90 protein-coding genes, 3 rRNA genes, 2 pseudogenes and 1 riboswitch (2 of these 96 cut by a window edge) are annotated in these 115,343 nt (G+C 70.1%); of the genes and pseudogenes, 41 read left to right on the top strand and 54 right to left on the bottom strand.

The genetic code is table 11. From position 1 onward, the window contains the following. A protein-coding gene (locus OG194_RS39865; RefSeq protein ID WP_327405580.1) for an aminotransferase class I/II-fold pyridoxal phosphate-dependent enzyme crosses the window boundary here: on the bottom strand, positions 1–1,272 show its 5' portion. It extends 60 nt beyond the left edge of the window; only the first 1,272 of its 1,332 coding nucleotides appear in the window; the start codon lies at positions 1,270–1,272; the stop codon falls past the left edge of the window. 82 nt (positions 1,273–1,354) lie between these two features. On the opposite strand from OG194_RS39865, the gene OG194_RS39860 reads away from it, so the two are divergent. Beyond that, entirely contained in the window at positions 1,355–2,041 is a 687-nt protein-coding gene (locus OG194_RS39860) for a pyridoxamine 5'-phosphate oxidase family protein (protein WP_327405579.1), read from the top strand. Next, positions 2,041–2,676 (top strand): FMN-binding negative transcriptional regulator, encoded by a 636-nt coding sequence (locus OG194_RS39855; protein ID WP_327405578.1) that lies wholly within the window; start codon positions 2,041–2,043, stop codon positions 2,674–2,676. The genes OG194_RS39860 and OG194_RS39855 overlap by 1 nt, the downstream gene beginning before the upstream one ends. Positions 2,677–2,691: 15 nt before the next feature. Here OG194_RS39855 and OG194_RS39850 read toward each other — a convergent pair. After that, positions 2,692–3,640 (bottom strand): annotated as a pseudogene (locus OG194_RS39850) (DMT family transporter). A 288-nt stretch (positions 3,641–3,928) separates the two neighbouring features. Here OG194_RS39850 and OG194_RS39845 point away from each other — a divergent pair. Beyond that, the gene (locus tag OG194_RS39845) at positions 3,929–4,405 is read left to right on the top strand and encodes a carboxymuconolactone decarboxylase family protein (protein ID WP_327405577.1); all 477 of its coding nucleotides are present in this window, start codon (positions 3,929–3,931) and stop codon (positions 4,403–4,405) included. 56 nt (positions 4,406–4,461) lie between these two features. Next, positions 4,462–5,385 (top strand): RNA polymerase sigma-70 factor, encoded by a 924-nt coding sequence (locus tag OG194_RS39840; RefSeq protein ID WP_327405576.1) that lies wholly within the window; start codon positions 4,462–4,464, stop codon positions 5,383–5,385. Between the two features lie 831 nt (positions 5,386–6,216). On the opposite strand, the gene OG194_RS39835 is transcribed toward OG194_RS39840, so the two are convergent. Continuing rightward, a complete protein-coding gene (locus OG194_RS39835; protein WP_327405575.1) occupies positions 6,217–7,227 on the bottom strand; it encodes an EamA family transporter in 1,011 nt (336 codons plus the stop codon). Positions 7,228–7,335: 108 nt separating this feature from the next. After that, a complete protein-coding gene (locus OG194_RS39830; RefSeq protein WP_327405574.1) occupies positions 7,336–7,887 on the bottom strand; it encodes a Clp protease N-terminal domain-containing protein in 552 nt (183 codons plus the stop codon). A 219-nt stretch (positions 7,888–8,106) separates the two neighbouring features. Between OG194_RS39830 and OG194_RS39825 the strand changes: the two genes are divergently transcribed. Continuing rightward, on the top strand, positions 8,107–8,274 hold the full coding sequence (locus OG194_RS39825) for a hypothetical protein (protein ID WP_327405573.1): 168 nt from the start codon (positions 8,107–8,109) through the stop codon (positions 8,272–8,274). 124 nt (positions 8,275–8,398) lie between these two features. Continuing rightward, entirely contained in the window at positions 8,399–8,827 is a 429-nt protein-coding gene (locus OG194_RS39820) for a type II toxin-antitoxin system Rv0910 family toxin (RefSeq protein WP_327405572.1), read from the top strand. Positions 8,828–8,932: 105 nt separating this feature from the next. On the opposite strand, the gene OG194_RS39815 is transcribed toward OG194_RS39820, so the two are convergent. Next, entirely contained in the window at positions 8,933–9,571 is a 639-nt protein-coding gene (locus OG194_RS39815; protein ID WP_078652573.1) for a PadR family transcriptional regulator, read from the bottom strand. A 131-nt stretch (positions 9,572–9,702) separates the two neighbouring features. Here OG194_RS39815 and OG194_RS39810 point away from each other — a divergent pair, with 131 nt between their 5' ends. Together OG194_RS39810 and OG194_RS39805 are read left to right on the top strand one after the other, a co-directional pair. Then, complete coding sequence (locus tag OG194_RS39810) at positions 9,703–10,377, top strand: class I SAM-dependent methyltransferase (RefSeq protein ID WP_327405571.1); 675 nt, start codon at positions 9,703–9,705, stop codon at positions 10,375–10,377. A gap of 73 nt (positions 10,378–10,450) precedes the next feature. Continuing rightward, on the top strand, positions 10,451–11,263 hold the full coding sequence (locus tag OG194_RS39805; protein ID WP_327405570.1) for a PhzF family phenazine biosynthesis protein: 813 nt from the start codon (positions 10,451–10,453) through the stop codon (positions 11,261–11,263). Positions 11,264–11,305: 42 nt separating this feature from the next. Here OG194_RS39805 and OG194_RS39800 read toward each other — a convergent pair whose 3' ends face one another. Further along, complete coding sequence (locus tag OG194_RS39800; RefSeq protein ID WP_327405569.1) at positions 11,306–12,106, bottom strand: CPBP family intramembrane glutamic endopeptidase; 801 nt, start codon at positions 12,104–12,106, stop codon at positions 11,306–11,308. 186 nt (positions 12,107–12,292) lie between these two features. Between OG194_RS39800 and OG194_RS39795 the strand changes: the two genes are divergently transcribed. Next, positions 12,293–14,080: a substrate-binding and VWA domain-containing protein gene (locus tag OG194_RS39795; RefSeq protein ID WP_327405568.1), complete on the top strand. Its 1,788-nt coding sequence runs from the start codon at positions 12,293–12,295 to the stop codon at positions 14,078–14,080. A 64-nt stretch (positions 14,081–14,144) separates the two neighbouring features. Here OG194_RS39795 and OG194_RS39790 read toward each other — a convergent pair whose 3' ends face one another. Further along, positions 14,145–15,665, bottom strand: coding sequence for a glutamate-cysteine ligase family protein (locus OG194_RS39790; RefSeq protein WP_327405567.1), 1,521 nt, complete (start codon positions 15,663–15,665; stop codon positions 14,145–14,147). A gap of 530 nt (positions 15,666–16,195) precedes the next feature. Here OG194_RS39790 and OG194_RS39785 point away from each other — a divergent pair. Beyond that, a complete protein-coding gene (locus tag OG194_RS39785) occupies positions 16,196–16,780 on the top strand; it encodes a hypothetical protein (protein WP_327405566.1) in 585 nt (194 codons plus the stop codon). A gap of 282 nt (positions 16,781–17,062) precedes the next feature. Further along, entirely contained in the window at positions 17,063–17,254 is a 192-nt protein-coding gene (locus OG194_RS39780; RefSeq protein ID WP_033283380.1) for a DUF5999 family protein, read from the top strand. Positions 17,255–17,361: 107 nt separating this feature from the next. On the opposite strand, the gene OG194_RS39775 is transcribed toward OG194_RS39780, so the two are convergent. The 9 genes from OG194_RS39775 to OG194_RS39735 form a co-directional block, all read right to left on the bottom strand. Continuing rightward, positions 17,362–18,813, bottom strand: coding sequence for a glycoside hydrolase family 43 protein (locus tag OG194_RS39775; protein ID WP_327405565.1), 1,452 nt, complete (start codon positions 18,811–18,813; stop codon positions 17,362–17,364). 57 nt (positions 18,814–18,870) lie between these two features. Beyond that, a complete protein-coding gene (locus OG194_RS39770) occupies positions 18,871–21,417 on the bottom strand; it encodes a sensor histidine kinase KdpD (protein WP_327405564.1) in 2,547 nt (848 codons plus the stop codon). A 1-nt stretch (position 21,418) separates the two neighbouring features. After that, positions 21,419–22,102 (bottom strand): response regulator transcription factor, encoded by a 684-nt coding sequence (locus OG194_RS39765; protein WP_327405563.1) that lies wholly within the window; start codon positions 22,100–22,102, stop codon positions 21,419–21,421. A gap of 100 nt (positions 22,103–22,202) precedes the next feature. Next, entirely contained in the window at positions 22,203–22,871 is a 669-nt protein-coding gene (locus OG194_RS39760) for a potassium-transporting ATPase subunit C (protein WP_327405562.1), read from the bottom strand. 5 nt (positions 22,872–22,876) lie between these two features. Continuing rightward, on the bottom strand, positions 22,877–24,973 hold the full coding sequence (kdpB, locus tag OG194_RS39755; protein WP_327405561.1) for a potassium-transporting ATPase subunit KdpB: 2,097 nt from the start codon (positions 24,971–24,973) through the stop codon (positions 22,877–22,879). Between the two features lie 56 nt (positions 24,974–25,029). After that, entirely contained in the window at positions 25,030–26,694 is a 1,665-nt protein-coding gene (gene kdpA, locus OG194_RS39750) for a potassium-transporting ATPase subunit KdpA (protein WP_327405560.1), read from the bottom strand. A gap of 8 nt (positions 26,695–26,702) precedes the next feature. Then, complete coding sequence (gene kdpF / locus OG194_RS39745; protein WP_016434100.1) at positions 26,703–26,792, bottom strand: K(+)-transporting ATPase subunit F; 90 nt, start codon at positions 26,790–26,792, stop codon at positions 26,703–26,705. After that, on the bottom strand, positions 26,789–26,974 hold the full coding sequence (locus OG194_RS39740) for a hypothetical protein (protein WP_327405559.1): 186 nt from the start codon (positions 26,972–26,974) through the stop codon (positions 26,789–26,791). The genes kdpF and OG194_RS39740 overlap by 4 nt, the downstream gene beginning before the upstream one ends. Positions 26,975–27,070: 96 nt before the next feature. Beyond that, positions 27,071–28,912, bottom strand: coding sequence for an APC family permease (locus tag OG194_RS39735; protein WP_327405558.1), 1,842 nt, complete (start codon positions 28,910–28,912; stop codon positions 27,071–27,073). 259 nt (positions 28,913–29,171) lie between these two features. Here OG194_RS39735 and OG194_RS39730 point away from each other — a divergent pair, with 259 nt between their 5' ends. Continuing rightward, positions 29,172–29,693 carry a hypothetical protein gene (locus OG194_RS39730; protein ID WP_327405557.1) on the top strand — a complete coding sequence of 174 codons (522 nt, stop codon included), beginning with the start codon at positions 29,172–29,174 and terminating at the stop codon, positions 29,691–29,693. Here the strand turns inward: OG194_RS39730 and OG194_RS39725 are convergent. Beyond that, the gene (locus OG194_RS39725) at positions 29,671–32,217 is read right to left on the bottom strand and encodes an ATP-binding protein (RefSeq protein WP_327405556.1); all 2,547 of its coding nucleotides are present in this window, start codon (positions 32,215–32,217) and stop codon (positions 29,671–29,673) included. The genes OG194_RS39730 and OG194_RS39725 overlap by 23 nt on opposite strands. A gap of 183 nt (positions 32,218–32,400) precedes the next feature. Here OG194_RS39725 and OG194_RS39720 point away from each other — a divergent pair, with 183 nt between their 5' ends. From OG194_RS39720 to OG194_RS39710, 3 genes are all read left to right on the top strand, one after another. Next, positions 32,401–33,975 carry a Na+/H+ antiporter gene (locus tag OG194_RS39720; protein ID WP_327405555.1) on the top strand — a complete coding sequence of 525 codons (1,575 nt, stop codon included), beginning with the start codon at positions 32,401–32,403 and terminating at the stop codon, positions 33,973–33,975. A gap of 495 nt (positions 33,976–34,470) precedes the next feature. After that, on the top strand, positions 34,471–36,426 hold the full coding sequence (locus OG194_RS39715) for an amino acid transporter (RefSeq protein ID WP_327405554.1): 1,956 nt from the start codon (positions 34,471–34,473) through the stop codon (positions 36,424–36,426). A gap of 153 nt (positions 36,427–36,579) precedes the next feature. Further along, on the top strand, positions 36,580–37,101 hold the full coding sequence (locus OG194_RS39710; RefSeq protein WP_327405553.1) for a hypothetical protein: 522 nt from the start codon (positions 36,580–36,582) through the stop codon (positions 37,099–37,101). Here OG194_RS39710 and OG194_RS39705 read toward each other — a convergent pair. Next, positions 37,079–37,669, bottom strand: coding sequence for a DUF1707 SHOCT-like domain-containing protein (locus OG194_RS39705; protein ID WP_327405552.1), 591 nt, complete (start codon positions 37,667–37,669; stop codon positions 37,079–37,081). The two genes, OG194_RS39710 and OG194_RS39705, sit on opposite strands and share 23 nt — an antisense overlap. A 98-nt stretch (positions 37,670–37,767) precedes the next feature. Here OG194_RS39705 and OG194_RS39700 point away from each other — a divergent pair, with 98 nt between their 5' ends. After that, a complete protein-coding gene (locus OG194_RS39700; RefSeq protein WP_019059368.1) occupies positions 37,768–38,163 on the top strand; it encodes a TOBE domain-containing protein in 396 nt (131 codons plus the stop codon). 42 nt (positions 38,164–38,205) lie between these two features. Here the strand turns inward: OG194_RS39700 and OG194_RS39695 are convergent, their stop codons facing one another. From OG194_RS39695 to OG194_RS39685, 3 genes are all read right to left on the bottom strand, one after another. Beyond that, entirely contained in the window at positions 38,206–39,366 is a 1,161-nt protein-coding gene (locus OG194_RS39695; protein ID WP_327405551.1) for an NAD-dependent formate dehydrogenase, read from the bottom strand. A 104-nt stretch (positions 39,367–39,470) separates the two neighbouring features. Continuing rightward, positions 39,471–40,403, bottom strand: coding sequence for a LysR family transcriptional regulator (locus tag OG194_RS39690; protein WP_327405550.1), 933 nt, complete (start codon positions 40,401–40,403; stop codon positions 39,471–39,473). 41 nt (positions 40,404–40,444) lie between these two features. Next, the gene (locus OG194_RS39685) at positions 40,445–41,944 is read right to left on the bottom strand and encodes a helix-turn-helix domain-containing protein (RefSeq protein ID WP_327405549.1); all 1,500 of its coding nucleotides are present in this window, start codon (positions 41,942–41,944) and stop codon (positions 40,445–40,447) included. A gap of 180 nt (positions 41,945–42,124) precedes the next feature. Between OG194_RS39685 and OG194_RS39680 the strand changes: the two genes are divergently transcribed. Both OG194_RS39680 and OG194_RS39675 read left to right on the top strand, forming a co-directional pair. Then, the gene (locus OG194_RS39680; protein ID WP_327405548.1) at positions 42,125–42,946 is read left to right on the top strand and encodes an FAD binding domain-containing protein; all 822 of its coding nucleotides are present in this window, start codon (positions 42,125–42,127) and stop codon (positions 42,944–42,946) included. Further along, positions 42,943–45,681 (top strand): molybdopterin-dependent oxidoreductase, encoded by a 2,739-nt coding sequence (locus tag OG194_RS39675; protein WP_327405547.1) that lies wholly within the window; start codon positions 42,943–42,945, stop codon positions 45,679–45,681. The genes OG194_RS39680 and OG194_RS39675 overlap by 4 nt, the downstream gene beginning before the upstream one ends. Here OG194_RS39675 and OG194_RS39670 read toward each other — a convergent pair. After that, complete coding sequence (locus tag OG194_RS39670; RefSeq protein ID WP_327405546.1) at positions 45,596–46,084, bottom strand: molybdopterin-dependent oxidoreductase; 489 nt, start codon at positions 46,082–46,084, stop codon at positions 45,596–45,598. The two genes, OG194_RS39675 and OG194_RS39670, sit on opposite strands and share 86 nt — an antisense overlap. A 219-nt stretch (positions 46,085–46,303) precedes the next feature. On the opposite strand from OG194_RS39670, the gene modA reads away from it, so the two are divergent. From modA to OG194_RS39655, 3 genes are read left to right on the top strand one after another with little or no spacing between them, the layout of a single operon-like run. Further along, a complete protein-coding gene (gene modA / locus OG194_RS39665; protein WP_327405545.1) occupies positions 46,304–47,125 on the top strand; it encodes a molybdate ABC transporter substrate-binding protein in 822 nt (273 codons plus the stop codon). Continuing rightward, positions 47,122–47,979: a molybdate ABC transporter permease subunit gene (modB, locus tag OG194_RS39660; protein ID WP_327405544.1), complete on the top strand. Its 858-nt coding sequence runs from the start codon at positions 47,122–47,124 to the stop codon at positions 47,977–47,979. The genes modA and modB overlap by 4 nt, the downstream gene beginning before the upstream one ends. Positions 47,980–48,028: 49 nt before the next feature. Continuing rightward, on the top strand, positions 48,029–49,102 hold the full coding sequence (locus tag OG194_RS39655; RefSeq protein ID WP_327405543.1) for an ABC transporter ATP-binding protein: 1,074 nt from the start codon (positions 48,029–48,031) through the stop codon (positions 49,100–49,102). Between the two features lie 114 nt (positions 49,103–49,216). Here OG194_RS39655 and gcvP read toward each other — a convergent pair whose 3' ends face one another. Further along, the gene (gene gcvP, locus OG194_RS39650) at positions 49,217–52,102 is read right to left on the bottom strand and encodes an aminomethyl-transferring glycine dehydrogenase (protein WP_327407357.1); all 2,886 of its coding nucleotides are present in this window, start codon (positions 52,100–52,102) and stop codon (positions 49,217–49,219) included. A gap of 187 nt (positions 52,103–52,289) precedes the next feature. Beyond that, positions 52,290–52,385: riboswitch (glycine riboswitch) on the bottom strand. 114 nt (positions 52,386–52,499) lie between these two features. Between gcvP and OG194_RS39645 the strand changes: the two genes are divergently transcribed. After that, positions 52,500–52,871 carry a PRC-barrel domain-containing protein gene (locus OG194_RS39645; RefSeq protein ID WP_318015068.1) on the top strand — a complete coding sequence of 124 codons (372 nt, stop codon included), beginning with the start codon at positions 52,500–52,502 and terminating at the stop codon, positions 52,869–52,871. 829 nt (positions 52,872–53,700) lie between these two features. On the opposite strand, the pseudogene OG194_RS39640 reads toward OG194_RS39645, so the two are convergent. The 13 genes and pseudogenes from OG194_RS39640 to OG194_RS39580 form a co-directional block, all read right to left on the bottom strand. Then, positions 53,701–55,116, bottom strand: a pseudogene (locus OG194_RS39640) (DNA polymerase IV); the annotation flags it as partial. A 57-nt stretch (positions 55,117–55,173) separates the two neighbouring features. Continuing rightward, positions 55,174–55,818, bottom strand: coding sequence for a MerR family transcriptional regulator (locus OG194_RS39635; protein WP_327405541.1), 645 nt, complete (start codon positions 55,816–55,818; stop codon positions 55,174–55,176). Between the two features lie 215 nt (positions 55,819–56,033). After that, positions 56,034–56,507 carry a bifunctional nuclease family protein gene (locus tag OG194_RS39630; protein WP_006123076.1) on the bottom strand — a complete coding sequence of 158 codons (474 nt, stop codon included), beginning with the start codon at positions 56,505–56,507 and terminating at the stop codon, positions 56,034–56,036. A gap of 85 nt (positions 56,508–56,592) precedes the next feature. After that, positions 56,593–57,330 (bottom strand): transcriptional regulator FtsR, encoded by a 738-nt coding sequence (gene ftsR / locus OG194_RS39625; protein WP_327405540.1) that lies wholly within the window; start codon positions 57,328–57,330, stop codon positions 56,593–56,595. Positions 57,331–57,373: 43 nt separating this feature from the next. After that, positions 57,374–58,255: an FHA domain-containing protein gene (locus tag OG194_RS39620; RefSeq protein ID WP_327405539.1), complete on the bottom strand. Its 882-nt coding sequence runs from the start codon at positions 58,253–58,255 to the stop codon at positions 57,374–57,376. Positions 58,256–58,316: 61 nt separating this feature from the next. Beyond that, positions 58,317–59,162 (bottom strand): DUF881 domain-containing protein, encoded by an 846-nt coding sequence (locus OG194_RS39615; RefSeq protein ID WP_327405538.1) that lies wholly within the window; start codon positions 59,160–59,162, stop codon positions 58,317–58,319. A 5-nt stretch (positions 59,163–59,167) separates the two neighbouring features. Beyond that, entirely contained in the window at positions 59,168–59,500 is a 333-nt protein-coding gene (locus OG194_RS39610; protein WP_019059351.1) for a small basic family protein, read from the bottom strand. Then, positions 59,497–60,333, bottom strand: a complete 837-nt coding sequence (locus OG194_RS39605; protein ID WP_327407356.1) for a DUF881 domain-containing protein — start codon at positions 60,331–60,333, stop codon at positions 59,497–59,499. The genes OG194_RS39610 and OG194_RS39605 overlap by 4 nt, the downstream gene beginning before the upstream one ends. A gap of 167 nt (positions 60,334–60,500) precedes the next feature. Continuing rightward, the gene (locus OG194_RS39600; protein ID WP_327405537.1) at positions 60,501–62,996 is read right to left on the bottom strand and encodes a mannose-1-phosphate guanyltransferase; all 2,496 of its coding nucleotides are present in this window, start codon (positions 62,994–62,996) and stop codon (positions 60,501–60,503) included. Positions 62,997–63,110: 114 nt separating this feature from the next. Then, complete coding sequence (locus OG194_RS39595) at positions 63,111–63,719, bottom strand: CDP-alcohol phosphatidyltransferase family protein (protein WP_033287014.1); 609 nt, start codon at positions 63,717–63,719, stop codon at positions 63,111–63,113. A 110-nt stretch (positions 63,720–63,829) separates the two neighbouring features. Then, positions 63,830–63,946, bottom strand: a 5S ribosomal RNA gene (gene rrf / locus OG194_RS39590). Positions 63,947–64,041: 95 nt separating this feature from the next. Continuing rightward, positions 64,042–67,165, bottom strand: a 23S ribosomal RNA gene (locus OG194_RS39585). 312 nt (positions 67,166–67,477) lie between these two features. Continuing rightward, positions 67,478–69,005, bottom strand: a 16S ribosomal RNA gene (locus tag OG194_RS39580). Together the 16S, 23S and 5S rRNA genes form the textbook arrangement of a ribosomal RNA operon. Before the next feature lie 571 nt (positions 69,006–69,576). Here OG194_RS39580 and OG194_RS39575 point away from each other — a divergent pair. Together OG194_RS39575 and ptsP are read left to right on the top strand one after the other, a co-directional pair. After that, the gene (locus OG194_RS39575; protein ID WP_327405536.1) at positions 69,577–70,026 is read left to right on the top strand and encodes a PTS sugar transporter subunit IIA; all 450 of its coding nucleotides are present in this window, start codon (positions 69,577–69,579) and stop codon (positions 70,024–70,026) included. A gap of 78 nt (positions 70,027–70,104) precedes the next feature. Continuing rightward, positions 70,105–71,775, top strand: coding sequence for a phosphoenolpyruvate--protein phosphotransferase (gene ptsP / locus OG194_RS39570; protein WP_327405535.1), 1,671 nt, complete (start codon positions 70,105–70,107; stop codon positions 71,773–71,775). 88 nt (positions 71,776–71,863) lie between these two features. Here the strand turns inward: ptsP and OG194_RS39565 are convergent, their stop codons facing one another. After that, complete coding sequence (locus tag OG194_RS39565; RefSeq protein WP_327405534.1) at positions 71,864–72,760, bottom strand: hypothetical protein; 897 nt, start codon at positions 72,758–72,760, stop codon at positions 71,864–71,866. A 22-nt stretch (positions 72,761–72,782) separates the two neighbouring features. Beyond that, positions 72,783–73,991: an MFS transporter gene (locus OG194_RS39560; protein ID WP_327405532.1), complete on the bottom strand. Its 1,209-nt coding sequence runs from the start codon at positions 73,989–73,991 to the stop codon at positions 72,783–72,785. Between the two features lie 111 nt (positions 73,992–74,102). On the opposite strand from OG194_RS39560, the gene OG194_RS39555 reads away from it, so the two are divergent. Beyond that, positions 74,103–75,428, top strand: coding sequence for an aminotransferase class I/II-fold pyridoxal phosphate-dependent enzyme (locus tag OG194_RS39555; RefSeq protein ID WP_327405531.1), 1,326 nt, complete (start codon positions 74,103–74,105; stop codon positions 75,426–75,428). Positions 75,429–75,449: 21 nt separating this feature from the next. Here OG194_RS39555 and OG194_RS39550 read toward each other — a convergent pair whose 3' ends face one another. After that, positions 75,450–77,426 (bottom strand): acetoacetate--CoA ligase, encoded by a 1,977-nt coding sequence (locus OG194_RS39550; protein ID WP_327405530.1) that lies wholly within the window; start codon positions 77,424–77,426, stop codon positions 75,450–75,452. A gap of 214 nt (positions 77,427–77,640) precedes the next feature. On the opposite strand from OG194_RS39550, the gene OG194_RS39545 reads away from it, so the two are divergent. Further along, complete coding sequence (locus tag OG194_RS39545; RefSeq protein WP_327405529.1) at positions 77,641–80,007, top strand: glycoside hydrolase family 31 protein; 2,367 nt, start codon at positions 77,641–77,643, stop codon at positions 80,005–80,007. Positions 80,008–80,009: 2 nt separating this feature from the next. On the opposite strand, the gene OG194_RS39540 is transcribed toward OG194_RS39545, so the two are convergent. Beyond that, positions 80,010–80,546, bottom strand: coding sequence for an NUDIX domain-containing protein (locus OG194_RS39540; RefSeq protein ID WP_327405528.1), 537 nt, complete (start codon positions 80,544–80,546; stop codon positions 80,010–80,012). A 235-nt stretch (positions 80,547–80,781) separates the two neighbouring features. Here OG194_RS39540 and OG194_RS39535 point away from each other — a divergent pair, with 235 nt between their 5' ends. The 5 genes from OG194_RS39535 (at position 80,782) to glpK (ending at position 86,810) form a co-directional block, all read left to right on the top strand. After that, a complete protein-coding gene (locus OG194_RS39535) occupies positions 80,782–81,207 on the top strand; it encodes a Zn-ribbon domain-containing OB-fold protein (RefSeq protein WP_327407355.1) in 426 nt (141 codons plus the stop codon). Further along, complete coding sequence (locus OG194_RS39530; protein WP_327405527.1) at positions 81,204–82,394, top strand: lipid-transfer protein; 1,191 nt, start codon at positions 81,204–81,206, stop codon at positions 82,392–82,394. Before OG194_RS39535 ends, OG194_RS39530 begins: the two co-directional genes overlap by 4 nt. A gap of 100 nt (positions 82,395–82,494) precedes the next feature. Then, positions 82,495–84,147, top strand: coding sequence for a GGDEF domain-containing protein (locus tag OG194_RS39525; RefSeq protein WP_327405526.1), 1,653 nt, complete (start codon positions 82,495–82,497; stop codon positions 84,145–84,147). Positions 84,148–84,481: 334 nt separating this feature from the next. Continuing rightward, positions 84,482–85,207 carry an MIP/aquaporin family protein gene (locus OG194_RS39520; RefSeq protein WP_327405525.1) on the top strand — a complete coding sequence of 242 codons (726 nt, stop codon included), beginning with the start codon at positions 84,482–84,484 and terminating at the stop codon, positions 85,205–85,207. 91 nt (positions 85,208–85,298) lie between these two features. Next, positions 85,299–86,810, top strand: coding sequence for a glycerol kinase GlpK (glpK, locus tag OG194_RS39515; protein ID WP_327405524.1), 1,512 nt, complete (start codon positions 85,299–85,301; stop codon positions 86,808–86,810). Between the two features lie 110 nt (positions 86,811–86,920). Here glpK and OG194_RS39510 read toward each other — a convergent pair whose 3' ends face one another. The 4 genes from OG194_RS39510 to OG194_RS39495 are packed head-to-tail and all read right to left on the bottom strand — an operon-like array spanning position 86,921 to position 91,230. Further along, positions 86,921–87,526 carry a GTP-binding protein gene (locus OG194_RS39510; RefSeq protein WP_327405523.1) on the bottom strand — a complete coding sequence of 202 codons (606 nt, stop codon included), beginning with the start codon at positions 87,524–87,526 and terminating at the stop codon, positions 86,921–86,923. A gap of 48 nt (positions 87,527–87,574) precedes the next feature. After that, entirely contained in the window at positions 87,575–87,970 is a 396-nt protein-coding gene (locus tag OG194_RS39505) for a DUF742 domain-containing protein (protein ID WP_327405522.1), read from the bottom strand. A gap of 9 nt (positions 87,971–87,979) precedes the next feature. Then, positions 87,980–88,411, bottom strand: coding sequence for a roadblock/LC7 domain-containing protein (locus OG194_RS39500; protein ID WP_019059640.1), 432 nt, complete (start codon positions 88,409–88,411; stop codon positions 87,980–87,982). Beyond that, positions 88,408–91,230, bottom strand: coding sequence for a sensor histidine kinase (locus OG194_RS39495; RefSeq protein WP_327405521.1), 2,823 nt, complete (start codon positions 91,228–91,230; stop codon positions 88,408–88,410). Before OG194_RS39495 ends, OG194_RS39500 begins: the two co-directional genes overlap by 4 nt. Before the next feature lie 418 nt (positions 91,231–91,648). Here OG194_RS39495 and OG194_RS39490 point away from each other — a divergent pair, with 418 nt between their 5' ends. Continuing rightward, complete coding sequence (locus OG194_RS39490; RefSeq protein WP_327405520.1) at positions 91,649–92,239, top strand: hypothetical protein; 591 nt, start codon at positions 91,649–91,651, stop codon at positions 92,237–92,239. A gap of 52 nt (positions 92,240–92,291) precedes the next feature. Here OG194_RS39490 and OG194_RS39485 read toward each other — a convergent pair whose 3' ends face one another. The 4 genes from OG194_RS39485 to OG194_RS39470 form a co-directional block, all read right to left on the bottom strand. Continuing rightward, positions 92,292–97,169, bottom strand: a complete 4,878-nt coding sequence (locus tag OG194_RS39485; RefSeq protein ID WP_327405519.1) for a hypothetical protein — start codon at positions 97,167–97,169, stop codon at positions 92,292–92,294. A 65-nt stretch (positions 97,170–97,234) separates the two neighbouring features. After that, positions 97,235–98,113: a hypothetical protein gene (locus OG194_RS39480; RefSeq protein WP_327405518.1), complete on the bottom strand. Its 879-nt coding sequence runs from the start codon at positions 98,111–98,113 to the stop codon at positions 97,235–97,237. Positions 98,114–98,225: 112 nt separating this feature from the next. Continuing rightward, positions 98,226–99,752, bottom strand: coding sequence for a hypothetical protein (locus OG194_RS39475; protein ID WP_327405517.1), 1,527 nt, complete (start codon positions 99,750–99,752; stop codon positions 98,226–98,228). 100 nt (positions 99,753–99,852) lie between these two features. Next, positions 99,853–100,560, bottom strand: coding sequence for a GntR family transcriptional regulator (locus OG194_RS39470; RefSeq protein ID WP_327405516.1), 708 nt, complete (start codon positions 100,558–100,560; stop codon positions 99,853–99,855). A gap of 169 nt (positions 100,561–100,729) precedes the next feature. On the opposite strand from OG194_RS39470, the gene OG194_RS39465 reads away from it, so the two are divergent. The 5 genes from OG194_RS39465 to OG194_RS39445 are packed head-to-tail and all read left to right on the top strand — an operon-like array spanning position 100,730 to position 105,123. After that, entirely contained in the window at positions 100,730–102,049 is a 1,320-nt protein-coding gene (locus OG194_RS39465; RefSeq protein WP_327405515.1) for an MFS transporter, read from the top strand. Next, on the top strand, positions 102,046–102,867 hold the full coding sequence (locus OG194_RS39460; protein ID WP_327405514.1) for a putative hydro-lyase: 822 nt from the start codon (positions 102,046–102,048) through the stop codon (positions 102,865–102,867). The genes OG194_RS39465 and OG194_RS39460 overlap by 4 nt, the downstream gene beginning before the upstream one ends. A gap of 23 nt (positions 102,868–102,890) precedes the next feature. Next, the gene (locus tag OG194_RS39455) at positions 102,891–103,643 is read left to right on the top strand and encodes a LamB/YcsF family protein (protein ID WP_327405513.1); all 753 of its coding nucleotides are present in this window, start codon (positions 102,891–102,893) and stop codon (positions 103,641–103,643) included. Then, positions 103,640–104,257, top strand: a complete 618-nt coding sequence (locus OG194_RS39450; protein WP_327405512.1) for a 5-oxoprolinase subunit B family protein — start codon at positions 103,640–103,642, stop codon at positions 104,255–104,257. Before OG194_RS39455 ends, OG194_RS39450 begins: the two co-directional genes overlap by 4 nt. Further along, positions 104,254–105,123 carry a biotin-dependent carboxyltransferase family protein gene (locus tag OG194_RS39445; protein WP_327405511.1) on the top strand — a complete coding sequence of 290 codons (870 nt, stop codon included), beginning with the start codon at positions 104,254–104,256 and terminating at the stop codon, positions 105,121–105,123. The genes OG194_RS39450 and OG194_RS39445 overlap by 4 nt, the downstream gene beginning before the upstream one ends. A 14-nt stretch (positions 105,124–105,137) precedes the next feature. Here the strand turns inward: OG194_RS39445 and OG194_RS39440 are convergent, their stop codons facing one another. From OG194_RS39440 to OG194_RS39420, 5 genes are all read right to left on the bottom strand, one after another. Beyond that, positions 105,138–105,998, bottom strand: coding sequence for an SGNH/GDSL hydrolase family protein (locus OG194_RS39440; protein WP_327405510.1), 861 nt, complete (start codon positions 105,996–105,998; stop codon positions 105,138–105,140). Further along, the gene (locus tag OG194_RS39435) at positions 105,995–107,158 is read right to left on the bottom strand and encodes a glycosyltransferase (protein ID WP_327405509.1); all 1,164 of its coding nucleotides are present in this window, start codon (positions 107,156–107,158) and stop codon (positions 105,995–105,997) included. Before OG194_RS39435 ends, OG194_RS39440 begins: the two co-directional genes overlap by 4 nt. Beyond that, positions 107,155–108,282: a glycosyltransferase family 4 protein gene (locus OG194_RS39430; RefSeq protein WP_327405508.1), complete on the bottom strand. Its 1,128-nt coding sequence runs from the start codon at positions 108,280–108,282 to the stop codon at positions 107,155–107,157. The genes OG194_RS39435 and OG194_RS39430 overlap by 4 nt, the downstream gene beginning before the upstream one ends. A 139-nt stretch (positions 108,283–108,421) precedes the next feature. Continuing rightward, a complete protein-coding gene (locus OG194_RS39425; RefSeq protein WP_327405507.1) occupies positions 108,422–109,840 on the bottom strand; it encodes a HEAT repeat domain-containing protein in 1,419 nt (472 codons plus the stop codon). A gap of 336 nt (positions 109,841–110,176) precedes the next feature. Next, the gene (locus OG194_RS39420; protein WP_327405506.1) at positions 110,177–110,569 is read right to left on the bottom strand and encodes an ankyrin repeat domain-containing protein; all 393 of its coding nucleotides are present in this window, start codon (positions 110,567–110,569) and stop codon (positions 110,177–110,179) included. Positions 110,570–110,825: 256 nt separating this feature from the next. Here OG194_RS39420 and OG194_RS39415 point away from each other — a divergent pair, with 256 nt between their 5' ends. Together OG194_RS39415 and OG194_RS39410 are read left to right on the top strand one after the other, a co-directional pair. Continuing rightward, positions 110,826–111,020, top strand: coding sequence for a hypothetical protein (locus OG194_RS39415; RefSeq protein ID WP_019059657.1), 195 nt, complete (start codon positions 110,826–110,828; stop codon positions 111,018–111,020). Between the two features lie 34 nt (positions 111,021–111,054). Then, complete coding sequence (locus OG194_RS39410; RefSeq protein WP_327405505.1) at positions 111,055–112,632, top strand: hypothetical protein; 1,578 nt, start codon at positions 111,055–111,057, stop codon at positions 112,630–112,632. A 75-nt stretch (positions 112,633–112,707) separates the two neighbouring features. On the opposite strand, the gene OG194_RS39405 is transcribed toward OG194_RS39410, so the two are convergent. Continuing rightward, a complete protein-coding gene (locus OG194_RS39405; RefSeq protein WP_327405504.1) occupies positions 112,708–114,210 on the bottom strand; it encodes an SCO1417 family MocR-like transcription factor in 1,503 nt (500 codons plus the stop codon). A gap of 64 nt (positions 114,211–114,274) precedes the next feature. On the opposite strand from OG194_RS39405, the gene yczE reads away from it, so the two are divergent. Together yczE and OG194_RS39395 are read left to right on the top strand one after the other, a co-directional pair. Continuing rightward, entirely contained in the window at positions 114,275–114,964 is a 690-nt protein-coding gene (gene yczE / locus OG194_RS39400; protein WP_327405503.1) for a membrane protein YczE, read from the top strand. After that, positions 114,961–115,343, top strand: the start of a protein-coding gene (locus OG194_RS39395; protein WP_327405502.1) for a glycerophosphodiester phosphodiesterase. Its footprint extends 385 nt past the window's final position; the window shows 383 of its 768 coding nt (coding positions 1–383); the start codon lies at positions 114,961–114,963; the stop codon falls past the right edge of the window. Before yczE ends, OG194_RS39395 begins: the two co-directional genes overlap by 4 nt.

The following is a 115,343-nucleotide window of genomic DNA, read 5'->3' as shown; positions in this document are numbered from 1 at the left end:
CCCGGCCTCGTCCGGCGTCAGCGTCGAGACGGTGACGCGGATACCCGGGGGTGCGCCCAGGCGGAAGCGGGCGCCCGGAGCCACCGCCCAACCGGCGTGGAGGAGGCGGGAGACCGCGCCGGTCTCGTCCGGTACCGGGATCCACACGTTGAGGCCGCTGGTGCCGTGCGCCGCGACCCCGCGCTCGGCGAGCGCGGCGATCAGCGCGTCGCGGCGGGCGCCGTACGTGGACGCCACCGCCGGTGTGTCCACCGCGCAGTCGGCCCACAGCCGGGCCACGGCCCGCTGGGTGATGCGGCTGACCCAGCCCGGGCCCAGCCGTTGGCGGCCTCGGACGCGGTCGAGAGTCACGGCGTCGCCGGTGAGCACGGCCAGCCGTAGGTCCGGGCCGTAGGCCTTGGCGACCGAGCGGACGAAGGCCCAGGTGCGGGTGGTGCCGGCCAGGGGGTGCAGGGGTTGATCGACGATGCCATGGCCGTGGTCGTCCTCGATCAGCAGGGTCTCCGGGTGGTGGCTGAGCACGGAACGCAACGCACGTGCACGCGTGCCGCTCACCACCGCTCCAGTGGGGTTCTGCGCCCGGTCGGTGACGATCAGGGCCCGCGCGCCGGACTCCAGCGCGGCGCGCACGTCGTCGGGGAGCGGCCCCTCGTCGTCCACGCGGACGGGGGTCACGCGCAGCCCCAGCGCCGGTACGAGGTCGAGCAGGCTGCCCCACCCCGGGTCTTCTACAGCGACGGTGTCCCCCGCCTTCAGATGGGCGGCCAGGACCCGCTCGATGGCGTCCAGCGAGCCGGAGGTGACGGCCACGGGGCCGGCCGGCACCCCGTCCGCGTCCAGCTCGGCCCGGGCGATGCGGGCCAGGTCGGGTTCGACCGGGTCGTCGCCGTACATGACCGGCTCCCGGTCGGCGTGTTCGGCTGCGGAGGTGAACGCCCTCACCAGGGAGGGAAGTTGTGCCGGATCCGGGTTGCCGTGGGACACGTCGCGCACTCCCGCCGGCACGTCGACCCGGATGTGCTCACGGCCGGTCGTGGCCGGCTTGGGCCGCACCCGGCTGCCCCGGCGCCCGGCGGTCTCGATGACCCCGCGCTCCCGCAGTGTCCGGTACGCGGCCGCGACCGTGTTCGGGTTCACCCCCAGCTCGACCGCCAACTCCCGCATGGGTGGCAGTAGTTGCCCGGGCTCCAGCTCTCCCGAACCCACCGCGCGCTCGACGTCCGCCGCAATGTCCGCTGCGCGTCGCCCTTCGATCCGATATCCTCCTAGCACAAAGCACACTATGCGCTAGTGCAATACAAATGGCAATCGGGCACCTAAGCCCCGAACAGCGAACACACCAACGGAGAGCACCATGCAGGGGACCACCACCCAGCCGACGTCACCGCCCGCCGCGTACACGCCGACCGACCGGACCGTCCCCACGCGCTCCGCGGAACGGGCGTCCTACGACAAGGAGTTGGTGCACGCGATACTCGACCAGGCCTACGTCTGCCACCTCGGCTTCGTGCGCGACGGCATGCCGATCGTGCTGCCGACGCTGTACGGGCGGGTCGGCGAGCGGCTGTACGTGCACGGGTCGACCGGCGCGCGCCCGCTACGGATGACGGGGCAGGCCGACCCGGGGCTCCCGGTGTGCCTGACCGTCACGCACGTGGACGGCCTGGTGCTGGCCCGTTCCGCGTTCCACCACTCGATCAACTACCGCTCCGTGGTGGTGCACGGCATCGCCCACCAGGTGACGGACCCCGAGGAGAAGCGGACGGCACTGGACGCGCTGGTCGACCATGTCGTGCCGGGCCGGTCGGCGGACTCGCGGCCCGCCAACAAGAAGGAACTCGCCGCCACCATGGTGATCCGCCTCGACCTCGACGAGGTCTCCGCCAAGCTCCGCACCGGCGGCGCGAACGACGACCCCGAGGACCTGGACCTCCCCCACTGGGCCGGAGTGGTCCCGCTCTCCCCCGCCTACGGAGCCCCGCTCCCGAACGACGACCTCGCCCCCGGCACCGAACTCCCCTCCTACCTGGCCGCGTTGTAATGATCGTCCACCCCTGGGACACGCCGCACGACGACGCCGAGTGGCAACACTGGCTCACCACCCACGACTTCGGCCAACTCACCGTCAACGGCCCTTCCGGCGAACCCCCGTTCGTCCAGCCCCTCCACTTCGCCTACGACCCGGAGCGCGGCGAGGCGATCACCCATCTCGCCCGCCCCAACCCGCTGTTGCCCGCGCTGGCGGCAGATCCGCAGGTGGTCCTGAGTGTCGTGGACGACTACGTCTACGTCCCCGGCCCCTGGCAGGCGGAACCGGCCGACCCGCCCGAGCACGGCGTGCCGACCAGCTTCTACGCGGCGGTCCAACTCCGGTGCACCGCACACCTGGTGGAGGACCCCGCCGAGACGGCGACCCTGCTCAACCGCCAGGTCGGCCACTTCCAGCCCGAGGGCGGCTCCTCGACGGTCGCGGCGGGCGAGGCGCCGTACGGACGGCTGTTGTCCGGCATCCGGGTGGTACGGCTCGAAGTGACCGGCGTACGCGCGAAGTTCAAGTACGCGGGCAAGCGGTCGACCGAGGTCCAGGACCGTATCGCGGCGGGGCTCGTGGAGCGGGACGGCCCTCGGGACGCGGTGGCTCGGGAGCATTTGCTACGGCGGCGGCGCGAGGGCTGAGGAGCGGAACTCCCTTTACACCAGGGCTCGTTCGTCCGCTACGGCCCCCCGTGCCTCCGTCATCGTGAGGCCCGCGACCGAGGCGAGCATCGGCAGGGTGCCGGCCAGGGTCGTGGGGGTCAGCGGTTCGCCGAGCAGGACGACGGCGAGGACGGCCGCGCTCACCGGTTCGAGGAGCATGATCACGGAGACCGTGGCGGACCGTACGACGGCGGCGGCCGCGAAGTAGAGCGCGTAGGCGAAGGCGGTCGGGACCGTCGCGATGTACGCGAGGAGCCACAGGACCCGGCCCGGCTGGGCGGTGTGCGGTACCAGCCCCTCGGCCAGGGCGAACGGCGGCAGGCACAGGGTGGTGACCGCGAACGTCCCAACTGCCGTGGCGGACGCGTCGGTTGCGCCGCCACGTCCCCAGCGCCGGGTCAACAGGGTCATGGCGGAACCACCGGCCGCCGAGACGACGGCGAGCAGCACGCCCGAGGGACGTACCGGTCGCGGCCGGCCCCAGGGACAGGACGGCGAGCCCGGTGAGCGCCCCGCCCACGGCGACCGTGCCGCCGACGCCGAGCCGTTCGCCCACGGTCAGCCGGGCGCCGAGCGCGACGAGGACGGGGCCCGCGCCGAGCGCGACGACGGTCGCCACCGCGAGGCCGGCGGCCTCGACGGCCGCGAAGTAGGCCGTCTGGAAAACGGCCAGCCCGAGGCCGGTCGTCACCGTCCGCAGAACTTTGCGGCGGAGTGGTTCGGACACGGCGGCGGGGCGGACCCTCGGCCGTCGCATGCGGTGAACGGCGAACAGCAGGACGAAACCGGCCGCGCAGCGCCAGAAGAACAGGGCGAGGGGACCGAGGTCGCTGGTCCGGTAGACCAGGGAGGCGGCCGCGCCCGCGGTGCCCCAGGCAACTCCGGCGACGGTCAGGTAGAACAGGCCTCGCCCGCCGGGCAGGCCGAGAGCGGTGTTCGACACGAGAGGTCTCCGCAGAGGTGCAGAAGGGCGACGAGGAACCCCTGTGGGCGGGGTTCATGGACTTCGTCTGCGGGCAGCACCATTCGGCCCGGGCGGTGCCGGGCGTGGGATCCGGGGGCCCGCCTCAGACGGCGGGCGGCGGAAGAACGAGTGCGTTCGCGTGCATGGCGGCCGGACTAAGGGCCGGCGGGTGAGAGACGCAGGTCATATTCGCCGATGTCACAGGGGGCCGGGCTGTCTCGTCTCGGGGGTGTAGCCACGGACGACCACAGCCCAGGAGGGCACACCATGGACGCACGACTGAACTGCCTCTCCAGCCCGATCGCCGGCAAGGCCGCCAAGCAGTTCATGGCGGTGGGCAGGACGCTCAAGGGGTCGGCGCTGCCTGCGCTGACGCAGGAACTGGTGGCGCTGCGCGTGAGCCAGATCAACGGCTGCGCCGTCTGCATCGACATGCACACCAAGGAGGCCGGGGCGGCGGGCGAGACCTCGGTGCGGCTGAACCTGGTCGCGGCCTGGCGGGAGGCCACGGTCTTCACCGAGGCGGAGCGGGCCGCGCTGGAGCTGGCCGAGGAGGGGACCCGGGTCGCGGACGCGGCGGGCGGGGTGAGCGACGAGGTGTGGGCGCACGCCGCCAAGCACTACGACGACGAGCAGCTCACCACGCTGGTCATCCTGGTCTCCTTCATGAACTCGGTGAACCGGCTGAACATCATCACCCGGCAGCCGTGCGCGGGCGACTACGAGCCCGGCATGTTCGGCTGAACGAGGCTGCTGAGCGAGACGGGCACCAACAGGCCACCAGGGAAAGGGGATTCGGCGTGAGCAAGGTCGAGGAGTTCGAGGAGCTGCGGCCGCTGCTGTTCTCGATCGCCTATCGGATTCTGGGCAGTGTGGGCGAGGCCGAGGACGCGGTGCAGGAGACCTGGCTGCGGTTCGACGGCACGGCGACCCGGCCCACGTCGACCAAGGCCTTCCTGTCGGCCACGGTGACGCGGATCGCGATCGATGTGCTGCGTTCCGCCCGGGTACGGCGGGAGGAGTACGTCGGCCCTTGGTTCCCCGAGCCGCTGCTGAGCGACCCGTACCAGGATCCGGCGCGGTCGGTGGAACTGGCCGACTCGGTGTCGATGGCGGCCCTTCTGCTGCTGGAGCAACTCAGCCCGCTGGAGCGGGCGGTGTTCGTGCTGCGGGAGGTGTTCGCCTTCGGCTTCGACGAGATCGCCACGACCGTGGGGCGTTCGGAGTCGGCGTGCCGGCAGTTGCTGGTACGGGCGCGTCGGCACATGGCGGACCGGCGGCCCCGGTTCGCCGCGGACCGGCAGGAGCGGGAGGAACTGGCGACCCGGTTCTTCGACGCGTTGAAGGACGGTGACGTGGGCGGACTACGTGAACTGCTCGCCGCCGACGTGCAGTTCGTCGGTGACGGCGGCGGGAAGGCCCCGCAATTGGCCAAGGCCGTCGCCGGGGCGGAGAACGTGGCCCGGGTGCTGGGCACGGTCTTCCCCTGGCTGATCCGCATCGACGTGTCGTACGAACTGCACCAGGTCAACGGCCAGCCCGGCGCGCTCTTCCGCGACCGCGACGGGAAGGTGCTCCACACCCTGGCCCTCGACGTGCTCGACGGCCGGATCCAGACCATCCGCGCGGTGATCAACCCCGACAAGCTCGGCCACATCGGCCCGGTCGCCGACGCCTGGGCCGTCGACCGCGAACTGAGGCAGGCCCGCCGCCGACCGAACTGACGGGCGGCGAACGACGGGCCAGCCACGATGGGCGGCGGGCCCGCGGCCGGTCTGGTGTGGGGGGCGCTGGAAGCTGTGGGTAAATCTAACCGCTGTCCACCCCGGTGACAGGTTAGAAATAACCCCAGCCTGCGGAGGGGAGGCGGGGACAGCGGGCGGGTGGCAGGCCGTGGGAGCCGGGACGGTAGGCGGCGGCCGGTCACAGCGGGGCGGCAAACCCTCGGGCGGCGGGCGGTGGGCCGTCGCGGTGAGCGCCGGGACGGCAGGCGGGTAGCGGGACGGCAGACCGTGGGAGCCGGGACAGTAGGCGGCGGCCGGTCACGGCAGGGCGGCAAACCCTCGGGCGGCGGGCGGTGGGCCGTCGCGGTGAGCGCCGGGACGGCAGGCGGGCGGCGGGACGGCAAGCCGTGGACGGCGAGACGGCAAGCCGTGGGAGCCGGGACGGCAGGCAACAGTCGGTCGCGGCGGACAGCAGGCCTGCGGGCGGTAGTCCGTGGGCTGCCGCCCGGTCGCGATGAACGCCGGGACGGCGGGCGGGCGTTCGGGATCATCGCGATGCCAGCCCGGACGGCAGGCGGGCGGTAGGACGACAGGCCGTGGGCGGCGAGCCGACAGGCGACGGCCGGTCGCGGCGGGCGGCAGGCCCGCAGGCGTCAGGCGGCGGGCCGATCGCGGGGAGTGCCCGGACGGCAGGCGAACGGCAGGCCCTGGGAGCCGAGGTCGGCAGCCGGCAGGCCTGCGGAGGGTAGGCGGTAGGCCTGCCGGGCGGCAGGCCGTAGGCGCCGATATGGCGGGTGGTGGGACGGCGGGGCGACCTGTCGTGCGGCGCGCTCAGGCCGTCGTCTCCCGGGTGGCCGGCTCTCGTTCCGGGCCGCCGCCCGCCACCGGTTCCCCGGAGCTCTTCGTGGGTGCGGAGGACTGGGCGATGAAGGCGCCCAGCAGGACCACCGCGCCCCCGATGATCTGCGGTGCGGAGAGGTGTTCGCCGAGGAGGATCCAGGCCAGGACGGTCGCGATGACCGCTTCGAGGCAGGCCACGACGCCCGCGACCTGCGGGGAGAGGCGGCGGACGGAGACGACTCCGGTGACGTACGCCAGGACCGTGGCGATCAGGACGATCCAGGCGAGCAGGAGGGCGGCCGGGACCGGGGTGCCGTTCATGTGGGCGTCGCCCGCGAGGATCGACCAGTCCATGGTCCAGGGGCGGGCCACGGCGGTCAGGACGAGGGTGCCGACGAGGAGGCCGTAGGCGATCACGCCGAGCGGGTCGGGGGCCTCGTCGCCGGCGTCGCCGCCCTGGTCGGACAGCACGAAGTAGCCGACCTGGCAGCAGGCGGCGGCGAGCGCGAGCAACAGGCCCACGGCGTCGAAGCTCAGGCCCGCCCACACCTCGACGACACAGGCGAGCCCGCCGGCCGCGAGGACCACGCCGAGCGCGGCGGCACGGGTGACCGGGCGCCGCTGCACGAACCGCACCCAGCCGAGCACGAGGGCGGGGGCGAGGTACTCCACGAGCAGGGCGACCCCTACGGGTATGCGGGAGATCGCGGCGAAGTAGCAGGCCTGGACACCGGCCACGGCGAGCAGCCCGAACCCGAGGAGCAGCGCGGGACGACTCCGTACGAGCGCGCGGTGCCGTACGGCGAGGGGCAGCATCACGAGGGCCGCGCCGGCCACCCGCAGCCACACCACGTGCAGCGGGTCGAGCCCCGCCTCGATCAACGGCTTCGCCGCGACCCCGGATCCCCCGAAGGCCAACGCGGACCCGAGTGCCAGGCCCAGCCCGACACCCTTGCCGCTGCCACCTCCGGCCGCACTGCTCTCAGACGTATGCACGGGCACATGATGACAGGGGATGACAGGAGCGTCACCCCTGTTGACACCTGTCTCAGGACGTGGACCCCCGACACGTCGTCCCGACCGGCCCCCCGGCCCACACCGCCGACCCGCTCAGCAACCCGTCTCAGCACCCCTGACGTACTCCCCTAAGCGCCCCTCGATCCAGATCAGCACCTCGGGGGACTCGATGCCCGCGCGGTGCAGGACCTCGACGGCACGGGACTCCGGGTCCGCGACGATCGCCGCGAGGAGGTCGATGCCGCAGGCCAGGTCGCCGTCGCGGAGTCCGGCGCGCTCGCAGGCGTACTCCAGCGCGCCGGCGGCCAGCGGCGACCAGCCCTCCGCCGCGGGGATCACGGGGATCGCGCCGGAGTCCTCGACCGTGCCCTGCCAGCGGAGGCCGTAGCCGATGCTGCGCTGGACGAGGTAGCCGAGGAGCCGGGCGATCTGCGGGCCGTCGCCGAAGACGGCACGCGCCTCGGGGTCCGACTCCAGAAGGCTGTGCAGCAGGTGGGCCGTGTCGATCTGCCGGTCCCCGTCCCGCAGGGCCCGGCGGCGCGCACCGGCGACCACCGCTGCCAGCTCTGCACTGAGCCTGGCATCGTTGTCCGCGCGGTGGATGCCTTGCTCGCGGGCCGACTGCCTGGGGATCTGGGGTTGCACACTCTTACCCCATCAGTCCCCCGCATTGAGGGCATCCCCGGAGGGTTGCATTTCGGCGTCCCACACAGAGTGGACCCGGGCCGACGGAATCTCCTCCTTACGGATGAGATCACGCCCCTTGACCCCGAGAGGCGCGCGCCCGGCCGCCGCGCGCCCCGTGCGCAACCGCGCCGCACCCGGCGTACGTCTTTCGCGAACGTGGAGAGCAGGTGCTGGCTGGTGGCATTGCCGGCGGTCGACGGCAGGCAGTACGTGTACCGGGTGTACGCCCCGGAGGACGCGCTGCTCGCCGACCTGTTCTGGGACGCGTGGCACTGCCACGACGAGAGTGCCCACCCGCGCGCGTGGGACCTGTTCGACGCGGCGGTCATACGACGGATGAGCTGAACCCGTAAGTCGGCGCAGGAACACAGCACAGCCACACAATTTCTGACGGTTCATCAGTATTGAATGTTGCGCGCCCTGCGGCTACGTTCCGCGACACGGTAGCCCGATACGAAGAGGTGGTCGCATGGCCGAAATCAGCGCGGAGGCACGCATCGAGGCCCCGGCCGAGAAGGTGTGGACTCAACTCACGGACTGGTCCGCGTACGGCGAGTGGAACGCGACCCACACCAACTTCCCCAAGGGCGGCCCGGACGTGCTGGCGGTGGGCGGGACCTTCCAGGAGAACATGAAGCTGATGGGCTTCCCGGCCGAGGTCGAGTGGACCATCGAGGAGGTCGAACCGGCCCGGGTGTTCGCCATCCGCGGCAAGGGCCCGATGGCCGTGAACGTCGCCACGCGCTACACGCTCACGCCCGACGGCGACGCCACGACGGTCCGGATCGACGGCGAGTTCACGGGTGCGGCGGTGTCGTTGATGGCGGGCAAACTGAAGGACTCGGGTACGGCCGCCCTGAACGAGTCGCTGCGCAAACTGGCCGGGCTGGTGGCCTGAGGAGCGCGCCGGGGCACCGCAGGAACGGGAACGCGCACAGGGAAGGCGCCCCACGGAAGTTCCGTGAGGCGCCTTGGCCTGCCACCTCTTCCGACCCCGAGGACATCAGTCCTCGTCGGCCAGAATCAGGTACAGCTTCTTGCGCGCGTCGTTGATGACGGTCAGCGCCTTCTCGCGCTGCTCCTTGCTGCCGGTCTTCCAGACCTGACCGAAGGCCTCCATCAGACCGAAGCCAGCCTGGCGGATCTCACTGAGGGCCTCCCAGTCGACACCGCGGGAAGCCTCTTCCCAGGGCGCGTCCGGACCTTCCTCCGCGGCGGTACGGCCGGCCTCGGTGAGGGCGAAGAGCTTCTTGCCGCCCTCCGACTCACTGGCGATCAGGCCCTCGTCCTCCAGCAGTTGCAGGGTGGGGTAGACCGAGCCGGGGCTCGGCTTCCACGCGCCGCCGCTGCGCTCGGCGATCTCCTGGATCATCTCGTAGCCGTGCATCGGCCGGTCCTTGAGGAGGGCCAGGATCGACGCGCGTACGTCGCCGCGCCGCGCCCTGCCACCCCTCGGGCCGCCGCGCCCTCGTCCACCCCAGGGGCCGGGACCGAAGCCCGGTCCGAAGCCGGGGCCTCCGGGGCCACCAGGTCCACCGGGCCCGAAGGGACCGAAAGCCCCACGCCGCCCGTCAGGGCCACCCCGGCCGCGCCGGGAGGGTCCGTCCTGTCCATGTCCACGCTCGTATCCGTGGGTACGCATCGCAATCACTCCATTCCATCGTTGATCTGTCGCGATGCGTCAACGATATATCGGGACTGTTCGGATGGCAACCCCCTTTCGATAGCCCGGTCCAGCATCCCCTCCTGACGACACCCCCTAGAGTCACCGGCGTGACCGAGCAGACGCCCTCCTACCTCGCCGCGATCCAGGAGTCGTACGACACCGTCGCCGCCGCCTACGTCCAACTCGTCAAGGAACCGGGCGAGTTGGACCCCGTGTCACGCGCGATGCTGGCCGCGTTCGCCGAGACCGTGCGGACGGCCGGGCTCGGGCCGGTCGCGGATCTGGGGTGCGGGCCCGGGAAGATCACGGCGTATCTGGCGGGCCTCGGGGTGCCCGTCTTCGGCATCGACATCTCCCCCAAGATGATCGAACTGGCCCGCCGCGCCCACCCGCACCTGACCTTCACCGTGGGCTCGATGACCGCGCCACCCGTCGGAGACGACGAACTCGGCGGCATCCTCGCCCACTACTCCACGCACCACACGCCGCCCGACCAACTACCCATCGTCTTCGGCGAGTTCCAGCGCGTACTCGCCCCCGGTGGCCACCTGCTGCTGGCCGGACACGTCGGAGACGACCAACTCCTGCGTCCCACACAGGCGTACGGCGGCCACCCCGTGTCCTACGAGTCCCACCTGATCCCGCCGGACCGGATCGCCGGGCTGCTCGCCCAGGCCGGACTCACCCTCACCGCGCGCCTGGTCCTGGAACCGGCCGAGGGGGCGAAGCGAACGCACGCCGCCTTCCTTGCCCGGAAACCGGAACGCCCCTCACCCTCATAGCCGCCCCCGAATCGGTCCAGTCCCCCCGAATTGGCCTTGGCCCGCGCCTCCGCGCAGCGCCTAGCGTCAAGCCATGCGGATTCGAATCGTCGACGCCTTCACCGACCGCGCCTTCGCCGGCAACCCGGCCGGGGTGCTGCTCCTCGATGCCTTCCCGGCGGACGACCGGCTTCAGAAAGTCGCGTCGGAGGTGAATCACGCGGAGACGGCGTTCGCGCACCGACTGCCCGAAGGCGGGGACGCCGACTGGGCGTTGCGGTGGTTCACGCCGTCGACCGAGGTCGCGATGTGCGGGCACGCGACCCTCGCCACGGCCCACGTCCTGCACAGCACCGGCACCCACGAAGGGACCGTGCGGTTCGCCACGCGGAGCGGTGTGCTCGTCGCCACGCCGGCCGGGGACGGGTCGATCACGCTCGACTTCCCGACCGCCCCGCTCACCCCCGAGACGGTTCCGGACGGTGTCGCCGAGGCGCTGGGGGCGGAGACGCTCCCCACCGCGTTCGACACCGGCCCGAACATCGGCGACCTCCTCGTCGAACTCGCCGACGAGAAGACCGTCGTAGGACTCGCGCCGGATCTCAAGGCCCTCGCCGCCGCCTCCGAGCGCGGCATCATCGCCACCGCCCGGGCCCAAGACCCCAGCCGGGGCTACGACTTCGTGTCCCGCTGCTTCTTCCCGAACGTCGGGATCGACGAGGACCCGGTCACCGGCAGCGCGCACACGGCACTGGCCCCCTACTGGTCCGAGCGCCTCGGGAACACGGTCCTCACCGGGCTACAGGCCTCACCCCGATCGGGGCGCGTCCGCACCGAACTCCGCGGCGACCGCACCCTGTTGACCGGACACGCCGTCACGGTGATCGACGGCGAGCTGCTCGCCTGAGCCTCACGCCGCAAACCTCAAGTCCCCTGCCCCGCAAGGGACTTACGCCGTCGGCAGCCATCCCACCTTCCCCGCAAGCAGCGCATAGCCGACGAACGCCCCGATGTCGAGCAGGGAATGCGCCACCACCAGGGGACCCACGCGACCCCAACGCCGGTACAGGTACACGAACACCACGCCCATCACCATGTTGCCGACGAAGCCGCCGATGCCCTGATAGAGGTGGTAGCTACCGCGCAGTACGGAACTGGCCACCAGCGCGGTGCCCGGCGTCCAGCCCAACTGGCCGAGGCGGCGCAGGAGATAGCCCACCACGATCACTTCTTCGAGGATCGCGTTCTGCATCGCGGAGAGGATCAGGACCGGGTATTTCCACCAGACGTCGGGCAGCGCCTCCGGTACCACCGTGAGGTTGAAGCCGAGGCCGCGGGCGGACAGGTAGAAGGCGATGCCGGTGCTGCCGATGACCGCCGCGATCGCGACCCCGCGGCCCAGGTCGGGCCAGGGCCGGGTGCGGTCGAAGCCGATCGTGCGCAGGCTCTCGCCCTCCCTCAGGAGGAAGTGCGCGACGAGCGCGACGGGGACGAGTGCCGAGGCGATCCCGAACAGCTGCCAGGCGAGATCAAGCCAGGGACGGCCCGGCGCGGCCGAGGCGTTGAGGGTGGCCGCCTGATCCTTGAGGCCTCCCGGTTTCGTGACCGACCCGACAAAACTGATCAAGGCGGACACTCCACTCGCACCGAGCGAAAGCCCCAGAACGAGCAGTGCCTCGGACCGGAGAATCCGCCGCGTGGGCCGCTCCAGCGGAAAAGTTTCGGCCACCTGCCCTGCCTCCACCTGCACACCTGCCTTCAGTTCGGAAATCCCGCCTCATGCCCATCTTCGCCCCGCTAGGGTCTCGAAAGAACTTACGAAGATCGTGCGCGACAGGCCGTTGGGGGGACGGACGCGGTTCGGGACGTACCTCCCCCATGTCTGCCATACGGCCGCACACCGGCACGTGGTTCAACAGGGAGGGGCATCACCGTCATGGGACGTCACAGCTTGCCCGATCAGTACGGTGCGGGCGGCAGCGACCCCCGTCCTCGCGCGCGCCGCCGCACGGTGGCCGTCGCCACGGTGCTCGTGCTGACCGTCGCCGGCGGTACCGCCGTCGCGGTGCAGAGCGGGTTGCTCTCCTTCGGTTCCTCCTGCCGGAAGGACGCGGTACGGCTGAAACTCGCCGCCTCTCCCGACATGGCTCCCGCTCTGCGCGCGGCGGCCGGACAGGCGCGCGACGAGAGCATCACGTCCGACGGGCAGTGTCTGAACATCTCCGTGACCGCCCAGGAGTCGTACAAGTTCGCGGACACGCTCAAGGCGGGCAAGCACCCGGACGCGCAGGTGTGGGTGCCCGACTCGGAGCTGTGGGTGAACGAGGTCACGTCGGCCGCCGACGCCGACGCGACGGAGGTGACTCCCACGGGCAACGTGGCCTCCACACCGGTCGGGGTGGCGATGGTCCCGGCCGCCGCGAAGTCGCTCGGGTGGCCGAAGAAGACGTACAGCTGGCTCGACCTGGCCGGTGCCACCCTCACGGACGACTCGCTGCGCCTGGGCGCGGCCGATCCGGCGCGCAGCGCGACGGGACTGCTGGCGCTCACGCAACTGAGCACGGCCGCCGCCAAGGTCAAGGGCGGGGCAACACAGGCCGCGGCGATGATGAAGACGTTGTCGCAGCGGACCTCGGACACCGACGGCCAGGTCCTGGACACCCTGCCGCGCAACGCGTCCGGCACCGAGCAGGGCAACCCGAAGCGCAACCAGGCGCTGGTCCTCAGCGAGCAGTCGGCATTCACGTACAACGCGTCGGCGGACAGCGACGGGAGCCTGGATCTCTTCTACCCGAAGGACGGTTCCCCTCGGCTCGACTACCCGTACAACCTGGTCGACCAGGAGCGGCTGACGACGGACCAGAGCCGGGCCGCGATCCGGTTCATGACGTATCTGAGCCGGCCGGCCCAGCAGAAGCTGATGGAGAAGTACGGCTTCCGGACGGATGACGACGCCGCGCCGAAGGCCGTGGTCGCCAAGGCCGGTGGCAGCAGTCCGCAGCCGTACGCCGTGGCCGCGCCCGAGCAGGCCTCCGACGCGGCGCTCCAAGAGGCCCTGGGTACTTGGACGATCACGGTGCAGAGCGCGCGGATCACCACGGTCGTCGACGCGTCCGCCTCGATGGCGGAGTCGGTGCCGGGGACGGGGCAGTCGCGCATGGATGTCACCAAGGCCTCGCTGTTGCAGGCGCTGGCCACGTTCACGCCCGAGGACGAGATCGGGTTGTGGGAGTTCTCGACGAAGCTCGACGGCGACAAGGACTACCGCGTCCTGGTGCCGACCGAGCGGCTCGGCGACCGCACCGGCGACGGCACCCAACGGGACGCCCTGTCAGCGGCGTTCGGCTCGCTGAAGCCGGTGCGGAACGGCGCGACCGGGCTCTACGACACCACGCTCGCCGCGTACAAGGCGGCCACGTCCTCTTACGCCAAGGGGAAGTTCAACGCGCTCGTCATCCTGACCGACGGCGTCAACCAGGACCCGGGCAGCATCTCCCGCTCCACGCTCATCAAGCAGTTGCGGCAACTCGCCAGCCCTGAGCGGCCGGTGCCGCTCATCATGATCGGGGTGGGTCCGGAGGCCGACAAGGAGGAGGCCCGCCAGATCGCCGAGGCGACCGGCGGCTCGGGCCACGAGGTGACCGACCCGGCTCAGATCCAGTCGGTGATCCTCCAGGCCATCGTGGCGGCGGGCGCGTCGGGCGCATCGGCCAACGCGGGCTGAAACAGGGTCAGTTCACCCCGTCCCACCCCACACCCCGCCCCACACTTCATCCCACCCCCACACCTCACCCCAGCGGCACCGGCTCCGGCAACCCCACCGGCCAGGTGTGGACCGGCTCCCCGAGATGCATCAACTCGCTGTAGCGGCGGGTCGTCGCGGCCAGCGCCGCTTCCCTCGTGAGCCCCTGCTCCAGGGCCCGGTGGAACGTGGCGGACTGCCAGGTCGCCCCGTTGGCCCGACGCCGGCAGCGCTCGTCGATCACGCCCAAGTACAGGTCCCGGTCGGCCGGTTCGACCCCCCACGCGTCCAGGCCGGCCTCCGCGAGCGGCAGCAGTTCGTCGCGTACGAGGGCCACCGCGTCGATCTCGGTGACGCCACCGAGGCGTCCGCGCCGGGGCCAGAGCAGGCGGGCGTCGATGCCGTGGCGGCACGCGGTGTCGAAGTTGGCGGCGGCCGCCTCGAAGGGCAGCCGGGTCCACACCGGCCGCGACTCCTCGGCGAGGGCGCGGACGACGCCGTAGTAGAACGCGGTGTTGGCGATGACGTCGGTGACGGTGGGTCCTGCCGGCAGGACGCGGTTCTCGACGCGCAGGTGCGGGACACCGTCGGCGATGCCGTAGACCGGGCGGTTCCAGCGGTACACCGTGCCGTTGTGCAGGACGAGTTCGGCGAGGGTGGGGATGCCGCCGGCGTCGAGGACGTCGAGGGGTTCCTCGTCGTCGTGGATCGGGAGCAGGGGCGGGAAGAAGCGCAGGTTCTCCTCGAAGAGGTCGTACGCCGACGTGACCCAGCGCTCGCCGAACCAGGTGCGGGGGCGGACGCCCTGGGCCTGGAGTTCGGGCGGGCGGGTGTCGGTGGCCTGCTGGAAGAGCGGGGGCCGGGACTCGTGCCACAGCTCACGGCCGAACAGGAAGGGCGAGTTGGCGCCCACGGCGACCTGTACGGCGGCGACGGCCTGGGCCGCGTTCCACACATCGGCGAAGCGGTCCGGGGTGACCTGGAGGTGCAGCTGCACGGAGGTGCAGGCGGCTTCGGGGGCGATGGAGCCCGAGGTGCAGGTGAGGTGCTCGACGCCGTCGATGTCGAGGACGAAATCCTCGCCGCGAGCCGCCACGATCTGGTCGTTGAGCAGGGTGTAGCGGTCGACCGCGGAGAGGTTCGAGGAGACCAGGTCGTCCCGGTCGAGCGTCGGCAGAATGCCGATCATCAGTATTCCGGCGTCGACCTCGCCCGCTTTCCGATGGGCATATGCCAGTGACGTACGGATCTCCTCGGCGAGCCGGTCGAATACCCGGCCCTCCAATCGGTGTGGGGCAATGTTGACTTCCAGATTGAACATGGCGAGTTCTGTTTGGAAATCTCGGCTCGCGATGCGTTCCAGCACCTCTCCATTCAGCATTCTCGGCATGCCGTCGGAGCCGACGAGGTTCAGTTCGATCTCCAGCCCCATGAGGTTCCTGGGGCGGTCGAACCGCTTCTCGGCCAGCAGCCGCTCCAGTCCCGTCAGACAGCGCCGCAGCTTGGCGCGGTAGCGCTGACGGTCGGCGAGCTCGAACGTTCCTCCCGAAACGACCTTCTCCCCCACGATGCGTCACCTCCTCGTCCCACTCGTCCCCGGGTCAGGAAGGATGATGCCCAGACCTGGCGATCGATAACGTCCCCGCACCGGCCCGGCGCCCGCTACTCTGGTCGAACGTGACCCGCGGCACATTCACGAGGCATGCGGCAGCGAGCAGTTCCCGGACAATGAAGACCTCGTGAAAAACGCCGACGAGAATTGGCCGACCCCATCGGTGACATATCCCGAGGTCATCGCCGTAGGGCCCGTTCGGAACCGGGATGATTCCCGTGAATCGCTGGCCTAATAGGTCCTTGTTGTTCATACGGGAAACGGCTAGACGAAACATCGTCTGAACCCGTGTCGTATAAACTCCGCGAACAAGGCAGAAGGTTGGCGCCCCGGTCCTGGAACCTGCCGTCTAGGTGACGTGCGGCAGGCCGTACCCATGTTCGCGGAACCCGGCCCGGCCTCCCTGACCCCGAGAGCTGACAGCGCCGTCCGCCCCCGCCCCGCCCTCGCGCCATCAGTGCCTGTCGAATGAGAGGCGACCCACCATGCCGCTGCATGTCCCCCCGGCTCCCGCGCCCGCCCTGCGCTCCGTTCTCACGGCACTCGGTTCTCCCACCGCGGTCCGCGAGGCCAAAACCCCGTCCCTGCGCGCGGCCCAGGGACCGGCGACACCCGAACTCCCTTTGCCCCTGCATGTGTTGGATCGCGTGTCCGCGGACGGGACGGCCGTCACCCGGCTGGCCGGATGGCGTTTCCTGATCCGCTGCGGGGACCGCGCGGTCGCCGCGGCCGAGACCATGCTGACCCCGGACGGCTGGGCGTTCTCGCACTTCTTCGAGGGCCCCTACATCGCCTCCACCGAGCGGGCGCTGCGCCAGGCAGAGAACATGAAGGGCGCCTACCAGCCGCGGCTCCTCTCCGTGCCCGGCCTCTACATGCTCACGCTCTGGCTGCACGGCGACCTCACCGAGGACGGCGCCGGCGGCCGCCCCGTCGCGACCGATCTGCTGGTCCCGCTGGCCCCGGCACCGCCCGGCATCGCGGCCCATCGTCCGCACCGGGTCGCCGAGTTGCTGCCGATGCTGACCCATCGGGTGTCTCCCGCGCCGCTGCTCGGTTCACCCGCCTGACTTTCCCCGCCGTCACCCCCGTACCCCGCCGCCGAATTCCCGGCAGCGGGGTACGATCGCGTTTCCGGCCCTTTCACGCTCGTAACGCTCGTCCGAGCACGAAAAAGCTCGTACGAGCCGGGAATTGGGATGAACCGTCCGCGCGGGTGATGCGTCATGAACCTGTGAGAAGCGGTGCTGCTAAATCCCTGCGGATCGACGTCCATGGGGCAACACTGGGTTCGGACCGACTCAACACCACGGGGGACGGAAATGACCACAACAGAGCGAGAGATCCCACCAATGTGCAAGCACCAGCCACCGTGTCCCACAGCCGAATCCGCCGACCGGGAATCCGCCCGCCTCATGGCGCACCACCCGGAACAGGGCTGGAGCCTGCTGTGCAACGGCGTTCTCCTGTTCGAGGACACCGGTGAGCTCCTGCCCGACGGGCAGATCATCGCCCCGCACCGCCAAGTGGTGACAGCCGCTTGAGCATTTCCCGCTTGAGCATTTCAGGGACATGAGGGGCCGGCCGCACACATGAGGTGCGCACCGGCCCCGACGCATTTCCGGGGTCGGTCACCCCGCGTAGTCGGCCGCTATCGGAGTGCCTCCTGGTAGTCGAACCAGTCGAAGGCCGCTTTCCCCTCGGTGACGTACATACCGATCACCCGTCCGGTGAATCCCCCTGCCACTTGCGTGGACAGATAGCGTCCGTCCAACTCGGCCAGTTCTACGGCGCCTTCGGCACCCTCCATGGAGAAGGCGAGGATGTCGGGGGCTCGCGTCTCGGCGTCCGTCGCGGTGATGTCGACGGTCAGGACGACCGGGCCCGGCGCCACCGGATGCTCGGCGACCCGCTGTCGTACCGGGCCGATCCGCGCGACCACGCCCACCACTCCCCCGGCGACCTCGACGTCGTAGTGATGCGCCTCGTCCATGCGGACGGAGAGGCCGGCTCGGCCGGAGCCGGGGTCGATCCGCACGGACGCGCGGCAGTCGGGGTGCTGCTGCCTGCGGGCGAGGAACGCGGGGGCGGACTTCGCGTCGAGGGTCAGCCAGCCCGGGCGCTCGGTCAGTGACCAGCTGTCGGCCGGCCTGCTACGCGGGGAGATCCAGGAGTGGGCGAGGTTCGGGGCGTTGAAGTCGTCGCGCACCGGCGGGAGTTGGAAGGGGTGCCAGGCCTCCGGCGCCGGGTGTTGTTCCCGTACCGGGCCGACCCTGGGCCAGCCGTCCACCCATTCCACCGGGGTCAGGAACGTCTCGCGGCCGAGCACGTGGAAGCCGGGGAACCAGCCCCGGGGCCGGGTGCCGAGCAGGACCATCCACCAGGTGCCGTCGGGGGCGGTGACCAGGTCCGCGTGGCCGGTGCTCTGGATGGGGAGGTCGGTGCTGCGGTGGGAGAGGATCGGGTTCGCGGGGGCCGGTTCGTAGGGGCCGCGCGGGGAGCGGGCGCGGGCGATGGAGACGCTGTGGCCGTCCGCGGTGCCGCCCTCGGCGATCATCAGGTACCACCAGTCGCCGACGCGGTAGAGGTGCGGGGCCTCCGGGTGCTGGAGTCCGGTGCCGGACCAGATCGGGAGCGGGCCCTCCAGGACCTTGCCGGTCGCCGGGTCGATGCGGGACACCGTCACCCCGGCGACGGCGCACCAGCAGGTGCCGTCCTCGTCCCAGGCCAGGTCGGGGTCGATGCCGGGCACGTCGACGAGGACCGGGTCCGACCAGGGGCCCTCGGGGCGGTCGGCGGTGACGAGGAAGGTGCCCTTGCCGCGCACGTCGGTGGTGATCAGGTGGAAGCGGCCGTCGTGGTGGCGGAGGGTCGGGGCGTAGATGCCGGCCGAGGCGGGGGTGTCGTCCGGCAGGTCCAACTGCCCCGGCCGGTCAAGGATGTTGCCGACCTGGCGCCAGTGCACCAGGTCCCGGCTGTGGAAGAGCGGGACCCCCGGGAAGTACTCGAAGCTGGAGCACGCCAGGTAGTAGTCCTCGCCGACCCGGCACACGCTGGGGTCGGGGTGGAAGCCGCCGATGACCGGGTTGTCGTAGGTCCGCATGTGTCCCCGCCCCTTCGCACGGCCCGGTCTCGAAAGTTTCGGGCCGTATCTCGAATATTACGGAGCCGGACTGTAGGTGGAACCTTCGGAGGGGGCAAGGGCGGGTGCGGGGGCGAGGTGGAGGCTGAGGACCATCGTGAGGCCGCCGCCGGGGGTGTCCTCGGCGCTCAGCGTGCCGCCGAGGGCCTCGGTGAAGCCGCGGGCGACCGCGAGGCCGAGGCCCACCCCGGCGCCGCGCGGGGCGTCGCCGTAGCGCTGGAAGGGTTCGAAGATGCGGTTCTTGGCCTCGTCGGGGACGCCGGGGCCGCGGTCGACGACCCGGATCTCGACGCGGTCGGCGATGGCACTCGCCTTGACCAGTACGGGAGTTCGCTCCGGGCTGTACTTCACCGCGTTCTCGACGATGTTGGCGACGGCGCGTTCCAGCAGGCCCTTGTCGACGGGGACCATGGGCAGGGTTTCGGGGATGTCGAGTTCGACACTGTCCTCGGGGACCCCGCCCAGCGCCATGGGGATCACCTCGTCGAGGTCCGCCTCGCGGATGATCGGGGTGACCGTGCCGGTCTGGAGGCGGGACATGTCGAGGAGGTTCCCTACGAGGTTGTCGAGGCGGTCGGCGCCGTCCTCGATGCCTGCCAGCAGCTCCGCCTGGTCCTCGTCCGACCAGGCGACGTCCTCGGAGCGGAGCGAGGAGACGGCCGCTTTGATGCCGGCGAGGGGCGTGCGCAGGTCGTGGCTCACGGCGGCCAGGAGTGCGGTGCGGATGCGGTTGCCCTCGGCCAACGCCCGTGCCTGGTCCGCCTCTTCGCGGAGGCGGCGGCGGTCCAGGACCACGGCGGCCTGTGCGGCGAAGGCGGCCAGGACGCGGCGGTCCTCGGCGGGCAGGACCCGGCCGGAGAGGGCCAGGGCCATGTGGTCGCCGACCGGTACGTCGACGTCCGCGTCCTCCGGGTTCTGGCAGGGGCGGGGGCCCACGCTGCCCGCGCAGGTCCAGGGTTCGACGTCGCTCACGCGCTCCAGCAGGGCGGCGGACTCCATGCCGAAGGTCTCCCGGACCCGTTCCAGGAGGGCCTCAAGGCTGGTCTCGCCGCGCAGTACGTTGCCCGCGAGGAAGGAGAGGATCTCCGACTCGGCGCGCAGCCGGGCCGCTTGGTGTGTGCGCCTTGCCGCCAGGTCGACCACCGACGCGACCGACACCGCGACGGCCACGAAGATCGCGATGGCGACGATGTTCTTGGGGTCGGCGATGGTGAAGGTGTGCACGGGCGGGGTGAAGTACCAGTTCAGGAGCAGCGATCCGACCGCGGCCGAAGCCAGTGCCGGGAAGAGTCCGCCGAGCAGGGCCGCCGCCACGGTCAGGGTCAGGTACAGCAACATGTCGTTGGCCAGGCCGACTTCGGGGGCGACAGTGCTCAACAGCCAGGTCAGCAGCAGCGGTCCGCCGATTCCGGCCAGCCAGCCCCAGACGATCCGGGCCCGCCCGAGCCGCGTACCCCGGTTCACGGGCAGTCCGCGTCCCTTGCCCGCCTCGTCGTGGGTGATGAGGTGGACGTCGAGATCGGGTCCGGACTCGCGGGCGACCGTCGAGCCGACGCCGGGCCCGAAGACGTACTGCCAGCCCTTGCGGCGGGAGACGCCGAGGACGATCTGGGTGGCGTTGACCCCGCGTGCGAAGTCGAGCAGTGCCGCCGGTATGTCCTCGCCGACGACATGGTGGAAGGTGCCGCCCAAGTCCTCGGCCAGGGTGCGCTGTTGGGCCAGTTCCTTCGGGGAGGCGGAGGTCAGTCCGTCGCTGCGGGAGATGTAGACCGCCAACACCTCACCGCCCGCGCCCTTTTCGGCGAGGCGCGCGGCCCGGCGGATCAGCGTGCGACCCTCCGGACCGCCGGTCAGCCCTACGACGATCCGCTCGCGCGAACCCCAGATCGCCGAGACGCGGTGTTCGCTGCGGTACTCCTGGAGGTAGGCGTCGACCCGGTCGGCGAGCCAGAGCAGCGCCAACTCCCGCAGGGCGGTGAGGTTTCCGGGCCGGAAGTAGTTCGACAGGGCCGCGTCGACCTTGTCCGGTTTGTAGATGTTGCCGTGGGCCATCCGGCGCCGTAGCGCGGGCGGTGACATGTCGACCAGCTCGATCTGGTCGGCGCGGCGGACGACCTCGTCCGGGACGGTCTCCTGCTGGCGGACGCCGGTGATGGACTCGACGATGTCGCCCAGGGATTCCAGGTGTTGGATGTTGACGGTCGAGACCACGTCGATGCCGGCGGCGAGGAGTTCCTCGATGTCCTGCCAGCGCTTGGCGTTGCGGGAGCCGGGGATGTTGGTGTGCGGCAGTTCGTCGACGAGGGCGACCTCGGGGTGGCGGGCGAGGACCGCGTCGACGTCCATCTCGGTGAACTGCGTGTCCCGGTAGGCGAGTTCGCGGCGTGGGATCTCCTCCAGGCCGTGCAGCATCACCTCGGTGCGGGGTCTGCTGTGGTGTTCCACGAAGGCGACCACGCAGTCGGTGCCCCGCTCGGTTCGCCGGTGCGCCTCGGACAGCATCGCGTACGTCTTGCCGACGCCCGGTGCCGCGCCGAGGTAGATCCGGAGCTTGCCGCGTCCCATGTCATCCTTCGAAGCGGTAGCCCATGCCGGGCTCGGTGATCAGATAGCGGGGGCTCGACGGGTCCCCTTCCAGCTTCCGGCGCAACTGGGCCATGTAGACCCGGAGATAGTTGGTCTTGTTGCTCTGGGTCACCCCCCACACCTCCTGCAACAGGTACTTCTGGGTGATCAGGCGGCCGGGGTTGGTGACCAGGATCTCCAGCAGATGCCACTCGGTGGGGGTGAGCCGGATGTCGTGTCCGGCGCGGGTGGCCTTCTTGGCGAGCAGGTCGATGGTGAAGTCGTCGGTGGTGACAAACGTGGTCGCCGGGGTGAGTGGCACGTCCTCGACACGGCGGACCGCCGCCCGTAGCCGGGCGAGGAGTTCGTCCATGCTGAACGGCTTGGTGATGTAGTCGTCGGCGCCCGCGTCGAGGGCGGCGACCTTCTCGTCGGATGCCTGCCGGGCCGACAGCACCAGGATCGGGACCCGGGTCCAGCCTCGCAGCGCCTTGATGACGTCGACGCCGTCCATGTCGGGCAGTCCGAGGTCGAGCATCACGACGTCCGGCTGTCGCGCGGCCGCGAGCCGGAGCGCGGTGGCTCCGTCGGGGGCCGCGTCGACGCCGTAGCGGCGGGCCTGCATGTTGATCACGAGGGCCCGTACGAGCTGCGGGTCGTCCTCCACCACCAGCACCCGTGTCATGGGGGTGTGCCTTTCGTGTGGTCCCTGGCATGGCGGCGGGAGTCGGCGGTGCCGGGATCTCTCCCGGGCCGCCGACTCCCCTGCCGGTCGTGTAACGCCATCAGCTCTTCGTCACAAGGGACTTGAGCGCGATGTTGAGCTCCAGCACGTTCACCGTGGGCTCGCCGATGAAGCCGAGGGTGCGGCCGTCGGTGTGCGCGTCGACCAGCTTCTGCACCTGGGCGACGGACAGACCGTTCTTCTCGGCGATGCGGTGGACCTGGAGGTCCGCGTACGCCGGGGAGATGTCCGGGTCGAGGCCGGAGCCGGAGGAGGTGACCGCGTCGGCGGGCACCTGGGATGCCTTGACCGTGTAGCCGGGCACCGAGTTGTCCTTGACGACGGCGGCCTTGGCGTCTTTCACCTGCTGGACGAGCACCTTGCTGTCGGCGGAGAGGTTGGTGGCGCCCGAAAGGATCAGCTTGTACTGGGTGTTGATGCTGTTGACGCCGAGCCCGTTCTGCGGCCGGCCCTGGAACCACTTCAGGTCCGGGTCCGGGGTCTCCTGCCCCTTCTTCAACGGCAGGTTGTACGACTGCCCGATGAGGGACGAGCCGACGACCTTGCCGTCCGCCTTGATCTCCGAGCCGTTCGCCTTGCCGGGGAAGATCCCCTGGGCGATGCCGGTGACGACCAGCGGGTAGATGACACCGGTCACCAGGGTCAGCACGAGCAGGGCACGCAGGCCCGCCCAGAGCAACCGGGCTGTGTTGGATACCGAGTTGTTCATGCCGATCAGCCGATTCCGGGGATGAGGGAGATGAGGAGGTCGATGATCTTGATGCCGATGAAGGGGGCGATCAGTCCGCCGATGCCGTAGATCCCGAGGTTGCGGCGGAGCATCTTGTCGGCGCTGACCGGCCGGTACCGCACGCCCCGCAGGGAGAGCGGGACCAGCGCGATGATGACCAGCGCGTTGAAGATGACCGCGGAGAGGATCGCGGAGTCGGGTGAGGCCAGGTGCATGATGTTGAGCTTGTCCAGGCCCGGGTAGACGGCCGCGAACAGCGCCGGGATGATCGCGAAGTACTTCGCGACGTCGTTGGCGATCGAGAACGTCGTCAACGCGCCCCGGGTGATGAGGAGTTGCTTGCCGATCTCGACGATCTCGATGAGCTTGGTCGGGTTCGAGTCGAGGTCGACCATGTTGCCGGCCTCCTTCGCGGCCGACGTGCCGGTGTTCATCGCGACGCCGACGTCCGCCTGGGCCAGCGCGGGCGCGTCGTTCGTGCCGTCGCCGGTCATCGCGACCAGCTTGCCGCCGGCCTGCTCCCGCTTGATGAGGGCCATCTTGTCCTCGGGAGTGGCCTCCGCGAGGAAGTCGTCGACGCCCGCTTCTTCGGCGATCGCCTTGGCGGTCAGCGGGTTGTCGCCCGTGATCATGACGGTCTTGATGCCCATGCGGCGCAGTTCGTCGAACCGTTCGCGCATGCCCGCCTTGACGACGTCCTTGAGGTGGATGACGCCCAACACCCGTGCGCCGTCGGTGTCTTCGACCGCCACGAGCAGCGGGGTGCCGCCGGCCGCGGAGATCCGGTCGGTGAGCGCGCCGGCGTCCTCGGACACCTCGCCGCCCCGCTCCCGGACCCAGGTGACGACCGAACCGGCCGCGCCCTTGCGGATCTTGCGCCCGTCCACGTCGACGCCGGACATCCGGGTCTGCGCGGTGAAGGCGATCCACTCGGCGTGGGCCAACTCGCCCTGGTGACGCTCGCGCAGGCCGTACTTCTCCTTCGCCAGGACGACGATGGAACGGCCCTCGGGCGTCTCGTCGGCCAGCGAGGAGAGCTGGGCGGCGTCGGCGAGTTCGGCCTCGGTGGTGCCGGGGACGGGCACGAACTCGGATGCCTGCCGGTTGCCGAGGGTGATGGTGCCGGTCTTGTCGAGGAGAAGGGTCGACACGTCACCCGCCGCCTCAACTGCCCTGCCGGACATGGCCAGTACGTTCCGCTGCACCAGCCGGTCCATGCCCGCGATACCGATCGCGGAGAGCAGCGCGCCGATCGTGGTCGGGATGAGGCAGACCAGCAGGGCCACCAGCACGATCATCGTGAGGTGGGTGCCCGCGTAGTCCGCGAACGGCGGCAGCGTGGCACAGGCCAGCAAGAAGACGATGGTGAGGGACGCCAACAGGATGTTCAGGGCGATCTCGTTGGGCGTCTTCTGCCGGGCCGCGCCCTCGACCAGGGCGATCATCCGGTCGATGAAGGTCTCGCCGGGCTTCGTCGTGATCTTGATGACGATGCGGTCGGAGAGGACCTTCGTACCGCCGGTGACGGCACTGCGGTCGCCGCCGGACTCGCGGATGACGGGCGCGGACTCGCCGGTGATGGCCGACTCGTCGACACTCGCGACGCCCTCTACGACGTCGCCGTCGCCGGGGATGATGTCGCCTGCCTCGCACACCACCAGGTCGCCGATGCGGAGTTCGGTGCCCGGGATCTGCTCCTCGACCGTGCCGTTCAGCCGCCGGGCCACCGTGTCGGTCTTGGCCTTGCGCAGGGTGTCGGCCTGCGCCTTGCCGCGGCCCTCGGCGACGGCCTCCGCCAGATTGGCGAAGATGACCGTCAGCCACAGCCAGGCGCTGATCGCCCAGCCGAACCAGTCGCCCGGGTCCTTGAAGGAGAAGACCGTGGTCAGCACGGACCCGATCCACACCACGAACATGACGGGCGACTTGACCATCACCCTGGGGTCGAGCTTGCGACAGGCGTCGGGCAGGGACCTGATCAGCTGCTTCGGGTCGAACAGACCCGCGCCGACCCGTCCCTCGTCCTTGTGACCGGTCGGCACATCGCTGTGCGGCGCCCGGGTCGGAGTGGCAGTGGACATCGAGTCCTCTTGGTCTTCTTGGTGTTCTTGGTTTTCTTGGTTGTCTGTGCGGGTGGTCATGACGCCAGCCCCTCGGCCAGCGGGCCCAGCGCCAGCGCCGGGAAGTAGGTCAGACCGGTGATGATGAGGATCGCGCCCACCAACAGGCCGGTGAACAGCGGCTTCTCGGTGCGCAGGGTGCCTGCCGTGACCGGCACCGGCTTCTGCTCGGCGAGCGAGCCGGCCAGGGCCAGCACGAACACCATGGGCAGGAAGCGGCCGAGCACCATCGCGAGTCCGGTCATGGTGTTGAACCAGTCGGTGTTCGCGTTCAGCCCGGCGAAGGCGGAGCCGTTGTTGTTGGCGGCGGAGGTGAAGGCGTACAGCACCTCGGAGAAGCCGTGCGCGCCGGAGTTGAGCATGGAGTGCGGCGGGGTCGGCAGCGCCATGGAGGCGGCCGCGAAGATCAGCACCAGGGCCGGGGTGATCAGGATGTAGCAGGCCGCGAGCTTCATCTCGCGGGTGCCGATCTTCTTCCCCAGGTACTCGGGTGTACGGCCGACCATGAGCCCGGCGATGAACACCGCGATGACCGCCATGATCAGCATTCCGTAGAGGCCGGAGCCGGTACCACCGGGTGCGATCTCGCCCAACTGCATGCCCAGGATGGTGATTCCGCCGCCGAGACCGGTGAACGAGGAGTGGAACGAGTCCACCGCGCCCGTCGAGGTCAGGGTGGTCGACACCGCGAAGATCGAGGAGGCGCCGACGCCGATGCGCGTCTCCTTGCCCTCCATCGCTCCGCCCGCGGCCTGCAACGCCGCGCCGTGGTGAGCGAATTCGGTCCACATCATCAGGGCGACGAAGCCGATCCAGATGGTGGCCATGGTGGCGAGGATCGCGTAGCCCTGCTTGATCGAGCCGACCATCACGCCGAAGGTGCGGGTCAGCGCGAACGGGATGACCAGCAGCAGGAAGATCTCGAAGAGGTTGGTGAAGGGCGTCGGGTTCTCGAACGGGTGGGCGGAGTTGGCGTTGAAGTAACCGCCGCCGTTGGTCCCGACCTCCTTGATGGCCTCCTGCGAGGCGACCGCGCCGCCGTTCCACTGCTGCTGCCCACCCATGAACTGCCCGACTTCATGGATGCCGGAGAAGTTCTGGATGGCACCGCACGCCACGAGCACGAGCGCGGCCACGACGGACAGCGGCACCAGAATACGGATCGTGCCGCGCACCAAGTCGGCCCAGAAGTTGCCGAGTTCACCGGTACGGGAGCGCGCGAAGCCGCGTACGAGAGCCACCGCGACGGCGATACCGACGGCCGCGGAGACGAAGTTCTGCACGGCCAGGCCGGCGGTCTGCACGACGTGACCCATGGTCTGTTCGCCGTAGTACGACTGCCAGTTGGTGTTCGTCACGAACGACACGGCCGTGTTGAACGACTGCGCCGGGTTGACCGAGGAGAAGCCCAGCGAGCCGGGCAGGATGCCCTGGAGGCGCTGGAGCAGGTAGAGGAAGAGAACGCCGACCGCCGAGAACGCGAGCACGCTGCGCAGATACGCGGGCCAGCGCATCTCGGTGTTCGGGTCGGCACCGATGCCCTTGTAGATCCACTTCTCGACCCGCAGGTGCTTGTCGGAGGAGTAGACCCTGGCCATGTAGTTGCCGAGCGGGATGTAGGCGAGTGCCAGCGCGCCTATGAGGGCGAGCAGCTGGAGGACGCCTGCGAGTACGGGACCCATGTCGTGGCTCAGAACCTCTCCGGGAAGATCAGGGCGAGGACGAGATAGCCCAGCAGGGCGACAGCCACGACGAGGCCGACGATGTTCTCGGCGGTCACAGCTTCGTCACCCCCTTGGCGACAAGGGCCACCAGCGCGAAGACCGCGATCGTGGTGACGACGAAGGCCAGATCGGCCATCGTGAGCTCCTGGAATGAGGTTCGGATGGAACGGACGCTTAGAGGTAACCGCGCCCGTGACCGGATATGGCCGCCGTTGACGGGTCCCTTACGGCGACGCATACGCCTTTGACGCGACTCTTACGGCGAGGCGGGGATCCAGGGGCGCGCGAGCCCCGCCCCCGGCGGTGAAGCAGGCGCCCGCGCCACCCTTCGGCGTCAGAACAGCCGGAACCGCAGCCGGCAGATCACTGCGTCCGTGTCCCGCCGAACGGCATGGGCGACGACGGCCCCGCGCTGGTTCTGGAGGAGCCGTTGCCACAGCCGTACGGGCTCCACCTCGGCGATCAGGACGGTGACCCGGGTGTCCGGTTCCGTCGCGGAGACGTCCCGTACGTAGGCGGCGATGGGGCGGCCCAACGTGCGGCGCTCGCAGGGGAGTTGGACCAGGGGGACGCCGGGGTCCCATTGGGCCCAGGCGCGTTCCAGGGCGTGGAGGTGGGCGCGGTCCTCCGGGTCGGGGTAGCAGACGGTGACCGCGCGCACCTCGTCGCCGAGGGAGGCGGCGGCCGTCAGCGCCTCGGAGGTGAGGCGGGAGAGGGACGAGACCGGCACGATCACCACGGACCGGTCGCGGTGCGGGGGGTCCGGGATGCGGCCGAGGCCCAGTCGCTCGCCGATGTGCGCGTAGGTGCGGTGCACGGTCTCGAAGGCCAGCACGAGCAGCGGCAGGGTAATCACGATCAGCCAGGCGCCCTCCTCGAACTTGGTCGCGGTGACGACGACGGCCGCGACGCCGGTGAGGAGCGCGCCGAAGCCGTTCAGCAGGGCTTTTCCACGCCAGCCGGTGCCGCGTTCGCCACGCCAGTGCCGGACCATGCCGACCTGGGCGACGGTGAAGCCGACGAAGACGCCGATCGCGAAGAGCGGCACGAGGGTGTTGGTGTCGCCGCCGGAGAAGACCAGCAGCGCCGCCGAGACAGCGGCCAGCGCGAGCACGCCGTGCCGGTGCACCTGACGGTCGGCCTTGAGGGCGAAGACGTGCGGGAGGTAGTTGTCGCGGGCCAGCAGCTTCAGCAGCACCGGCAGCCCGCCGAAGGACGTGTTCGCGGACAGGGCGAGCAGGATCATCGTCGCGAACTGGATGACGTAGAAAGCCCAGTTGTGACCGAGGGAGGCGTCCGCGAGCTGGGCGAGGACGGTGACTCCCTGGACCGGCTGGAGGTGGAAGCGGGAGATCAGCACCGACAGGCCGATCAGCATCACGCCGAGCAGCGCGCCGAGGGCGACCTCCGCGCGCTGGGCCCGCTTCGCGCGGGGCGTGCGGAAGGAGGGCACGGCGTTGGCGATGGCCTCGACGCCGGTGAGGGCGCTGCATCCGGAGGCGAAGGCCTTCAGCAACAGCAGGGTGCCGACGCTCGTGGCGTTGTCGGCGAGCGCGGAGGCGTGTCCGTCGGCGGTCGCGGTGCTCACCGGCGCGGACCGGAACAGGCCGACCGCGATCAGCACGAGGATGGAGCCGACGAACACGACGGTCGGCACGATGAAGGCGCGGGCCGACTCGACGATCCCGCGCAGGTTCACCGCCGTGACCAGCACGAGCACGGCGAGGCAGAGCCACAGCCGGTCGTCGTAGAGTCCCGGAAAGGCCGAGGTCAGAGCGGCAACCCCGGCCGTGACGGCGACCGCGACGTTCAGTACGTAGTCCAGCACCAGCGAGGCCGCCGCCACCAGGCTGGTCCGCGCGCCCAGGTGGGTCTTCGCCACGGCGTAGGAGCCGCCGCCGTCCGGGAAGGCCGCGATGACCTGCCGGTACGACGCGACGAGCACCGCGAGTAGGCCGGCGATGGCGAGCGTGACCGGCAGGGTGTAGCCGAGCCCGTGCGCACCGGCGGCGGCCAGCACGAGGACGATCGCCTCGGGGCCGTACGCGACCGACGCCATGGCGTCCAGGGAGAGGGCCGCGAACCCGGCGAGGGCGGTGAGCCGGTGGCGTTCGCCGGTATCCGGAGGCTCCTCGTCGGCGGGCGTCGCACCCGGCTGGACAGTCAGAACGGTCATGCTGATGGCTCCTTCACGTACGGACGCGCGGTGACGGGAACGCGCGAGTGCGCTTCAGGTTCGGTCCCGCCGCCGCCGGTTTCTCCTTCTCCCTGCGTCTTCTTCGCGCCGAACACGCGTTCTTTGACGCGAACTTGACGACCGTGTGACCTGCGCGACCGCCCTCCCCCGCTGCGACGGCGTCAAGAAGCACCGGCCGCCCGTCAGAGTCCCGTCAAGGCCCGGCCTCCGTACGCCAGGAGTCCCTACCGTCGCCACCATGGGACGCCCCGACGACGCACCCGCGTCCGCGCACGACCGCCGGTGGAGGCGCGACCTGCGCGACACGTTCCGCTGCGCGGGCGCGCTGCTCGGACTCCTGCTGCTCGTCGACCACTTGAGCGGCCGCCTCACCCTGTGGCGCGGCGCGCTCTGGCTCGCCCTCGCCGTCCTGCTCCTCGTGGTGCTGTACCCGGCCCGGGTCCGGGCGGGCGAGGGCTGGCTGTCCTCACGCGGCCCGCTGCGCGAACGCCGCGTCCGCACGGACCGCCTGGTGTCGGTGCGCTGCCTGGACGGGATCTCTCAACGGCTGTTGCTGCGCGACGAGTTGGGCGGCCGGGTCGAGATCGACCCCGACGTCCTGGTGCACAACCCCGACCTGTGGCACCGCGTCTCCGAGGACTCCCGCGGGTCTCTGACCTCCGGCTCGCTCACGTGCGGGACGACCGCCCTGCGCCGGATCGCGGAACGCGTCGAGCGCGAGACGGCGGAGACCGTGTTCAAGGTGTCCGGCCTGGAGTAGCGGCCGCTGTTGAAGTCGAGGGGTCCGCCCATTCGGCCAACGGCAACGACACGACCATCGTCAGGCCACCCCCCGGTGTGTCCTCCGGCGTGAGCGTCCCGTTCATCGCCTCGGTGAGGCCACGTGCGAGGGCGAGCCCGAGACCGAGCCCGGTGGTGTTGTCCGTGTCGCCGAGCCGCTGGAAGGGCTCAAAGAGGCGTTCACGTCCATTAGTTGGGAGCCCGGGCCCCCGGTCCACGACCCTCAACTCCACCCGGCCGCCCAGCGCACTGGCGGTGACCATGACCCGGCGCCCGGCCGGGGTGTGCCGGGCCGCGTTGCCTGCGAGGTTGGCGATCACGCGTTCCAGCAGCGGCGGATCGACGAGCACCGGCGGTATCGACTCCACGTCCCGCAGGTCCACATCGGGCACGTCCGCGAGCGCCATCGGCAGCACCTCCTCCAGGCTCGTGGCCCGCAGACTCAGCGGCAGGACTCCCGCCTCAAGGCGACTCAGATCGAGGAGGTTCTCCAGCAACCGGTTCAGCTTGGCCATCGACTCGTCGGCGGTGGCGAGGAGTTCGTCCCGGTCCTCTTCCGAGAACTCAACATCCCGCCCACGCAACGAAGTCACGGCCGCCCACCCCGCCGCGAGCGGCGTCCGCAAGTCGTGTCCTACGGCCCGCAGCAGCGCCGTACGCAAACGGTCGGCGGCCTTCACCGGCTCGATCTCGGCGGCGGCCTCGGCGAGTTGGGCCCGTTCGACGGCGGACCCGACATGCGCGGCGAAGGCGGCCAGCACCCGCCGTTCCGACGACGACAGGGTGCGTCCGCGCAGGACCAGGAAGGCGCCGGGACCCGCGGGGACGGTCGTGACACCGCCGCCGATCTCGTGATCCGGTGGCCGGTCCACGAGTTCGGCCGAGTCCGTGCCGAAGGTCTCCCGCGTGCGTTCGAGCAACGCCGGGATCGTCTGGCCGCCGCGCACGATGCTGCCCGCGAGGGAGGACATCGTCTCGGCCTCGGCGGTGGCACGCGCCGAGCGCCGGGACAGTCGTAGCGAACGGTCCACCACGGCGGCCACGGTCGCCGCCACCACCGTGAACACCCCTAGCGCCAGAAGGGCGTTGGGGTCGTCCAGGGTGAACTGGCCGATGGGCGGGATGAACCAGTAGTTGAGGAGCAGCGACGCCGTCACCGACGCGATGACCGCCGAGGTGACTCCGCCTATGCAGGCCACCCCGACCACGGCGAGGAGGAACAGCAGGGCCTCGCTGGTGAGGTTGACCGTGCCGCGCACTTGGGCGAGGCAGACGGTGAGCAGCACCGGCAGCACAAGTCCCGCCACGGGACCGGCAATCAGCCGTGCCGTCGAGAGGGTGCGGCGGCGGGACGGCAGCAGGGTGCCGCGCCCGGCCCGCTCGTGCGTGACTCGATGAACGTCGATGTCTCCGGACAACTCGGTCACCGTCTCGCCCGTGCCGAGGCCGGTCAGGAACCGCTCGAAGCGGCCCCGGCGGCTGGTGCCGAGGACGAGTTGGGTGGCGTTCTCGGTGCGGGCGAACTCGACCAGGGCGGTGGCGACGCCGTCGCCGACCACCGAGTGGTAGCTGCCGCCCAGGTCCTCGACGAGCCTGCGCTGCCGGGCGAGCGACGCATGGGACACCCCGGCGGCGAGTCCGTCGCTGCGGGCCACGTGCACGGCGAGCAGGTCACCGCCGGCGATGGGGGTCCCCCCGGTCGAGCGAAGCCGAGAGTGGGGGAGGTCGGCGATGCGGGCGGCGCGCCGGATGAGCGTGTCGCCCTCGGGCCCGCCGGTGAGCGCGACGACCACCCGTTCCCGGGTCTCCCACACCCCGCCGATCGCGTGCTCGGCGCGGTACGTGTGCAGCGCCTCGTCGACCCGGTCGGCGACCCACAGCAGCGCCAACTGCCGCAGGGCGGTGAGGTTTCCGGGCCGGAAGTAGTTGGCGAGGGCCGCGTCGATCTTCTCCGGTGTGTAGATGTTGCCGTGCGCCATGCGCCGCCGCAGTCCCTCGGGCGGCATGTCGATCAGTTCGATCTGCTGGGCCCGCCGTACGACGTCGTCGGGCACCGTCTCGTGCTGCGGGACCCCGGTGATCTTCTCGACGACGTCCTTGAGGGAGGCCAGGTGCTGCACGTTGACGGCGGTGACGACGTCGATGCCGGCGGCGAGCAGCATGTCGATGTCCTGCCAGCGCTTGGCGTTGCGCCCGCCGCCGGGGACGTTGCTGTGCGCGAACTCGTCGACGACGGCGACCTCCGGGCGGCGCGCGAGCACCGCGAGCAGGTCCATCTCCTCGAAGTAGCCACCCCTGTAAGCGCATTGGGCCCGGGGCACCACCTCCAGGCCGTCGAGCATCGCCTCGGTCAGCGGGCGCCCGTGGCACTCGGCGAACCCCACCACCACATCGGCGCCCCGAGCGGCCCGGCGCCGTGCCTCGTCGAGCATGCGGTAGGTCTTGCCGACACCCGGGGCCGCCCCGAGGTAGACCTTCAGTCGCCCACGTCGTACGTCGTTCATCGCCTCCCAGACAAGCGCCCCGCGCCCGCTCGGGCAGGCTTCTTGACGCGTCTCTGGCGCCGCCCGCGAGGACGTTGACACTGTCTTGACGGCGCCCGGCCGGGTTAGGGTGAGCGCGGTGTGCCGGGAAGTCTGGTCGGCGGGGAGTCCGCATGGGCTCGTCCAAGACCACAAGGGGACGGCATGCGCGGCGTCGGTACGGTTCTGGCACTCGTGGTACTGGCGACGCTGGTCGCGACGTTCGCCCGCCGCTGGCGGATCCCCGCACCCTCCCTCCTCGTGGTCGCCGGTCTCGCCGTGGCCCTGCTGCCGGGCACCCCGGCGATCGAGATCAGCCCGGACGTGATCGGCCTGGTCGTCCTGCCGCCGCTCCTCTACGCCAGCGCCGAGGACATGTCGTGGCGCGAGTTGAAAGCCGTATGGAAGCCGGTCGGGATCCTCGCGATCGGCCTGGTCCTCGCGTCGGCGGCGGCGGTCGGCTGGGTGGCCTCGACGGTGACCCCGCTCTCCTGGCAGATGGCGCTCGTGCTCGGCGCGGTCCTGGCCAGCACCGACCCGGTCGCCGTCACCGCGCTGGGCCGACGGCTCGCCCTGCCGCCCCGGGTCCAGATCCTCGTCCAGGCGGAGTCCCTCTTCAACGACGCGACCTCGCTGGTCCTGTTCCGGGTCGCGGTGAGCGTCGCCGTGGCCTCGGCGGCGGCCAACTGGGGTGCGGCGGGCGGGGAGTTCGTCGTGCTCGCGGGCGGCGGAACGGTCATCGGGGCGGCCGTGGCGTACGTCGTGACCCTGATCCGCCGACGCACCGAGGACCCGGTCCTGGAGACGGTGATCTCCCTCGTCACGCCGTACGCGGCCTACGTCCTGGCGGAGGGCGCCCACACATCCGGCGTGACCTCGGTCGTGGTCGCCGGAGTCGTCCTGGGCGGCCACGGCGATCGCCTCACCAACGCCCGCATACGGCTCCAACTGCACGCCGTCTACGGCACGGTGGTGTTCCTCCTGGAGAGCGTGGTGTTCTCCCTGATCGGCCTCGCGCTGCCCGCCCAGGTACGGGCACTGTCCGACGGCGACCGCGCGTGGCCCCTGTACGCGCTCGCGGTGGCGGGCACCCTGATCGCCGTACGACTGCTGTGGCTGGCGCCCCTGTCGGCGGTGGTGCAACGCAAGGGCGGGGTGCACAGGGTGAATTGGCGGGTGCCGATGGTCCTGACGTGGGCGGGCACCCGGGGTGTCCTCCCACTGGCGGCGGCCCTGTCGATCCCCGAAGTCACCAGGACGGGCGCCACGTTGACCGATCGCCCGCTGGTCCTGGTCCTCACCACCTCGGTCGTGGTCGTCACCCTCGTCGTCCAGGGGTTCACCCTCGCGCCGGTTGTCCGCCGCTCCGGCATCGCCCTGGAACCCGACCACACCGAACGCGAAGAGGCCTCCGCCCGCTGCCGGTTGGCCGACGCGGGCATCCGCCGCCTGGACGAACTCGCAGAGCTGGAAGCCGTACCGGACGTCGTCCTGGACCGCCTCCGCCGCGGCCTCAGCGCCCGCCTCGACGACGCCCGAGACCGCCTCTCCGACAACAACACCCAAGCCACGCACGCCGAATCAGCCGACCTGGTCTACCGCCAACTCCGCCGCGACCTGATCGCCGTGGAGACGGTGGAACTACAGCGCCTCTACGACGACCACACCATCAGCGACACGACCCGCAGACGCCTCCAGCGGTCGCTGGACCTGGAGGAAGCGCGGCTGACGGACGTGTGACTGCCCAGTGGAGATCGGCGGGCCGCGCCCGCAGCCCGAGAACCGTGAGCGCGGCTGCCGCGAGGAGGATCCCGAGCACCCAACCTGCCGCCCCGGTCCTTGCCCCCTCCCCGTCCACATCCCCACCCCGTTCCCCACATCCCCTAGGGGCGCGGGGAACTGCGCACCCAGCCACAACACACCCGCACTCGCCACACAACAGAACCCCCGAGCTCTTAGGCGACGAAACACCCCCACCCCCGTAACGCTGGGTATCCGCCACCCCCAACCACCCCCTCCCCACCCCCATACAGCCCAACGCACCCCCAACCAGCCCGATCTCCCCTTTCCTGATGCGCCCCCTCCTCCAACCCGGCCAGTCTTAACGCAAGATTGACGCCGAACGCCCCCACATCCATGGGCCCACGCGTCACTCTCCGCTTACGCTGGTGCCGCCGTCCGCGTGATGGCCAGAGCCCACACGCTGACCCGCACCCGCACCTCAGGAGCACGCCGATGGCCACGACCGAACCCCCTCCCAGTCGTCTGCGCGCCTGGATGCTGGAGGGCCTGGCCGACATGGGCAAGGGCGGCACGCACGCCACACAGGCCGCACCGGAGCCGGAGCAGCACGTCCACCAGGGCCAGCGCTGGTGGCGGGTGATGTGCCTGACCGGCGTCGACTACTTCTCCACCCTCGGCTACCAGCCCGGCATCGCGGCCCTCGCCGCCGGCCTGCTCTCCCCCGTCGCGACGATCGTGCTCGTGATCGTCACCCTGGCCGGCGCCCTCCCCGTGTACCGCCGGGTCGCCGAGGAGAGCCCGCACGGCGAGGGTTCCATCGCGATGCTGGAACGGCTGCTGTCGTTCTGGAAGGGCAAGCTGTTCGTCCTGACCCTGCTCGGGTTCGCGGCGACGGACTTCCTGATCACGATCACCCTGTCGGCCGCGGACGCCTCCACCCACCTCGTGGAGAACCCGCACCTGACGAGCATGCTGCACGACAAGCAGATGCTGATCACGCTGATCCTGGTCGCCCTGCTCGGCGCGGTGTTCCTCAAGGGCTTCCTGGAGGCGATCGGCGTCGCCGTGTACCTGGTCGCGGCCTACCTCAGCCTCAACGTCGTCGTCGTGATCGTCGGCATGTGGCACGTGATCACCCAGGAACACGTGGTCACCGACTGGACCAGCGCCCTGACCACCGAGCACGGCAACGTCTTCGCGATGATCGGCGTGAGCCTGCTGGTCTTCCCCAAACTCGCCCTCGGCCTCTCCGGCTTCGAGACCGGCGTCGCCGTCATGCCGCACGTCGAGGGCGACCCGGACGACACCCACGACAACCCCAAGGGCCGTATCCGCGACACCAAGAAGCTGCTGACGACCGCCGCGCTCATCATGAGCGTGTTCCTGATCGCCACCAGCTTCATCACCACCGTGCTCATCCCGGAGAAGGAGTTCAAGGCCGGCGGCCAGGCCAACGGCCGCGCGCTCGCGTATCTCTCGCACGAGTACCTGGGCAACGCCTTCGGCACGGTCTACGACCTCTCGACCATCGCCATCCTGTGGTTCGCCGGCGCCTCCGCGATGGCCGGCCTCCTCAACCTCATGCCGCGCTACCTGCCCCGCTACGGCATGGCCCCGCACTGGGCCCGCGCCGTCCGCCCCATGGTGATCGTCTTCACCCTGGTCGCGTTCCTGGTCACCTGGATCTTCGACGCCAGCGTCGACGCCCAGGGCGGCGCCTACGCCACCGGCGTCCTGGTCCTCATGTCCTCCGCCGCGATCGCGGTGACCATCGCGGCCCGCCGCGCCCAGCAGCGCAACTGGACCGTCGTCTTCGGCGTCGTCTCCGCGGTCCTCCTCTACGTCACCGTCGTGAACGTCATCGAACGCCCCGACGGTGTGAAGATCGGCGCCTGCTTCATCGCCGGCATCATCCTGGTCTCCCTGCTCTCCCGGCTGGCCCGCGCCTTCGAACTCCGCGTGACGAGCGTGCAGTTGGACCCCATGGCGGAACGGTTCATCCGCGACGTGGCCAGCCGGAAGATCCGCTTCGTCGCCAACGAGCCCGACCGCCGCGACAAGGCCGAGTACCGGGACAAGATCGAGCAGATCCGCAACGACAACGACATCCCCGGCGAGGACTTCGTGTTCGTCGAGGTGACCGTCCTCGACGCCTCCGAGTTCGAGGCGGGACTGACGGTGCGCGGCGAGGTCCTGCACGGCCGCTACCGGGTCCTGACCCTGGAGTCGTCCTCCATCCCGAACGCCCTGGCCGCGCTGATGCTCCACGTCCGCGACTCGACGGGCCGCATCCCGCACATGTACTTCGAGTGGACCGAGGGCAACCCGTTCGCCAACTTCCTCCGCTTCTTCCTCTTCGGCCAGGGCGAGGTCGCCCCGGTCACCCGAGAGGTCCTCCGTGAGGCGGAACCGGACCGCACCCGACGCCCGCGCGTCCACACGGGCTGACGGCACACCGCGCCCGCGCACGCACACCGGCGACCGTTCGTAGACCGCCCGAGCCGACGCCACCGTAAGAGGCACGACAAAATCCGGCACCGGTGTGTAAGAGCCCCGTCAGCGGCCCCCGCAGCGCGCCGTCCGCGGCCTACCGTCGGGCTCATGCGGCACAGCACCCTCCCACCGGACCCGGCCGGCGATCGCCATTGGCGTGGCGACGCCCGGCTGGCGACGGGCTGTGCGCTCGGCTTCCTCGGTATGACCCTGCTGGTCGACGGGGAAGCCGGAACCCTCACGCTGATCCGCGCCCTGCTGTGGTTCGCCCTGTCGGCGGTGCTCTGCGCCGTCCTGCTGCCGCACCGCGTCACCGCGGGTCCCGGCTGGCTCACCGTGGACAGCCCGCTGCTGCGGCGCACGGTGCACACGGACGCCCTGACCGTCGTACGACAGTACGGCGACGTCTCCGCACGCCTGCTCCTGCGGGACACATACGGACAGTGGCTGGAACTGGACCCCCGCGTCCTGGTCGCCAACCCCCTGCTCTGGCACGAGCTGGACACGGGCATCCGGCACTCGATGGAACGCGGCACACTGCGCCAGGGCACCGATGTCCGGCGTCACCTGGGCCATCTGATCGACGACGAGACCGCGCGCTCGGTGCTCAAGGCGTCGGGGATTTCCTGACCGCGCGCCGCGTCCGGCGGATCAGGACCTTGCCGAAGCCCAGTTGCCCGGCGATCTCGATCCGCAGCTCGACCGGAGCCCCGGTGCCGCCGGGCCCGCGTGTCTTGACCTTGCTGTAGTTGAGCACCAGGGAGTCCGTGTCCACCACGATGCCGGGCGGGAGCAGCAGCCGTAGCGAACCGAGGTGCATGTCCAGGTCGATGTGCAACGTGCCCTGAGTGATCACCGCCTCGGTGAAGTCGAGGGTCACATCGCCCAGGCGCGACTGGATCTCCAGCCGGCGCGGCACCACCCAGCCGTCACCGCGCCGCGTCGAACCGCCGTTCTGCTCGATGCGGGCGACGTCCTTCACCTCGACCGGGGTCGTGCCCGCCACCACCGGCAGGTCGGCCGTCAGGACCGCCAACTCGCCCATCGTGCGGGCGGACAGGGCGGCCTCGACGCGCTCGTCGAGTTCCTCGGCGGTCAGTCTGCCGTCGCCGGCCGCGCCGGTCAGCACGTCCACGACCCGGTCCCGGTCCGCATGCGAGGCCCGCAACGCGGTCGTGCTCATCAGCTCACCCGACATACCCTCACCCCGATCGACGGACTGACGCTATATCGCGTTATACCCCAGAGCCAACCCCTCGTCCACCGCATCGCGTTTCTGGCCCTAGGGTTGCGCGTATGCAGTCCTACACAATCGGCCAGGCGGCGCGGCTGCTCGGCGTGAGCCCGGACACCGCGCGCCGGTGGGCGGACGCGGGCCGGGTGACCACCCACCGCGACGAGGGCGGGCGCCGGCTCATCGACGGGGTCGATCTGGCCGCGTTCTCGGTCGAGTTGGCGAAGGCGGGCGAGGTCGAGGAGGACCCTTCCTACACCTCGGTCCGCAACGCGTTCCCCGGCATCGTCACCGCGATCAAGCTCGGCGATGTCGCCGCCCAGGTCGAGATCCAGTCGGGCCCGCACCGCCTGGTCTCCCTGCTGACCCGCGAGGCCGTCGAGGAACTCGGCCTGGAGGTCGGCATGGAGGCCACCGCCCGCGTCAAGTCGACGAACGTGCACATCGACCGCGTGTGAGGCGTGCGGTGACCTCCGTCCGTCACCTGGAGGGAGCTTCCGTCACTTGGTGACGGAGTAGGAGTGCGCGCCGGTACCCGCCAACGCGCCCCCGTCCACGATCAGATACTCGTCCCGGATCGGCCGCCCCGCGAAGAACGCCTCCAGGATCTCCCGCGTGCCCGCCGCGTACCGGGCCTGCGCCGACAGCGACGAGCCGGAGATGTGCGGGGTCATCCCGTGGTGCGGCATGGTGCGCCACGGGTGGTCGGCCGGAGCGGGCTGCGGGAACCACACGTCACCGGCGTAACCCGCCAACTGCCCACTGCGCAGGGCCCGGTCGACGGCGTCCCGGTCGACGATCTTCGCCCGCGCGGTGTTGATGAGATACGCCCCGCGCTTCATCTGCGCGAGCAGCTTGTCCCCGAACAGACCCTCCGTCTCGGGGTGCAGCGGCGCGTTGATGGTCACGACGTCGCAGTGCGGCACCATGTCCTCGGCGCTCTCGTGCCAGGTCAGCCCCAACTCCCGTTCCACGTCCTCGGAAAGCCGGTGCCGGTCGGTGTAGTGCAGCTTGACGTCGAAGGGCGCGAGCCGCCGCAGCACCGCGAGCCCGATCCGCCCGGCGGCGACCGTCCCGACGTGCATGCCTTCGAGGTCGTACGAACGGGCCACGCAGTCCGCGATGTTCCAGCCGCCGTCGAGCACGACCTGGTGGGACGGCAGGTAGTTGCGCACGAGGGACAGCGTCATCATCACGACGTGTTCGGCGACGCTGATGCTGTTGCAGTACGTCACCTCGGCGACCGTCACGCCGTGGGAGATCGCGGAGTCGAGGTCGACGTGGTCGGAGCCGATGCCTGCGGTGACCGCGAGCTTGAGGTTCTTGGCGGCGGCGATGCGCTCCGGGGTGAGGTACGCGGGCCAGAACGGCTGCGAGATCACGATGTCGGCGTCGACCAGTTCCCGGTCGAAGACCGAACCCGCGCCGTCCTTGTCGGAGGTGACGACGAGGGTGTGCCCGGCCGCCTCCAGGTAGGCGCGCAGGCCGAGTTCACCGGAGACGCTGCCGAGCAGCTGGCCCGGGGTGAAGTCGACCGCTTCGGGAGTGGGGGTGGTCTGGCCGCCGGGGTAGTGGTCGATCACCGGCAGGTCGTCGCGGGCGTACGAGGTCGGGTATCCGTCGATCGGGTCGTCGTACAGGACACAGAGAACCTTGGCCATGTCGCGGCTCCTCAACTCCGTTGTCGGAAGATGCACTTCACGATCCTCGGGGTGAATCGCCCTGGTCAAAGCGAACGTTGCTATGCCCGGATAGCCCGCGTCTATCAGCGCACCTCGCCCAGGTGGGCGGTGAGCAGCTCGTCGAGCGCGTCCCGTACGCCCGCCTCCCGGGCCACCTTCAACAGCGCCTCCGCCAGCACCGATCGGGGCTCGCTGCGGGCGACGACCAGTCCGACCCGAGGGCCGTGCGCGGGCCCGTTCAGCGGTACGACCCGCATCCCGTCCGGTACGTCGAACATGTGCAGCCAGGCGTGCGAGATCACGCTGGACCAACGGCCCCCGGGCAGCAGGGTGTACAGCCCGGCGACACTGTCCGACTCGACCGCAGGGGAAGCCGTCGCACCCTCGGCCGCGAAGCACTCGTCGATGATGCGGCGGTTGCGCATCCGCGAGTTGAGCAGGCAGAGCGGAAGCGTGGCCGCCTGTGCCCAACTCGCCCTGGAGACACCGCCGAGCGGCCCGTCGACGGGAGTAAGAAGCACATACCGCTCCTCGTAGAGCGGGAGGCGGCGGACGTTGCGCAGGGTGTCGTCGTCCAGGTACGTCATCGCCGCGTCCAGCTCGAACTCGGCGAGCCCGTGGGTGATGTCGACGGACGCGAGCGACTCCAGGGCGACCCGGGCCTGGGGATGCCGTACGCAGAACGGGGTGGTGAGGAGGGACGCGGCGGGCAGCGCGGTCGGCACCACGCCCAGTCGCAGCGTGCCGGTCAGCCCACCCCGCAGCACCGACAACTCCTGGTGCAGCGCGTCCCGTTCGGCCAGGATGCGGTGCGCCCAGGCCAGCACCACCTCGCCCTCCGGCGTCAGCCCCTCGTACCGTCTGCCGCGCCGCACGATCGGTACGTCCAACTCGTGCTCCAGGCGCCGGATCGCGGCCGAGAGCGAGGGCTGCGAGACGTAACAGGCCGCCGCCGCGCGCGCGAAGTGCCGCTCACGGGCGAGCGCGACCAGGTACTCCAGCTGACGCAGCAGCACGCCCAACCTCCCCTGGAACGCCGGAACGTAGAACGTGCAGGTTAGGCGCTGTCCGCCCGGCACAACAGGGCCGCCCACAGGTCGAGCCGGTCGTAGAGGCGGGAGAGGTCGCGGCCGGTGAAGTGCTCGATGCGGCCGATGCGGTAGTGCACGGAGTTGACGTGCAGATGCAGAGCCTCCGCCGTCCGCGCCCAGGAACCGTCACAGGCCAGGAAGGTCTCCAGCGTCTCCAACAGAACGGCGTTGGACCGGAGTTCGCCGAGGACGGTACGGCTGTAGGCGGTACGGACCTCGGCCGGAACACCGGTGAGCAGCGCGTCGAGCCCCGTGAGGGTGGCAGCGTCGGTGAGCGCGGAGCCACCCGCCCCAGCGGTACTCCGCGCCGAGGCGAGTGCGTAACGCGCCTCCGCCAGCGCCCCGTTGAGCTCCCGCGCACCTGCGACGGGCGCCCCGGTCCCGCCGTAGAGTGGCACGGCCGGTTCGGCAGCGGCGACAAGCGGCCACACCTCGTGCAGCGCGTCGGCCTCCGCCCCGCTCACGACCGCGAACGCGGCCCCATCAGGCAACCGTCCCACGGCACCCGCGACCGCCGTACCGTCAGGCAACGCATGCGCGACAACCTCCGCCAACGCCCCCTCCGCCAGCCCCGCCCGCTGAGCCCCGGTCTCCGCGACCAGCACCCGGTACGGCCCGTCGTCCGGCAACCCACAGGCCCGCAGCGCAGCCGCCACAGCCGCGCCATCGACACCCGGCACGGCGAGCAACGCCCCCAACTCATCGGCCGTCTGCCGCTCTTCGGCCCGCGCGCGGACCCGCGCCTCCTGGCAGCGCCCCAGCACCGAGGCCAGCTCGTGCACCATCCGCGGCGGCGCGTCGTCGGGGTCGGGAAGGTAGAGGTGCCAGCGCTCGTACGGCGAGACCCCGTCGGCGTCGACGGGCACGGCCTCCACCAGCAGGCCGGCCGCCTTCCTCACCGGTATCGCGGGCGCACCCGCCGTCGCCGCGACCGTCCGCCCGGAGGGCGTGAGGACATACGCGACGGCCCGTTCGAGGTGAGCGAGAGCGGTCGCGACGATCGCCTCAGGCCCCGCACCCTGCGCGGCCATCCGACTCAGCCGCCCCCGCACGTTCTCCGGCAGCGTGTGCCGACGGCTCAGCTCGCCCCACCGCCCGAGGTACACGGTGTCGGTGATCGCGCGGAACATGATGTGCGCCGGTACGGCGGCCACCGGCACCCCGTGCCGCACACAGGCCTCGACGAGATCGTCCGGCACCGATCCGTGCGTCTCCTCCCCCGCGAGCAGCGCGGCGGCCCCCGCACCACGCAGCGCGGACACGAACCGTTCGGCCCGCCCGGGCCCGTCCTCGGCCGACCACCACACGAGCCCACTCAGCACGACCTCGTCCCGCCGCACGAACCGCGCGGGGTCCTCCAGGTCGGTCACGGTCACTCCGCTGATCTCCCGGGCCAGCTGGGCGTCCTCGGCCCACAGCAGGCGCAGGCCGAGGGACTCGTCCTGAAGAAGGTGTTCGACGTGCATGGTTCCGGCTCCTCGCATCTCGCATTCGCCAGGTGAATGCGAGTGATTGCATGGTAAGTGCAAGACCAATCGGCCGAAATGCCTCTTGGTTGATCCTCCAGTGTCCGGCCGTGGAACGTCGGCGTTTCCGTGCTGTGAACCAGTCGTCCCGACCCGCTCCGCGTTGCTTCACTGGCGGTCATGGACCTGAACACGGTGGCCGAGATCCTCGACGCCCGGCAGCCGACACCCTGGCGGCCGGGCGACGCCTGGCTCGGCGGCGGCACGTATCTCTTCTCCGAGCCGCAACCGCACCTGCGCCGCCTGGTGGACCTGAGCCGCACCGGCTGGACGCCCGTCGAGCGGCACCCGGACGGTTCCCTGGAGATCGCCGCCACCTGCACGATCGCCCAACTCTCCCGTTTCGCGAAGGAGTTGACGACCACCGCGGCCCCGCTCTTCGAGCAGTGCTGCCGCGCGTTCCTCGCCTCCTTCAAGATCTGGAACATGGCGACGGTCGGCGGCAACCTCTGCAACGCCCTCCCCGCGGGCCCGATGATCTCCCTCACCGCCGCCCTGGACGCCGAGTGCCTCCTCCTGTCCCAGGACGGTCTACGCCGCCGGGTCCGCGTCGCCGACTTCGTGACCGGCGCGGGCCGCAAGGACCTGGCCGACGGCGAACTCCTCCGCTCGATCACGGTCCCGGCCCGCGCCCTGACCTGCCGTACAGCCTTCCGCCAGGCCTCCCTCTACGGCCTCGGCCGCTCCGGAGTCCTGGTCATCGGCGCCCTGGACCCGCTCGACGGCTCACTCGCCCTGACGATCACCGCGTCCACGGTCCGCCCGTTCCGCCTGTGGTTCCCACTCCCACCGACGGCGGAGCAACTACGCACAGCCATCGCCTCCTCCATCGCGGACGACGAATGGTTCGACGACATCCACGGGCTGCCGGAATGGCGAGCGCACATGACATTCCGCTACGCGGAGGAGATCCGCCGGGAGCTGGGAGAGACGGCAGCATGAAGATCGAGATCAACGGCAGCTCCTTCACCGAGGACCCCCGCCCGGGTCAGTGTCTGCGCACCTACCTCCGCGAGCGCGGCTGGTTCGGTGTGAAGAAGGGCTGCGACGCGGGTGACTGCGGCGCGTGCACGGTCCACGTGGACGGCGAGCCGGTGCACAGCTGCCTCTACCCGGCCTTCCGCGCCGACGGCCGCGCCGTCACCACGGTCGAGGGCCTGGCCGCCGAGGACGGCGAACTCCACCCGGTCCAGCGGAAGTTCCTGGACGCCCAGGGCTTCCAGTGCGGCTTCTGCACGGCCGGTTTCCTGATGACGACGGCCGCCCTGAACGAGGACCAACTCACCGACCTCCCCAGGGTGTTCAAGGGCAACCTGTGCCGCTGCACCGGCTACCGCGCCATCGAGGACGCGGTACGAGGCGTCTGCCACGCCGAAGCGCCGGGCGCGGGCGAGGCGGTCGGCCGCAACCTCCCCGCCCCGGCCGGACCGCAGGTCGTCACCGGCACGGCCCGCTACACCTTCGACATCGACGTCCCCGGCCTGCTCCACATGAAGCTCCTCCGCTCCCCCCACGCCCACGCCCGCATCACCGCGATCGACACCGCGGCCGCTCTCCAAGTCCCAGGCGTGCACGCCGTGTTCACCCACTACGACGCCCCGGAACGCCACTTCTCCACAGCCCGCCACGAGCACCCCACGGAGGACCCGGACGACACCCGCGTCCTCGACGACACCGTCCGCTACATCGGCCAGCGCGTCGCCGCCGTCGTAGCCGACAGCGAGGCCGCCGCCGAGGAGGGCTGCCGACGCGTCGAGGTGACGTACGAGATCCTGCCGTCGGTCCTCGACCCGGAGGAGGCGATGCACCCCGGCGCCCCGGTCGTCCACGACAAGGACGCCGCCAAGGCCCGCATCTCCCGCCCGCAGAACAACGTCGTGGGCGAGGCACACGGCGAGATCGGCAGCGTGGAGACGGGCTTCGCGGAGGCCGACGCCGTCTACGAGGACACGTACCGCACCCAGCGCGTCCAGCACGCGAGCCTGGAGACGCACGGCGCGGTGGCCTGGTTCGACGAGGACAACAGGCTTACGGTACGCACGAGTTCGCAGACCCCGTTCCTCACCCGCCACGCCCTCTGCGCGCTGTACGACCTCCCGGAGGAACAGGTCCGGGTCGTCGCCGGCCGGGTCGGCGGCGGCTTCGGCGGCAAGCAGGAGATGCTCGTCGAGGACATCGTCGCCCTCGCGGTCCTGCGCCTGCGCCGCCCGGTGAAACTGGAGTACACCCGCGCCGAACAGTTCTACGGCGCGACCACCCGCCACCCGTTCACGATCAACGTGAAGGCGGGCGCCCGCCGCGACGGCCAACTCACCGCACTCCAGCTACGAGTTGTCTCCAACACCGGCGCCTACGGCAACCACGGCCCCGCCGTCATGTTCCACAGCGTGGGCGAGTCGATGGCCGTCTACCGCGCCCCGCACAAGAAGGTCGACGCCTTCTCCGTCTACACGCACACCGTCCCGGCGGGCGCCTTCCGGGGCTACGGCCTCGGCCAGGTCATGTTCGCCGTGGAGTCGGCCCTCGACGAACTCGCCCGCCGACTCGACCTGGACCCACTGGAGTTCAAGGCGAAGAACATCATCGGCCCCGGCGAGCCGATGCTCTCCCCCGGCGGTGAGGAGGAGGACCTGCACATCGCGAGCTACGGCCTCGACCAGTGCGTGTCGATCGTTCGCAGCGCGCAGACCGAACCCTGGGACGCGGCTCCCGACGGCTGGCTGGTGGGCGAAGGAGCGGCGTTGGCGATGATCGCGACGGGCCCGCCCGGCGGCCACATCGCCGACGCGAAGGCGAGCCTCCTCCCCGACGGCGGCTTCGATCTCGCCGTAGGCACAGCGGAGTTCGGCAATGGCACGACCACGGTCCACCGCCAGATCGCGGCCGGTGAACTCGCCACCACCGTCGATCGCATCACCGTCCGCCAGTCGGACACGGATGTCGTACGGCATGACACGGGCGCCTTCGCCTCCACGGGCACAGTCGTCGCGGGCAAGGCCACCCTGCGCGCCTCCCGCGCCCTCGCCGAACAGCTGCTCGACTTCGCCGCCGCCCATCTGCAACTCCCGCGCGCCGACTGCGCGTTGGCCGAGGAAGCCGTACTGCACCCGGGCGGCCGTCTCACCCTGAAGGAGCTGCACGCGGCGGGTGCGGCGGTCGGGGTGGAGTTCAGCGCCGACGGGCACTTCGGCGGGACGCCCCGCTCGGTGGCCTTCAACGCGCAGTGGTTCAGGGTCGCCGTGGACCCGGGAACGGGCGAGATCCGCATCCTGCGCAGCGTGCACGCGGCCGACGCGGGCAAGGTGATGAACCCGATGCAGTGCCGGGGCCAGGTGGAGGGCGGGGTCGCTCAGGCGCTTGGCGCGACGCTCTTCGAGAACGTCCGTATCGACGAGCGGGGCGCGGTGGAGACGGCAGCCTTCCGGCGTTACCGGCTCCCCCAGTACGCGGACGTGCCGCGCACCGAGGTGCACTTCATGGAAACGGCGGACGCCATCGGCCCATTGGGCGCCAAGTCGATGAGCGAGAGCCCCTTCAACCCGGTCGCACCCGCCTTCGCCAACGCACTGCGGGACGCAACCGGCGTCCGCTTCACCGAACTTCCGCTGACCCGAGACCGGGTGTGGCGGGCACTGGCCGACTCGCCGCATACCCCCCGTCCACCCGTATCGCCCTGATCCCACTGATGTGCCGGGCCCCGCAACGGTCCTGCGGAAGCACCAGTTGCGGTCCCGCTCGGTCCAGCGGGGTGTCATCGATGCTCACGGCGAGCAGAACAGGGGCATGAGCGAAGTCGGGGTCGATCTCGGCCCAGGACAGCAGCGCGTGGTGCCCGTCCGCACCGCTGACCGCGATGAGGAAGCGCAACCGGTCCTTGCGGCGGACGGGGTCGAAGCCGGGCCCTGCCGAGGACAGGACGTCGTAGAGACGGGGTCCCGCGAAGCGGTGCACCTGGATGCCGCTGGTGGCGCACTCGAAGCTGACCCGGACCCGGTGCAGGGGCCAGTTCGACAGGTCGGGCACGGTCAGCCGGGTGGGTCGGGCGAGGTCCCCCGTCAGGTCGAGCTGCGCGAGCGTCACGAGCCATCACCTCCCGGAATGTGGTACCCGGACGACACTCCCGTACAAACGCACATGCGCACCCCACAAGCGAACAGTGCAGCTCATGCGATGCGACAGGAGACTTATGCCTTGCAAATGCGGCAGTATCATCGCGGCACGGCCGTTGCGGTCGTCCCAGGGCGCGACAACCCCTTTCATGAGCCCCTTTCATGAAGAGACCAGAGGAGTAGAACCGTGATGACCCGTTCCGCGCGTCGGACCCGCCGGACCCTGCAGGTTGCGGGGGCCGGAGCCGCCGCGCTGCTGGCCCTGAGCGCCTGCTCCTCCAGCGACGACTCGTCCTCCTCGAAGTCCGACTCCTCGGCGTCCGCGTCCCCGAAGATGTCCGGCACCGTCACCGTCTTCGCCGCCGCCTCGCTCCAGGAGTCGTTCACGACCCTGGGCAAGGAGTTCGAGAAGGCGAACCCGGGCACCAAGGTCACCTTCAACTTCGGCGGCAGCGACACCCTCGCCGCGAGCATCACCGGCGGCGCCCCGGCCGACGTGTTCGCCGCCGCGAGCCCCAAGACCATGGCCATCGTCACGGACAAGAAGGACGCGGTCGGCACGCCGGCCACCTTCGTCCGCAACCAGCTGGAGATCGCCACCCTGCCGGGCAACCCCGACAAGGTGACCTCCCTGAAGGACCTCACGAAGTCGTCGCTGAAGGTCGTGCTCTGCGACAAGACGGTGCCGTGCGGTGCGGCGGCCCAAAAGGCGCTGACGGCAAGCAAGTTGAAGCTCACCCCGGTGTCGTACGAGGCGGACGTCAAGAGTGCGCTGACGAAGGTGGAGCTGAAGGAGGCCGACGCGGCGGTCGTCTACAAGACCGATGTGCACGCCGCCGGCAGCAAGGTCCAGGGCGTCGAGTTCCCCGAGTCCGCCAACGCCATCAACGACTACCCGATCGTCCTCCTCAAGGACGCGCCCAACGCCGTCGCCGCCAAGGCGTTCATCGCGCTGGTGCAGTCCGCCGAGGGCCAGAAGGTGCTGTCCGCGGCGGGCTTCCTCAAGCCGTGACCCAGCCAGACACCTCCGACGCCGCGGCCGAGACCCTCAAGGGCGGTCCGCGGCGTCGCCGTGTCCGGATGACAGGGCGCGGGGTGCCACTCCCCCTCCTGATCCCCGCGCTGGTAGGGCTGGCGTTCCTGCTCCTCCCTCTTCTCGCCCTGCTGGTACGAGCCCCGTGGCGGTCCCTCCCATCGCAACTGACCAGCACGGAGGTCTGGCAGGCGCTCCAGCTCTCCCTGTTCAGCGCGACCGCGGCGACGGCCGTGAGCCTGGTCCTGGGCGTCCCCCTGGCCTGGGTACTGGCCCGCACGGAGTTCCCCGGCCGCGGCTTCCTCCGCGCCCTGGTGACACTCCCGCTGGTGCTGCCTCCGGTGGTGGGAGGCGTAGCGCTCCTCCTGGCCCTCGGCCGCAACGGTGTCGTAGGCCAGTGGCTGGACTCCTGGTTCGGCATCACCCTCCCCTTCACCACGACCGGCGTGGTGGTCGCCGAGGCCTTCGTCGCAATGCCGTTCCTGGTCATCAGCGTGGAGGGCACCCTGCGCGCCGCCGACCCCCGCTACGAGGAGGCGGCCCAAACCCTGGGCGCCTCCCGCTTCACGGCGTTCCGCCGGGTCACGCTCCCCCTGATCGCCCCGGGCATCGCGGCGGGCGCGGTCCTCGCCTGGGCCCGCGCGCTGGGCGAGTTCGGCGCGACGATCACTTTCGCCGGCAACTTCCCCGGCCGCACCCAGACGATGCCGCTGGCGGTCTACTTGGCTCTCCAGAACGATCCGGAAGCGGCCATCGCGTTGAGCCTGGTCCTGCTCGCCGTGTCGATCGCGGTCCTGGCGGGCCTACGGGACCGCTGGATGACCACGTCATGAGCAACAGCCGTACGACCGCCCGCAGATCAGCCCCCTGGACGTGCACGTCATGACCGACACCGCCGACATCGAACTCACCGGCGCCCAGGGCCTGGACGCCCGTCTCGTCGTGGACCGGGGCACGTTCCGCCTGGACGTAGAGCTGACCGCGGCCCCCGGAGACGTAGTCGCCCTGCTCGGCCCGAACGGCGCAGGCAAGACGACCGCACTCCGCGCCCTGGCCGGCCTGGTCCGCCTGACGGCCGGTCATCTACGGCTGGACGGGGCGGAGTTGGACCGCACACCACCGGAGTCCCGCCCGGTGGGAGTCGTCTTCCAGGACTACCTCCTCTTCCCCCACCTGACCGCGCTGGACAACGTCGGCTTCGGCCCACGCTGCCAGGGCGCGACGAAGGCGGAGTCCCGTGCGGTGGCCGCCGAGTGGCTGGACCGCATGGGCCTCACCGAGCACGCGGGCGCCAAGCCCCGCAGACTCTCCGGCGGCCAGGCCCAACGCGTGGCCGTGGCAAGGGCGTTGGCAACCCGCCCGCGCCTGCTCCTCCTCGACGAACCCCTGGCAGCCCTGGACGCCCGCACCCGCCTGGACGTACGAGCCCAACTCCGGCGCCACCTGGCCGAGTTCGAGGCGGTCGCCGTCCTGGTCACCCACGACCCGCTGGACGCCATGGTGCTGGCGGACCGCCTGGTCGTGATCGAGCAGGGCACGATCGTCCAGGAGGGCACCCCGGCCGACATCGCCCGCCACCCGCGCACGGACTACATCGCCCAACTCGTAGGCCTGAACCTCTACAAGGGCCAAGCCGACGGCCACACGGTCACCCTCGACACGGGCCCCACGATCACGACCACGGAGGACCTCCAGGGCGAGGTGTTCGTAGCGTTCCCGCCGAGCGGGGTAACTCTCTACGGAAACCGCCCGACGGGTGCCAGCGCCCGCAACCTCTGGCACTGCGAGGTAGCGGGCCTGGAAACCCACGGCGACCAGATCCGCGTAGACCTCACCGGCGAACTCCCCTTGACCGCCGACCTGACGACGGTCGCAGCAGCCGAACTGGACCTCCACCAGGGCACGTTGGTCTGGGCAACGGTGAAGGCAACCCAGACACACGCGTACCCAGCCTGAGCTGTCACGCCCCAAAGGGGCAACCCGGCCCGGCAGCGCCCTAAAAGGGCGCGGGGAACTGCGCGACCAGCCACAACGCACCCGCGCCCAAAGTCCGACCTACCAGCGAAGCGCTCAGTCCTCGTACGCGTCCAACGGCGGGCAGGAACACACCAGGTTCCGGTCCCCGAACGCCTGGTCGATCCGCCGCACCGGCGGCCAGTACTTGTCGGCGACAGACACACCCGCCGGGAAGACAGCCTCCTCCCGCGTATACGCGTGCCCCCACTCCCCACCCAGCGCGGCAGCGGTATGCGGGGCGTTGCGCAACGGGTTGTCCTCACCCGGCCACTCCCCCGCACCGACCTTCTCGATCTCCCCACGAATCGCGATCATCGCCTCGCAGAACCGGTCCAGCTCGATCAGGTCCTCGGACTCCGTCGGCTCGATCATCAACGTGCCGGCCACCGGGAACGACATCGTCGGCGCGTGGAAGCCGTAGTCGATGAGCCGCTTCGCGATGTCGTCGACGCTGACACCGGTCGCCTTGCTGATCGGCCGCAGATCGATGATGCACTCGTGCGCGACGAGCCCACCGGGCCCGGTGTAGAGCACGGGGTAGTGCGGCTCAAGGCGCTTGGCAATGTAGTTGGCGCTGAGCACAGCCACCTGCGTGGCCCGCTTCAACCCCTCCCCACCCATGAGCCGGACGTACGCCCAAGAGATCGGCAGGATCCCGGCGGAACCCCAGGGAGCCGCCGAGATCGGCCCAACACCCGTCTCCGGCCCGGCCGCCGGCTGCAACGGGTGGTTCGGCAGATACGGCGCCAGATGCGCCCGCACACCCACCGGCCCGACCCCCGGACCACCGCCACCGTGCGGAATGCAGAACGTCTTGTGCAGATTCAGATGCGAGACGTCCCCGCCGAAGTGCCCCGGCTTGGCAAGCCCCACAAGGGCGTTGAGGTTGGCACCGTCGACGTAGACCTGCCCGCCCGCCTCGTGCACCTGCGCGCAGATATCGGCGACGTGCTCCTCGAACACACCGTGCGTGGACGGGTAGGTGATCATCAACACCGACAGCTCGTCGCGGTACTGCTCGATCTTCGCCCGCAGATCCTCGACGTCGATCTCACCGTCCTCGGCGGTCTTCACGACGACGACCTTCATCCCGGCCATCACGGCACTGGCAGCGTTCGTGCCATGCGCGGACGACGGAATCAGACACACGGTCCGCTGCTCATCGCCGTTGGCCCGGTGATACCCGCGAACAGCGAGCAGCCCGGCCAACTCCCCCTGGGAACCGGCGTTCGGCTGCAACGACACCTTGTCGTACCCGGTGACCTCGGCGAGCCGCTCCTCCAACTCCCGGATGAGCGTGAGGTATCCCTGCGCCTGCTCGGCGGGCGCGAAGGGGTGCAACTGCCCGAACTCGGGCCAGGTGACCGGCTCCATCTCGGTGGTCGCGTTGAGCTTCATGGTGCAGGAACCGAGCGGGATCATGCCCCGGTCGAGCGCGTAGTCCCGGTCGGCGAGCCGCCGCAGGTACCGCAGCATCGCGGTCTCGGAACGGTGGTCGCGGAAGACAGGGTGTGTGAGATACGCATCGGTCCGCAGCAGCCCGGCGGGCAAGGTGTCCTCGGCGGACGCGTCAAGCGCCTCGATGTCGCCGTCCACCCCGAACGCGGTCCATACGGCGGCCAGTTGGGCACGCGTGGTGGTCTCGTCGCAGGCGATGGACACCTGGTCGGCGTCCACGAGGTAGAGGTTGACGCCGTCCTCACGGGCTGCGGCGACGACCTCGGCGGCCCGCCCCGGAACACGCACGGTCAGCGTGTCGAAGTAACCGCCGTGCACGACCTCGACACCCCCTACCCGGAGCCCAGCCGCAAGGATCGTGGCGTACCGATGCGTCCGCCGCGCGATGCCCTTGAGCCCCTCGGGCCCGTGATAGACGGCGTACATCCCGGCCATGACGGCAAGCAGCACCTGGGCGGTACAGATGTTGCTGGTGGCCTTCTCACGGCGGATGTGCTGCTCGCGGGTCTGGAGGGCGAGGCGGTAGGCCCTGTGTCCGTCGGCATCCACGGACACGCCCACGAGCCGCCCGGGCAGGCTGCGCGCGAACTTCTCGTGCACGGCCATGTATCCGGCATGCGGCCCGCCGAAGCCCATCGGCACCCCGAACCGCTGCGTCGTACCGACCGCGATGTCCGCCCCCAGCTCACCCGGCGACTTCAGCAGCGTGAGCGCGAGGAGATCGGCGGCGACGGTGACGAGCGCGCCGAGCTCGTGCGCCTGCTCGATCAGCGGCTTGATGTCGCGTACGGCACCGGAGGCGCCCGGGTACTGCACGAGCACGCCGTTGATCTCCCGCTCGGCGATCCCGGCCGGGATGCCCTCGCTGAGGTCGGCGACGACGACCTCGACACCGGCCGGCTCGGCACGGGTCTCGATCACGGCGATGGTCTGCGGCAACGCGTCCGCGTCGACCAGGAACAGACCCTTCTTGTTCTTCCCCATGCGCCGCGACAGCGCCACGGCCTCGGCGGCGGCGGTCCCCTCGTCGAGCAGGGAGGCACCGGAGGTGGGCAGCCCGGTCAGATCGGCGACCATCGTCTGGAAATTGAGAAGGGCTTCGAGCCGCCCTTGCGAGATCTCCGGCTGATACGGCGTATAGGCCGTGTACCAGGCCGGGTTCTCCATGACGTTGCGCAGGATCACGGGCGGGGTGAAGGTCCCGTAGTACCCGAGCCCGATCATGGAACCGAGGACCTCGTTGCGGTCCGCGAGGGACCGCAGCTCGGCCAGCACCTCGGCTTCGGTACGGGCGCCCGGCAGGTCGAGGGCGTCGGTGTTCTTGATCACATCCGGGACGGCGGCGGCCGTGAGCTCGTCGAGCGAGCCGTAGCCGACCTGCGCGAGCATTTTGGCCCGCGCCTCCTGGTCGGGCCCGATGTGACGCTGCTCGAACGGGATGCCCTGTTCGAGCTCGGAGAGCGGAATGCGAGGAACGGTCATCAGGGAGGCCTCCTGGTCGGACACGACCTTCGAGGGCACCACGACAGCGGGGTGCCGGACGGCCTCCCCCTCTGTCATCTCAACCTGAGAGCTTCACCGGCCACCCGAAGGTCACCGGCTTTCACCGTCGGTGAGAGCGCAAGCCGTCGACACCGTCGCCGACACGCGCCCTGCTTTCCAGAGTGACCTCGTCCGTGCGGTACGTGAGCCTGAGAGATTCCGGGGAGGATTTGCTCCTTCGGCGCCTCCGATGAAGTCTGGAGGACTCTCCCGCACGGGGTCAGCAGCCGTTCGCCAGCCTACCAGCGCGCGTTGAAGCCGAGCTTTCGAGTGGCCACCTTCCTCAATGTGCTCTTTTGTAGTGCTTACGGATGAGTTGCGACCAGGAGGAGGGCCCGTGCAGACCGATATCGATCCGCGCAACCTGATCGGCCGCAAGGCGTTCGACCGCACCGGCGCCAAGATCGGCACCATCGACGAGGTCTACCTCGACGACGCGACCGGCGAACCGGAGTGGGCGGCCATACGCACCGGCCTGTTCTCCAGAGACGCCTTCGTCCCCCTGGAGCCCAGCGAACTGATCGAGGGCACCCTCCACATCCCCTTCGACCGCTCCCTGATCAAGGACGCCCCCGACTTCGGAGTGGGCCGCCACCTCTCCCCGGACCAGGAACTCCAGCTCTACCACCACTACGGCCTCGACGTGGGTCCCCCTCCATCCCTCCCGGACCACGACTTCGGCAAACTGGCGGGCTCGGACGACACGTGAGCGGATTCGGGGGGCGGGGCGTCGCTGGGTCTTGGAGTTTCCGGGGGTGGTGACGCGGCGGGCGCGGTACCCGGGCGTCGTGTGTCCGTGGGCGGCGATACGGCAGGCGGGGTATCCAGGTTTGGCGCCGACAAGGGCGTCGGCGCAGCAAGCGCGACGCCGGAACGCCACGCGTCGCCCGGTGACAGCGACTCGACCTGCGAAACGCCGGGGCTTGGCTCCGCCGACGGCAGCGGCTCAACAGGCCCGATTGGCTCGACATCGGAACCTCGCGCAACCGATGACAGCGGCGCGCCCTGCGGGACACCCGGCCGGCGCCACCTACGGCGTCAGTAAGGAACACGCCACGTCGGCATGCCACGCGCCCGATGCCGACAGCTCGGTCTGCGCCAGCAGCGCGCCCTGCGCAACACCCGAGACGACGCCCCATCGACAACAGCGACTCAACAGGCCCGACACCAGAACCCCGCGCAGCCGACAGCACCGGCTCGCCTTGCGGGACACCGGAGCCCGGCTCCGCCGACGACAACAACCCAGCGGGCCTGACACCAGAACCCCGTGCAACCGATGGCAGCGACTCGACAGGCGGCTCGTCGGGGCCTCAGCTTTCCAGGGGCGTCGGCGCCGCAGGCAAGGCCTCAGGACATCCCGCGGCCGACGCCGACGACCCACCAGGCGAGTCACACGGACCCCGTGCCACCAACGGCGCCACCTCACCCTGCGGGGCATCAGGGCCCGGCTCCACCAACGGCAGCAGCTCGCCCTCCGGTACCGCTGGCGCCGCCAACGGCATCGCCCCCTCAGGCAGATCACCCCGCTCCCGCCCCGCCAAAGGCAACGGTTCCTCCGACGGTTCACCGGAACCTCGCGCCACGGACGCAGGCGCCGCACCCGGCAACACATCAGAACGCCGCGCCACCAACGGCAACGGCTCCGCCAACTCCAGCTCAGGATCATCGGTCCGGAACGTCCGCACCCGCCCCGGCCCCGAATCCTCAGGCGTCTCGAACCGCACGGTGACCCGCCCCAGCCCGCTCCCCTGCACCCACCCGTGCCCGAACCCGGCGTGGCGCACATCGTGCCCCGCGGGCCAGTGCCGCTCCGCGGGCGCCGCCGGCTCCTCGCCCCCCTGCTCCTCGGGGTGCTCCTCCTCAAGAAGATCGGCCCGCTCCCCCGCCGCCTGCGCGAACAGGTCCTCCTGCGTGTAGTCGGCCAGCCCGGAGACCCCCACCCCCAGCAGCCGTACCCCGCCCGTGGTGTCCACGGAGTCCAGCAACCGGGCCGCCGCCTCCCGCACCACCCCCGGATCGTCGGTGGGCCCGCGCAGCGTCTCGGAACGGGTCAGCGTCGAGAAGTCGTAGCGTCGTACCTTCAGCACGATGGTCCGCCCCGACAGCCCGGCCGCCCGCAGCCGCCGCACGCACCGGTCGGCGAGCCGCTGTACCTCCAGGCCGACCCGGGTCCGGTCATGGATGTCCACGTCGTACGTGTCCTCGACCGACACCGACTTGGTCTCCCGCTCGGCCACCACGGGCCGCACGTCGTGCGCCAGCGCCATCGCGTACAGCGCGTGCCCGTGCGCCTTGCCCACCAGCCGTACGAGTTCGTCCTCGCCCGCCTCGGCGATCTCGTCGACCGTGGTGATCCCGGCCCGCCGCAGATGATCACCCGTCGCCGGCCCGACCCCCGGCAACGTGCGCACCGACAGCGGCCCCAGCAACGCCCGCTCGGTCCCGGGCTCGATCAGCACGAGCCCGTCCGGCTTGGCCCGCTCGGAGGCGATCTTCGCGATCATCTTGGAGGCGGCGAGGCCCACCGATCCCGTGAGCCCCGTGACCGCCCGTATGTCGGCCCGCAGCCGCTCCCCGGTCAGCCGCGCCGACTCCGCGTCCCCGGCCGCTCCCCCGGCCTCCAGGTCCACGAACGCCTCGTCCAGACTCAACGGCTCCACCAGCGGCGACAACGCCCGCAGCAGTCCCATCACCTGCTCGCTGATCGACCGGTAGAACCCGAAGCGCGGCACCAGATACGCCGCGTTCGGAGCGAGCCGCCGTGCCTGGGCCATGGGCATCGCCGAATTCACCCCGAAGACCCGTGCCTCGTACGACGCGGTGGCCACCACCCCGCGGGGCCCGAGCCCGCCCACGACGACGGCCTTCCCGCGCAGGCTCGGCTTGGACGCCTGCTCCGCCGAGGCGAAGAAGGCATCCATGTCGAGGTGCAGGATCGTGGGCGCGGTTCTCACATCTCCGATGCTGCCCTACGCCACTGACAATGCCCCGCTACGGCTCCCGCCGGGCCCTCAGACGGCCCGGTTGCGCCGCCTGGCCAGCTCGTCGGCGGGGTTGGACCCGACGAGCGTCTCACCGGTGTCGACGCGCTCCCCGTGCAGCTGCGACAGGGCGCTCTCGACATCCCGCCACACGACCCCCACGGCGATCCCGAAGACCCCCTGGCCGCCCTGGAGCAGCGCGTGCACCTCGTCCGGCGACGTGCACTCGTAGACCGTGGCGCCGTCGCTCATCAGCGTCATGCGCTCCAGGTCACGGAAGCCGCACTCCCGCAGGTGCAGGACGGCGCTGCGGATGTTCTGCAGCGACACACCCGTGTCGAGGAACCGCTTGACGATCTTCAGGACGACAACGTCCCGGAAGCTGTAGAGCCGCTGTGTCCCCGACCCGTGTGCGGGCCGCACGCTGGGCTCGACGAGCCCGGTACGCGCCCAGTAGTCCAGTTGCCGATAGGTGATGCCGGCCGCCGCACAGGCCGTGGGCCCCCGGTAACCGATCTCCTCGGACGCCATGGACGTCGCCCCTCCGCTGCTCGGCACTGCCGCCGGCCGCTGCGGAATGCGATCGGCCGTACTGCCGTGAAGCGGGTACGGACCTCTGTCCCCGAAACTGCGTTCCGGGGCACCCCCAGCCGTACCGTCGCCGCTGCTTCTCACGCCGACCTCCGTCCTTGACCTGCCTTCTCGACGGTAGGCAGTCACCAGGGGTGCGTCAACGATCGCCACACTCGGCACGCCGAGTGATAATCACCCAAGGAGTGGTTTCCCGTGTCCCACCGCGGGGAAAGGCTAGCCGAATGCGCTCGCGGAGAGCCGCAGGACGCTCTCACACGCCGGTGGCAAATGCCAGCATTTTCTCGGCGTCCCTCGGCTCACTGGCTGTTGGTGCCGAAGTCCTCGGGCGAGATCTGGTCGAGGAACTCGCGGAACTTCTCCACCTCGTCCTCCTGCTCGTCCGGAATCGCGATGCCCGCGTCGTCGAGCACACCGTCACTGCCGTAGATCGGCGTACCGGTGCGCAGCGCCAGCGCTATGGCGTCGGACGGGCGGGCGCTCACCTCGACGCCGCTGGCGAAGACCAGCTCCGCGTAGAAGACGCCCTCCCGCAGATCCGTGATGCGTACTTCGGTCAGCTCCTGGCCGACGGCCTCCAGCACGTCCTTGAACAGGTCGTGGGTCAGCGGTCGTGCGGGGGCCATGCCCTGCTGAGCGAAGGCGATCGCCGTCGCCTCCCCGGGCCCGATCCAGATGGGGAGGTAGCGGTCGCCTCCCACTTCACGCAGGAGCACGATCGGTTGGTTGGAGGGCATTTCGACCCGGACACCTACGACATCGAGCTCGTTCACACAGCAACCCTAGGCCGTGCCCGGGACGTTTGGGTAGTCGGGCCGAGAACGGGTGACCGATCAGGCAGCCACGAGACCGTCCGTCTCAGGGCAGGCGCACGCCCAGCGCGGTCTGCACCAGAGCCGCGTGCAGCTTCACCGTGAGCCCCGCCAGTTCCTTCGTACGGGCCTCCGCGTGGGCCCTGGTCTGCGGATTGCGGTGGCGCTTGAGCGGGGCCACCACCTGGTCGACGAGCCCGGCCTCACGGTCCGCGGCGGCCTTCATGGCGCGCAGGTGCCGCGGTTCGATACCGAACCGCCCGAGTTCGAGGACAAGTCCGGCCACGGTGACGGCTTCCGCGTCGTAAACCCCGTCCGGCAGCGGGGCGATGAGTCCGTACGACTCCCACTCGTCGAGTTCCTGCTCGCCGACCCCCGCGGCGGCCATCAGCTCGGCCCGCCCGATCCGGGCCGCCGTGGGCCCCTCCACGGGCTCCAGGACGACCTCGCCGTCCCGCTGACGCCCCACGGTGGGCAGGGGCGCGGCCTCACCGCGCTCCATGGCGTCGAGATGCTCGCGGATCACCTTGAGCGGAAGATAGTGGTCCCGCTGCATCCTCAGGACATGGCCGAGGCGTTCGACGTCGGCGGGGCTGAACTTGCGGTACCCGGAAGGGGTCCGCTGCGGCTCGATGAGACCCTCCGACTCCAGGAAACGGATCTTGGAGATGGTGACTTCGGGGAACTCGTCGCGCAGCACGTTCAGCACCGTGCCGATGCTCATCAGCCCAGTGTCCGCGGCGGCGGTACCGTGCCCGGCACCGCCGCTCGGTGTTTGAAGCATGGACCTTCCTGGGGGAATCCCCCGGACCCAGTCCGAGGGAGGGTCAGTAACCCCGCTGGCTCGCGTAGAACACCAGCCGGTACTTGCCGATCTGCACCTCGTCACCGTTCGCCAGCGAGACCGAGTCGATGCGCTCGCGGTTGACGTACGTGCCGTTCAGGCTGCCGACGTCGGCGACCGTGAACGAACCGTCAGGAGAACGCCGGAACTCCACATGCCGGCGCGAGACCGTCACGTCGTCCAGGAAGATGTCGCTCTGCGGATGACGGCCGGCCGTGGTCAGCTCGCCGTCCAGCAGGAAGCGGCTGCCCGAGTTCGGACCGCGCCGCACCACCAGCAGCGCCGAGCCCAACGGCAGGGCGTCGACGGCGGCCTGTGCCTCCGGGGAGAGCGTCGGCATCTGCGTCTGACCGGTCACTTCGGCGTCGTAGGCCTCAAGACCGGAGATGGAGATCGTGGAGGTCGTCTCGGACGGACGCTCCGGGGTCGCGCCGGGGCGCAGCGGCGCACCGCAGTTGGAGCAAAAGCGGCTGTTCTCCGCGTTGCGGTTACCGCACCTCGTACACACCAGGGCCGACATAGGGGAAAACCCTCCACCCGTACTTGAGGTTGACGGTTGCCCGAAACCTATGTCGCCGGACTGCGCAGGGTCAACCGACGGCGCGCCCTGGCCTGCGACCTGGTCGCGGAACAGCGGGCGCTGGCCTTCTGCGTCCGGTTGTGCGCGGTGGCGAGCAGTCTGGTTGTCGCTGCTCTCTTTCGCACTCTTGCCGAACAACTTCGCAAACAACTTCACGGGCGATTCCCCTTGACCGAAACAGACCCGCCCGTGGGGCAGGACGAACCCTGATTGAACACACCGGTTGACCCGGACATCCTCACAACGTCCGTATCCACCAGACAGTTTCCACCACGCACCACCCAATCGGTGCGTCGACCCCCCGCAACCTCATGCCCTCGCCTGACGGTCCCCATGCACCCCCGGTTCACCGGGAGGACGACCGAGCGTAGTCAGGCTGCTTCGCCGCCCGCAAGGTATCCACGACGATCTTGGCCGACCGCCCGACGGTAACGGTGGCCTGCTCCTTCTCAAGAGTCTGCACCACGCCTCCAGGGATGTTGAGCGCCGGTTCGAGATCCTGCGGCTTGCCGATGACCTTGAAACGATAGGGGGCGTTGATCTTGTTCCCGTCGACGCTCACGCTCTTGCCGGAGTCCGTCAGATACGTGTTGGCCACGACCCGTACATCGTTCACCTGGATCGCCTCCGCGCCGGCCGCGCGCAACTCCTGGACCGCGTCGAGCAGCATGTCCGCCTCGACCGTTCCCTTCGTGTCGTCGATGGTCATCGTGATGCCGGGTCCCTGCGCGGCCACGGTGCCCGCCAGAATGCCGAGTTGCTTCTCCTTCTCGGCCGTCTGCTTGCGGGCCTCCTCGGCCTGGTCGGAGCTGTTCTCCAACTCGTCACGCTGTTTCTGAAGACCCTGCTTCTCGTCTTCAAGACGCTGAGTACGGTCGTCCAGTTCATCGAGAATGCGCACAAGATCTTCCTGCCGTGCCCCACGCAGCGCGCTGTCGCTGTTGCTGTTCGAGGCGACCTGTACGGCCAGCCCGAAACCGAGGCCGAACAGCAGCACCGCGACGATGAGTTGGGCGCGGCTCACGCGCGGAGGCCACAGCCCCTGCACCAGCCGCTGCCGACCGGTCACGGTGGGCCCGGACTTCTCCTCGGTGATCAGCGCTTCCGAAGAATCCGAAGAAGCAGACGCCTGCACCTCTTCGGGCAGTTCCCTGCGCAGCCTGTGTTCAGGCCGCTCGTCCTCGTTGCTCATCGACCTCACGCCCGGAAGACGTGCCGGCGAATGGCCGCGGCGTTGGAGAAGATCCGGATGCCGAGGACGACCACGACACCCGTGGACAGTTGGGCGCCGACGCCCAACTTGTCGCCCAGGAACACGATCAGGGCGGCCACGACCACGTTCGACAGGAACGACACCACGAAGACCTTGTCGTCGAAGATCCCGTCGAGCATGGCCCGCAGACCGCCGAAGACCGCGTCGAGCGCCGCGACGACGGCGATCGGCAGATAGGGCTCGACGACCACCGGCACCTCAGGCCGGACGAGGATTCCGGCCACCACTCCCACGATGAGGCCCAGTACGGCGATCACGATGTGCCCTTCTCAGTTCTCGGCTGTGCTGTACGTACGATCACACTCGGCGCGGCGGGCAGCCGGAGATCGCTCTCCACGGCGATGGTCGCCCTGATGCCGTAGTTGTCTTCCAGGGCATGCAGATAGAGCCCGTCGGCACCGTTCTGGAACCTGGTGCTCAGCCGTTTGCCGTCCCCCACCGCGAGCACCGTATAAGGCGGTACCAGTGGCCTGTTGTCGACCAGTATCGCGTCACCCGCGGCCCTGATCGCGGACAGCGCCGTCAGCCGCTGTCCGTTGATGGAGACGGCCTCGGCGCCCGCCGCCCACAGTCCGTTGACGACGCGCTGCATGTCGCGATCGCGCACCCGCCCGGTGTCGGAGAAGTCGGCGGTCTCACGCGGGTTGTCGCCTCCGCCGGTGCTCGCTTCCTTCGCGTCGTCGACGACGAGCTTCACACCGGGGCCGTGCACCGCGGTGGCACCGGACAGCATGCTCACCAGGTCCGCCTGGCCGCTGCCGCCGCTCGTCTTGAGCGCCGCCCGCTGCCGCGCGCTCACATCGTCACGGAGGTCGTCGACGGTGCCTTCCAGCTTGTCCGCCGACGTCGTCTCCTTGTCGATACGGTCGATCAGTTCCTGGCGCTCCTTGGCCACCACAGGGGCGGCCACACGCGCCTGTGCCGCACCTACGGTCACGACAAGGGCCGCCAGCACCAGGCCGGCGGCGAGGCCGAGCTTCGCACGAAGAGTCTTCGGCATACCGCTCTCGCCCGCGGCCTTCTTCCTGGCGGCCGCCTCGGCGTAGCCGTCGTCGAGGCTGTGGTCCATGACATTGGTGAGCAGCGACATGGACGCGTCCGGGCGCGCAGGGCGCGTGGGTGTGCTCCGAACGGGGGGCTGCTGCGGCATGCCGCACATCGTCGCACGTGGTGGCCTGTACCTCCGAATGGCCCCACCGGCGTGCCGGACAGGCCCCCTTGGGGACGCATGTCCGGCACGCGCGCGTGCGTGGTGTTTTACCGTCCGGCGCTGTCCACGACCGCCGACCACTCGTCCAACAGGGCCTGCGCGGAGGCGTCGTCGGGCCCTTCGGCCCACAGATGCGTGACCGCCTCGGCGGGGTCGGGCAGCACCATCACCCAGCGCCCGTCCGTCTCCACGACCCGCACACCGTCCGTCGTATCGACAAAGCGATCGCCAGCCGCCTCGACGACCCGGCGCATCACAAGTCCCTTGACGGCCCAGGGAGTAGCCAGGTCCCGCTTGAGGACATGCGCCCGCGGAATCCGGGCGTCGATCTGGCTCAGCGTCAACTGCGTCCGCGCCACCAGCCCGATGAGTCGTACGAAGGCTGCCGCGCCGTCGAAGACACTGCTGAACTCCGGGATGATGAACCCGGCCTTGCCGTCCCCGCCGAAGATGGTCGTCTCATCACGCCCGACCCTGGTCAGGTCGTCCGGCGAGGTCGTCGTCCACTCGACCTGCGTCCCGTGATACGCCGCCACCTGCTCGGCGATCCTCGTGGTGGTCACCGGCAGCGCCACCCGCCCACTGCGCCGCTCCGCGGCCACCAGGTCGAGCATCACGAGCAGGGCCCGGTCGTCCTCGACGATCCGCCCCTTCTCGTCGACGAGCGAGAGCCGCTCACCGACGGGGTCAAACCGCACCCCGAAAGCGGCCCGCGCGGAGGCCACGATCTCACCGAGCCGCACCAGCCCCGACCGCCGTGTGTCCGCGGTCTCCGTCGGCCTGGACTCGTCGAGCCCGGGATTGATCGTCAGCGAGTCCACACCGAGCTTGCCGAGCAGACTGGGCAGCACGAGCCCGGCGCTGCCGTTCGACGCGTCCACCACAACCTTCAGACCCGATTCGGCGATCCCGGTCGTGTCGACATTCCGCAGCAGGGACCCGGTGTACGAGTCGAAGACGCTGGCCGGGAAGTGCAGGTCCCCGATCTCGCCGGGGAACGCACGCCGGTACTCCTGCCGCGCGAACACCCGGTCCAGCTTGCGCTGACTCCCCTGCGAGAGATCGGCGCCCTGACTGTCGAAGAACATGATGTCGACGGAGTCCGGCACACCGGGGGTGGTCCGGATCATGATCCCGCCGGCACTGCCTCGCGCGGTCTGCTGCCGGGCCACGGGCAGCGGTACGTTCTCCAGGTCCCGTACGTCGATGGCGCTCGTCTGCAGGGCGGAGATCACCGCCCGCTTGAGCGCACGGGCGCCTCGGGAGTGGTCGCGGGCCGTGGTGACCGTGGACCCCTTCTTGAGGGTCGTGGCGTAGGCGCCGGCGAGACGGACGACGAGCTCCGGAGTGATCTCCACGTTCAGGATCCCGGACACACCGCGGGCGCCGAAGAGGTGCGCCTGGCCTCTGTTCTCCCAGATGACCGAGGTGTTGACGAAGGCACCGGCTTCGATCGTCTTGAACGGGTAGACCCGCACATTGCCCTGAACGATCGATTCTTCACCGATCAGGCACTCGTCACCGATGACGGCGCCGTCCTCGATCCGGGCCGCACGCATGATGTCGGTGTTCTTTCCGACGACACAGCCACGAAGATTGCTGTGCTGACCCACGTACACATTGTCGTGTACGACGGTCCTGTCCAGAAAAGCCCCGGCCTTCACGACGACATTCGAACCGATGACGGTGTATTCACGGATTTCGGCGCCGGCCTCGACCTTGGCGTAGTCACCGATGTACAGCGGCCCGCGGAGAACCGCGTCGGGATGCACCTCGGCACCCTCGGCCACCCATACGCCCGGCGACAGCTCGAAGCCGTCGATCTCGACGTCGACCTTGCCCTCCAGGACATCGGCCTGCGCCTTCACATAGCTCTCGTGGGTACCGACATCTTCCCAGTAGCCCTCGGCGACAAAGCCGTAGACCGGCTTGCCTTCCTTCATCAGCTGCGGGAAGACATCGCCGGACCAGTCGACGGGAACGTCGGCCTCGACATAGTCGAAGACTTCGGGCTCCATCACATAGATGCCCGTGTTCACCGTGTCCGAGAAGACCTGACCCCAGGTCGGCTTCTCAAGGAAACGCTCGACCTTTCCCTCTTCGTCGACGATGGTGATGCCGAATTCCAGCGGATTGGGTACACGGGTCAGACAGACAGTGACCAGCGCACCCTTTTCCTTGTGGAAATTGATCAGTTCGGTGAGGTCGAAGTCGGTCAGGGCATCACCGGAGATGACGAGGAAGGCATCGTCCTTCAACGCCTCTTCGGCGTTCTTGACGCTTCCGGCGGTACCGAGTGGCTTCTCCTCATTGGCATACGAGAGCTCCATCCCGAGCTCTTCGCCGTCACCGAAGTAGTTCTTGACCAGCGAGGCCAGGAACTGCACGGTGACTACGGTCTCATTGAGCCCATGCCTTTTGAGCAGCCTGAGCACGTGCTCCATGATCGGTCGATTGACCACGGGCAACAGTGGCTTGGGCATGCTTGAGGTCATGGGGCGAAGGCGTGTGCCTTCGCCTCCGGCCATCACGACGGCCTTCATGTCGGAAGCGTCCTCCTCTGCGAGACGACGGTCTAGCCGACTTCACCAGTCCAGATTGTCCCGCACTTTTGCGCAACGGGCCATCGAGCGACTGTTACCGCCCAATCGGCAAGGTCAGTCGGCCATGGCGTCCGCACGCAGTAGGCGGCGGACTTGTACCACGTAGAGGACTCCTGCCCACCAGTAGAGCGTTGTACCCCATCCTGCGAACGCCCATCCGAAAATGGCTGCGAGTGAGGGGAGCCATCCACTTCCGTCACTGAGCAGCAGCAACGGGAACGCGTACATCAGGTTGAACGTAGCCGCCTTGCCCAGGAAGTTCACCTGCAGCGGCGGATAGCCGTGCCGTCTGAGGATGCCGACCACGACCAGCAGGACCAGCTCTCGCGCCAGCAGTACGGCGGTCAACCAGATTGGCAGAATCTCGCGCCAGGTGAGTCCGACGAGAGTCGAGAGAATGTAGAGCCGGTCCGCGGCGGGATCAAGAAGCCGGCCAAGACTGCTGATCTGGTTCCAGCGCCGCGCGAGCTTGCCGTCCAGGTAATCGCTGATCCCACTCAGCATCAGCACCAGAAGCGCCCAGCCGTCGCTCTTGGGGCCACCGAACTCGGGCCTGAGGATCAACCACAGGAAGATGGGTACGCCGACCAGACGCGCCATGCTGAGGATGTTCGGGATGGTGAGCACCCGCTCTGTCTGGACGCGGGTCTCCTGGACCTCCACCCGGGGGCCTCCTGTGGGAAAACGTGCCGACGATGCCCCCTGACCTTACCCCAACGCAAAAAAGCTCTGGCTCTTGGGCTGTATGCCCAAGAGCCAGAGCTCTAAAAGGAGTTCGGCGGCGTCCTACTCTCCCACAGGGTCCCCCCTGCAGTACCATCGGCGCTGTAAGGCTTAGCTTCCGGGTTCGGAATGTAACCGGGCGTTTCCCTCACGCTATGACCACCGAAACACTATGAAACAGACAACCGCACCACACCCCGCAGAACCCAGGGGTATGGGGTTGTTCGTGGTTTCAGAACCAACACAGTGGACGCGAGCAACTGAGGACAAGCCCTCGGCCTATTAGTACCGGTCACCTCCAGCGGTTACCCGCCTTCCAGATCCGGCCTATCAACCCAGTCGTCTACTGGGAGCCTTAACCCCTCAAGGGGGTGGGAACACTCATCTCGAAGCAGGCTTCCCGCTTAGATGCTTTCAGCGGTTATCCCTCCCGAACGTAGCCAACCAGCCATGCCCTTGGCAGAACAACTGGCACACCAGAGGTTCGTCCGTCCCGGTCCTCTCGTACTAGGGACAGCCCTTCTCAATGTTCCTGCGCGCGCAGCGGATAGGGACCGAACTGTCTCACGACGTTCTAAACCCAGCTCGCGTACCGCTTTAATGGGCGAACAGCCCAACCCTTGGGACCGACTCCAGCCCCAGGATGCGACGAGCCGACATCGAGGTGCCAAACCATCCCGTCGATATGGACTCTTGGGGAAGATCAGCCTGTTATCCCCGGGGTACCTTTTATCCGTTGAGCGACGGCGCTTCCACAAGCCACCGCCGGATCACTAGTCCCGACTTTCGTCCCTGCTCGACCCGTCGGTCTCACAGTCAAGCTCCCTTGTGCACTTACACTCAACACCTGATTGCCAACCAGGCTGAGGGAACCTTTGGGCGCCTCCGTTACTCTTTAGGAGGCAACCGCCCCAGTTAAACTACCCATCAGACACTGTCCCTGATCCGGATCACGGACCCAGGTTAGACATCCAGCACGACCAGACTGGTATTTCAACGACGACTCCCCCTGAACTGGCGTCCAGAGTTCACAGTCTCCCAGCTATCCTACACAAGCCGAACCGAACACCAATATCAAACTATAGTAAAGGTCCCGGGGTCTTTCCGTCCTGCTGCGCGAAACGAGCATCTTTACTCGTAGTGCAATTTCACCGGGCCTATGGTTGAGACAGTCGAGAAGTCGTTACGCCATTCGTGCAGGTCGGAACTTACCCGACAAGGAATTTCGCTACCTTAGGATGGTTATAGTTACCACCGCCGTTTACTGGCGCTTAAGTTCTCAGCTTCGCACACCCGAAAGTGCACTAACCGGTCCCCTTAACGTTCCAGCACCGGGCAGGCGTCAGTCCGTATACATCGCCTTACGGCTTCGCACGGACCTGTGTTTTTAGTAAACAGTCGCTTCTCGCTGGTCTCTGCGGCCACCCCCAGCTCAAGGAGTAAATCCTCTCACCGGTGATGGCCCCCCTTCTCCCGAAGTTACGGGGGCATTTTGCCGAGTTCCTTAACCATAGTTCACCCGAACGCCTCGGTATTCTCTACCTGACCACCTGAGTCGGTTTAGGGTACGGGCCGCCATGAAACTCGCTAGAGGCTTTTCTTGACAGCATAGGATCATCCACTTCACCACAATCGGCTCGGCATCAGGTCTCACCCTTGTGTCATCCGGATTTGCCTAGATGACGGGCTACACCCTTACCCCGGGACAACCACCGCCCGGGATGGACTACCTTCCTGCGTCACCCCATCACTCACCTACTAACCGCTTGGGCCGGCGGCTCCACCACTTTCCATTCCCCGAAGGGTCCGGAACGGCTTCACGGCCTTAGCATCACGATGCTCGATGTTTGACGCTTCACAGCGGGTACCGGAATATCAACCGGTTATCCATCGACTACGCCTGTCGGCCTCGCCTTAGGTCCCGACTTACCCTGGGCAGATCAGCTTGACCCAGGAACCCTTAGTCAATCGGCGCACACGTTTCTCACGTGTGTATCGCTACTCATGCCTGCATTCTCACTCGTGAACCGTCCACCACTAGCTTCCGCTGCGGCTTCACCCGGCACACGACGCTCCCCTACCCATCCCAGCACCCGTTGGGGCTTAATTGCTGAAATGACACGACTTCGGCGGTACGCTTGAGCCCCGCTACATTGTCGGCGCGGAATCACTAGACCAGTGAGCTATTACGCACTCTTTCAAGGGTGGCTGCTTCTAAGCCAACCTCCTGGTTGTCTCTGCGACTCCACATCCTTTCCCACTTAGCGTACGCTTAGGGGCCTTAGTCGATGCTCTGGGCTGTTTCCCTCTCGACCATGGAGCTTATCCCCCACAGTCTCACTGCCGTGCTCTCACTTACCGGCATTCGGAGTTTGGCTAAGGTCAGTAACCCGGTAGGGCCCATCGCCTATCCAGTGCTCTACCTCCGGCAAGAAACACACGACGCTGCACCTAAATGCATTTCGGGGAGAACCAGCTATCACGGAGTTTGATTGGCCTTTCACCCCTAACCACAGGTCATCCCCCAGGTTTTCAACCCTGGTGGGTTCGGTCCTCCACGAAGTCTTACCTCCGCTTCAACCTGCCCATGGCTAGATCACTCCGCTTCGGGTCTTGAGCGCGCTACTATATCGCCCTATTCGGACTCGCTTTCGCTACGGCTTCCCCACACGGGTTAACCTCGCAACACACCGCAAACTCGCAGGCTCATTCTTCAAAAGGCACGCAGTCACGACGCACCAAGTAAACTTGATGCGCGACGCTCCCACGGCTTGTAGGCACACGGTTTCAGGTACTATTTCACTCCGCTCCCGCGGTACTTTTCACCATTCCCTCACGGTACTATCCGCTATCGGTCACCAGGGAATATTTAGGCTTAGCGGGTGGTCCCGCCAAATTCACACGGGATTTCTCGGGCCCCGTGCTACTTGGGTGTCTCTCAAACGAGCCGTTGATGTTTCGACTACGGGGGTCTTACCCTCTACGCCGGACCTTTCGCATGTCCTTCGCCTACATCAACGGTTTCTGACTCGTCCTGTCGCCGGCAGACGACAGAAGAGAGATCCCACAACCCCGTACACGCAACCCCTGCCGGGTCTCACACGTATACGGTTTGGCCTCATCCGGTTTCGCTCGCCACTACTCCCGGAATCACGGTTGTTTTCTCTTCCTGCGGGTACTGAGATGTTTCACTTCCCCGCGTTCCCTCCACTTGCCCTATGTGTTCAGGCAAGGGTGACAGCCCATGACGACTGCCGGGTTTCCCCATTCGGAAACCCCCGGATCAAAGCCTGGTTGACGACTCCCCGGGGACTATCGTGGCCTCCCACGTCCTTCATCGGTTCCTGGTGCCAAGGCATCCACCGTGCGCCCTTAAAAACTTGGCCACAGATGCTCGCGTCCACTGTGCAGTTCTCAAACAACGACCAACCACCCATCACCCTGCCTCTTACGGCAAGTTCACTGGGGTCGGCACTGAAGGCAGCCTTACGGCCGTGCCCTCAGACACCCAACAGCGTGCCCGGTATCCCCGTCACTCGTGGTCAGCTTTCCACGCCCCGAAGAGCAGTACTTGCAGCCCGAGATGAGCGGCGACACCGAATAATCAACGTTCCACCCTTGAGCAACCACCGCAGAACATTTGCCTGCGTAATGGCCCTGGACCACCAAGCAAGCTTGGCGGCCTAGATGCTCCTTAGAAAGGAGGTGATCCAGCCGCACCTTCCGGTACGGCTACCTTGTTACGACTTCGTCCCAATCGCCAGTCCCACCTTCGACAGCTCCCTCCCCACAAGGGGGTTGGGCCACCGGCTTCGGGTGTTACCGACTTTCGTGACGTGACGGGCGGTGTGTACAAGGCCCGGGAACGTATTCACCGCAGCAATGCTGATCTGCGATTACTAGCAACTCCGACTTCATGGGGTCGAGTTGCAGACCCCAATCCGAACTGAGACCGGCTTTTTGAGATTCGCTCCACCTCACGGTATCGCAGCTCATTGTACCGGCCATTGTAGCACGTGTGCAGCCCAAGACATAAGGGGCATGATGACTTGACGTCGTCCCCACCTTCCTCCGAGTTGACCCCGGCGGTCTCCTGTGAGTCCCCGTCACCCCGAAGGGCACGCTGGCAACACAGGACAAGGGTTGCGCTCGTTGCGGGACTTAACCCAACATCTCACGACACGAGCTGACGACAGCCATGCACCACCTGTACACCGACCACAAGGGGGGCACTATCTCTAATGCTTTCCGGTGTATGTCAAGCCTTGGTAAGGTTCTTCGCGTTGCGTCGAATTAAGCCACATGCTCCGCTGCTTGTGCGGGCCCCCGTCAATTCCTTTGAGTTTTAGCCTTGCGGCCGTACTCCCCAGGCGGGGAACTTAATGCGTTAGCTGCGGCACCGACGACGTGGAATGTCGCCAACACCTAGTTCCCACCGTTTACGGCGTGGACTACCAGGGTATCTAATCCTGTTCGCTCCCCACGCTTTCGCTCCTCAGCGTCAGTAATGGCCCAGAGATCCGCCTTCGCCACCGGTGTTCCTCCTGATATCTGCGCATTTCACCGCTACACCAGGAATTCCGATCTCCCCTACCACACTCTAGCTAGCCCGTATCGAATGCAGACCCGGGGTTAAGCCCCGGGCTTTCACACCCGACGTGACAAGCCGCCTACGAGCTCTTTACGCCCAATAATTCCGGACAACGCTTGCGCCCTACGTATTACCGCGGCTGCTGGCACGTAGTTAGCCGGCGCTTCTTCTGCAGGTACCGTCACTTGCGCTTCTTCCCTGCTGAAAGAGGTTTACAACCCGAAGGCCGTCATCCCTCACGCGGCGTCGCTGCATCAGGCTTTCGCCCATTGTGCAATATTCCCCACTGCTGCCTCCCGTAGGAGTCTGGGCCGTGTCTCAGTCCCAGTGTGGCCGGTCGCCCTCTCAGGCCGGCTACCCGTCGTCGCCTTGGTGAGCCATTACCTCACCAACAAGCTGATAGGCCGCGGGCTCATCCTGCACCGCCGGAGCTTTTAACCCCCACACATGAGTGCGGGAGTATTATCCGGTATTAGACCCCGTTTCCAGGGCTTGTCCCAGAGTGCAGGGCAGATTGCCCACGTGTTACTCACCCGTTCGCCACTAATCCCCACCGAAGTGGTTCATCGTTCGACTTGCATGTGTTAAGCACGCCGCCAGCGTTCGTCCTGAGCCAGGATCAAACTCTCCGTGAATGTTTTCCCGTAATGCGGGAATGACACACACGAGAGCGGAACAGTCAGGCGGAATAAGCCCGACCGTTCACAGCGTCCTCGCTGTATGTTTTCTTCAAAGGAACCTCGCCCCAACCATCGTGATGATGAGCTGGAGACGGGGTATCAACATATCTGGCGTTGATTTTTGGCACGCTGTTGAGTTCTCAAGGAACGGACGCTTCCTTTGTACTCACCCTCTCGGGCTTTCCTCCGGGCTTCCCTTCGGTGTTCCAAACTCTATCAGTGTTTTTCCGGCCCCCTGACCACCATCCTGCAGGCATACAGAAGGTGACCCCGAGATAGGATCTGACAAGTTGGATGCTGCCAGGCCAAGCAAAGACGCTTGGTCGCGTCGCTCGGCCTCAAGCAGGAGTACGACTGTACATGCGGCCGTAGAGCAGGTGCAAATCGATTAGAGGTGTGGTCTAGACCACTAATCCGGACCTCTCGGGCGGAACAGGTACTACATATGACATACCCTGCTGCTCAGTGTGCCGTCCGGGACAGGCAGTGACGGCCCCATCACATTTCCACCCCTGGGAGGCTTCCCATGACCAGCGTTACGTCCCCTCTCGCAGGACGTGCCATCGGACTGACGGAGGTGCCGGATCCGGTCTTCTCCGGAGCCATGGTCGGCCCCGGCACGGCCATCGACCCCGTACGTGAACCTTCCGAGGCTGTCTCTCCCGTGGACGGAGTCATCGTCTCCCTCCACCCGCACGCCTTCGTCGTCGTGGACAGCGAGGGGCACGGCGTGCTCACTCACCTCGGTATCGACACCGTGCAGCTCAATGGCGAGGGCTTCGAACTGCTCGTCAACAAGGGCGACACCGTGACCCGCGGCCAGAGCGTCGTGCGCTGGGACCCGGCCGCCGTTGAGGCCGCCGGCAAGTCCCCGGTGTGCCCGATCGTGGCTCTCGAAGCCACCGCCGATGCTCTCTCCGATCTCCGCGAGGACGGCGATGTGAAGGCCGGCGACAGTCTCTTCACCTGGGCGTGACGTCAATGCCGTCGTATGACGGTGAGCAGGACAACCACCGCGGCGGCGGGACCCGCCGCACTATCGGAGACGGGTGAGATGGAGACAACGCTGCGAGGCGTCGGTGTGAGCCACGGTGTGGCGATCGGCGAGGTTCGGCACATGGGGACGGCGGTTCTGGAACCGCCGGCCAAGCAGATTCCGGTGGAGGACGCGGAGCGTGAACAGGGGCGCGCCCGCCAAGCCGTGGACGCTGTGGCTGCCGACCTGATGGCGCGCGGCAATCTGGCGGGGGGCGAAGCCCAGGCAGTGCTTGAGGCGCAGGCCATGATGGCCCAGGACCCCGAGCTGATGACGGACGTGGAACGTCGTATCACGGTCGGCAGTACCGCGGAGCGGGCCGTCTATGACGCCTTCGCCGCCTACCGTGCTCTGCTGGCCGGCGCCGGTGAGTATCTCGCCGGTCGGGTGGCCGACCTTGATGACGTGCGGAACCGTATCGTCGCCCGGTTGCTCGGGGTGCCGATGCCTGGTGTTCCGGACAGCGACGAGCCGTACGTCCTTATCGCTCGTGACCTTGCGCCTGCCGATACGGCGCTGTTGGACCCGACTCTGGTGCTCGGTTTCGTCACCGAGGAGGGTGGGCCGACGAGTCACAGCGCGATCCTGGCACGGGCGCTCGGCGTTCCGGCCGTGGTGGCGCTGCCGGGGGCCGGGGAGTTGGCCGAGGGCACGGTGGTCGCCGTGGACGGCAGTACCGGCGAGATCTTCGTGAACCCCAGCGATGAGAAGAAGGAGCAGCTGGAGGCCGCGGCCGCCGCGCGCAAGGCCGCTCTCTCCACTTCTACGGGTCCCGGTGCCACCTCCGATGGGCACAAGGTGCCGCTGCTGGCCAATGTCGGCGGTCCTGCTGATGTACCGGCCGCGCTGGAGGCGGGGGCCGAGGGTGTGGGGCTCTTCCGTACCGAGTTCCTTTTTCTGGACGACAGCAAGAATGCGCCGTCCGAGGAGAAGCAGGTCGAGGCCTACCGGCAGGTGCTTGAGGCGTTCCCCGAGGGGCGTGTCGTCGTGCGGGTGCTGGACGCCGGCGCGGACAAGCCGTTGGACTTCCTGACGCCGGCCGACGAGCCGAACCCGGCTCTGGGTGTGCGCGGTCTGCGGTCGCTGCTCGACCACCCCGACGTGCTGCGTACCCAGCTGACGGCGCTCGCGAAGGCCTCCGAGGGGTTGCCGGCCTACCTTGAGGTCATGGCGCCGATGGTCGCGGACCGTGCGGACGCGAAGGCGTTCGCGGACGCGTGCCGGGAGGCCGGGCTGCGGGCCAAGTTCGGTGCGATGGTGGAGATTCCGTCGGCCGCGCTGCGGGCGCGCTCGATTCTGCAGGAGGTCGAGTTCCTGTCGCTGGGGACCAACGACCTCGCGCAGTACACCTTCGCCGCCGACCGTCAGGTGGGTGCGGTGTCCCGTCTGCAGGATCCGTGGCAGCCCGCGCTGCTCGACCTGGTCGCGATGTCCGCCGAGGGGGCGAGGGCCGAGGGCAAGAGCTGTGGTGTCTGCGGTGAGGCCGCGTCCGACCCGCTGCTGGCTTGTGTGTTGACCGGTCTTGGGGTCACCTCGCTCTCCATGGGTGCGGCTTCGATTCCTTATGTGCGCTCGACGCTGGCGAAGTACACGCTGGCGCAGTGCGAGCGAGCCGCGTTGGCCGCGCGCGCTGCGGACAGCGCCGAGGAGGCCCGCGCGGCGGCTCAGGCTGTGCTGTCCGGCGAATAGGCGGAATAGTGGAACAGTCGGGCGGGAAACCGTCTGCCAGTTGTGCGCCAGGGGCGCCTCACCAGTGGGTGGGGCGCCCCTGGCGTGTTCAGTGCTGGTGTCCTCCCGGGGGCTGCTCCAGGTCTCCGAGGTCCGGCGGCACGCAGTAGTCGACGCCTGATTCCGGGGAGATGAGGTCGCCGGATTCGACGTCGGTGCAGTAGGCGTCGAAGACCTCGCCGGCGGTCAGGGCTTCCAGGCCGTCGCCGCGCAGGCGCCAGCCGTAGATGCAGTCGGGGGTGTCGAGGCTGGTGGTGCGCATGACGAGGCCGCCGGGGCTTCGGGTGGCGAGGCCGAGGGCGAGGACCGTGGTGAATTCGAGGGCCTCGGCGTCGTCCAGGTGCGTGGTGCCGTCCTCGTCCTGGTCGGCGTGGAGGACGGCCACGATGGTTTCCGGTGCTCCCGAGACGCTGCAGACGAGGTGTCGGTTGCCGGGTCGGGCTGTGTCGAGGATGCGGACGAGGAGGCCGGAGGCCCGGGTGAAGGCGGCGCGGCCGATGTCCTCGCCGCAGGAGGCGCAGGCGCCGAGGCGGGCGAGGAGTGTGGTCGCGTACTCCCAGGTCGCCTGGCGGACGCCCTCGTCGACGAGGGCCGGGAGGAGGTCGGCCAGTGGCTGGCCTTCGTAGAGCAGGGTGGGGCCGGTGGCGGCGAGTTCGGCGGTGAAGCGGGCGCGGTTCGACGGGGTGTCGGGGTCGAGGCCGCTGTCGGCGCAGAACTCGGCGTATTCCTCGGGGTCGAAGAGGGCCACGCTGGTGTGGGTGCCCTGGAGGGCGCGGCTCCTGAGGAGGGTCTCCACCTGCTGGAGGTAGGCGGTGTGGTCGTCGAAGGTGAAGCTGCGATAGCGCCGCATGGCGCTGAAGTCCTGCTCGTCGGTCAACAGGCCGATGGTGCCCGCGATTTCGCGGCGCAGAACGCGTCGCATGGTCTGGTTGTCGGTGTGCGCCATGTTTCCCCCTGTGCGCGGTCGATCATTGCTCACTCACAGTAACCGGCACCACTGACAACGGCGTCCGAGCGAGTGGCTCGCGGACCAGGCGGTGTTGAATCATGCAGGTCAGAGCGATGGCGGCGCCGAAGGCGGTCCAGCCGAGCGGGCCGGTGGCGATGGCCGCGGTGACCGCGAGTGGGCCGATGCTGCGCTGGGTGGACTGGGCGAGTCCGTGCACGCCGAGGTAGGCGCCCTGGGCGGTGTCGGGTGCGAGGGCGACGGAGAGTTCCCACGAGATGGTGGCGTGGAGCATCTCGGCCATGGTGAAGGCGACTGCGGAGGCGGTGAGGAGCACGATCGCCGTGGCGGCTCCGCCGGTGGCCGAGAGCGCCAGGGTGGCGCCGCCCAGGGCGAAGGCGACGGAGAGCGGTCTCAGCAGGTTGCGGGTGGCCGCTGTCGTGGTGGCGAAGCGGGCCAGGGGGACGATGAGCGCCACCACCATCACGTTGTTGAGGACCATCAGCAGGGGTGCCAGGCCGTGCGGTGCGTCGCTGGCGTGGGCGATCCAGAGTGGCAGGCCGACCTTGAAGATTGCGTCGTCGAGGAAGAGGACGGTCTCGGTCGCGACGTACGCGAGGTAGGTGCGGTCGCGCCAGGGGTTCGGCGGCCTGCTCGCGGGTGGCGCGTCCTTCGATGTCGCCACGGTGCGCTGTGGCGACAGGGGTTCGCCGCAGCCCACGGTGAGGGTCGCGACCGCGACGAAGGAGAGGGCGTCGCCGAGGAGGAGCCAGTGGTAGGCGGCGGTTGTGCCGAGGGCGAGGGCGGCCGCGGCGGTGAGACCGCCCAGGGCCCAGCCCGCGTTGGCGGCGGTTCGGCTGATGGCCTGGTAGCGGATGCGGTCCGGGCCTGCGACGCGGGTGGCGTAGAGCTTGGTGAGCACGTTGGCGGCGCGGTCCCCGAAGCCGCCGGCGGCCGAGAAGACGATCAGCAGGACGTAGTTGTCGGTGGTGAGCAGGGCGAACGAGGCCAGGGCGCGCAGGAGTTGGAGGGCGACGAGGACACGGGTGAGCGGGAACCGGTCGGCGAGGCGCCCTCCCAGGGGTGCGCCGGCGATGCCGATGGCCCCGGCGATCGCGGCGAGGGTGCCCACCTGGGCCACGGAGAGGTGCGAGACGTAGGTGAAGTACAGGACGGACACGGAGGCCCACAGGCCGCTGCCGGTGCGGTCGACGAGGGCGATCGCGAGCATTCTGCGGCCGTCGCGTCCTCCGGGTATGCGTTTCGGCCGTACGGCTGCGCGACTCGTCCTGCCCACTGTTCCCCCTTGCGTTGAATTATGTATTGATACATAGTTATCGACGTGGCAATACAATATGGGATCAGTGGTACGACGGCCAAGGGGATTGCCGCGTCCGTCGAACGGCGTGTGGCTGAGGGCGCGTTGGGGCCCGGTGCCGCGCTGCCTCCGGTGCGGCGGCTCGCGGACGGGCTCGGGGTGAGTCCGGGGACTGTCGCGACGGCGTACAAGGAGCTGCGGCAGCGGGGCATCGTCGTCACGCGCGGGCGGGGCGGGACGGTGGTCGCGCCGGCTCCGGCGGTGGCGTCGCGGCGGCCGCCCCGAGTCCCGGACGGCTTGCGGGACTTGGCCGGTGGGCACCCCGATCCTGCGTTCCTGCCGGCCCTGGTGCCGCCCTCGCGGCTCTCCCCCGGTGCGCGGTCCCACCGGTCGACGCCTCGGCTGGCGCGGTTGGAGGAGGCCGTACGGGAGTGGCTTCGGCCCGACGGTGTGCCCGTGGAGCACGTGACCTTCGCGCACGGGGCGCTGGATCTGATCGGGCGGCTGCTGTCCGTGGAGTTGCGGCCCGGGGACGCCGTGGCCATGGAGGACCCCGGTTATCACCATCTGCTGGATCTGGTCACGGCGTTGGGGCTGCGGATGGTGCCTGTCGCCGTGGACGACGAGGGCATGCGTCCCGATGCCCTGCACGCGGCGCTGCGGGTGGGTGCGCGCGCCGTGGTGTGCAGTCCCCGGGCGCAGAATCCGTACGGGGGCTGCTTCTCGGCCGCGCGCCGGGACGCGCTCGTCGAGGTACTTCAGGATGAGCCGGAGGTGCTGGTCGTGGAGAACGATCACGCGTCCTCCGTGGCGGCCGCTCCCTTGTGGTCGCTGACGTCCGGTGGGCTCTCGCGCTGGGTGCATGTGCGGACGGTGAGCAAGTTCCTCGGCACCGACCTGCGGTGGGCCGCGGCGGCCTGTGATCCGGTCACGCTGGCACGGCACGACGGGCGGATGCTGCTGACGTCCGGCTGGGTCAGTCATCTCCTCCAGGAGACCGTCCACGGGCTGATGACGGACGACGGCACGCGCGCGTTGGTCACGCGCGCGCAGGAGGCGTATGTGCTGCGCCGGGAGGCCCTCCGCAAGGAATTGAGCGGGCGGGGAATCGAGGCGCACGGGGCGAGCGGCATGAACCTCTGGGTGCCCGTGCGTGACGAGTCCGCTGTGGTCAACGGGCTGCGGTCGTACGGCTGGTGGGTCGCCGCGGGGGCGCGGTTCCGGCTCGCGTCCGAGCCGGGTGTACGGATCTCCGTCGCCGAGCTCGAACCGGCCGACGCGGTGCGGCTGGCCTCGGACTTCGCCGCTGTGCTCGGCGAGGGCGAGTCCGAGGCCACCTATGGAGGGTGATCGTCCTCTACGGGAGGGCGATCAGGCGCGTTTGCGGGCGAGGTCCTCGTAGAAGCTCAGCAGGTCGAGGTTGTCGATGGAGCCCGGGTTGACCGCCTTCTCCAACGGGGTGCCCTGGAGCAGGCGTTTGACGGGGACCTCGATGCGCTTCCCGGTGAGGGTGTGCGGGACGCCGGGCACCTCGATGACCTCGTCGGGTACGTGGCGCGGGGAGAGCTGTTCGCGGATCGTCTGCTTGATACGGCCCAGGAGGGCGTCGTCTAGGACCGCTCCAGGGGCGAGGTGGACGAAGAGGGGCATCCAGTAGCCGCCGTCGGGCTGTTCGATGCCGATGACGAGGGATTCCTTGATCTCCGGGAGCCGTTCGACCGCCTCGTAGATGTCGGCCGAACCCATGCGCACGCCTTGCCTGTTGAGCGTGGAATCGGAGCGGCCGTGGATGACGACGGAGCCTCGGGAGGTGACGGTGATCCAGTCGCCGTGGCGCCACACTCCGGGGTACGTGTCGAAGTAGCTGTCGTGGTAGCGGGTTCCTTCGGGATCGTTCCAGAAGTAGATCGGCATGGACGGCATGGGGTTGGTGACCACGAGTTCGCCGACCTCGTCGACCAGAGGTTCGCCGTTCGGGTCCCAGGACTGGAGGTCGGTGCCGAGGCCGGGGGCCTGGAGTTCGCCGATGTACACGGGGAGGGTCGGTACGGCTCCAGCGAAGCAGGAGCAGACGTCCGTGCCGCCGCTGACCGAGGCGATCCACAGGTCGGCCCCGCTCTCTGCGAACTCGTCGTGCAGCCAGCGGAACCCGTCCGGCGGCAGGGGTGATCCGGTGGTGGCGACGCACTTCACCTTGGAGAGGTCGAAGTCGCGGGACGGGTGCACGCCGGCCTTGCGGCAGGCCATGACGTACGCGGCCGAGGTGCCGTAGAGAGTCGCCCCGGTGCGTTCCGCGATGCGCCACTGGGCGCTGACGTCGGGGTACCCGGGGCTGCCGTCGTAGAGGACGATCGTCGTGCCCGTCAGGAGGCCGGAGACGAGGAAGTTCCACATCATCCAGCCGGTGGACGTGTACCAGAAGAAGCGGTCCTCGGGGCCCAGGTCGCAGTGCAGACCGAGTTGTTTGAGGTGCTCTACGAGGATGCCGCCCTGGGACTGGACGATGGCCTTGGGGAGGCCGGTCGTGCCCGAGGAGTAGAGCACCCACAGGGGGTGCTCGAAGGGGACCTCTTCGAAGACCGGCTCCACGTCGGCCGAGGTCAGCGACGACCACTCCAGGGCGCCTTCGGGGGCGTCGGTTCCCAGGAGGGGGATGTGGACCACGGCGCGCAGGGTGGGGAGTTCGCGGCGGAGTTCGGCGACCGTGTCGCGGCGGTCGTGCTCCTTGCCGCCGTAGCGGTAGCCGTCGACGGTGAACAGGACGACCGGTTCGACCTGTTGGAAGCGGTCCAGGACGCTGCGGGCGCCGAAGTCGGGGGCGCAGGACGTCCAGACGCCGCCCACGGCGGCCGTGGCGAGCAGGGCGACGACGGCCTGCGGGATGTTGGGGAGGTAGCCGCTGACGCGGTCTCCGGGGCGTACGCCGAGGGTGCGCAGTTCGGCGGCCAGGGAGCCGACCTGGCGGCGCAGCTGCGACCAGGTGACCGGGCTCGGCTCATGGGTCTCGTCGACGTACAGGAGGGCCGGTTCGTCCGCGCGGGTCGCCGCGGCGCGCAGGGCGTGTTCGGCGTAGTTGAGGGTCGCTCCGGGGAACCAGTGGGCGCCGGGCATCGAGCGGTCGCCGAGCACGCGCGCGTAGGGGGTGGAGAACCGCACGTCGAACCACTCGGTCACGGCCTGCCAGAACGTGTCCAGCTCGTCGACGGACCAGCGGTGCAGTGCCGCGTAGCCGCCGTCGGAGGGGGCTCCGTGGTGTGCGGCCGCCCAGGACTGGAATTTGGTGACCTGTGCCTGGGCGATGCGTTCCGGATCTGGCTGCCAGAGCGGCAGGGGGTTCGCGGTCGACATGGGGCGGCTCCCGGGACTGTGCGCGTCGTGTGCGTCGGTCGCGCACGTGCGGGGGTGTGCGCGTGACGCGGCTGACACGGACGATGCCACGTGATCGACTTCTGCACCAGGGCGCGCTCCACATAGTCCGTGTCGTGAAGATGTGGTCCCACCACGGGTGAACGGCAGTTGAACGACACGGTTATCCGGGGCTTGTAATGGCAGGGTGAGCAGCATGGACGGTCGTGACCTGGTGCGTTCGGTGAAGGTGGTCGGTTCGACGGGGGCGGCGCAGGGTTTGCGTACCGTACGGGCGGCGTGGCGCAGGAGGCGTGCCGACGCCACCGGGCTGCCCGCGCGCGGGGCCGAGCGGGCTCGGGTCCCCGGACCGGTGCGCGAGGCCGAGCCGGGACCCGGCGGCGGGATCATCCGGTTCAGCCGCTCCGAGCTGCGCATCACCGTCGCCGTGAACGGAGCCGTCTTCTGGGGCTGGGACGGGGCCGGTCCTGAGCCGTCGTACGCGCTCGGCGGGCGTTGCCCGGAGCCGGATCCCCGGGCGGTCCTGGAGCCGGACAAGGACGGCGGCTGGCGGGTCGTGGCGGAGCGGGTGACGGTCGTTGTGTCGCGGCACGGCGCGGTCGAAGTGCGTACGCCCGGAGGTGTGACGCTGCGCCGGGATCTGCCGCCGCGCTGGTGGGAACCGGTGGGCGGGGGCACGGCACGCTGGATGCAGCGCTCGGAGGTGGCGGCGGACGCCCGGTTCTTCGGGCTCGGCGGGCGCGCTTCGGGCCCCCGGCTGCGCGACGGGACGTACCGGCTGTGGAACACCGACCCCGGGCATGCCTTCGCGCCGGGTGACGATCCGCTGTACGTGACCATGCCGGTGCAGTTGGTGGTCGCCGACGCGGCCACGCATCTGGTGTTCCACGACACCTCCTGGGACGGCACGGTGACGCTGCGGGAGGGCGAGGAGGGCGCCGGTTCCGGGCACGACCGGGCCGGGGCGTCCGAGCTGCGGATGGACGGCGGTCCGCTGCGCTGCTGGGTCATGGTCGGCACCCCCGCGCGCGTGCTGCACGCCTGGGTCTCGCTCACCGGCGCTCCCGCGCTGCCGCCGGCGTGGGCGTTGGGTCACCATCACGCGCGGTGGGGTTTCGGCAGCGAGCAGGAGATACGGCGGATCGTCGCCGGCTACCAGGAGCGCGGTCTGCCGCTGGACGCCGTCCACCTGGACATAGACCACTACGACGAGCACCAGGTGTTCACCGTCGACCACGAGCACTTCCCCGAACTGCCGGTGCTCGCCGAGGAGTTGCGCCGCGACGGCATCCGCCTGGTGTCGATCGTCGACCCCGCTGTGAAGGCCGAGCCCGGAAACGCCGTCTACGACAGCGGGACGGCCGAGGACGCCTTCGTACGGGACGCCTCGGGGCGGCTGGTGCGGGGAGTCGTATGGCCCGGGGAGGCCGTTTTCCCGGACTTCACGCACGCGCGTGTGCGTGACTGGTGGGGCTCGCTCTACAAGGAGCGGCTCGCGCAGGGGTTCGCGGGGTTCTGGCACGCCATGAACGAGCCCACGTCGTTCACCGCCTTCGGGGAGTCGACCCTGCCCCGTTCGGCCCGGCACGACCTGGAGGGGCGTGGCGGCGACCATCGCGAGGCGCACAACGTGTACGCGCTGTGCATGGCCAGGGCGGCCTACGAGGCGTTGCGTGAACTGGCCCCCCAGGAGCGGCCGTTCCTCTTCTCACGCTCCGGGTGGGCCGGGATACAGACCTACGGGGGCACCTGGTCCGGCGATGTGGCCACCGGCTGGCCGGGGCTGCGGGCCTCGCTGTCGCTGGTCATGGGGCTCGGGCTGTGCGGGGTGCCGTACTCGGGTCCGGACGTGGGCGGCTTCGAGGGGAGTCCCTCGCCCGAGCTGTATCTGCGCTGGTTCCAACTCGGCGCGTATCTGCCGCTGTTCCGTACGCACGCGAGTCTGCGGGCGGGGCGTCGGGAGCCCTGGGAGTTCGGTGCCGATGTGCTGGAGCACGCGCGCGTGGCGCTCGTCGAACGGCGACGGCTGCTGCCGTACTTCATGACGCTGGCGCATCTGGCGCGGCGGACCGGGGCGCCCTATGTGCGGCCCCTGTGGTGGGGTGCGCCGGAGGATCGCGCGCTACGGGACCGCGAGGACGCCTTCCTGCTCGGTGACTGTCTCCTGGTGGCGCCGGTTCTCGACCCTGGGTCGGACCGGCGTGCGGTGCAGTTGCCGCGGGGGCGCTGGTACGACACGGAGACGGAGCAGGCCTATGAGGGGCCGGCCCAGATTCTGGTCGACGCCCCGCTGTCGCGGATTCCGGTGCTCGCGCGCGCGGGTGCCGTGCTGCCGGTGCGGGGCGCGGACGGCGGGCTTGAGCTGGAGGTGTGGGCGCCCGCCCGGGGGCGGACCGGGGGCGGGCTGGTGGTGCCGGACGCGGGCGACGGCTGGGACGAACCGGAGATCGAGCGGTACGTCGCCCGCTGGGAGGGCCGGCGGGTGGTCGTGGAGCGGGAGTTGGAGGACGGCGTGAGCGCGCCGCCCTACCCGGTGCGGTTGCGAGGGCTGGGTGAGGGCTGACCTCAGATGTACCGGCCCTCGAACCAGGCCTTGACGGCCACGGAGTGCAGCGGGAAGGCCAGCTCCTCGGGCCGGCGCAGGAGGTGCCAGCCCTCTGTCTCGTCGGTGGCGACGGACTTGGGGAGTCCCTCGACCGGGCGCTCGGGGAGGACGCCGAAGAGCAGGAGGTGCCCGTCGGGCGAGCTGATGGCGTCGACGAGCCGTACGTCGCGGGTCGCGGCGTCGATGCCCGTCTCCTCCCTGAGTTCGCGGACGAGGGCCTGTCGCCAGTCCTCGCGGTCGTCGACGTAACCGCCCGGCAGGGCGACGCCTCCGCGCGCGGGGGCGACGGTTCGGGTGATGACGACCAGGGCGGTGCCCTTCGTGTCGTACACGGGCTGGAGTGCGACGGCTACGGGCAGCGGGTTGCGGTACGCGACGGTGCCGCAGGCAGGGCAGGTGCGGGGCCAGCCGGAGACGCCCTCTCCGTAGGGCGATCCGCAGCTCGAACAGTGGGAGTTCGGCCCGGAGTTGGGGACGGAGGCTTGAGTTTCGGACACTCGGCGGACTGTATCCGATCAAGCGGAGGGCGTCTTTCCGGGGGCCGCGCGCATGAACGGGAAACGGCCGGAACCACCCCCGTGGGCCCCGGCCGTCCCTCCCGGTATCACGACGCCGTAAGTGGCTCGATGGTTCACCGAAACGCCCTGCTCATTTTCCGTTGCCCGTGGCACACTTCTGACGTTCCGTCAGATCCAGTGCTGTGGAGGGACGTTGTCACGGACACGCACACCTGTGGTCACCGATTGGTTCACCGGGGACGGGGACGACTTCCGGTTGCTCGGCACGCGCTGTTCCGCGTGCGCCTCGGTCTTCTTCCCGCGTGAGGACGGCCACTGCCGCAATCCGGCCTGCGGGGGCGGCGAGTTGGCCGAGCTCCCGCTGTCGCGGCGCGGCCGGGTCTGGTCCTACACGGACAGCCGGTACCGGCCACCGTCACCGTATGTGAGCGATCCGGAACTTCCGTGGGAACCGTACGCGTTGATCGCTGTGGAGCTGGAGTCCGAGCGGATCGTGGTGCTGGGACAGGCCGTTCCCGGGATCACCGTCGCCGATCTGACGGTGGGCATGGAGGTGGAGGTCGTCCCCGGTGTGCTCGGCGAGGACACGGAGACGACCTGGACGACCTGGCACTGGCGGCCCACGGGGGTGACGGCATGACGGCGGACGTGGCGGTGCTCGGCGCGGGCATGCACCCCTGGGGCAAGTGGGGGCGGGGCTTCGTCGAGTACGGGACGGCGGCGGCCCGGGCGGCGCTCGCCGACGCCGGGCTGGAGTGGCGGGACATCGGCTCGATCGTCGGCGCGGACACGGTGCGTGGCGGATATCCCGGGTATGTGGCGGGCGCGACGTTCGCGAAGGCGCTGGGCTGGCAGGGCGCCCGGGTGGCGAGCGTGTACGCGGCGTGCGCGTCCGGGGCGCAGGCCGTCAACGCGGCGCGGGCGCAGATCCTTTCGGGGCTCGCGGACGTGGTGCTGGTCGTGGGCGCCGATGCCGCCCCCAAGGGGTTCTTCCGGCCGGCCGGCGGCGAGCGGCACGACGATCCGGACTGGCTGCGCTTCCGGGTCCTCGGGGCGACGAATCCGACGTACTTCGGGCTGTACGCGCGGCGGCGGATGGCCCTCTACGGGGACACTCCGGAGGACTTCGCCCAGGTCAAGGTGAAGAACGCCGCCCTGGGGGCGCTGAATCCGTACGCGCGCTACCGCAAGCGGGTCTCCGCCGAGGAGGTCGCCGCCTCCGCGGTGGTCGCCGATCCGCTGCGACTGCTGGACATCTGCGCCACCTCGGACGGCGGGGCCGCCCTGGTGCTGTCCAGCATGGAGTTCGCGCGCCGGCGCGGGGCGGCGGACCCGGTGCGGATCCGCGCGGTGTCCACGGTGACGCCGCGCTATCCCAACACGGTGCTGGACCTCCCGGACATCGCCACGGACTCCGCGGCGACGGTGACACCCCCGGACGAGACGTTCCGGGCATCGATCGCGCGCGCGGCCTACGAGGAGGCGGGCGTCGGCCCCGAAGAGCTCTCCCTGGCCGAGGTCTACGACCTGTCCACCGCCCTGGAGTTGCAGTGGTACGAGGACCTGAGGCTGTGCGGCGAGGGCGAGGGCGCCAAGCTGCTCCGGGAGGGCGCGACGGCCCTGGGCGGGCGCATACCCGTGAACGCGAGCGGTGGACTGGCCTCCTTCGGGGAGGCGGTTCCGGCGCAGGCCATCGCCCAGGTCTGCGAGTTGACCTGGCAGTTGAGAGGCGACGCGGGTGACCGGCAGGTCGCGGGCGCGCGGGTGGGGCTCACCGCGAACCAGGGGCTGTTCGGGCACGGGTCGGCGGTGCTCGCCGTGCGGTGACCGACGGCACGCCGCGCACACGGTGTGATCGGCCCGCAAGGCTGCGTGAACGTCTTATGAACTGGGCCTGGGCGTACGCCGGTGACGTCATCATGCTGCCGTGCGCTCCTCGACGGACACTCTCCGCTTCGCCTTCCAGCCGGTGGTCAATCTGACCACCGGCGGGGTCGCGGGCATGGAGATCCTCGTCCGCCCGGAGACCGGGGACATCCTGGCCGAGGCCCGCCGCGACCCCGAACTCGACGGCAGGCTGGCCGTGTTGGCGGTCCGCGCCGCCGCACGCAAGGAGACGCTGCTGCCGCTGCACATCAACGTGTTCGCCGGCACCCTCGCCGACCTCGGCGGGCTCACCCCGCTGCACAGCGCGGTGCGCGAGGCGGGCCGGCTCCCGTGGGAAGTCACGATCGACATCGTCCCGCCGTACACGCACGTGCCCCAACGGGCGCTCCTGGAGGCGGTGTCCGAGCTGCGCGGCCAGGGATTCAGGATCTGCGCGGACGGCGTCGGCGACGGTGACGTACCCCTGCGGCTGCTCACGGACCTCGCGCCCGACCTGGTGAAGCTCGACGCGTCGCTGCTGGAGCGACCGGCCGCGGTGCGGGCGATGCGGACCCTGTGCGAGCAGTTGGGCGCCCTGCTGTCCGTGGAGGGCGTCGAGACCGAGACGCAGTGCGCGACCGCGCGGTCGGCCGGGGCGCAGTTGGCGCAGGGTGAGCTGTTCGCGCCGCCGACGCGGATCCCCGCGGCGGACGTATACGTTCCGCCCCGCGCCCCCGGTCTCGCGACGACACCGCCGTCGGGACCCTGGGTGCGGGAGTTCGTACGGCCGGCCGCGCTGCTGCCCGACACCGCGTCCGCCGGTCAGGTACGGGCGCTGCTGACCGGCTCGCCGGACGTGTCCGGGGTGGTCCTCGTGGACCGGGACGGGGTGCCGGTCCGCTCGGTGCACCGGTCGCGCTTCCTGCTGTCGATGTCGGGGCGCTACGGCCACGCCCTGTACGCCGACCGGCCCGCGGCCAGGCTCGGGGACGTACCGCGAACCGTGGGCGTCGACGCGACCGCCTGGGAGGTCCTGGACGTGGTCGCGGTCGGCGACCGGGACCGTACGTCGGACGATGTGGCGGTGGTCGACCGGTACGGGCGGTGTGTCGGCGTCGTACGACTCGCCGATCTGGTGCGGACATTGGCAGAGACGCGGGTGGAGGAAGCGGCGGGGCTCAATCCGCTGACCAGGCTGCCCGGTTCGGACGCGATCACCGGTGAGGTGGACCGGCGGATCGCGGACGGGGGGACGTTCGCGCTGAGTTGGCTGGATGTCGACCACTTCAAGCGGGTCAACGACGGGGCCGGTTTCGCGGCGGGCGACGAACTGATCCGCTCGGTCGGACGCGCGCTCCAGCTCGCGGTGACCGGGCACACGCGTGTGGGGCACATCGGCGGGGACGACTTCCTGGTGCTGACCGATCCGGAGGGGCTGGATCCGCTGGCCGCCGCCGTGCTCGACGTGCCATGGGAGGCGGGCGGCAGGGCCGTGACGCTGTCCCTCGCCACCGTCCTGTGTGTGCCGGGCAGTGTGACCGACCACCGGCAGGCGGCCACGTGTCTGGCGCCGCTGAAGAAGGCCGCGAAGGCGCTGGACGGCACGAGTTGGGTGCTGGGCCGGGCGGAGCGGGGCGAGTACGAGATCCTCCGCGGATCGCATGTGACGCCCGCACAGGCCCCCCGCACGGCCGTGGAGTCCCCCGGGCGCTGAGCGCGGCCCGGCGGCCTCCTGCGGGGCTCCAGGGGCCGTCAGGACAGGTGTCACCGTTGCCGTCCGCGACCTTGACGCTCCACAGGCACCGGTGAACACTTCCCGGTGTCGGTCGACATCGCCGTACATTCTCGGCGTACCAGGCACTGCGCCGCGCGGGCTCCGCCTGCGCTCAGGCCCACTCCCACGGGCGATTCGGCTGCGACGGCACGCTCGTCACGGACGCCGGGCGGGGCTCGGGACCCTCCCCGCCTTCGGCTGAAGTCGCCAAGGGAACCGCACCCTGCACGGAGGACCGGGGCCGACCGTCCCGGGCGAGGGCCTAGGAGCCGCCATGAGCAATGGAGACATATTCCTCGGTGAGGTCATCGGCACCGCGATACTGATCCTGTTCGGCGCCGGCGTGGTCGCCGCCGTCGTACTCAACTACTCGAAGGCCAAGGACGGCGGCTGGATCGTCATCGCGTTCGGCTGGGGCTTCGGCGTGATGGCCGGGGCGTACACCGCCGCACCGCTGTCCGGCGGGCAGCTCAATCCGGCCGTCACGATCGGCATCGCCATCGACACCGGGAAGTGGGACAAGGTCCCGTTCTACATCGCGGGCCAGATGGTCGGCGCCATGCTCGGCGCGGTGCTGTGCTGGCTGGTCTACTACGCGCAGTTCCAGGCCAACGCCGAGGAGGAGATGGCCCAGCCCACGCTCGGGATCTTCTCCACCACGCCCACGATCCGCAATGTCGTCGCGAACCTGATGACAGAGATCATCGCGACGATCGCGCTGGTCCTGCCGATCCTGGCCTTCGGGCTCACCAAGGGACTCGGTACGTCCGGCACGGCGGTGCTGGTCGTGTCCTTCCTGGTGGTCGGCATCGGTCTGTCGCTGGGCGGTCCCACCGGGTACGCCATCAACCCGGCCCGCGACCTGGGCCCGCGCATCGTCCACTCGCTGCTCCCGATCCCGAACAAGGGCACCTCGGACTGGAGTTACGCGTGGATCCCGGTGGTGGGACCGCTGATCGGCGGGGCGCTCGCCGGAGTCATCTTCAACGCAGCCTTCTGACAGCAGTGTTCGATCCGTCTTCCGAGAGCAGCCCTCCGAAGGACGGGAGCAGTCCTTCGGAGGATCCGAGGGACACGACAAAGGGGTCGTCATGACGGACAGGTTCGTCGCCGCAATCGACCAGGGCACCACCTCCAGCCGCTGCATCGTCTTCAACCAGGACGGCGCGATCGTCGCCGTCGACCAGCGTGAGCACCGCCAGATCTTCCCCAAGCCGGGCTGGGTGGAGCACGACGCCACCGAGATCTGGTCCAAGGTGCAGGCGGTGGTTGCCGGGGCGATCGCCAAGGCGGGACTGCGCGCCGACCAGCTCAGCGCGCTCGGCATCACCAACCAGCGGGAGACGACGGTCCTCTGGGACCGCGCCACCGGCAAACCCGTGCACAACGCCATCGTGTGGCAGGACACCCGCACCGCGGCCCTCTGCAAGCAACTGGGCGGATCGGACGGGCCGGACCGCTTCCGCGAGCAGACCGGACTGCCGCTCGCCAGCTACTTCTCCGGCCCCAAGGCGGCCTGGCTGCTCGACAACGTGCCCGGCCTCAGGGACCGCGCCGAACGCGGCGAGATCGCCTTCGGCACGATCGACTCCTGGCTGATCTGGAACCTCACCGGCGGCACCGACGGCGGCAAACACGTCACCGACGTGACCAACGCCGGGCGCACCATGCTGATGAACCTGGAGACCCTCCAGTGGGACCCGGCCATCCTCTCCGCGATGAACGTCCCCGAGGCGATCCTCCCCGAGATCAAGTCCTCCGCCGAGGTCTACGGCACCGCGGTCGGCCAACTCGCGGGCGTACCCGTCGCGTCGGCCCTGGGCGACCAGCAGGCCGCCGTGTTCGGACAGGCCTGCTACGACGTGGGCACGGCCAAGAACACCTACGGCACGGGCAGCTTCCTGCTGCTCAACACCGGGAACCGGCCCGTGCCTTCGAAGAACGGGCTCCTCACGACGATGGGCTACAAGATCGGCAGCGATGCGCCGGTCTACTGCCTGGAGGGATCAATAGCCATAACGGGCGCCCTCGTTCAGTGGTTCCGCGACCAACTCGGCATCATCCGCAACGCCGACGAGATCGAGACCCTCGCCGCGAGCGTCGACGACAACGGCGGCGCGTACATCGTGCCCGCGTTCTCCGGCCTGTTCGCCCCCTACTGGCGCTCCGACGCGCGCGGAGTCATCACCGGGCTGACCCGCTACGTCACGAAGGCGCACCTCGCGCGCGCGGTGCTGGAGGCGACGAGCTGGCAGACGCGGGAGGTCGTGGACGCCATGTTCCAGGACTCCGGGGTGCAGATCACCACCCTGAAGGTGGACGGCGGCATGACCAAGAACAACCTCCTGATGCAGCACCAGGCGGATGTCCTCGGGGTGCCGGTGATCCGTCCCAAGGTCTCCGAGACGACCTGCCTGGGCGCCGCCTACGCGGCCGGACTGGCCACCGGTGTCTGGAACGACCTGGACGAGCTCAAGTCGCACTGGCAGAAGGACGTCGAGTGGACGCCGTCCATGGAGTCGTCGGTGCGGGACCGCGAGTACCACAACTGGCGCAAGGCGGTGGAGAAGAGCTTCGGCTGGGAGGAGGAGGGCGACAACTAGGCACGCACGCGTGGCCGTTGTTCCGCCAGGCACACACACGCGCGTGCCGTCGGATCGCACCGGCTGCGGCCCGTACCCCGGTCGGCGGGGGTACAGGCCGCGCCCGTGCCTCAGCTGGTGACGCTCTGGCGGCGCTTCGCGCCGTAGGCCATCGCGTGCTGGACGACCTCGATGAGGACCTCCTTGACCGACGCGCGGTCGCGGGCGTCGCAGAGCATGAGCGGTACGTCCTCGTCGAGGTCGAGGGCCTGGCGTACGGCGTCCACGGGGTAACGGTCGGCGCCTTCAAAGCAGTTGACGCCGACGACGAAGGGTATGGAGCGCCGCTCGAAGTAGTCGAGGGCGGCGAAGCAGTCCTCCAGGCGGCGGGTGTCGGCGAGCACGACGGCGCCCAGGGAGCCCTCGGAGAGCTCGTCCCACATGAACCAGAACCGCTCCTGGCCCGGCGTACCGAAGAGGTAGAGCACCAGGTCTTCGCGCAGGGTGATGCGGCCGAAGTCCATGGCCACGGTGGTGGTGTGCTTGCCCTCCACCCCGCTGGTGTCGTCGACCGGACGCCCTGCCTCGGTGAGCAGTTCCTCCGTGCGCAGCGGCCTGATCTCGCTGACCGCGCCGACGAGGGTGGTCTTGCCCACGCCGAAGCCGCCGGCCACCAGGATCTTGAGCGTGACGGGCTCGACCGGAGGCTTGCCTCGCTCAGAACGCCCGAAGATCATCGGTCTTGTCTCCTGCTTGATGGGGTAGGGGGTGGTGGCTCGCGCCGCTCACAGGGCCCGGAGGCCGGAGATCACGTCGCGCAGAATACTCTCGTCCACCAGTTCGGCGGGGGGTACGGGACGTGACACATGGACGAGTTCGCCGTCCACGAGGTCGCCGATGAGGACCCGTATCACCCCGATGGGCAGGTCGAGTTCGGCCGCGAGTTCGGCGACCGACTGCGGGGCGTCGCGGCAGAGACCGACGATGTCCACGTGCTCCGGGGACAGCGTGTGGTCGGCTTCCGAGTCGTCCTCATGTGACTCCGCGATCACCACCGCGATGAGGTCGAGGCGGTGCTGGGCCGCACTGGTGGTGCGGCCGCGCGTCATCGCGTACGGCCTGACGACCGGTCCGGCCTCATCGTCGAACCAGTGGCTTCTTCCCTGACCGTCTCCGCTCATATCACGTCACTACCCGCCCGAGGACAGGTCGGTGCGCGGAGCTGCCCCCAGATGCACACCGACCCGCTTCACGAGCAGTGTCATCTCGTAGGCGACCTGTCCGACGTCCGAGTCGGCGTCCGCGAGGACGGCCAGGCAGCTGCCGTCGCCCGCGGCCGTCACGAACAGGAAGGCCTCGTCGAGTTCGACGACCGTCTGCCGCACGCTGCCCGCCTCGAAGTGGCGGCCGACGCCCTTGGCGAGGCTGTGGAAGCCGGAGGCCACGGCGGCCAGGTGTTCGCTGTCCTCGCGGGTCAGGTCCTGGGACACGCCGGTGGCCAGGCCGTCGCCGGAGAGCACGATGGCCTTGCGGATGCTGGCGACGCGCTCGACGAGGTCGTCGAGGAGCCAGTTCAGCCCGCGCTGGTCGGTGCTGTGGCCGGTCGCCTTCGGTGCGGTCATCGACCGTCCCCCTTAGTTCCTTGTGCTGTGCCGCCTTGAGCGTCGTCGCCCTCGGCGTTCTCCTCGCGGCCGCGCTGCCAGCCGCGCTGGAGCGAGGCCATACGGCTGCGCACCTCGTCGGCGTCGCGCTCGGCGACCTCCGCCGGGCTCGCGGCGCGCCGATCGGGGTCCTGTTTCAGCTGCGGGGCCAGATTGGCCTGACGTACGCGTCTGGGCAACGCTCCGGTGCTCGGTGGGGTGTCGGAGTCCGGAGCGCCGGCCGCGAGTTCGGCACGCCGGGTGCGCCTGGGGAGAGCGGGGGTCTCGGGCGGCTCGCCGATGCCGCGCCCCGGGGAGGCGGGCGGCTGCGCGGATTCGGCGCGACCACCGGGCACGTCGGTACGGCGCCGTAGCGGCGTGTCACCGCGACGCCGGGCCGGGAGCTGCGCGGGGCCGTCCGTTTCCGGTCCGCCCAGGCTCGGGGCCGTGGAGAGGCCGTCGAAATCGACCTCTCCGGAGTCCCCTGTCTCGCGTCGGGAGCGCTGCTCGACGACCGGGCGTCCATGGGAGCTGACCAACTTGGGCGTACGGCGTCGGGGCAGCGGAAGCGGCTCGCCGCGGTGGCCGTCCGTGTCGGCCTCGGAGACCTGTTGATGCGCGTCCACGGGCCGCACGGGGGCGAGGTCGTCCCGGTGGGTGGAGGCGCGGCGGGGGCGGAAGATTCCGCCGCGCTCGCCGTCCTCGTCGTCGAGCCCGTTCGGGAAGCCTTCGAGGGCGTCCAGGTCCACGGGGGCTTCCAGTTCGACCGGTCCGTCCAGGAGGGCGGGCGGCAGACCGGGCAGCTTCACGGGCATCTGGGAGAGCGCGGAGCGGCGGCTCTCCTCCAGCTCGGCCTCCTTCGTGGGCCGGGGCCGGTCGAGGCGGAAGCCGATGCCGTTGGTGTCCGGGACCTCGTCGCTCAGCAGGGCGTCGGGGATGAACACGACGGCGGTGGTGCCGCCGTACGGCGACGGCTGGAGCGAGACGCGGACGTTCTGCCGCTGGGCGAGCCGGCTGACCACGAACAGGCCGAGGCGGTCGGTGTCGGAGAGTTCGAACTCCGGTGTCTCGGCGAGCCGGAGATTGGCGTCCAGGAGTGCCTCGGCCGCCATGCCGAGGCCGCGGTCGTTGATCTCCAGGGTGAAGCCGTTGGCGACCCGCTCCCCCAGGACCTGGACGGCGGTGTGCGGCGGGGAGAACACCGTGGCGTTCTCCAGGAGTTCGGCCACCAGGTGGGTGAGGTCCGCGACGGCGGGGCCGGTGACGGCGATACGCGGCAGCCTGCGGACCTCGATCCGCTCGTAGTCCTCGACCTCGGCGACGGCCGCGCGGACGATGTCCATGAGCTGGACCGGCTTGCGCCACTGCCGGGACGGGGCGGCCCCGGAGAGGATCACCAGGCCCTCGGCGTGCCGGCGCATACGGGTCGTCAGGTGGTCGAGGCGGAAGAGGTCGGCGAGTTCGTCAGTGTCCTCGGTCCTGCGCTCCATGGTGTCGAGCAGGGTGAGCTGCTTGTGCAGCAGGACCTGGCTGCGCCGGGCGAGGTTGACGAACACCTCGGAGACACCGGACCGCAGTTCGGCCTGCTTGACGGCGGCTTCGACAGCGGCGCGCTGGAGGGTGTTGAGGGCCTGGCCGACGTCGCCGATCTCGTTCCTGTCGTACTCCAGGCGCGGGACCTCGGTCTCCACGTCGACCACTTCGCCGACGGACAGGCGGCGCATCACACTGGGCAGCCGGACGCCGGAGGCCTCGTGGGCGTCCAGGCGCAGTTGGCGCAGGTCGCGGATGAGGCCGCGGCCTATGCGCACCGACAGGAACAGCGAGAACAGGAGGGTGATCAGCCCCAGGACACCGGCGACGGCCGCCTTGAGGATGACCCTCATCGCGACCGGGCGGACGCGGTCCTGGTATCGGTCGTTGGCCTGGTCGTCGAGGGTGCCGAGCTTGGTCAGCGCCGCGCCGGCCGCGGTGTTCCAGGTCTGCGCGGTGACGTTGCGGGGGGTGCCGGACGTGGTGGAGGCGGCGGCCTGTTCGGCCACGCGCAGCGGGGCGCTGGCCGCGTTCTTCCAGAAGCGCTCGAAGTGGCCGCGCTCCGAGGAGGGCAGCAGCGGCAGGTTGACGTCGTACAGCAGGGTCCGCTGTGCGACCAGGTCGGAGACGTCGCGGGTCTCGTCCCGGGTGAGCTTGCCGACGACCAGGGAGGAGCCGAGCAGGGCGTCCTCACGGGAGAGGAACTCCCGCGCGCGGGCGAGGTTCACGAGGGCGCGGTACTGCTTGTCCATCTCGACGTTGTCGACGACATGGAGGTTGGACAGCAGCACGTAGCACGGGTCGACCAGGTGGTTGTAGAGCCCGAGGGCCTGGCCGCGGTCGACGGTGCCGTCCTCGACGCTGCGCCGCAGGGACTGGAGCCCGTCGAAGGCGTCGAGGACCGCGGCGACACGGCTGTCGGTGGCCTGCCCCATCGCGTCGCGCACGTCCGGGTTCTCGGAGTTCTTGCGGATCTTGGCGACGGCCTCGTCGGTCGCGGCGCGGCTGCGCCTGAGATCGGTGAGCCCGTCGGCGGCGCGCGGGTCGGCGAGATAGACGAGCGACTGCCGGCGTTCCTGCTGGATGACGCGGACGGTGTCCTCGGTGGGATAGCCGATCTTCTCGACGACCGACGACACGTTGAACAGGTCCGCGGCGGCGCGGCCGGTGAGGACCGTGGCGAACGCCCAGATCGCGGTCAGTGACACCAGCGGCACGAGAAGGAGCGCCACGATCTTCCGGCGGATGGACTTCCCGCGAAAGCGCATGGCCTCCCCCAGCTGGACCCCCGCCGGCCGGGGGTACACATGTACGTCAACAAACGGCGCGAGCCTACTACTGACACAGAGGTAACTCGAAGAGCTGTCCGGAGGGTGAACCTCCGCAACGGCAACCGGACATGGGGAGTTGTCGGGTCATTGCGGGAGATTGCCGCCCTGATATCCCCGGGATCACCACACCCCACCCGATCGGTCCACTTGGCCAGTTGGCCGGAATTTTTCGTCTGTTGGGAATCTTCGTGGCATGTTGCGCGTCTTTCTCTACGGGACATGGGGGCGGAACCGGCCACACGAGCCGCATCCGCAACCGTGCGGCGTAAAACAGCGCAAGCCGGGCACCCACTGGGGAGTCGGAGTCTTCGGACTCCGGGGCAAGTGGTGTACCGGCGGTGGGGAGGACACGTTGATGGGCACGGCGGAGCGGCAAGAGGCGCTTGAGGACGGCGTGGCGGCGCGGTCGACGGCGCAGCGGCGCCGCGAGGTACCGGATCGCGACATTTCGGCAGACGGTGGTACGACGACGGGCGGCGGGGCCCAGAGGCACTCGGGCGAGCCCACGGCAGACGAGCCTCGTTCGGCTCGCGCGGCAGCGCAACAGCCGGAGGACTACCGGCCGTTGTGGATCGAGGAGCCCGCGCGTCGGCGCCGGCTGCCCGATCCGGTGCGTACGGCGGCCGTGCGGGCGGTGCTCATCATCGCCGTGACACTGATCCAGGCGACGGTGGCCTTCCTGTGCACGATGGCCGGGTCCTGGCTGGCGTTCCCGCTGGTGATCAGCAGCGTGGTGAGCACGGTGGTGGCCACCTGGGGCGCCCTCGACGTGTGGGTGACGCGCCAGATGTGGAACCAGCGCAACGGCGTCGTCTCGGAGCCCAGCAGCACGGCGAGGGCCCTCCGCCGCGAGCGGCGTCGGGCCCAGCGTCAGGCGCGGTCCAGCGAGCGTGCCCAGGAGCGGATAGCCCGCAAGAGCGGCGCCGGGCAGCTGTCACACTCCTGAGGCTCGGCAACGGACGGTTCGTCTATGGACGCTTCGTCCACGGGCAGTTCGCCTACGGAGCGGTCGGCGCCGGACGCTTGAACATCCGGGTCGCCGTGATCTCGCTGTGCACCGACTCACCCTCTCCGGCCGGGGCCTGCTGCGGCAGGCCCGGCCGGAGGTGCTCCTCCACGCTGATGTACTTCAGGCCCGCCCGCAGGTCGGCGTCGTTGCGCAGTCGGATCACCAGCGGGAACTCGGCCAGTGCGGTCGTGTCGAACAGGCCGGTGGTGTACAGGAGTTGGACACCGAGCGCGTCGGACACGGCGCGTTGCAGCTCCAGCAGATAGGTCGCGTTGGCCCGCCCGATGGGGTTGTCGAGGAAGAGCGTGCCGGCGTGCCGATGCTTGTCGCGGCCCCGGTCGTTCGAGCGCAGCGCGGCCATCGTGCAGTACAGGGCGATGGCCGCCGTGAGCAGCTGACCGCCGGAGAACACATCGCCCATCTGCCCGACCGGCACGCGCTCGGCGCGCAGGACGGCGTCGGGCTTGAGGATCTCGACGGCGACGCCCTTGGGTTCAAGGGCGGCGCCAACTCCCCGCAGCAGCAGGGACATTCCGTCGCGCCGCATGTCGGAGTTCTTCTTCACGGCGGCCCGGGTCGCCTCGTCGACGACCACACCGAGCCGCTCGGCAAGCGTGGCCTGGTCGGGCTCCTCGAAGCGGATCCGCAGGAACTCCTGCCCGGACCACTCGCCGAGCCCCTCGGGCAGCCGGGACAGCCGCTGCGCGGACCGCAGGGTCGCCAGCGCCGACTCGACGAGCCCGCGGAGCCGGTCCACGATCGAGTCGCGGTTGCGATCCAGCTGCGCCAACTCGTCGGTGAGGACCCGGAGTCGGGGCGCGAAGGCGTCGGCCCACTTCTGCGCGTGCTCGGGCAGCGCGGACGCGGGCAGCTCGCGGATCTGCTGCCGCGCGGGGGTCCGTACCTGCTCGTAGCGCGTGGAGTTGGCGTGCCGCACGAGCACATCGCTCGCCTCGCGTACGGCGGCCTCGGCGGCGGACAGGTCGGCGGCGCAGCCGCGCAGCGAGCGGCGGGCCTCGGCGGCGGAGTGCCGGGCCTCCTCCACGCTGCCGGGGTACGGCTCGGGCTCCTCCTGCTCCTCGTCCGAGGAGTGCTCGCGCATCAGGTCCCGGAGCATCGCGGCGGTCTCGTCGAAACCGCCGGCCCCGTCCTCGGCGGCGCGGTGGGCGTCGAGGAGTTCGGCATGCGCCTCGCGGGCCTGGCCCAACGCGTCGGTGCGGGAGCCGAGTTCGGCGGTCGCGGTCCGCAGCAGTGCCTGGGCGTGCTCGGCGTCGCGCGGGACGAGTTCCTCGGCCAGCTCGGTGTGTGCCTCGCCGTCCTCGGGCGCGTGCCGCTCGGCCTCGCCGCGCAGCCGGCCGAGTTGCTCGCTCGCGGTCGACACCCGGGTCTCCAGCAGCTGCACCAGCTCTTCGGCACGCGCCGCGGCGGCCTGCCGGGACGGCCCGTCGGAGCCGTCGGGTGACTCCAGCAACTGCGCCGCGCGCGTGCGGACCTTGTTGCTGAGCCGGTCCAACTCCGCGATCGCCGCGCTCTCGTCACTCTCCGCCCGCGCCTGCTCGGCCCGCAGATCGGCGCCGACGCCGACCTTCTCGTAGAGCTGCGAAGCGGCCCGGTAAGCCTCACGCAGGGCGGCCAGCGCGGGCTTGGGTGCGTCCGGGGCGTCTTCCGGTACGTCGTCGGGGGCGCCCGCGATCTCGGAGCGCTCGGCGCGCAGCGCACGGGCCGTGCGGCGGGCGTCGTCGGCGGCGCGCTGGGCGGCGCGGCGGTCCTCGTCGGCGACGCGGGCGCGCTCCAGGCAGGACTGGGCGCGGGCCTCCGACTCGGCGGCCTCGTCGGCGAGTTCGCGCAGTTTGACCTGCCAGCCGGCGCGTTCTCGCAGTCGGAAGGCGAGTCCGGCGAGGGCGTCGGCGGCGCGCCGGGCCTTCTGCGCGGCCTCCTGCCGCTCGTCGCGCACCTGGGTGGCCTCGGCGGCGGTCTCGTCGGCCTCGGCCCGTACGGTCCGCGCCTCGGCGAGCTCGGCCTCGGCCTCCTCGGCGAACGCGCGCGTGTCCCGCGCGGCCTGCGCCAGCTCGACCAGCCGCCCGCTCGGACAGCCGGTGCGCCAGGACGAGAGCCGCGCCGCCAGCTCCCGGTCCTTGCCGAGCCGGGCGGCGAGCGTACGGATCTCCTCGTCCCGCTGCCCCGCCCGCGCGCGCAGCGCCTGCCGCTCCTCGTCGGCGGCGTGCTCGTCGTGCATGGCCGGGTTCGGCGGTACGAGGAAGACGTCACTGGTCTGCGCGTCGGGCGCCGGGGTCGGAGCGAGCAGGGCGGCGGCCGTACCGACGGCCACGGCGGACCGGGGCAGCAGGGCCGCGTCGTTGAGGGCCTCACGGGCACGCGCGTGCGTGTCCGGGTCGGTGATGATCACACCGTCGACCAGCTCGGGCCGGGCGGCGAGCACACGCGCGTGGTCGGTGGGGTCGACGGCCTGGGCGAGATAACGCCAGCCGGGCAGCGCGGGGATGCCGTGCTCGCCGAGGTACTCCACAGTGGCCAGCACGTCCGGGCCGGGCGGCAGCAGCCCGCCGTCACCGAGCGCCCCGAGGATCCGGGAGTCGTCGGCCGCGGCGGTCCGCAGGTCGAAGAGGTGCCGCTCGGCGGAAGAGACCCCGTCGTCGAGCAGCTCGCGCAACTCGTCGGCGAAGCGGTCGAGTTCCTCGGGGGTGAGGGGACCTTCGGCGAGGGGGCGGGCGGGCTTGGCGGTACCGGTGTGGGCGCGGGAGGAGGCGTTGGCGGCGGAACGGCCGCTTGGGGCAAGGCCGTTGGCGGAGGCGGTGTCGGCCGAGGCACCGGTCCGCGCCTCCGACTCGGCACCGTCGCCGGCAGCACCCGAGCGACCACCCGCGACGCCGTCAGCGCCCTGGCCCGCGCTGCCCACGGCCCCGGCATCGCTCTGTCCCGTCACCGCCCCGTCACCAGTGCGCTCGCCGCCCGCACCACGCGGCACCGGCACACCACCAGTACCGCCTGCGGCAGAACCGGCACCAGGCAGGCTGAGCAGCTCCGCGAGCCGCTCCTCCCCCGCCAACCCCTCGGCGAGGCGCCGCTCAGCGTCGTAGGTCCGCTCGGCGGCGGTCGCCGCGTCGGACGCGCGGGCCGCCGTCAACTCAGCGCGGGACTCGGCGGAAGCCGCTTCGCGGCCATGCTCGGAGGCGCGCCGCGATGCCTCGCGTGCGGTGTCCCAGGAGGCGACGGCGGTCTTCTCGGCGTCGCTCGCGGCGAGGGCCGCGCGGGCCGGGTCGGCGTCGGGGGCGCTGTTGTCGAGCCAGCCCGCGCGCACCGCCTCGGCGGTCTCCTGCTCGACCTCGGAGAGGCGCTGGCGCAGATGCCCGACCTCGCTGCGGGCGCGCTGCGCCTCGGTGGCGGCGGAGGTCGCGTCCCGGTGCGAGGTCTCGCCGACCTCCTGGAGCGCGGCGGAGCGCTCCTCGCCCTCGTTGGCGAGGTTCTCGGCCCTCTCGGCGGCCGAGTGCAGGGCGCGTACGAGATCGACGGCGGCCTTGGCGCGGGCGGCGAGCGCCGGTGCCGCGTCCCGCTCGGCCTCGCGGATCGCGACGGCCACGCGCGCGGAGCGGTCGGCGGCGGCACGGTGCCGCAGCACCGCCTCGGCGGCCTGCCAGGCAGCGTGCAGGGTGCGGGCGTCGGCCAGCTCGCGCTTCTGCGCGGCGGCGGACTTCTCCATCGTGGCGAGTGCCAACGAGGCGTGCCGGTACGCGAGTTCGGCGGCGACCAGCGCGCTGCGCTCCCTGGCCCCCTCGGCGTGCGTGACGGCGTACGCGGCGGCGGTGACCCGCTGGGCGAGGTCGGCGGCCCGCACCCGCTCCTGGGCGCCCCGCGCGGACAGCCGTCGCGCCAAAGTACGCGTACGTCGCTCGGCGCCGGCGTGGACGTCACGCGCGCGTGCCCGCGCCTCGGCGGCCTCGACGATCCGGCCGAGCAGGTCCACGGAACCCGCCGTGAAGTCCCGCTCGGCGATCAACTCGGCCCGCCGCCCCAGCTTGTTGCCGAAGCCGCCGACCAGGTCGGCGAGCCCGTCGGTGTCCCGGGTGTCGGTGACCGCACGGAGCAGCAGGTCGGTGAAGTCGGAGTCCTTCTTGACCGCGAAGAGACCGGCGGCCTCGCCCTCGTCGGCGTTCATCTCCCGCTGGTAGCGGAAGAGTTCGGGGTCGAGGCCGAGGTCACCGAGGTGCTCGATCCAGCGGTCGTGGATCTCCTCCCAGTGCACTTCGAGATGCGGATACGCCTTGCCGGCCTCGGTGATGGCGTCCCGGAAGCCCTTCATGGTGCGGCGACGGCCCTGCGCGCCGGACGCGCCCTCGACTGGCGGCCGTACTGAAGTGGCCTCGGCGACAGGGAGGTTGTCCAGGCTCAGCCCCGGACCGGGCCGGAACGAGTACCAGGCCTCGGCGAACTTCCGCGGGTCGTTGGAGACTTGGCGCCCCCGCCACTCGCTGACCTTGCCGACGACCACGCACTCGCCGGTCAGCGTGTGCTGCCACTCCAGGGCGACATGGCCGCAGTCGTCCGCGAGGAGGAACTTGCGCAGCACGCCGGAACTGGCACCGCCAAGGGTGTTGCGATGTCCCGGCAGCATCACGGAGAAGATCAGCTTGAGCAGGACGGACTTGCCGCCGCCGTTCTCCAGGAAGAGCACACCGGCGGGCGCGGGGCGGCGCGGCGGCCCGACGGGCTCGTCCTCGAAGAACTCCGCCTGGGTGGGCGCGGGGTCGGGCACGGGCTGGCCCACGCCTCGCAGGTCAAGCACGGTGTCGGCATAGCGCGCACCGGCGGGCCCGATGGAGTAGAGGCGGACCCGGGACAGCTCGTACATGGCGGACTCTCGTCGTAAGTCTTCGGCAGGTGGGGGAGTTGAGGAACCTCAGGAGCTGAGGGATCTCAGGAGTGGAACGGCAGCCCGGCGTCGGCCACCAGCTCCAGATCCTCGGTGTCCTCGGCGGGCATCAGGCTCGCGGTGCCGTCGGTGACCGGGACGACGCCCAGCTCCAGCAGCTCGGCCATGGCGGCACTGCCGGCCATGTCACGCACCTGAAGCTGATAACGGGCGGTCGTGCGATAGGTCCCGCCGTTGTCGTCGCCGGTGCGCTGCAAGAACCCGGAGTCGGTGAGAAAGGCAGCGGCCTTACCGACAATCCCCGTGGTCGAACCGGCCAGTCTCCGGGCGTCCTTGGTGGCTCCGGTGGCGCTGCGTCTGACCCAGATCCGCCAGGCGGCCTCCAGCCCGGGCGCGTCGGTGGCCGGGTCGGTGTTCATGCCCTGCTCGTCGGCCCGCTCCTCCAGCCGACGGCAGGCCTGCCGTACGAAGGTGTCGACCCCGTTGACCGTGACGCGCCCGATGTACCCGTCGTCGGCAAGATCCTCGGGCCGTGGAAACGCCATGGCGGCAACGGCAAGATGCGCGAGTCCGTGCAGGAACCGGTCCCCGGAGTCGGCGGCCGTACGACGCGCGTAGTCCCCCATCCGCACGGCGAACACCGAGTCCTCGGCGGCAGTCACGGCCATCCCCGCGCGCGGAGACACCTCCAGAACAACCAGCCCCAGCCCGGCAGCCACAGCATCGGCAAGCCGAGCGAACGGCGAATCCTCCCGATAGCGGCGCAGCAGTTCCGCGTACTCCTGGTCCCGCGCGGGCTGCAACTTCGGCTGCAACCCGAACGCGACGAGCCGAGCGGCGTCGGCAGCATCGGCAGGCGTGACCGCAGCACTCACCGCCGGGGCGGCAGCCTCCGGCTCACTCCATTCGACGGACTCACTCACGACGACAACTCCTTGCACTTAAAAACGAGGGTGAGGCCAAGCGCCCCGAAAGGGGCGCGGGGAACTGCGCGACCAGCCACAGCGGGCGCGCACCCAAAAAACGACAGACCCATCACGCCGCCTCACTCCGCCCCGCAGCCATCCCCACGGCGTCCAACAAGGCCATCCCCACAATCAGATCGGCCCCGCCGAACTCCGGATCGTCCAGCTCAACCCCGTCATCCACGGCGAACAAAAGCTTCGGCTCCCCCTGCCGATAAGCAGTACCAACGGGCGGACTAGCCGCATGCACAGCCAACAAAGCCACCAGATAAGGAAGTTCGGGATCCCGCCGCCGCGCATCCGCAAGCAACCCCGACAACCTCCGAGGCGCATCCGCAGGCAGATCAAGCAACTCCATGGCCGCAGCCAGTTGCTCCTCACTGAACCGACTGTCATCCGGCGTGGCAATGAGATCCGGCTCAGGCATCTCCGCCCCGAGATGCTCCCGCTCAGCAGGAGGCGTCAGCAGTATGTCGACAAGATCCCCCACCCGAACGGACACCGGCGTACGCAACCCGGTCCCGCGAGCGAAGAACGCATCAGTGACCCGAATCGCCGACTCCAGAGGCAACGGCAGTACGGGCGAAACGAGATGCCCATAGAGATCGATCCCCGAGGTCGTCATCGGCGTGGCGAAGGCCTGCCGATCCTGCTCCGCACGGAACAGCGGCCCGGCCTCCATAAGACGCGACTGAAGCTGCGTGTGCCGCCGGATGCAGTCCTTGACGATGTCGACCAACTCGGCCGCCCGCCGCTTCTGTTCGGCATCCTCGGACTCGTCACGGGCCTTGCGGATATTGGTCAGGATCGCGTTCTCGTGCCGGTACCGATCAGCGACGTGATCAAGGGCCTCGGCGATCATGTCCGGCACGGCATTGAGCCAGTCCACCGCGCGGACGTTGCGCCGCGTGGCATCCAACGCCCGCCGGAGCGTCTCCGAGTACTGCACGGTCCGGTACCGGGCCTGTTCCGCGGCGAGCTGCGCATCCGCGAGCCGACCGCGGCTGATCAGGACCTCAAGCTTCACCTCGGCGGCGATCTGCGCACTGGTGACGTCGGTGTCGAGCGCGCCCACCAGGACGTTGACGGCCTCGTCGGTCGTCCGGAGGTAGACGCTGCCGCCGTAGCCGGGAACCTCCTCGATCAGCTTGAAGTCGTAGTCGCGGCGCACATACGTGCCGTCCTGGGCGAACGTGCCGTAGACCGTGCGGAAGCCGCGGTCGACGCTGCCGACGTTGATCAGGTTCTCCAGGACCCAGCGGGCCACGCGCTCGTGCTCGACGACGGGGCGCTGCGGGGCCTGGGCGGCGATGCGCGGGATGAGCCTGGCCACTATCTGGTCGTGGTCCGCACCGGTGTCGAAGTCCATGTTGAGGGTGACCAGGTCGATGGCGGCGAGGGCGACTTCCGCCATGCCGTAGACCGAGTACTCGCCGGCGAGATTGGCCTTGCGTGCGTCGAGGTCGTGCAGCGGCGCGGTGCAGGCGAGCGCGCGCAGTCGCCGCGCCAGTCCCTCGTCGGCGGCCGGGCCCGGGGCGGGGCGCGGCCCCGCGCTGAACTGGGGCGGAACGCTGTCCGTCGATGCAGGCGAAGTCACGCTGCACAGACTAGGTCCTCGGTCTGACAACGACCCAAACGACGCAGAAGCGACTACCGCCTCAGCCGTGTGTGCAGGTCGGTCGAGCGCCGCAGCGCCTTCAGTCGACCGCCGTGCCGTCCTCGCCGACCCGGTTCCGGTACGCGTCGACGACCCGTTCGAGCGAGTCGTCGAGGTAGACCGCGAGCAGTTTCTCGGCCTCGGCGGGGTCATTCGCCTGGAGTGCCTGGAGGATCAGGCGGTTGCGCTGGAGGTACGGCTCGTGGAGCGCCTTCGGGTCGTCCACGAGGTGGAAGGCGAGCCGGAGTTCGGCGAAGACGCTGCGCATCAGCTCGTCGGTACGGGCGCTGCCGGCGAGGGCGACGAGTTCCCGGTGGAAGTGGATGTTGGCCGTACCCACGCCTTTCCAGTCATCTTCGACGGACGCCAACTGCCCCTCGGTGACGGCCGAGGCGAGCATTTCGAGGGCGTACGGCGGTTCGCCCAGCCCTCGGACGACGGCGCACTCGACGAGGCGGCGGGTGCGGTAGATGTCCTCGACGTCCTCGACGGACAGGACCCGGACGAAGACGCCCCGGTTCAACTGGTGGACGAGCAGGCGCTCATGGGTGAGCAGCCGGAACGCCTCACGGAGTGTGTTGCGCGACACACCGAGCGCGCCGCCGATGCTGTCCTCGGAGAGCCGGGTGCCCGGCGGGAAATAGCCGTCCGCGATGCGGCTCCTGAGGATGTCCGAGACGCGTTCCGCGGTGCTCGTACGGCCCAGGAGGGCGCGGTCGTCGGCCAGTCCCGCCATCTGCTCTGCCATGCCCGGAATTCAACCGCAGATACAAGAACGAAACAACATGGGTATTGAAGGATCGTTCAACGATCCTCTACCTTTCTCGGCAAGGCGCCACCGCTCACCCCGGCGCCGACGGCTTCCGCACAGCCCTGCTCACTCCCAGCACCCTCCGTCCTCCTTCTGCGAGGTGCCCATGAGCACGACCCCTCCACCTCAGGCCCTGAACACCGGAACACATCCCGACGGGGATGAACTGACCGTCGACGACGGTGCGTTGGCCTGGCTGCGCGCGCTCGGCCCGAACGGCCGCCGCGCCTTCGCCGGCGCGTTCGGCGGCTACGCCCTGGACTCCTACGACTACTTCACGCTGCCGCTGAGCATGGTCGCGCTGGCCGCGTACTTCGGCCTGGACAGCGGTCAGACCGGCCTGTTCACCACGGTCACGCTGGTCGTCTCGGCGGTCGGCGGCGCCGTGGCGGGCGTCTTCGCCGACCGGGTCGGCCGCGTCAAGGCCCTGATGATCACGGTGATCACCTACGCCGTCTTCACGGTGGCCTGCGGCTTCGCGCCCAACTACGAGACCCTGCTGGTGTTCCGCGCCCTCCAGGGCCTCGGCTTCGGCGGCGAGTGGGCGGTCGGCGCGATCCTGGTCGCCGAGTACGCGAGCGCCAAGCACCGCGGCCGTACGCTCGGCGCGGTCCAGAGTTCCTGGGCGGTGGGCTGGGCGCTGGCGGCGGTCGTCTACACGCTGGTCTTCTCGTTCCTCGGCGACGACCTGGCCTGGCGGGTGATGTTCTGGACCGGCGCGCTGCCCGCGCTGCTGGTGCTCTGGGTACGGCGCCGGGTGAACGACGCCCCGGAGGCGACGGCCGCCCGCGAGCAGAACCCCCAGAAGGGCTCGTTCGCGGCGATCTTCAAGCCGGCCACGGCCGAGTCCCCGGGCCTGCTGCGCACGACGGTCTTCGCGGGCCTGCTCTCCACCGGCGTCCAGGGCGGCTACTACACCCTCGCCACCTGGGTGCCGACGTACCTCAAGACGGAGCGCGGCCTGTCGGTCGTCGGCACCGGCGGCTATCTGACCTTCCTGATCTCCGGCGCCTTCCTGGGCTATCTGACCGGCGGCTACCTCACCGACGTGCTCGGCCGCAAGCGCAACATCTGGCTCTTCGCGCTGCTCTCGGCGATCTGCATCCTGGCGTACACGCACATCCCCAGCGGCGCCAACACCCTTCTCCTGGTGCTCGGTTTCCCGCTCGGGTTCTGCATGTCGGCGATCTTCAGCGGCTTCGGCTCGTACCTGAGCGAGCTGTATCCGACGGCGGTGCGCGGCACGGGACAGGGCTTCACGTACAACACCGGCCGCGCGGTGGGCGCCGTCTTCCCGACCCTGGTGGGCTTCCTGGCCGACAGTTGGGGTGTGGGCGGAGCGCTCGTCTTCGGGGCCATCGGTTACGGCATCGCGGCGCTGGCGCTCTTCGGACTGCCCGAGACCCGCGGAAAGGAACTGGCGTGAACCGCACGGAGGACCGTCCCCTGACGCTCGTCGACGAGCACGCGCACGCGTGGAGCCCGCGTTCCGCCCGGGCCCGCTTCCGGGCCGGGCTGACGGGTCCCACGGCCGGGGTCGCGGCGGGCCACACCCAGGTCAACCTGATCTCGGTGCCCGCCGACTGGGCCTACGACATGCTGCTGTTCTGCCAGCGCAACCCGAAGCCCTGTCCGGTGCTCGACGTCACGGACGCGGGCTCCTGGGAGACGGTTCTCGCGGACGGCGCGGACCTGCGCACCGATCTGCCGCGCTACCGGGTGTGGCGGGACGGCGAGTTGACGGACGAGCCGACGGACGTGCGGGCCTACTGGCGCGACGACCTGGTGTCGTTCCTGATCGGTTGCAGCTTCACCTTCGAGTGGTCGTTGAGCGAGGCGGGCGTCCCGATCCGCCACATCGAGCAGGGCCGCAACGTCCCGATGTACGTGACCGGCCGCCCGTGCCGCCCGGCGGGGCGGTTGCACGGCCCGATGGTGGTGTCGATGCGCCCGGTGCCGCCGGAGCACCTGGCGACGGCGATCCGGGAGACCGCGCTGCTCCCGGCGGTGCACGGCAGCCCCGTACACTGCGGCGATCCTTCGGGGCTCGGCATCGAGGACCTCGGCCGTCCGGACTTCGGCGATCCGGTGGACGCCGCGCCGGACGACATCCCGGTGTTCTGGGCCTGCGGAGTGACCCCGCAGGCCGTGGTGATGGCGTCTCGCCCGCCGTTCGCGATCACGCACGCGCCGGGCCAGATGTTCGTCACCGACGCCCGCGACGAGCAGTACCGCGTCGCCTGACCCGTCGCCGACCAGGAGAGATGATGATCGATCTGAACGCCGACCTCGGCGAGGGCTTCGGCCGCTGGCATCTCACCGACGACGAACAGCTCCTGTCCGTCGTCACCAGCGCCAACGTGGCCTGCGGCTTCCACGCCGGGGACCCGGTCACCATGCGGCGGGTGTGCGAACTGGCGGCCGAGCGCGGGGTACGGGTCGGCGCGCAGGTGTCCTACCGGGACCTGGCCGGGTTCGGGCGGCGCGCGATGGACGTGCCGTCCGCCGAGCTGGCGGCCGAAGTGGCGTACCAGATCGGCGCCTTGGAGGTGTTCGCCCGCGCGGCGGGCACGCGCGTGTCGTACGTCAAACCGCACGGCGCGCTCTACAACCGGGTCGTGCACGACCCGGAGCAGGCCGCCGCGGTGATCGAGGGCGTGCTCCTGGCCGACGCCCCGCTGCCCGTGCTCGGGCTGCCCGGCTCGGTCGTGCTCGACCTGGCCGCCAAGGCCGGGCTGCCGGCCGTCACGGAGGCCTTCGCGGACCGCGCCTACACCGACGAGGGCACCCTCGTGCCGCGCGGCCGGGACGGCGCGGTGGTCACCGACCCCGAGGCCGTCGTGGAGCGCTCCCTGAGCCTGGCCCGCTCCGGGACGGTCGACGCGCTCTCCGGGGCACGCATCGAGGTACGGGCCCGCTCCCTGTGCCTGCACGGCGACACACCCGGCGCGGTCGACCTGGCCCGCAGAGTCCGCGCGCGGCTCCTGGAGTCGGGTGTCCGGGTGGAGGCCTTCGCATGAGGGCGCTGCCCGTCGGCGACAGCGCGCTGCTCGTCGAGGTCGCCTCCGGGGAGGAGGCACAGGCCGTCCACGCGGAGCTGCTGCGCCGCCGCGCGGAGGGCCTGCTCAGCGTCCGCGAGATCGTCCCCGCCGCCCGCACGGTCCTCCTCGACGGCCTCGACGACCCGGCCCGCCTGGCCTCCGAACTCACGACCTCCGACGTACCCCCCGCTCCCCCACGCGCGGGTGAGGTGGTCGAACTCCCGGTGCGCTACGACGGCCCCGACCTCGCCGACGTCGCCGCCCTGTGGGACGTCCCCGAGCGGGAGGTGGCCCGCATCCACGCGGCCACCGAGTTCCGCGTCGCCTTCTGCGGGTTCGCCCCCGGCTTCGGCTACCTCACCGGCCTCCCGGCCCGCTACGACGTCCCGCGCCGGGCCACCCCGCGCACGGCCGTCCACGCCGGTGCCGTGGGCCTGGCGGGCCCGTACACCGGTGTGTACCCGCGTGCCTCGCCCGGCGGCTGGCAGCTGATCGGCACGACGGACGCGGTCCTGTGGGACACCGCACGCGAGCCGGCCGCGCTGCTGTCGCCGGGCACGCGCGTGCGCTTCGTCCCGGTGGCGGACGTATGACGGACCGTGCGGTCGCCGTCGTACGGGCCGGGGCGCTGACGACGGTGCAGGACCTGGGACGGCCAGGACACGCGCACCTGGGGGTGCCGCGTTCCGGGGCGCTCGACGGGCCCGCGGCGGCCCTCGTCAACCGGCTGGTCGGCAATCCGCCCGAAGCCGCCGTCCTGGAGACGACCCTCAACGGCTGTTCCGTACGGCCTCGTTCAACGATCCTCGTGGCCGTCGGGGGCGCACCCTGCCCGGTCACGGTGGACGGCCGGCCGGCCGCCTGGGGAGCACCCGTGCACGTGCCCGCCGGGGCACTCCTGGACATCGGAACGGCCGTCTCCGGAGTACGCACCTACGTCGCCTTCGCCGGTGGGGTCGGCGTCGAGCCGGTGCTCGGCAGCCGTTCCACGGACCTGATGTCCGGGCTCGGCCCGGCGCCGCTCACGAACGGCGCCATACTGCCGCTGGGTTCCCCGGTGACCCGCCACGCGTGCGTGGACGTCGCTCCACAGCCGGCTCCTCCGACCGAACTCGTCCTGCGGGTGACCCTGGGGCCCCGCGACGACTGGTTCACGCGGGAGGCCGTGCGCACGTTCACGTCCCGCACGTACCGGGTGTCCTCGGCGAGCAACCGCATCGGGCTGCGCACCGAAGGTCCCGCCCTGGAGCGGGCCCTTACCGGTGAACTCCCCAGCGAGGGCATGGTCCTTGGCGCCGTCCAGGTGCCACCCGACGGCCGCCCGGTGGTGTTCCTCGCCGACCACCCGACCACGGGCGGGTACCCGGTGATCGCGGTCGTCCGCCCCTCGGATCTCCCCGCGGTCGCTCAGGCGGTGCCGGGCACTCCGGTCCGTTTCGTGGCCGTACGCCGCCACTGAAGGCCCTGGAGGCCCTATGCGGCGTCCGGTTGCTCCTGCTGCACCGACAGGGACGCCAGCGCCATCGACACGGCATGGGACGCGCCCAGGTCGAGGCGCGCGCTGGTGCCCCGCGCACGGTGGCGCATCTCGTCGGCGGCGAGCCTCAGGAGTTGGGGCAGCAGGTCGGTGCAGCGGCGGGCCACCCAGCCGGTGCCCGCGGTCGCCAGCCACAACAGGCTGGCCGACCTGGTGGGCGCCGGGAACTCGGGCTCGGGTGAGGGTGCGGCCCCCGTGGCCACGCCCTCCTCGGTGAGCAACGCGTGGAAACGCAGCGCCAGTTGGCGGTGCCCCCGCTCACTGGGGTGCAGCCGGTCCGCGCTCCAGATCGCGCGGCCCATGATCCACTCGCCCTCCGCCGCGTGCAGATGCACGGCCCCGTAGCGCTCGGAGAGCGCGTGCACCACGGTGTTCACCGCCCGCTGGCGTCGGGCGAGCGGACGGGCCAGCGCGCCCGGGAGGCCGAGCATCGCGCCCGGGTCGGGCAGGCAGGCCGTGAGGAGGGTCGCGCCCTGCGCCGTGAAGGCCGCGTAGACCTCGTCGAGGCGGGCGGCCACGGCCTGGATGTCGAAGGTGCAGCGCAGGGTGTCGTTGACGCCTATGACGACGGACACGACGTCCGGGTTCAGGGCGAGCCCGGCCGGGGTCTGCCGTTCCAGCACGTCCCGCGTCTGCGCCCCGCTGACCGCCAGGTTCGTGAACTCCACGGCCCCTTCGGGCTGTTCGGCCAGCCCGCCGGCGAGCAGCGCGGCCCAACCGCGCCACGCCTCGCCGACGGGATCGCCCACGCCCTCGGTGAGCGAGTCACCGAGGGCGACGAAACGGACCGTTCTCATGCGACGCCTCCGGGCACGAACCGCCGTACCGGAACATCCGCGTCGTGCGCGGCGAGGAACGCGTCGACCGCCGTGTTCCACCCGAAGCACTCGGCACGCGCGCGTGCGATCTCCCGCCGCTCCACCTCTGAACGTTCGAGCAGCATGTCCACGGCGTCCGCGAAGGCCCTGCCGTTGTCCGCGGCCGTGGCGCCGGCGGAGCCGATGACCTCGGGCAGTGCGGACGAGGCGCTGGCCACCACGGGCGTGCCGCAGGCCATGGCCTCCAGCGCGGCGAGTCCGAAGGTCTCGGCGGGCCCGGGTGCCAGGCACACGTCGGCGGAGGCCTGGAGCGCGCCGAGCAGCCGTCGGTCGGAGACGTGCCCGAGGAAGGTGACCGGCAACCCGCGCTCCCGCGCCCGCTGTTCGAGCCGGGCCCGCAGCGGCCCGTCCCCGGCGACCACGAGAACCGCCCGCCGCCCGCGCCGTAGCAGCGCCTCCAGGGCGTCGAGGGCCGTACCGGGCTTCTTCTCCACGGAGAGCCTCGTGCAGGTCACCAGCAGAACCTGGTCCACGCGCGCGTACTCCGCGCGCAGCACCGGGTCCCGCAGTGCCGGCCGACTCCCCACCAGGTCGACGCCCAGCGGAGCCCGTACGACATTGCGGGCGCCGATGCGGACGAACTCCCGCTCGGCGAACTCGGTGGTGCACACCACGCGCGCGTAGGTGTGCGCCGTACGGACGTTGAGGGCGTCGGCGGTGCGCCGGGACATGCTCTCCGACAGGCCCCAGGTGCGCAGGACGCCGTCGGCGGTCTCGTGGGAGACCATCACGGCGGGGACGCGGGCCCGCCTGGCCCATTTGCCGGTCCAGCGCAGGGTCGTACGGTCGGAGACCTCCAGGCGGTCCGGGGCGAGGTGCTCCAGGAGGTTGGCGACGCGCCGCTTGTCGGCGAGGACGCGGTAGCCGCCGGTGCCCGGCAGCAGCGGCCCGGGCAGGGTGATGACCCGGCCCTGCTCGGTCTCGCGGTCGGTGTGGCGTTCGCCGGGCACGATGAGGATCGGGTCGTGCCCGGCCTCCTTGAAGCCCTTGCCCAGCTCGCGCAGGGCGGTGCGCAGCCCCCCGGAGGAGGGGGCCACGAAGTTGGCGAGCCGCACGATCCGCAGCGAGGCGGTGTTCATGCCGCCACCACCACCCTGCGCGCGGCGAGGACATCTCCGTAGTGCGCGATCAGTTGGTCGCCGACGGCCGCCCAGGTGCGGCCCTCGACCATGGCCCGCGCGGCGGTGCCGTACTCGGCGCGCAGTGCGGGATCGGCGGCCAGGATCCGCACGGCGTCCGTCACTGCGGCCTCGTCGCGCGGCGGGAAGAGGAACCCGGTGCGGCCGTGGGCGACCAGGTCGAGCGGGCCGCCCGCGGCGGGCGCGACGACGGGGACGCCGCTGGCCATGGCTTCCTGGACGGTCTGACAGAAGGTCTCAAAAGGTCCGGTGTGCACGAATATGTCCAACGAGGCGAAGATACGGGCGAGCTCGTCTCCGGTACGCCGACCGAGGAAGACCACGCCCGGCAGCGCCTCGTCGAGGTGCGGCCGGCTGGGCCCGTCGCCGACGACCACGACCCGGACGCCCTCGATGCCGCAGGTTCCGGCGAGGAGTTCGATCTGCTTCTCGGGGGCGAGCCGGCCGACGTAGCCGACGAGCAGTTCGCCGTTCGGGGCGAGTTCGCGGCGCAGCGCCTCGTCCCGGTACTCGGGACGGAAACGCTCGGTGTCGACGCCGCGCGGCCAGAGCCTGACCCGGGGCACGCCGTGCGCCTCCAGGTCGCCCAGGGCCGCGCTGGAGGGCGCGAGGGTGCGGTCGGCGGCGGCGTGCACGGAGCGGATGCGCCGCCAGGCGGTGGCCTCGCCCGCGCCGACGTACGTACGGGCGTATCCGGCGAGGTCGGTCTGGTAGACGGCGACGGCGGGGATGCCGAGCCGCGCGGCGGCGGCCATGCCGCGGACGCCGAGGATGAAGGGGCTTGCCAGGTGCACGATGTCGGCGCGGTGCTCGGTGATGGCCGCGGCGACGCGTCGGCTGGGGAGGGCGACGCGGACCTGGGGGTAGCCCGGGAGCGGTAGGGAGGGGACACGGACGACGGGGCACGGCGACTCGGCGTCGGGCCCGGGGCCGGCCGAGGTGGCCGGCGCGACGACGAGCGGATGATGACCGCGATCCACGAGGTGCCGGGCGGTCTGGAGCGCGCAGTGGGCCACGCCGTTCACATCGGGGGGAAAGGATTCGGTCACGATGACGACACGCATACCCGTGTTCTCGCCGCGCTGGACGTGCCCGCGTCAACGTCGATCTATGCGAACGGTGAACGTCCCATGAGCGTTGCGCTGCACACCCGAGCAGGTCAGACGGCGTCCATGCGCGTCTGACCCGCGGGTCATCCCACGTTCACACTGCGGGGGCGTCGGGCCCGATCCGGCTCCGTACGGCTGTCTGGACTTCCGCTTCCTCGGCCGGGTCGGCGGCGAGCCTGCGGAGCTGCTCCACGACGCGGGCGTCGGCGGTCTCGGCGTGCCGGGCGGCGATCTCGCGGGTGGTCTCCTCACAGTCCCAGAGGCACTCGACGGCGAAGCCGGTGGGGTAGGAGGGGTCGGTGGCGGCCAGGGCGCGGGCGGCCCGGCCGCGCAGATGGGACGAGGCCGTCTCCCGGTACACATGGCGCAGGACGGGGGCGGCGCAGGCGATGCCGAGGCGTCCGGCGCCGTCGACGAGGGTCCACAGGGTGGGGGCGTCGGGCCCTTCGCCCATGACGGCCTCCCTGAGGGCGCCGAGGACGAGGTCGCTGTCCTGCGCTCCGCCCCGGCAGGCGAGCATCCGTCCTGCGGCGGCGCCGAGCGGATCGGGCCGGCGGGCCCAGCCGCGGGCCCGGTCGACGGCGGCGACGGACCGCATCCGTTCGAAGGCGTCCACGGCGGCGTCCACGACGGGTGCCGGGCCGGTGGCCACCGCGCGTTCGATGAGCGGGAGGGCTTCGGGATCGTTGCTGTCGGCGAGATAGCGCAAGGCGGTGCAACGGGCGCCCTCGCCACCGTCCTTGGCGGCCTCGATGATCTCGGGCCGGTCCTCGGGGCCCGCGACGGCGGTGAGGCAGCGGGCGGCGGGGACGTGCAGCGCGGCTCCGCGTTCGAGGCCCTGCTGGGCCCACTCGAACACCGCCTGCACGCTCCACCCCGGACGGGGCCCGGTAGGTCGCATCTGGCGTTGCCAGAGGTCGAAGCAGCCGGCCTCCTGGGCGGCACGCACGCGCGTGCCGATCGATTCGCGTGGATCCTCGGCCCACAGCCGCCAGGGCCGGGGTTCGAAGGCGTCGCGCACGGCGGTGGCCAGTTCGACCTCGCCCTCGGGGTCGGCCGGGAAACGCGCCAGCACGGGAACGGCGAGGGCGCGCAGGCCCGCGTCGTCGTCCCTGAGCGCCAGCTCGTCCAGCGCCCAGGCCCAGTTGCTGCCGGAGGCCGCGTACCTGCGCAGCAGGGCGAGCGCGTCCCGCCTGCCGTAGGAGGCGAGGTGCCCCAGGACAGCGAGCGCGAGGCCCGTGCGTGACTCCTCGGTGTCGAGGACGTCCTCGGTGTCGAAGAGGTGGGCCTCCACGGCGTCCAGGTCGCCGCCCAGATCGAGGTACAGACGGGCGTAGTACAGGGAGCGGTTCTCCACCTGCCAGTCGTGGCGGGGGTCGCGCAGCACACAGTGGTTCAGTGCCGCGAGTGCCTCGGCACGGGGTGCGGTGAGCGCGTGCAGTGTGCCGTCGCCGCGGCCCCGCTGAAGCAGGCCGAGCAGCGTACCGCTGGGCGCTATGACCGGATCGAACATGGGAAACAGCCTCACATCAAGCGTCGACGCAACCGGGGGACGTGCACTACCTGGCCGCGTGACAACACGTCGGGGCGCCCGCCGTTTCCTGCTTGCTGTAGACCATTTTCCTCTGCCTCTCGTAGGTGGCCCATGCGGGCCGCAACTACGGCCCGCGCGGTGCGGCAACACCTGCCCAGCCATCGCGTCCGTAAATCACGACGTCATGATGACCCGGCAGTTCTCGATGCCGCGACCGAAATTTCGGGCGGCGCCGTGCTGCCTTCCCCCGTTTTCCCCCGTTTTCCTTGTCGTACCTGGTCAGAAGGCCCGTCCCGACTGCCGACGGGTCGAGCGTCAGTGCGCGCCGAACAGCTCCAGCAGCTCGCCCTTGGCGAACATCCGGGCCGTGTCGACCGCCGACGGGGTGCCCGCGGCCGGATCGGCGCCGGCCTCCAGGAGGACCTCGATCACCTCTTGCTCGCCCTTGAAGACGGCTCCGGCGAGCGGGGTCTGGCCCCGGTCGTTGATCCGGTCGGCCTCGGCGCCGCGCGCCAGCAGGGCCCGTACGGCGTCCGCGTGGCCGTGGTACGCGGCGAGCATCACCAGGGAGTCGCCGCGGTCATTGGTGAGGTTGGCCGGGACGCCCGCGTCCACGTAGGCGACCAGTGCCTCGGTCCCGCCCTGGCGGGCCAGATCGAAGATCTTGGTCGCGAACTCCACGACCTCGGGGTCGGGGGCTTCACTCATCGGCCTGACCGCCTCTCACTAGTACGGGTGAATCGCCAGCGTACTGGCTCCACAGACACATGACCGGCCCCCTCCGAGGCAAAGATCACCACCAGGCCCGACACAGGTGAAACCCCTGCTCAGACGGCCCGAATGCGCTCCGCCATCCGAGGGAAATTCGCCGAAATTCACCCACTTGCACCTTTTATCGTATGGATACATCCTGTGATCCTGGAACAACTCATGGTGACTGTCCCCACGAACCAGGAGAGCTCAAATGATCCTGTCCATGTCAGGCGTCGTCCTTCTCGGCATCATCGTCTTCCTCTTCTTCAAGAAGGACGGACTCAAGGCCTCCCACGCCCTGGTGGCCGCACTCTTCGGCTTCTACATGGCCAGCACGGCCATCGCGCCGAGCATCAAGGCCGGCGGCGAGAGCCTGGCGAGCCTTCTCGGCGGAATCAAGTTCTGACGCAACCACCCGTACGGACCTTCAGGAGACAGCAGTGGCCCGGCGCCCCCTCCCCCGCATCCTGAGCAACGGCACCGCCCAGATCGCCCGGAGCCGGGAGCCGGCCCGGACGGCGGCCGACAGCGCCACCGATGTCCTCCATCCAGTGATCACGATCACCAAGGGTCTGCGCCGGCTGGCATCCGCCGGCCGGCGCAGATGGGCCGAGACCCCCAAGGACAAGCGCGGGCCGCTGCTCTTCCTGGTGGCCTCGGTGATCCTGGTCGTGGCCCTGGTCCCGTACGGCCCGCTGCTCGCCGCCATCACCCTGATGGCGGCGGCGGCATGGCACGGCCGCGATCGCACCACGCCGGCGCCCGAAGGGCCCGACGAGTCCCAGACCCAGCGCCTCCAGTCCCTCTACGAGGCGCTGGTGCCCTACTTCTCGGCCGCCGAGGACCCGGCTCCCCTGTTCGCCCACGGCGGAGACTGGGAGAAGGCGTTCCCCGCCTACGAGTTCGACGGCGCGGGCCGGATCTCCCATCTGGTCGTCCGCTATCCGGCGTACTTCACCGACGGCGAGGCCGACTCCCGCGCGCGGATCGAGCAGCTGCTCACCGCGAAGTCCGGCCGCGGCCGGGAGTACCACTTCGCATGGGACGAGGAGGGCAACCAGCTCACGATCGGCGTCCTCGCCCCGCTCCCCACCGACATCGCCGCCCAGCGCTTCGTCACCGCCCCCGGCGAGACCGTCCTGGGCTTCACCGACCCGACCCAGGTCCACCGCACGCTCCCCCTCACCCACGGTGAGGAACAGCGCGACGTCCCGCCGGTCGTCTGGCGCACCGGCATCCGCTCCACCGAGCCGAACCTGCTGGTCATGGGCCAGCCCGGCAGCGGCACCTCCACCCTGCTGCGCTCGATCGCCCTCCAGGCCCTCCAGTACGGCGACGTCCTGATCGTCGAGGGCGGCGGCACCGGCGAGTACGCGTGCCTCACCGGCCGGGACGGCGTCCTGGCGGTCGAGTGCGGGCTGACCGGAGCACTGGCCAGCCTGGAGTGGGCCGCCCAGGAGACCGAACGCCGACTGATCGCGGCCAACCGCGCCCGCCAGTCGGGCCACCCGGCACCGGACGACACCAGGCGCCCCCTGTGGATCATCCTGGACCGCCCCAGCGCCTTCGCCCACGTGGCGACGGCCGACGGCTACCAGGACCCCCAGTCCCTCCTCCAGGTCCCCCTCCGGCACGGCCGCGCGGCCAATGTGACGGTCGTGGTGGCCGACCAGTTCGACAGCGCGGACACCCTCAGCGACGCCGTACGGCAGCACACTCGCGCGCGTGTCGTCCTCGGCCCCGCCACCGCCGCCCAGCTGGAGGCGGTGCTGGGCGCTCCCCCGCACACCACGCCGATCGCCCAGGTCCCCCCGGGCCGCGGCTACGCCCGCCTCGGCAGCGGCCCCGTCCACCGCCTCCAGGTCCCGGCCACCCCGGACCCGTACGACGACGCGACGAACGACGCGCACCGCCAGGCGGTCCTGGCCCTGCTCCCGCCGCGCACGACACCGGCGGACGCGGAGGAGACGGTAGCGACGGAAGCGGTGGTCGATGCCGCCGTGGCGGAGACTTCATAAGGAGACTTCATAAGAGGTCGGCGCGGGCGGCCGGGAGTCGCCCGCCCGCGCCGAACCCGGGTGCGTCTTTCCCACCTACGCCACGAAAGTGCGCGGCGATTCGCCGCCGCCCCCGGTGACCCCGTTCTCCACCAGCCGAGCCGCCGCGGCCAGCCGTACCGCCGCCTCCTCGGCCACCGCGCCGCCGACGGTGAACGGCAGTCGCACATAGCCCTCGAAGGCGCCGTCGACGCCGAAGCGCGGCCCGGACGGCACCCGGACCCCGACGCGCTCCCCCATCTCGGCGAGCCGTGAGCCCGACAGTCCGCCCGTGCGCACCCACAGCGTGAGCCCGCCCTTGGGCACCTCGAACTCCCAGTCGGGCAGCTCCCGCCGTAGCGCCGCGACGAGCGCGTCCCGGTTCTCGCGGGCCTGGGCGCGCCGGATGTCCACGGCCTGTTCCCAACCTCCGGTGCTGAACAGCCAGTTGACGGCGAGTTGCTCCAACACCGGGGTGCCCAGGTCGGCGTAGGCACGGGCCGCTACCAGGCTGCGGATCACGTCGGGGGCCGCGCGGACCCAGCCGATGCGCATGCCCGCCCAGAAGGCCTTGCTGGCGGAGCCGACGGTGATCACCGTCGAACCGGCCGGGTCGAAGCCGCAGACGGGGCGCGGCATGTCGACGTCGTCGTCCAGCCACAGCTCGGTCATCGTCTCGTCGGCGACGAGCACGGTGCCTGCCGAGCGGGCCGCGTCCACGAGGCGCCTGCGCTGGTCGTCGTCGGCGAGGGCGCCGGTCGGGTTGTGGAAGTCGGCGACGACGTACGCGAGCCGGGGTGCGGCGTCGCGCAGCACCTGGCGCCAGCGGTCCATGTCCCAGCCGGAGAGCCCGTCGGCCATCGCCACGGGCACCAGCCGGGCACCCGCCTCCCGCATCAGCTGAAGGATGTTGGCGTACGAGGGCGACTCGACGGCGACCCGCTCGCCGCGCCCCGCGAAGAGATGGCAGATGGCGTCGATGGCGCCCATCGCACCGGTCGTCACCATGATCTGCTCGGGCATGGTCGGGATCCCGCGCAGGGTGTACCGCTCGGCGATCATCGCGCGCAGCGCGGGCAGCCCGGCCGGATAGTCGCCGTGTGTGTGGGCGTACGGCGGCAGTTCCTCCAGGGCGCCGTGCACGGCCCGGGTGAGCCACGGCTCGGGCGCGGGCAGGGCGGCGCAGCCGAGGTCGATCACCGAACCGAGTGCCTCCGGGGGCAACGGCTCCAACCCGCGCGCGGGGAGCGGGTTTCCGGCCGGTACGGAGGTCCAGCTGCCGGCCCCGCGCCGGGACTCCAGGAACCCCTCGGTACGCAGCGCCTCGTAGGCGGCGGCGACGGTGGTGCGACTCACGGACAGCGCCAGGGCCAGCTCCCGCTCGGCGGGCAGCCGGGCGGCCACCGGGACGCGCCCCTCCAGGACAAGCAGCCGGATGCCGTCCGCTAGCGCCCGATAGGCGGGCGGGCGGCGGGTACCTGGCCCCGCCGGCCGGTCCTGCTGGGAGTTGAGCAGCCGGGCGAGCTGTGCGGCGCCCATCGCCGAGGTCCACTGCGCCATGGAAACCAGTCCACCTTCCCGGAATTGGCCATGGATGGCATTCGTTCTCAAGCCACAGAGTGCCATGTGTCAGGCCACTACCACCACCAAGGAGCCCCCTTTGTCCACGCAGAGCCGCCTCGGACGACGGTTGGTCCAGCTGTACGTCGGACTCGCGCTGTACGGCGCGAGCTCGGCGCTCCTGGTGGTGTCGGGCCTGGGCCTGGAGCCCTGGAACGTGCTGCACCAGGGCCTCGCCGAACTCACCGGCCTGACGATCGGCGTCGTCTCGATCATCGTGGGCGCGGCGGTGCTTCTCCTGTGGATCCCGCTGCGCCAGCGCCCGGGCCTTGGCACGGTCTCCAACGTGTTCGTGGTCGGCCTCGCGATGGACGGCACCCTGGCCCTGGTCCCTGACGCGCACGGTCTGGCCGTACGGATTCCGCTGCTCCTGGCGGGCATCGTGCTCAACGGGGCCGCCACCGGGCTCTACATCTCCGCGAACTTCGGACCGGGCCCGCGCGACGGCCTGATGACCGGGCTGCACCGGCGCACAGGCCGCTCCATCCGCCTGATCCGGACGGCGATCGAGGTCGCGGTCGTGGCCACCGGCTTCGCGCTCGGCGGCACCGTCGGCATCGGCACCCTGCTCTACGCCCTGGCGATCGGACCGCTGGCCCAGCTCTTCCTGCGCGTGTTCGCCGCCCCGTCGGCATCGGGCGGCAGCACGGTCGTAGCCACCGGGTCACCGGAACGGGCGATACTGCCCCGGTGACCACGCTCATACGTCATCCGTACCTCGACCACCCCGGTCCGATCCCCTTCGCCCACCGGGGCGGGGCGGCGGACGGCCTGGAGAACACCGTGTTCCAGTTCCGCCGCGCGGTCGAACTGGGCTACCGGTACATCGAGACCGACGTCCACGCCACGGCGGACGGGAAGCTCGTCGCCTTCCACGACGAGACCCTGGACCGGGTGACCGACGGCGCCGGGCGGATCGCGGACCTGTTCTGGTCGGACGTGGGCCACGCGCGCGTGGCGGGCAAGGAACCGGTGCCCCTCTTCGAGGAGTTGCTGGAGACCTTCCCCGAGGTGCACTGGAACGTCGACATCAAGGCGGAGCCGGCGCTGCGTCCCCTCCTGGATCTCCTGGA

The organism is Streptomyces sp. NBC_01288 (assembly GCF_035982055.1).
Lineage (GTDB): Bacteria > Actinomycetota > Actinomycetes > Streptomycetales > Streptomycetaceae > Streptomyces.
The sequence above is the reverse complement of the archived record's forward strand: the minus strand, read 5'-3'. Positions and strand labels throughout refer to the sequence as shown.

Bases quoted from the DNA above. Each gene is read 5' to 3' on its own strand.
- OG194_RS39860 (WP_327405579.1), top strand. From the start codon at position 1,355: ATGCAGGGGACCACCACCCAGCCGACGTCACCGCCCGCCGCGTACACG.
- OG194_RS39855 (WP_327405578.1), top strand. From the start codon at position 2,041: ATGATCGTCCACCCCTGGGACACGCCGCACGACGACGCCGAGTGGCAA.
- OG194_RS39845 (WP_327405577.1), top strand. From the start codon at position 3,929: ATGGACGCACGACTGAACTGCCTCTCCAGCCCGATCGCCGGCAAGGCC.
- OG194_RS39820 (WP_327405572.1), top strand. From the start codon at position 8,399: ATGGCCGAAATCAGCGCGGAGGCACGCATCGAGGCCCCGGCCGAGAAG.
- OG194_RS39815 (WP_078652573.1), bottom strand. From the start codon at position 9,571: ATGCGTACCCACGGATACGAGCGTGGACATGGACAGGACGGACCCTCC.
- OG194_RS39805 (WP_327405570.1), top strand. From the start codon at position 10,451: ATGCGGATTCGAATCGTCGACGCCTTCACCGACCGCGCCTTCGCCGGC.
- OG194_RS39795 (WP_327405568.1), top strand. From the start codon at position 12,293: ATGGGACGTCACAGCTTGCCCGATCAGTACGGTGCGGGCGGCAGCGAC.
- OG194_RS39785 (WP_327405566.1), top strand. From the start codon at position 16,196: ATGCCGCTGCATGTCCCCCCGGCTCCCGCGCCCGCCCTGCGCTCCGTT.
- OG194_RS39780 (WP_033283380.1), top strand. From the start codon at position 17,063: ATGTGCAAGCACCAGCCACCGTGTCCCACAGCCGAATCCGCCGACCGG.
- OG194_RS39775 (WP_327405565.1), bottom strand. From the start codon at position 18,813: ATGCGGACCTACGACAACCCGGTCATCGGCGGCTTCCACCCCGACCCC.
- OG194_RS39770 (WP_327405564.1), bottom strand. From the start codon at position 21,417: ATGGGACGCGGCAAGCTCCGGATCTACCTCGGCGCGGCACCGGGCGTC.
- OG194_RS39765 (WP_327405563.1), bottom strand. From the start codon at position 22,102: ATGACACGGGTGCTGGTGGTGGAGGACGACCCGCAGCTCGTACGGGCC.
- OG194_RS39760 (WP_327405562.1), bottom strand. From the start codon at position 22,871: ATGAACAACTCGGTATCCAACACAGCCCGGTTGCTCTGGGCGGGCCTG.
- kdpB (WP_327405561.1), bottom strand. From the start codon at position 24,973: ATGTCCACTGCCACTCCGACCCGGGCGCCGCACAGCGATGTGCCGACC.
- kdpA (WP_327405560.1), bottom strand. From the start codon at position 26,694: ATGGGTCCCGTACTCGCAGGCGTCCTCCAGCTGCTCGCCCTCATAGGC.
- OG194_RS39740 (WP_327405559.1), bottom strand. From the start codon at position 26,974: ATGCGTCGCCGTAAGGGACCCGTCAACGGCGGCCATATCCGGTCACGG.
- OG194_RS39735 (WP_327405558.1), bottom strand. From the start codon at position 28,912: ATGACCGTTCTGACTGTCCAGCCGGGTGCGACGCCCGCCGACGAGGAG.
- OG194_RS39730 (WP_327405557.1), top strand. From the start codon at position 29,172: ATGGGACGCCCCGACGACGCACCCGCGTCCGCGCACGACCGCCGGTGG.
- OG194_RS39725 (WP_327405556.1), bottom strand. From the start codon at position 32,217: ATGAACGACGTACGACGTGGGCGACTGAAGGTCTACCTCGGGGCGGCC.
- OG194_RS39720 (WP_327405555.1), top strand. From the start codon at position 32,401: ATGCGCGGCGTCGGTACGGTTCTGGCACTCGTGGTACTGGCGACGCTG.
- OG194_RS39715 (WP_327405554.1), top strand. From the start codon at position 34,471: ATGGCCACGACCGAACCCCCTCCCAGTCGTCTGCGCGCCTGGATGCTG.
- OG194_RS39710 (WP_327405553.1), top strand. From the start codon at position 36,580: ATGCGGCACAGCACCCTCCCACCGGACCCGGCCGGCGATCGCCATTGG.
- OG194_RS39705 (WP_327405552.1), bottom strand. From the start codon at position 37,669: ATGTCGGGTGAGCTGATGAGCACGACCGCGTTGCGGGCCTCGCATGCG.
- OG194_RS39700 (WP_019059368.1), top strand. From the start codon at position 37,768: ATGCAGTCCTACACAATCGGCCAGGCGGCGCGGCTGCTCGGCGTGAGC.
- OG194_RS39695 (WP_327405551.1), bottom strand. From the start codon at position 39,366: ATGGCCAAGGTTCTCTGTGTCCTGTACGACGACCCGATCGACGGATAC.
- OG194_RS39685 (WP_327405549.1), bottom strand. From the start codon at position 41,944: ATGCACGTCGAACACCTTCTTCAGGACGAGTCCCTCGGCCTGCGCCTG.
- OG194_RS39680 (WP_327405548.1), top strand. From the start codon at position 42,125: ATGGACCTGAACACGGTGGCCGAGATCCTCGACGCCCGGCAGCCGACA.
- OG194_RS39675 (WP_327405547.1), top strand. From the start codon at position 42,943: ATGAAGATCGAGATCAACGGCAGCTCCTTCACCGAGGACCCCCGCCCG.
- modA (WP_327405545.1), top strand. From the start codon at position 46,304: ATGACCCGTTCCGCGCGTCGGACCCGCCGGACCCTGCAGGTTGCGGGG.
- OG194_RS39655 (WP_327405543.1), top strand. From the start codon at position 48,029: ATGACCGACACCGCCGACATCGAACTCACCGGCGCCCAGGGCCTGGAC.
- gcvP (WP_327407357.1), bottom strand. From the start codon at position 52,102: ATGACCGTTCCTCGCATTCCGCTCTCCGAGCTCGAACAGGGCATCCCG.
- ftsR (WP_327405540.1), bottom strand. From the start codon at position 57,330: ATGCTTCAAACACCGAGCGGCGGTGCCGGGCACGGTACCGCCGCCGCG.
- OG194_RS39615 (WP_327405538.1), bottom strand. From the start codon at position 59,162: ATGAGCAACGAGGACGAGCGGCCTGAACACAGGCTGCGCAGGGAACTG.
- OG194_RS39605 (WP_327407356.1), bottom strand. From the start codon at position 60,333: ATGTCGCTGCTCACCAATGTCATGGACCACAGCCTCGACGACGGCTAC.
- OG194_RS39600 (WP_327405537.1), bottom strand. From the start codon at position 62,996: ATGAAGGCCGTCGTGATGGCCGGAGGCGAAGGCACACGCCTTCGCCCC.
- OG194_RS39575 (WP_327405536.1), top strand. From the start codon at position 69,577: ATGACCAGCGTTACGTCCCCTCTCGCAGGACGTGCCATCGGACTGACG.
- ptsP (WP_327405535.1), top strand. From the start codon at position 70,105: ATGGAGACAACGCTGCGAGGCGTCGGTGTGAGCCACGGTGTGGCGATC.
- OG194_RS39565 (WP_327405534.1), bottom strand. From the start codon at position 72,760: ATGGCGCACACCGACAACCAGACCATGCGACGCGTTCTGCGCCGCGAA.
- OG194_RS39560 (WP_327405532.1), bottom strand. From the start codon at position 73,991: ATGCTCGCGATCGCCCTCGTCGACCGCACCGGCAGCGGCCTGTGGGCC.
- OG194_RS39550 (WP_327405530.1), bottom strand. From the start codon at position 77,426: ATGTCGACCGCGAACCCCCTGCCGCTCTGGCAGCCAGATCCGGAACGC.
- OG194_RS39545 (WP_327405529.1), top strand. From the start codon at position 77,641: ATGGACGGTCGTGACCTGGTGCGTTCGGTGAAGGTGGTCGGTTCGACG.
- OG194_RS39530 (WP_327405527.1), top strand. From the start codon at position 81,204: ATGACGGCGGACGTGGCGGTGCTCGGCGCGGGCATGCACCCCTGGGGC.
- OG194_RS39520 (WP_327405525.1), top strand. From the start codon at position 84,482: ATGAGCAATGGAGACATATTCCTCGGTGAGGTCATCGGCACCGCGATA.
- glpK (WP_327405524.1), top strand. From the start codon at position 85,299: ATGACGGACAGGTTCGTCGCCGCAATCGACCAGGGCACCACCTCCAGC.
- OG194_RS39510 (WP_327405523.1), bottom strand. From the start codon at position 87,526: ATGATCTTCGGGCGTTCTGAGCGAGGCAAGCCTCCGGTCGAGCCCGTC.
- OG194_RS39505 (WP_327405522.1), bottom strand. From the start codon at position 87,970: ATGAGCGGAGACGGTCAGGGAAGAAGCCACTGGTTCGACGATGAGGCC.
- OG194_RS39500 (WP_019059640.1), bottom strand. From the start codon at position 88,411: ATGACCGCACCGAAGGCGACCGGCCACAGCACCGACCAGCGCGGGCTG.
- OG194_RS39495 (WP_327405521.1), bottom strand. From the start codon at position 91,230: ATGCGCTTTCGCGGGAAGTCCATCCGCCGGAAGATCGTGGCGCTCCTT.
- OG194_RS39490 (WP_327405520.1), top strand. From the start codon at position 91,649: ATGGGCACGGCGGAGCGGCAAGAGGCGCTTGAGGACGGCGTGGCGGCG.
- OG194_RS39485 (WP_327405519.1), bottom strand. From the start codon at position 97,169: ATGTACGAGCTGTCCCGGGTCCGCCTCTACTCCATCGGGCCCGCCGGT.
- OG194_RS39470 (WP_327405516.1), bottom strand. From the start codon at position 100,560: ATGGCAGAGCAGATGGCGGGACTGGCCGACGACCGCGCCCTCCTGGGC.
- OG194_RS39465 (WP_327405515.1), top strand. From the start codon at position 100,730: ATGAGCACGACCCCTCCACCTCAGGCCCTGAACACCGGAACACATCCC.
- OG194_RS39455 (WP_327405513.1), top strand. From the start codon at position 102,891: ATGATCGATCTGAACGCCGACCTCGGCGAGGGCTTCGGCCGCTGGCAT.
- OG194_RS39450 (WP_327405512.1), top strand. From the start codon at position 103,640: ATGAGGGCGCTGCCCGTCGGCGACAGCGCGCTGCTCGTCGAGGTCGCC.
- OG194_RS39445 (WP_327405511.1), top strand. From the start codon at position 104,254: ATGACGGACCGTGCGGTCGCCGTCGTACGGGCCGGGGCGCTGACGACG.
- OG194_RS39440 (WP_327405510.1), bottom strand. From the start codon at position 105,998: ATGAGAACGGTCCGTTTCGTCGCCCTCGGTGACTCGCTCACCGAGGGC.
- OG194_RS39435 (WP_327405509.1), bottom strand. From the start codon at position 107,158: ATGAACACCGCCTCGCTGCGGATCGTGCGGCTCGCCAACTTCGTGGCC.
- OG194_RS39430 (WP_327405508.1), bottom strand. From the start codon at position 108,282: ATGCGTGTCGTCATCGTGACCGAATCCTTTCCCCCCGATGTGAACGGC.
- OG194_RS39425 (WP_327405507.1), bottom strand. From the start codon at position 109,840: ATGTTCGATCCGGTCATAGCGCCCAGCGGTACGCTGCTCGGCCTGCTT.
- OG194_RS39420 (WP_327405506.1), bottom strand. From the start codon at position 110,569: ATGAGTGAAGCCCCCGACCCCGAGGTCGTGGAGTTCGCGACCAAGATC.
- OG194_RS39415 (WP_019059657.1), top strand. From the start codon at position 110,826: ATGATCCTGTCCATGTCAGGCGTCGTCCTTCTCGGCATCATCGTCTTC.
- OG194_RS39405 (WP_327405504.1), bottom strand. From the start codon at position 114,210: ATGGCGCAGTGGACCTCGGCGATGGGCGCCGCACAGCTCGCCCGGCTG.
- yczE (WP_327405503.1), top strand. From the start codon at position 114,275: ATGTGTCAGGCCACTACCACCACCAAGGAGCCCCCTTTGTCCACGCAG.